This window comes from Stenotrophomonas sp. P2112 (genome assembly GCF_041897515.1).
In the GTDB taxonomy this organism is placed as follows: domain Bacteria; phylum Pseudomonadota; class Gammaproteobacteria; order Xanthomonadales; family Xanthomonadaceae; genus Stenotrophomonas; species Stenotrophomonas sepilia.
Genome location: NZ_CP169216.1, coordinates 365,001 through 476,936, shown reverse-complemented (window position 1 = coordinate 476,936; position 111,936 = coordinate 365,001). Strand labels below are relative to the sequence as shown.

The following is a 111,936-nucleotide window of genomic DNA, read 5'->3' as shown; positions in this document are numbered from 1 at the left end:
CGCCGCCAGGTGCTGGCGATCCTGTATGGGTCCTACGACGCTCTGGTGGACCCACGCCGCTTCGTCGATGTCATCGCCGACCCGAATGTGCGGCTGGCACTGGCCAGCCCCGATGGCCGCCTGCTGGCCAAACAACCCGGCCTGGATCCGGACCTGCTGCAGGCACTGCTGCGCGACCCGGGCGAAGGCCTGGACCACACCACGCTGTTCGCTACCGCGCGCAACGAGGAATGGCTGGCCGTCGCCACTACACCGCGCACCGCGCTTGCCGCCGCCTTCCGCCAACAGGCCTGGCTGTACGTGCCGGCGGGCCTGCTGCTGGCCGCCGCCGGGGCCGGCCTGGTGATCTGGCTGTCGCGGCGCCGCCTTTCCCTGCGCGGCGAACTGGCCACCGCCATCCGTCGCCGCGAGCTGTACCTGCATTACCAGCCGATCATCGAACTGGACACCGGCATCTGCGTCGGCGCCGAGGCGCTGGTGCGCTGGCAACGCCCGGATGGCACCCAGGTGCGCCCTGACCTGTTCATTCCACTGGCCGAAGAGGCCGGCATGATCGCCGACGTCACCGACCTGGTGATCGAGAACGTGGTGCGCGACATGCGCGAGCTGCTGGTCGCCGACCGCAGCGCGCACATCGCGATCAACCTCGCCGCCGAAGACATCAGCAGCGGTCGCGCCCTGAAGATGATCTCCCGGCACATGGCCGGCAGCGGCATCCTGCCGCAGCAGATCTGGATGGAGGCCACCGAACGTGGCTTCCTCGATCTGGACCGCGCGCGCACCATGCTCGCCGCCGCCCGCCGCGCCGGCCACAGCGTGGCCATCGATGATTTCGGGGTTGGCTTCTCCAGCCTGCAATACCTGCAGCAGCTGCCACTGGATGCGCTGAAGATCGACAAATCATTCATCGATGCGATCGGTACCGAAAGCGCCACCAGCCCGGTCACGCCGCACATCATCGACATGGCCAAGGAGCTGGGCCTGTGGGTGGTGGCCGAGGGCGTGGAAACCGAAGCGCAGCTGGCCTACCTGCACAGCCGGCATGTGGAATTCGGACAGGGCTGGCTGTTCTCGCGGCCGTTGCCGCGCGATGAGTTCGTCGCCTTCCATCAGAAGCGGCAACAGCAGTACGGCGCTGCACGCGAACACATGCAGAACCCGCGCAGCGTGCCGATCGAGCAGGTGCCGCTGGATTAGCAAGGCAAAAGCAAGGCCCACGGTAGTGCCGGCCGCTCGCCGGCACCGCGTCATCACTGATCAACAGCTACGCCCACGCCTTCGGCCGTGCCAGCAACCACGTGGCGGTCACCGCCAGCAACAGCAACGGCAGCCATCCCAGCTGGCGTGGGCCGCTGGCCTGCAGCAGCACCCCGCCTGCCACGCCGCCGGCCGCAATGGCCAGGTTCCAGCCGGTCACCAGCATCGATTGCGCCAGGTCCGCAGCGGCCCCGGCGCGCCGTGCCAAGGCGGTCTGGAACAGGGTCGGCACGGCGCCGAACGCCACGCCCCACAGGATCGTCGCCAGCAGCAGCGCGCTCGCCACGCCTGGCCACACCAGCAAGGCCAGCACCGGAACGATGAAACCGATCACCGCCGCCCACACCAGCGCATGCAGGTAGCGATCCACGCCCCAGCCGGCCATCGCGATGCCAGCAATCGCCGCCATGCCGAAAGCAAGCAGCAGCCGGTCCAGCCACGCACCGGCACCCGCGTCGACGGCCAGCGGCTCGATGTAGGTGTACAGCACGTTGTGCGCCAGCACGTACAGCGCCATCACCAGCAGCGCACTGCGTACACCGGGCAGGCGCCACACGGTCGCCAGCGAAGTGCGTTGCCCGGCCCCAGCGGCCGGCAACGCAGGCAACGCCCAGCGCGCGTAGGCCAGCAGCAGCAGACCCAGCACGCTCATCAACGCGAACGCCCAGCGCCAGCCGATCTGCTGGCCAAGCAGCGTTCCGGCCGGCACCCCCAGCGACAGCGCCAGCGGCGAACCGACCATCGCGACCGCAATGGCCCGTCCCTGCAGCGACGGCACCACCATGCGTGCGGCGTAACCGGCCACCAGCGACCACAGCAATCCGCCGCTCACACCGGCCAGGAAGCGCGCAGCCAGGATCAGCGCGTAACTGCTGCTCAACGCGGTCAGCGTATTGACCACCACGAAGCCGGCGATGGCCGCCAGCAGCAGCGGACGCCGTGGCAGGCGCTGAGTCAGCGCGGTCATCGGCAGTGCGGCCATCACCGAACCCAGCGCATACACGCTCACCAGCTGGCCGACCGCCGCATCACTCACGCCCAGGCTTTCGCCCATCGGCCGCAGCACACCCGCCGGCAGGGTCTCGGTCAACAGGGTGATGAAGCCGCCACCGGCCAAGGCAAGCAGGCCCGCCCACGGCAGGCGCGTGGCCTCGCCGGCCGGACTGGCGGCATCGATGGCATGGCCGCTCATCGCGTTGCCCCCAGGTCGGCATAAATCGCATCGCGCAGGTCATCGACGAAAACGCCATCCATCCCTTCGTACAGGGTGTTGGTCAGCGCCACCACGCTCAGCCCACGCGACGGGTCGACGAACCAGCTGTGCCCGTAGGCACCGCCCCAGCGCCAGCTGCCTTCGCGCTGTGGTGTGCCGCTGGCGGCGGCATCGCGCAGTACCGCAAAGCCCAGCCCGAAGCCCCAGCCGGCCGGTTCCGGGGGCCCCTGCTCGCCCACCTGCGGGCTGGCCATCTGCGCCGCCAGCGCGGGCGGCAGCAGGCCGGAGCGTTGCACGTCGCGCAAAGCCTCCAGCACCGCCATCACCTCATCGGCGGTACCGACCAGGCCGGCGCCGGCCGAAGCGAACCGACTGGCGTCGGTGGCACGTGCGGGACTGAACTCGATGCCCAGCGTTCCCTCGAAAGGTGCGACCACCTCGCCTTCCTGCAGGCGATGCGGTTGCGGCCTGTCGCTCACATACGGCGTGGCCAGCCGCTCTGCATCGCGCGTAACGAACGCGGTATCGCGCAGGCCCAACGGGGCAGCCAGCAGACGCTGGAACAGCGCCTGCAGCGTTTCACCGGTCGCGGCTTCGGCCACCGCACCGGCCACGTCCACGCCCAACGAGTAAAGCCACTGGCTGCCCGGTGCGAACAGCAGTGGCATCTGCGCGATGCGGCGCACGTTCTCGGCCAGGGACACCGGGTTGGCATCCATGCCATCGCTGACGCCAGCGCGCGCGTAGGGTCCCTCCGCATCCGCCTCCAGGAAGCGATAGCCCAGTCCGCTGCTGTGGCTGAGCAGCTGGCGCAGGCTGATCGGCGGCGTGCTGCCATCGGCCAGCGCCGGGCGGAAGTCCGGCAGCCAGCGCTGCACCGGCGCGTCGAGGTCGAGCACGCCTTCAGCCACCAGGCGCAGGATCACCGTGGCCAGCAACGGCTTGCTGACCGATGCCAGCCGGAACAGCTGATCGCGCAGCATCGGCCTGGCCGACTCGCGGTCGGCCAGCCCGCTCGCGCTGGCATGGCGCAGCACGCCGTGCTCGCGCACCAGCACCACCGCACCAACCAGGCGCAACGGATGGACCTGCTGCAGCAGCCGCTGCACCGAAGGCAGCGTCGGTGCAGGTTCAAGGGAAAGAGCGGCATTCATCGCGGTGATCCGTGTGGAGAGGCCCGCCACGTTAGGCAGCACGACGCGACGCAAAAAGCCGGTTGCCGCTCCGGGCATCATGGACCGTGCAGTCCGCAATCGGCATGATGCCCGGAACTGCAACGCCGCAAGGGCTGCCCGAGGCCCCGCACCACAGTGTTGCGATGGCCGCGCCGCGTGCCGCGATCACCCGCCCCTACCCTGCCGTTTTCATTGCCGGTACGCCCATGTCAGTCCTGGACAACTTCGCCAACCTGCAGACCTTCGTCCACGCCGCCGACACCCGCAGCTTCGTCGAGACCGGGCGCCTGCAAGGCATCTCCGCATCGGCCGCCGGCAAGTGCGTTGCGCGGCTGGAGCACGCACTGGGCGTGCGCCTGTTCCACCGCAGCACGCGCAGCATCACCCTCACCGCCGAGGGCCAGCTGTTCCTGGCGCGCTGCCGGCGCATCCTCGACGAACGCGATGCCGCGCGCACCGAACTGGCGCAACCGCACGCTGCACCGAGCGGCACGCTGCGGATCAGCCTGCCACTGGTAGGCGACCTCACCCTGCCGTTGATGGCCGAATTCATGGCCGCGTATCCGGACATCCGCCTCGACCTGGATTTCAGCGACCGGCTGGTCGATGTCATCGAGGAAGGTTTCGATGCGGTGCTGCGCGTTGGCGAACCCAGCGACTCGCGGATGAACGCACGCCGGCTGGGGGTATTCCCGCGGCGTGTCGTCGCCTCGTCGGGCTACCTGCAGCGTCGCGGCGTTCCACGCACGCCGGCCGACCTGCTGCAGCACACGTTGCTGCACTACCGCTTCCCCAGCACCGGCAAGCTGGAGCCGTGGCCGATCCACTGGCCCGACCACGAAACACCGCAGGAGCTGCCGGTGCACATGGTGGCCAACACCATCGAGGCGCGGGTGGCGCTGGCGCTGCGCGATACCGGCCTGGCCTTCGTGCCGGTGCACTCGGTACGCGATGCGCTGGCCGACGGCCGCCTGGTCACCGTGCTGGAGGATCATGTGCACTCCTGCGGCACCTTCCACCTGCTGTGGCCGTCGGGCCGACACGTACTGCCGAAGCTGCGGGTGTTCATCGACTTCGTCGGCGCCCGCCTGGACACCGTGCCGTAGCCGCGAGAAATCCACCCATGCCCGGCCCACAGTAGATCCACGCCATGCGTGGATGCTCTTGTAGTGCAGAGCCATCAAACCATTCAGCCAACCCCGCTATACTGGCCGCTCATTCCTCCCAGAGGCTCGCGACCAATGCGCCATTGATGCCGCCGTCTTCCCAACAGACGGCCTGACTCTTCCCGCCCCTGCGCGCAGGGGAGAACCGGCATCCATGGAGGTCGCATGACCACACATTCCCTCACGCTCGATCGCGTGTCGTATCGGCTGGCCGACGGCCGCCCGCTGTTTTCCGATCTGTCGTTTTCCTTCGATCCGGTCGCCACCGGTCTGGTCGGTGCCAATGGCACCGGCAAGAGCGTGCTCGCACGCCTGCTGGCCGGTCGGGTGCGGCCAGAGAACGGGCAGGTGCGCAGCAGCAGCCGCGTGTTCCTGTTGCCGACGCCCGGCTATCCCCCCGCCGGCACGGTCGGTGAACTGGCCGGCGTCGGCGCGGAACTGGCCGCGCTGCAACGCATCGAAGCCGGCAGCGTGGATGAGGCCGACTTCGCCTGCGTCGGCGACCATTGGGATCTGCGCGAGCGCCTGCAGCAGCAATGGCAGGCGCTCCGCCTGCCCGACGATCTCGATCCCGCCCAACCCGCCGCGCGTCTCAGTGGCGGCCAGGCCATGCAGGTGGCGCTGTCCGGCGCCTGGGCCAGCGGCGCCGATTGGCTGATCCTGGACGAACCCAGCAACCACCTCGATGGCCGCCATCGCCAACAGTTGTACGAACGGTTGCAGCAGTGGCGCGGCGGCCTGCTGGTGATCAGCCATGATCGCGAGCTGCTGGCGCAGATGCAGCAGATCGTCGAGCTCGACGCGCGCGGGCTGCATCGCTATGGCGGGCCGTGGCAGCACTACGCCGACGCGCGGGCCGCCGAACGCGAAGCGGCCGCCGCACAGCTCGACCACGCCCGCGCCCAGCACCGGCAGCAACAGCGCAGCGCGCGCGAGCAGCACGAACGCCAGCAGCAGCGCCAGGCACGTGGCAATCGCGATGCGAAGCAGGCCAACCAGGCACCGATCCTGCTTGGCCGGCAGAAACAGCGTGCAGAGGCCAGCCACGGGCGCGCGCAACAGGTACAGGCCGATCGTCTTCAGGCCAGCGCCGACCAGCTGCGCGCAGCGGCTTCGGCAGTTCACGCCGCGCCGGAGCTGGCGCTGTTCGCCGGTGACGGTGAACGCGGCAACGCACGTCTGCTGCAGGCGGAGTCGCTGGTGCTGCCGCAGGGTTGCAGTGCACCGTTGCAATTGGAGATCCGCCGCGGCCAGCGCATCGCCGTGGTCGGTGACAATGGCAGTGGCAAGTCCACGCTCCTGCGCGTGCTGGCCGGCCAGCTGCCTGCACGCAGCGGCATCGTGCAGCGCCATGCACCACTGGCGCTGCTCGACCAGCAGCTGCTGGGACTGTCCGGCGAACGCAGCATTCTCGACACCGTGCAGGCCGCCAACCCGGTGGCGGATGCGGGTGAGCTGCGCACACGGCTGGCCCTGCTCGGGCTGGACGCACAGCGCATCCAGCGTGCAGCCCACAGCCTCAGTGATGGTGAACGGGTGAAAGGCGCGCTGGCCAGCGTGCTGTATGCAGATCCCGCACCGCAGCTGTTGCTGCTGGACGAGCCGGGCAACGCGCTGGATCTGAGCGCGTTGCAGGCACTGGAAGAACTGCTGGCGGCGTGGCCGGGCGCGCTGCTGATGGTCAGCCACGACCGGCACCTGCTGCAGGCGTTGCGGCCGACCCACGTGCTGCAGGTGGGCACCGGGGGGTGGCAGTGGCGTGACGCCTTGTAGATCCACGCCATGCGTGGACCTGCTGCAGCAGCCGAGCGTCGGCTCGGCTCTACAGGATTGTCCGCAACGGATCGCACTGTAGAGTCGAGCCATGCTCGACTCCGCCATGCATCCATCCACGCGTGGCCTATCGACCAGGGGTAGTGCCGGCCGCTGGCCGGCAACCCATGGATCCTCAGTGCACCGTCACCGCTTCCACACCGGGAATGCCTGCGGCAACTGTTGCCACAGCAGCGGCCCCGCACGCAGTTCCTGGTCGTTGAGCAGGCACGCGTCCAGCTCCGCACGCACCGCGCGCTCATCCATGTGCACGCCAATCACCACCAGCTCCTGGCGGCGGTCGCCCCACAGCGGGTGCCACAGCCGCTGCATCGCCGAATGCGCGGCCGCATCCGGGAAGTCTTCCAGACCCGGCAACGGTGCGCTCCAGCAGTCGGCCTGCTGCCGCGCCCAGCCCAGGTCGCTGTACGGCAGCGGCGTGGGCGGCAGCAATGGCGCGGTGTCCTCCAGCCCAGCCCGCACACGATCACGCGCGGCGTACCAGAACCCCGCCGCCTGCGTCCGCGTCGCGGCGCCCACGGTGTTCAGCTCACCCACCCAGTCCATGCGATTGGCCAGCCAGAACCAGCCCTTGCTGCGGATCACGCCGGGCATGCCCGACTGCAGCGCGCGGGCGAAGCGCGCGGGATGGAACGGTCGCCGCGAGCGGTAAACGAAACTGGCGATGCCGTACTCTTCGGTCTCCGGCGTATGCTCGCCACGCAGTTCCTTCACCCAGCCCGGCGCACGTTGCGCACGCTCGTAGTCGAAGCGGCCGGTGTCCAGCAGCTCGGCCAGTGGCACGTCACCGAAGCGGGACAGCAGCAGCTTCGCGTCGCGGTTCAGGCCGCGCAGCACGGCCAGCGTGTCCTGCAGCACCTCGTCATCCACCTGGTCGACCTTGCTGACCACGATCACGTCGGCGAACTCGACCTGCTCGCACAGCAGGTCGACCAACCCCCGGTCGTCATCCGGCCCGGCCTGCTGGCCGCGCTCGGCCAGGCGCAACGTCGAGCCGAAGTCGGCAAGGAATGCGCCGCCATCCACCACCGTCACCATTGTGTCCAGGCGCGCGATGTCACTCAGGCTGAAGCCCTGCTCGTCGCGCACCGCGAACGTGGCCGCCACCGGCATCGGCTCGCCGATGCCGGTCGACTCGATCAGCAGGTAGTCATAGCAACCGGCGTCGGCCAGGCGCCGCACTTCCTGCAGCAGGTCATCGCGCAGGGTGCAGCAGATGCAGCCATTGCTGAATTCCACCAGCGTCTCTTCGGTGCGGCGCAGTTCGGCGCCGCCCTCTCGCACCAGCTGTGCATCGATGTTGACCTCGCTCATGTCGTTGACGATGACCGCCACACGCAGGCCCTGGCGGTTACGCAGGATCTGGTTGAGCAGGGTGGTCTTGCCGGCCCCGAGGAAGCCGGACAGCACGGTGACCGGAAGGCGACGGTCGGCGCGGGAAACAGTGTTCATGTCGGAGCAGGTTGGCTGCGGAACGGAAATGTTACTGTATAACAATTGCAGCGCAAGGAACCTCCCCCGATGAAATCACCGTCTGCCGCCCTGCTCGATGCCGGCGCGGTCGCCCTGTCCAGCCTGTGCCTGCTGCACTGCCTGGCACTGCCGCTGCTTGCCGCCGCGCTGCCGCTATTCGGCACGTGGGCCGAAGCGGAATGGGTCCACCTGCTGTTCGTGGCCATCGCCCTGCCGCTGACCGGCTACGCGCTGTGGCGGGCCGAACGCCGTCATCCGCTGCCGGTGCTGGCCTGGGCCACCGCCGGCGCCGGGCTCGGCCTGCTGCTGGCCGGTGCGCTGGCGCTGCCCTCGCACGACTGGGAGACACCGATGACGGTCATCGGCAGCCTGCTGCTGGCTGCCACGCACATCTGGAACGCGCGGCACCGGCACGGGTAGTGCCGGCCGCTGGCCGGCAACCCCATGAACGCCGCACGCAACCTGCAGGTGCCGGCCAGCGGCCGGCACTACCCTTGCTATTTGCCGTAGCGGCGCAGCAGTTCGACCAGCACCTCGGCCTCGGCCGCCCGCTGCTGCGGGTCTTCGGCGCCGACCACATGTTCCTGCAGATGCTCGTGCAGCAGCTCCATCAGCAGGCTGTGGGCGGCACCGCGCACGGCGGCAACCTGCACCAGCACGTCCGCACAGTCGCCGGCCTCACCCTCCGGCCTGTCCAGCGCCTGCTCCAACGCCGCCACCTGGCCGCCGATGCGGCGTACCCGGGTCAGCAGCTGCTTTCGATTCTTGTGTACATGGGCCATGGATGGATCGTATACCCTATGGGGGTATCCTTCCACCCTCTGGTCTTCGCATGCACCTGGATGCCCTCGCCGCCGCCCGTCGCCACGAACACCGCTTCGACGACGGCAACCCGCTGGCCGAACGCAATACCCGCCGCGCCCTGTGGCTCACCGTCAGCATGATGCTGGTGGAAATTGTCGGCGGCTGGTGGTTCAACTCCATGGCCGTGCTCGCTGACGGCTGGCACATGAGTTCGCACGCACTCGCGTTGGGCCTGGCAGTGTTCGCCTACCGCTGCGCACGCCGCTACGCGCACGACCCGCGCTTCGCCTTCGGCACCTGGAAGATCGAGATCCTGGCCGGCTATACCAGCGCCATCGCCCTGCTTGGCGTCGCCGCGCTGATGGCGGTGCAATCACTGGAGCGGCTGTGGGTACCGGCAACGATCCACTACAACGAAGCCATCGCCATTGCTGCGGTCGGGCTGGGCGTCAACCTGCTGTGCGCCTGGTGGCTGCACGACAGCCCGGGCCACGTGCATCACCACCACGGGCATGACCATGGCCATCACCACGGCCACAACCACGATCACACCCATGCGCACGGTCACGACCTCAACCTGCGCTCGGCCTATGTGCACGTGCTGGCCGACGCCGCCACCTCGGTGCTGGCCATCATCGCCCTGCTCGGCGGCAAGCTGCTGGGCCTGACCTGGCTGGACCCGGTGATGGGCCTGGTCGGCGCCGTGCTGGTCACGGTGTGGGCGATCGGCCTGCTGCGCGACAGCGGCCGCATCCTGCTCGACGCGCAGATGGACGCGCCGGTGGTGGCCGAAGTACGCGAGGTGATCGAACAGGGCCCGTGGCCGGCGCGCCTGGCCGACCTGCACGTCTGGCAGGTCGGCCGCGGCAAGTACGCGGTCAGTGCCAGCGTGGTCACCAGCGACGCAGGTCTGGATGCCGATACCGTGCGCAATGCACTGGCGATCCATGAGGAGCTGGTGCATGTCACCGTGGAGATCCACCGCAGCACCTGACCTGCATCCGGTAGTGCCGGCCGCTGGCCGGCACCCCATGAGCGCCGCACGCAACCTGCAGGTGCCGGCCAGCGGCCGGCACTACCGCTACAGCTTCAGCATCATCCGCAGCAGGTACATCAGCAGCGGCAGCGCACTCAGCACTGCACCGCCGATGCCGATCCACGGCCAGCGCTCACCGCGCACGCGCGAGGCCACGGCCAGGCCGCCGCCCACCAGCGCCGCACCCAGCACGCCCACGCCCAACCCTGCGGCCATGCCATTGCCACCCGCAGCGACCGCTGCCTGTGCCGCCACGGTGCCTGCCCCCCACCCCACTGCAATACCCAGCCAACTGGCCACGCCGCACCACGGTGCCTTGCCCTGCGCCATCCGAAAACCCCTGTGTTCTTGCCGAATTTCTGTACGGACCGCGCCCGCATGCTGCCTACACTAGCCGCACCTGCCCTGTAGGGACATCCCATGCGCACGCTCCGCCTGCTGCTGCCCGGTGCCCTCCTGCTGCTCACTGCCTGCGGCGACGATGCACGGCTTCCCTTCTCCGCCGACCCATTGCAGGGCTGCTTCGCCACCGGCGCGCGCAAACCCGCCGACTTCCGCATCGACAAGGAAGGTGGCCAGTACTTCGTTTCCTTCAGCCGTGGCGAGCAGTGGCAGCGCGAACCCAATGCCCTGCACAAGGCCACGTCCAGCGAGATCAGCCGCTACTTCCGCGACGACGCCGACCAGATCGACAGTGCGCTTATCCGCATGGCCGGCGGCTTCGGCATCTTCCACTTCAACAAGGGCGCGACGCTGAAGGGCAAGGCCAGCGACAGCGACTACATGGCGCTGATGCTGATCGGGGCCGGGCCGGTGTATGCGGTGAAGTGCGATTAGCGACACAGACTTTTGAGAAATGTTTGAAATCCAAAGAACTGCGTAATGCAACCAAAAGCACCATTGGGCAAGTAGCGAAGATGGAGCCTCACCCAGATTTTGAGAGGCCCAAGTGAAATTGCAGCTAGCCATCATCATGTTCATCGCCTCTGCATCCGTGCAGGCAGGAGACGGGAATCCAGCTGTCGGACAAACCGCAGACGAAGCAAAGATCCCGGAAAAAATCGTTCGCAGCGCAGAATGGCCCGACTTCATTGGGGGGACGATCCGTGTGGAGCAGTCCCTCACCCGCAACGCGAAGGGACAATATGTATATCGCTACGACGATCAAACGGAAGCGACGAAGCAGTATCACGAGGCTTCCTGCGCAGATCTTGGAATGAACCCTGCCAAGGGCGAGTCCATCACAGTGGGGCCAGGAAGCGCTGCATGGCATTGCTCAAGCATCGATTCGAACAGTGCTAGCGACGCAAGAAGTACTGACTATGTAATCGCCTATGCACCAAATGGACAGGTATCAGCTGGCCAGAACTTCGTTTCCTACGGAACCGTAAGATTCAACAGCTCAGTCAGTGGGAACATCCAGGGTAGCGCGCAAATCGACAACGGAAGGTGCCGGACCTTCTATAACGAGTACTACCCACCGAATACCGTGGGAAACCACACCGCAAGAGTACTCTGCTTCGCTCATACTCCGCAGACCATGAATACGTTGATGGAAGGGTGCGTACCGCGCGCCTGCGCAAGCGATCGCGGTTCCATCAGGGCCGACTGATACCAGGCTCCTGCCACGGAGGAAAGGGCGCCAAGGCCAGTGACAGCGCGGCCCGAGAGCCCTGCACAAGGCCAGCGACAGCGACTACATGTCGCTGATGCTGATCGGGGCCGAGCCGGTGTATGCGGTGAAGTGCAATTGAACTGTAGAGCCGAGCCACGCTCGGCTACTTTTGCGGTAGATCCACGCCATGCGTGGATGCAGGCATGGTGGAGCCATGGGACGACTCGGCTCTACAACAGCTGCGGTACCATGCCCTCCCCCGAACCGCCCCGGTACCCGCCGTGCCCCATTACACCGGCCCCCTGCTGACCCGCGACAGCGCCGATACCCTGCGCCGTGCCCGTGACAAGGGCGCCGCCGACTGGCAGGGATCGCTTGACCTCGGCCGCAGCCAGGACAGCGTGGCGCTGGATACGGACGGCTTCCACTTCCGGGGCCAGCCCTACCCTTGGCCGGGCAAGCTGAAGGACCGCACGCTGTACTACTGGGATGGCGAGGAATTCGCGCCGATCTCGCGCTACAGCGGCTCGCTGATCAAGCTGGTGCCCACCGAATGGGGCGCACCGACCTTCGAGATCGACGGCATCAAGATGCTGCCGACCTCCAAGCTGTCGCCGTTCGAGGATGCACGCCGCAAGGTGGAGCTGGTCGCCCCGGCCGGCAAGGTCATCCTCGATACCTGCGGTGGCCTGGGCTACTTCGCCGCCTGCGCGCTGGAGGCCGGTGTCGGCCAGATCCGTTCATTCGAGAAGAACGCCGATGTGATGTGGCTGCGCACGCTCAACCCGTGGTCGCCGGATCCAGACTCGGCTGCCGCCGGTGGTCGCCTGCAGTTCAGCCACGGTGACGTTTCGCAGCAGATCGAACGGGTGGCCAGCAACAGTGTCGACGCAATCCTGCACGACCCACCGCGCTTCGGCATCGCCGGCGAGCTGTACTCGCAGGTGTTCTACGACCACCTCGCCCGCGTCATCCGCAAGGGCGGTCGCCTGTTCCATTACACCGGCGCGCCGAACAAGCTGACCAGCGGCCGCGACGTGCCGCGTGAAGTGGCCAAACGTCTGGAAAAGGCTGGTTTCAAGGCCGAACTGGCGTTGGACGGCGTGCTGGCCGTCAAGCGCTGAGCCTCACTCCGAGTCGACCTTGGCCAGCTTCATCACCCATGCCGGCACCTCGGGTTCGCTGGCGTAGAAGTCCTTCGGCTTGTTCTCCGCCATCGCCCAGCGATGCAGCCAGCTCGGGCCATAGCGGCCGTTGTAGCCTTCCGCACCCCGCGCATACGCCGGGTCACGCATCGCTTCGTCCAGTGAAATGAAGCGATAGCCGCGGCGCTTCGTGGCCGCCACCAGTTCGGCAAGGGTGGCCGCATTGAGCTCGTTGGCGTGCATCAGCCACACCTGCGGCAGCGCGTACCCCAGCAGCGCCTGCGACTGCTTCTCGTAGTAATCCAGCTTGTTCAGCATGTACGGCACGTAGCCCTTGCGCAGCTGCGCCAGCGTCGCGTCGCTCGCCGGCGAATCCGCCTGCTCGTTCATCACGTTGGCATAGGCGAACGCCCACACCCATTCCCCGTTGTCCACCGTCACCGGTGCCACGCGATAGCCATGCTGCTTGAAGAACGCCTCCATCTGCACGCGCTCATCCGCGGTGCGCCCGGCCCGCAGGTAGGGGTGGCGCATCCACTGTGGCGCCTGCCCCTTCTCGGCCAGCAGCGGCCGCAGCACCGTTTCGCCGCGCAGGAAATCCTGCTGGAACGCCGCCACGCCTTTCGCATTCAGATCCATGTGCGAGTACGTGTGGTTGCCCAGCACATAGCCAGCATCGCGCCAGTCGCGCAGCATCTGCACCCGCGCCGGCTGCACCTGTCCATTCACCTCAAGCTTGTTCTCATTGACGAAGCCCACCACCGGCACGCCGGCCTCGCGCAGCTGGGCCATCAACGCTTCGTGCCGCGCCTGCAGATCCGGCGGCACGATCTGGTCCAGCCGTGCCCATGGCAGATCATCGATGGTCACCGCGATACGACGGTCCACCTCGGCGGCGTGTACGGCCAGCGAACACAGCAACAACGGCAACGCACGCAGCAACAAGCGCATCGGGTCTTCCCTAGAGTGGCGAGGCGTCGACTGTAGCGCGATTGCCGCGCGCCGCCGAGCGTGCGCTCTGCATGTCTCGGATCCGGTCGGCCGCGGAGGCCCGTCAGGCCACTGCCGATCGTGCCGCCCGAACCCGCACGATCGCCCGCCACAGGGAGATGCCGCCCACCATCGTCGCCATCAGCAACGCTACCAGCACCAGCGCCAGGTCGTCCGGATTGCGCATCAGCGTTGCGTTCTCGCGCGCCAGGATGTGGAACACCACGGACTGCGCCTGCACCAGCGGGGTATCGCCCTCCGCCACCAGGTCCATCAGGCATGCCGTGGGTGACAAGCGCGCCACGCTGTTCCATGCGTTCTCGTACAGGTGCAGCGTCCACCCGGCCAAGCACAGTGCGCCGCCATGCAGCAGCAGCAGCGCCACGTTCGCCGTGCGCAGCCCATCGCGCAGCCACAGCGCGCGGCTCGCGCACACCGCCATCGCACCCAGCAGCGCCAGCACGATGCCCGCCAATGGAATCCAGCTCAATGGCTGCCAGTCGTCCAATGCACCGGCGCGCGCCATCACCTGTTCGGCCATCTGCAACCGCGCCTGCTCATCCGGGCCACCGCACGCCGCGGTGATCGGCTCCAGCAGCAGGTCGACGCGGCAATGGAAGAACCCGGAAGCCAGTGCAACGGACAGCAACGCGACCAGCTGCAGCATCAGCAGGATCGGCCCCTGCCCACAGATGCGGCGGATTCGGGAGGTGGCAGCGCTCATCGGTTCATCCATGACAGCAAAGAGCCATCCTAACCAAGCAGTTCGCACGTGTCGGCTGGCGGATGCGACACACACCACGCAGCGCCGTTACGATGGCACGGTTGTTTGAATGCGAATTTTCCTTGGTATTCCCGATGGTGATGCTGTACCTGATCGTACGAACGCTGCTGCCCCTGCTGGCATTCGTGCTCGCGTGGTACCTGCTCGCGCGCCTGATCGACGCGCGCGTCGCCCGGCTGCCACGCGTCCCGTTGAACCTGCCGGCGCACAGCAGCAGCCCGCGCAGGAAGGATCGGCGCATCTACGCGCGCAAGCTGCGGCGCAAGCCGGGGCTGCGCACGGCGACCCGCGCCGCCGCCGCGCCGCGCAGATGGCGCCTCGCCGCAGCTGTCCTGTCGATAGGCGTGCTGGCCGCCACTGTGGTCGCCATCCCCGATGGTGCGCGCTTCCAGGTGATGGTGGGCAATGTCATTGGCTACCCGGGAACCATCATCGAGGTGCGGGTTCCCGCAGCAGCACAGCCTGTCGTGCTGCAGGCATGGCGCCCCGTACTGGCACACCTGGGAAGGCCCGTGGCGATGCGCTATCCGATTGCTCGCACCGGCGGCGAGCATGAAGCCCATGCGGTGGTGCCCACGCAGGTCCGTCAGCAGGGCGACCAGCTGCAGGTGGCCATCGCACTGCCGGTGGACAGCGAAGTACTGCGTGCCGAACTGGCGCGACAGGCAGGATTGCCGCTCGAGGCGATCAACGTGCAGAGGCGCGACGTAGCGCCATGGCGGGAGTCGGGCTGGCGGCCACTGCCCGGCCCCTAGCGCCGAGACCATGCTCGGCTGCCCTTTGCCCCTTCCCCGAACGGCACGCGCTGCGCGCGCCAGCCGAGCATCGGCTCTGTGCTACGCCACGTCCCCACCCGGCCTGTGAATCACGACCCACGCGGCAGCTTCGCCGCCCACATGTTGTCCACCAGGTTCGGATACCGCCGCCCGTTCTCCTCGGCACGTTGCCGTGCCGCCGCCTTCTGCGCATCCGACAGCGGTTGCGACGTCTGCCCCTTGGGCCTGGGCTTCTTCCACGGGGGTGTCTTTGGCTCGCGCATCGCCGCAGCTTACCACTTCAGGAAGTTCAGCAGCGCCAGATTGAAGCGGTCGGCGTGGCTGGTGTTGCAGCCGTGCGGTGCACCTTCCAGGATCACCACTTCGCTGCCCTCAATCGCCTCATGGGTGCGCTGGCCGGAGCCCTCGAACGGCACGATGGCATCGCTGTCACCGTGCAGGACCAGCGTCGGCACCGAGATCTTCTTCAGGTCATCCCGGAAATCGGTCGTAGCAAACGCCTTCATGCAGCCCAGCGCCGCCGCCTGGTCGGATTGATGGCACAGCGCGATCGCCGCCTGGCGCGTGTCTTCTGTCACCATCAACTGGCCGTTGGCGCTGAAGAAGTCGCGGGTGAAGCCATCGAAGAACGCTTCGCGGTCCTTCTCCAGCCCGCTGCGCATTTCATCGGCCTTGGCCTGGGTCAGTGGACCTTCCGGATTGTCGTCGCTGCGCAGCAGGAACGGCGGCACAGCGGCCGCGAACACCACACTGTGCACGCGATCCTGGCCATGGTTGGCCACGTAGCGCGCCACCTCGCCGCCGCCCATCGAGAAACCGACCAGAGTAACGTCGCGCAGGTCATGTTCCTCGATCAACCCCGCCAGGTCCGCCGCCAGCGTGTCGTAGTCATAACCTTCGGCCGGCTTGTCAGAGCGGCCAAAGCCACGCCGGTCGTAGCTGATCACCCGATACTGGGCGTCGCGCAGGATCGCCACCTGCGTCTTCCAGGCATCGGCGGACAGCGGCCAGCCGTGGATCAGGATGACCGGGCGGCCATCGCCCCCCGTGTCTTCAACGTGCAGGCGGATGCGGGAAGCAGGCATGGGCGCTCCTGTGGAAGGGGAGGAGTGCAGGCTAATGGCCGTCACCTGTGGCGGCTGTGAGGGAATCCCGGCCGCTCATGACATCCCCTGCACAGGCAACGGCCTCAAAGCTGGAACCGGGCCGCCAATATGGGCATTCATTCCGTGGCAGGGCCGTTTCGTCGGAAGCCGGCTGCAGTGGCCCAAACGCCATGCGAGCCTGCGTGAACCCTCCCTGGAGCCTCACCATGCTGCCGCTCACCCTACCCTTGCTGGCCGCCGGGCTCGTTGCCATGCCAGCGCCCGCCGACACCCTGCGCGTGCAGATCCGCCAGGCCGATACCCAGCTCTTCGCTGCGGCCTTCGAGGCCTGCGATGCCGACAAGGCCGCGGCGATGACGACCGACGACATGGAGTTCTTCCATGACAAGGACGGCAAGTCGGCCAGCAGCCGCGAGGACTTCCGCCACAGCGTGGCCAACCTGTGCAGCAGCGCGCGCGAGGGTGGCTGGCAGCTGCGCCGCGAGCTCGTGGAATCTTCGCTGCAGGTGTTTCCGCTGCACGATGAGCGGGCCCTGGAAATCGGCGACCACCGCTTTTACGAGCGCGGCAAGGACGGCGTGGAACGCTGGACCGGCCAGGCCCGCTTCATCCAGGTCTGGCGCCGCGTGGACGGGCACTGGCTGGCCGAACGGGTGATCAGCTATGACCACCGACCGGCGGACTGACCTTTCCGGCGCCCTTCACCGGCCGGATCTATACTGGCGGGGTTCACCCCGACCCACCGCTACCGTTCGATCGCCATGGCAGAGATCACCCCCAACCACCCCGACTACGGCCTCAACCAGCAGATCCGTCAGGGCGTGGCCGCACTGGACGCGCAGCATGGCCGTGCGTTCGACCAGACCAGCGAACGCCTGACCGCCAGCCTGACCGTACTCGCCCGCGAACAGGGCCTGCAGCAGGTCGACCACGTGCTGGTCAGCAACGCCACGGCCCAGCACCCGGCCGGACACAACATCTTCGTGGTGCAGGGCGACCCGGCCAACCCGGCGCACCTGCGCGCGATGATGCCGACCGCGGTAGCGGCGCAGACGCCGGTGGAGCAGTCGATGCAGAAGTTGGGGCTGGGTGCGCAGACGCACGTCGAGGCGCAGGCGCAGGCGCAGGCGCAGGAAATGCAGAATCCCACTCCGCGGATGGGGTAACCACGCCGGCGCTGCTCAGAGCCGGCCAACACTTGATCAGGGCGCCCGCTGAACTGCAGCGCCCTACTTGAGATTCAGCCCAATCACAAGCCATCCCGGCCGTAGCCCCGTTTACCTCGAACCACGGGCGCTACTGGCCACATCCGCGCCAAACCATCCACAAACGACATGCCTTGGCGCCAATGGCTCCAGCTTGATACGCATTGCGGATCGATACCCCCGCATGCATTAATTGCGCCTATCGAAAAGAGCGCAGGGGGCGTCGTGGGTATCAGGGACGAATTGCAGAACGTGATGGAACTGCAGCCTCAATACAGTTCATTGCCGACAGCTGCCATGCAGGCGCGCGGCCAGATCATCAAGCATCGGCTGCCTAAGCTGCTTAGCGAGAGCGCCGAACAACTTCGCATTGCATCAGATATCGAGCCGGGGGATTTTTTGCTCGTTGGGCGTGATGGGATCGGCAGAAAGTCCCAAGTTCCGTGGGTTCGTTTTGCATCTGAAGCGCGCTCGCCCACCGCAACCGAGGGATGGTATGTGGTATGGCTGTTCCGCGAGGATGGCTCCGGCGTCTATCTAGCGGTCTCCCATGCCTCCACCGAGAAGATTGATGGCGATTTTATCAAGCGTTCCCCGGGCGAGACTCAGCGCCTAACCGGATGGGCCTTGGAGATACTTGATGATGACATCACCGCGAATCCGCGACTGCTCAAATCAATGACTTTGGGCAGCGGTTCTCTGGCAAAGGCTTATGAAAGCACCACAGCCGTCTCGTATTTCTACGCCAAGGATCACGTTCCATCCGATGACCAATTGCGCGCCGACATGCTCACGATGGCGCGTCTACTGAAGAGCATCTATCGAGGCGAGCCGGCCCAGAAGCGTAGTGGCCAGACTTCACCAGATGTTATTGCCGTGGTCGAGGCGATCGAAGAGGCCACCTCGGGTCGCAAGAATTCTGGGCAGGGCTTTGGGCTCACTCAGCCTCAGCGCCGTGCAGTGGAGCTGCGGGCGATGGCACTGGCCAAGGATCACTTCGGCAGCGCGGGATATGAAATCAAGGATACAAGTGCCACCGCCCCTTACGATCTGGAGATCAGAAAGGAAGGTCAGGTTCACTACATCGAGGTGAAGGGAACTACCGGTGCACTGGGTGACATCGTGCTCACCAAGAACGAAGTGCAGCACCACCTAAAGCATCATCCGAACAATGGCCTGTTCGTCGTCCATGGCATCCAACTGCACTCGCACGACGGCGTACCCGTTTGCGCCGGTGGAACCGCGCACATCCAGCAGCCGTGGCCAATCTCAGATGCGAATCTGCAAGCTCTCGCCTATCGATATCGTATTGCATAGAACCCAACGAGTCGGCCGCGCTTCTCTCAAGTGCGGCCGACTCTTGCTCGTTACAGCTGGATCCGCGCCACGCTCTCGTCAGCGCCCTTGTCATCCTTCTCGCCGTTCTTGATGCTCACGAACAACACGTTGTTCTTCGCATCCAGCGCCAGGCTGTTCGGGTGGGTCGGCACCGTGTAGGTCGCCACCTTCTGGTAGCTGTCACTGTTGTAGGCCGTCACCGTGCCCGCCTCGCGGTTGGTCACGTACAGGCGCTTGCGCGGTGCATCCAGCAGGATACCCAGCGGGCCGGCGTCGGTCGGGATGCTGGCCAGCTCCTTGCCGGTGCTGCGGTCGAGCACCAGCACGCGCTGGCCCGGATGCTTGCTGACCAGGCCGCTGCTCTTGGCCTGGTAACCACGCAGGAATTCCGAGCCCTGGTCGGTCACGAACAGGCGCTTGCCCGCCGGATCCAGCGCGATGTTCATCGGCTGCTCGGCGGCGATCCTGTGCTGCGCCACCACCTTGTTCGAATCGGTGCCCACCACCACCAGGTCGGCCAGCAGGTTGCTGGTGTACACGCGCTTGTTGGCCGTATCCAGCGCCAGGCCCGGCGCTTTCGCATTGCCCAGGCCGTCGATGGTGTTGATCACCTTCAGCGTGGTGGTATCGATCACGAACAGCACGCTGCTCACGTCCGGCTGGCTGCTGTGGCCGGTCACGTACAGGCGGTTGGCGGCGCTGTCGACCACCAGCTCGCGCAGATCGTGGGTGTAGGCGGCCTTGCCGTCCTTGCCGGTCTTCTTCTCCATCAGCTGGATGGTGCCGACGGCCCTGTTCTGCGCGGTGTCGACCACGGTCACCGACAGGTCCACGGTGTTGCCCACGTACAGGCGGTCGTGGGCGTCATCCAGCACCACGCCGAAGGCTTTGCGCTCCAGCGGGATGCGGGTTTCCACCGCCAGCGTGGCCGGGTTCAGGCGCAGCACCTGGGCCGGGCCGGCGTCATCGCCGAAACCGCCAGAGGAGGCCACGAACACGGCGTTCTGCTTCGGGCTGTAGGCCAGCTCGTACAGGCCCTTGGCCACGGCCTGGCGCTGCACGGCGGTGGTGGCACTGGCGGCGGGCGCGTTGTCGGCGAACGCGGAGGGCACGCCGAGGCTGAGCGAAACGGCAACGGCCAGGGCGGCCGAGCGGAAGAGAGGAGTACGGAACATGCGAGCGTCCTTGAATGGGCACGGGAAGGTGTCCTGGCTCGCTGGGCCGTACTTCGACGGCCCGCCCCACATCTGTCTGCGCGGGGTGGGCTGGCTGGGGATGCGGGGGAATGGTAGCAGGTGGGGGGCGTGGCGTGCGCCGGCGCGGGCATGGCCAACGCTCGACCTCGATGCTGCGCCCGCCGCTATGCCATTCGTGGGCCGTGGCTCTGCTGAAGCTGCTGCTCCTCCTGCAGGCGCTGCGCGTCTCGCTGCGGCTCATTCTGCTGCAACTGCGCGACCCGATCGAACGAGGCCTCCACCGGTGCCTGCGCAGCCACCTCCGCCGGCATGCTGGCGCGCTGGTGTGCCGGGTCACTGCGGTCCCCCTGCACGATGAACAGCTTCGGTGCGGTATCACCGCGCTGCTCGCCCAGCACCACTTCGTCCACGCGCGAGAACTGCTGCTCCTTCGACAGCGCGAGCAGGCTGGCACTGACATTGTCGTTGCGCGCCCCGAAAGCGCCGAGGTCGGCCACCTGCTGGTGGATCTGGTTGAGGCGGGCATGATCGTCGTGCGCCGGGTCTGCGGGCGTGCCGCTTGCCGCGAGGGTGCTGTTGCCGCGCCACTGCTCGCCGTTCTCGGTGAACATCCACTCGCGGAAGGTCTGCTTCGGCATCGGGTTCCACTGCACCTTGTCCAGCTCGCTGCCCTTCACCTGCTGCGGAATGGCGTTGACCGCGCGGATGTTGTCCAGGACCCTGGTAGCGCCCTCGTAGTTGCTGATCTCCCCGGCCAGCCCGACCGGGCGCAGCCCAGCGTGGTTCAGGGCACCCCATGCGAAATCGGTGCACGCGTTGGAGAAGAAGTCGTACTCCATGTCGAAGCCGTGCTTCTTCGGGTTCGCCGAGAACTCGAGGATGCGGTCGTACTGCTCCTTGCTGATCTCGATCGTGCGCTCGAAGCGGGGCTTGTCGTAGACCAACACATCCATGTCATCGACTTTGCCCCTGTTCGGCTCGTCCTTGGTGCCTGCGTGGGTGAAACCCATGCTCTCCGGGAAGGGTTCACCCGAACGGCGCAGCGACAGGAACATGTGCCCCGCGAACGAGGGCTCCAGCAGAAACCTGTTTCCCTCAGCATCACGGCCGTAGCGCGGCGTGCCGGGGGCCGCCAGATGAATGGTTACGCTGTAGCGTTCGGCATCGTCCTTGTGCATGTTCACTTTCCTAGTGATTGATAGCCAACGATCAGTTCTGCTTTCAGGCCTTCCAGCTGGGGCCGATCCTCCACAAGGTCCACCCGCAGAACGTAACGCCCGGGTGCAACGCCTCCGACCTGCGCCAACTGCAACGTGCGATAGAGCACCTCTTCAGAGTACAACCCGGCCTCGGCCAAGCTGTTGATGTCCACGCTCCCCGTCGTCAGGTCTGTTACCACGCCATCCTCCCCGATTTTCTGAGAATCGCGTCCATCGCGAGTACGCTGCCAGAGCTGCACAGGACCAGGTGCACTGCCATCGATCCGCTCCAGGCGCAGTCGCGTTGGCAGCCGTCCGTGAGTGATCTTCTCCGAAGCATCCAGCAGCCGTCGCGCATCGGTATCCTGCAGCCGCAACCCGATGTTCAGGATCGGAATGGCCGGCTTCTGGGGCGCCGGCAAATCAAACGTGACCTCGGCAATCCGACCGGCCTTCTGCAACTGCACGGCCCGCGTGAGCGGCACAACCGTGCGGGCCTCGGCCTGTGCGCGCGTCAGCAGGGACGGCGCAACCTCAGGCGCTGGTGACGCACGGCATGCCGCCAGCGCGCCCAGCACCGCCAGTACCACCAGCCCCCGCCGCAGTGGCCGCGTCATTGCTCCTTCAACCGCAGCGAATCGGCCACATCGGTCTTGGCAGCCACTTCGGTGGCAATGCTGGCGCGACGGTGCCCCGGGTCGTTGCGGTCCCCCTGCACGATGAAGATGCTCTCGGCGGCATGGCTGTTTTGGGTCGGCCGACTGAGCAGCACGTGGTCCACGCGCGAGAGGTTGTTCTGCTTGGCCAGCACCAGCAGGCTGGCGCTGATGCGTTGGCTGGCGTCATCGAACGGGCGGCCGTGCGCGGCATCCAGCTCCGCCACCTTCTGGATCAGCTGCGAGAACAGGCGATGGTCGGGATGCGAAGGGTCCAGCAGCGTGCCGGCCACTTCAATCGGCGTCGGCGGCGGCTCATCGCTGGCGCGGTCGCCCTGGCGATGATGCTCGGCCTCGCGCTCGGGCATCGCGTGGTGGGTTTCGGCATTCAGGTCGCTGCCCGGGAACGGCGCGGCAATGCACTGGATCTCCGGCAGGTTGAACAGCACCGCGAACTCGCCCAGGTTGCTGCCGCCATCCAGCGTCGCCGGCAGTGGATGCAGGCCAGCGTAGTGCAGCGCCGCCCAGACGAAATCGCTGCAGCGGTTGATGGTGGCCGGGCGGTCCACATCGAATTCGAACTCGGCCGGTTCCTCGGCGAAATCACGCAGGCAGCCGTAGTGCTCCTCGGTGATTTCCAGGGTGCGGCTGTAGTAAGGGTCCAGATGCTCGTCAGCATCGTCGTGGCGCACCTGTGCGTACTGCACGCCGGTGCGGGTTTCACCCGGCGCGTGGCGCGGTGGCGCGAAGCCGTAGCTGTGGGCCTCGTCGCCCGCAGCGACCTGCAGGTACATGTGGCCGCGCGGCGAGATGCCCCCACTTTTCAGCGGGGTGCCGGGCGCGGCCAGATAAAGGGTTGCGGTGTAGCGTGTTGCCTGCTCCATGCCTGTTCAGCCTTGATGGGTACTGCGGTCCTGGGCGGATGATGGCATAGGTGGGATGGGGGGCAGGTGCAAGAAGAGAGGACGCCGATCGCGACTTGCTGAATATGTGAGCCAGCGTGCAGTACTGGACCCGGGCGTGAGCAAGGTCCCGGCAACGACTGGAGCTTGCCATTCCACCGATCTATAGTCGTTCCGATCATGCAAGGGAATCGCCTATGAGCAGAGCACCGGCTTGCCGGCTTGCCTACTTCGCCCTGGTGACCGTGCTCAGCACCAGCGCCTGCGCGAAAGCCCCATCCACGGAAACGGGCCCGAACGACCCCCCCATGTCCGAAGCCGCAACCAGCCCCCGTACGGTGGGTGGACATACCTATACAACGGAGCCCGTAGAGGCACGAGTGGGCCCGCGCCGCTTCATGTTCCCGGCCAACCTCTACTACAACCAGACGGGCCCCCTGGCCGATGGGGGCGTCATGCTCACGGTGTTCTGGCCGGATTTCGATGCAGCGCCTCCCGGTGATCGCCCGGTTCGCAGCTCGCAGGACAGCCGGCGGCAGGTGCTGGTCGAGCTTAGGTACATCGATCGCGTTCCCATCCAGAACTATCTGGCACGTCGGTCCAGCAGTGAAGCCAGCAGCGCGCCGGGATCACTGGAGCGAAGGGACCCGGTAGAGAACCTCGCGCTGCGCGTTGCACAACCCGAACGCTGGGGTCTGACGCCGTATGCGATCGACCCATCGTTGATGGCAGCCTATGCAAAGGACTCGGAGGCTGCTCTGGGCAGGCCTTACGTGCACAACCCAGGAATGGAACCAGACTGGTATGTGGCCCGCTCGGCGGAGGGCCAACTGACAACGTTCATCAGCTGCGACCCGGCAGACCGCATTCCTGACGGACTTGTAGTTCAGGGAAAGACACTTGAACGCGCTGGCGAAGGCCAGATCGCAATGTGCCGCCATTCCATCGTGGACGTGGGCGACAGCATCGCCATCGAGATGAACTATGCACGCGTCATGCTGAGCGACTGGCAGCGCCTGGAAACCAGCGTTCATGATCTTCTGGAACGATATCGCGTTCAGCCGTGAACGATGGAGGTCCGGGCGCTCTTCATTCGGGTCGCACAGTACCTTCAACACCGTCAGGGACTCACCGATGGGCATCACAACGAAGGAGGCTTCGGCTTTGCTCTCCGCCATCATGACCAGATTACTTCGGCCGCAGCTACGTCGAGCTATGCCGCGGGCAGCTCACATTGGTGCTCTTTTCGGACTGTCAGCCATGCTCACGCTGACGTCTGCATGTGCGCGATCGCCGGATACGTCTGCCGTCAATGAACGTGCCGCTGCCGCAGATACGCAGCCTGCCGGCATCTCCATGGCCGAGCTGCAAAAACGGATTCTCGCCTACGCGGATTCGCTCAGATCAAGAGCGGACATCAGTCCGGACAAGTTCGGCACGGCGATCGGTGTGTCACTCGTGCCAGACGAAAAGGTCAGCATCAGGCACATCGCGAAGGACCTGACAACAACGGACGGCTATAACTATGGGGTTACTTCTCTATCGGTTGAGTCGGCACGTGAGTTCCCCAACCAAGAGGTGATCTTCTATCAGCTGGGCAAGCAGCCAGTGACAGATGCTCCGAATGGCGTGTGCTACTGGGAAGCCGAAAGTGCCGGACGAGCCCTCGAAGCCCTCGGATACAGAACCGGAGCAGAAGTGCCATTTCAGAGAGGGGGCATCAGGCAGTACCGGCGCCCCATCACCGGTGGTAACCAGGGTATGGATACCAGCCTGTTGACCTATCGTTCCGATGAAGGTGATACAGCGAGAACCTGCGTCTACGCGGTCCAGTTCGGATGGGGAGACAGATGAATACGATCCCCCCTCTATTGGCAGAATGCCGAGCTGACTTACCCGTGACACTCAGCGTACCGGCGGTGGCGAGGCTGCCTTACTTGGGCCTGCGCAAGTAAGCAACCAGGAGTTCCGGGTGGTACGGCTCAAGCTGTGGCAGAGGGGAGTGCAGTTGCACTTCAACCCGGTATCGGCCCGGCGACGGATTGCGTGCCCATGCGAAGGCCAGCTGTGCATAGTTATCATCGGGTCGTTCCAGCCCAGCATTCTGCAGCGCCAGCACGTCAACATCGTCCAGCCACGCATTTGTCACTCGACCATCGGCGGGGATGGGAATTGTTCTGGCAGGTTCTCCAATGACCCATTCCAGCCGGTGCAAGGGCACGTCCTTCCATCCACTCGATTCCAGGCGCTGCATGGAAACCTTCGCCTGGAACCCGGACGCCCGAACATCGGCCAGTGCCCCAAAAGCCGCGGTGTTATCCGTGCGGTCAACGCGAATGCCGATCATGAGCGTTGGAGAGGAATTTTTGCTGGGAGCAGCCACATCGAACTCGACCGTCAATGGTGCATCCATTGACGAGGTGGGCATGGCTCGCACAAGCGGCACCAGATCCGGACGATGGGCCTCTGCTATCGAGCCTTCGTCGCGAGCCGCATCGGGCCGGCACGCGGTAGCCAGAAGAACGAGTAGTGCTGCGAGCATGCATATCCGGCGCATTCCATGTGGCGTCATCTTCAGTCCTCCGTCCAGGTCGCCAGTGCAGTGCATGCCCTACTCATCCCCCGCTCGCCGCACGAATCTGTATGTCGTGCTGCACCCGCTGGTCTTCCAGCTGCTGGTCCATTTGATTGGCAAGCGCACGCTGGTGCGCTTCACGGCTGACTGCATCGAACTGCTGCAGTGATTCCTCCACCGATGTCTGCGCCGCCAGCTCGGTCGGCATCGCAGCGCGCTGATGCGCCGGATTGCTTGGCTCACCCTGCACCACGAACAGCGTGTGCCCAGCCGGGTGTTCACGCGTGGCGTTGCTCACCAGCACATGGTCCACCCGTTCCAAGTCGTTGTCCTTGGCCAGCACCAGAAGGCTGACGGTCATGCGTTCGCTGACTTCATCGAAGCTGCGGCCGTGCTTGGCGTCCAGCGCTTCCACGCCCTCGCGGATCTGCTGATACAGCGCGTGATCGGGATGGCCAGGCTGCGTGGGGTCTTCTAGCGCCCGGTTCGGGGCTGATGCCTCATTCGGTGCGAGTGCGGCCGGCTCAGGGCGTGGAGCTGTCGTAGGCTCGGCAGGAACAGGGACAGCCGCAGCGGTTGGCTGGAGGTCGTCCAACGGAACCGGTTCGGGCTCTGGCACGTGTTGTGCCGCTTCCTGCTCCAAAGGCCATGGATCGCGCACAGGCTCAGCAGGCAGCGGCTCCTTGAACGGCACCGGCTCGACCTCCTGCACTGCCATGTACTGCTTTGGAGTGGGAGCAACCGCAGGCATCGGGGCCATCTTCTCCGGTTCCGCTGCCTGCTCTGTGCGCTGCGTGGGCATCATCTGCGTTGCCGCATCCAGAGTCGCGGCGACATGTGGCATCGCGCGCTCAGGTGCGGCCGGGTGTGCCTGCATCGGCCCAGCGGGCTCCGGCGTCTGTGAGGCGGTACGGTTTTCGGTGGGCGCCTCGCTGTTTGGATGGGGCTGAGGTTGGGGCTCCGCCTCACGCCGCGGCGGATCACGCTGCTCGGCGTGCCGCTGAGGCGCGGGCTTGTCCTGAGGGGCAGGCGTAGGCTGTGGCGTGACCGCTATCGCTGGCGGCGCTGCCGCAACTGCCGCAGAAACGACGGGCTGCGCAGTGGCCGGCTCCTCATCCCGGACTTCCGCATTTCCGCCCTGCTCAGATGGCTTGTCACCATGTGCCACCTGCGCGGCTGCTCGTGCAGCCTGTCCTGCATCTACCTGCGCAGCACCCAGCCGATTTGCCTCCTGCAGTGCCTGCCGGTACGCCTCCTGCTCACCCGCCGACAGCGCTGCAATGCGCAGCTCGGGCGAGTCGGGCAACGGCGCCTGCTCATTGGCACGCGCGCGCACCTCATTCCATGCGGCCTGCAGCTCCTGCGTGCTGGTGGTCGCGACGGCGCGCGCCACGCCATCCTGACCCACTTGGTAATGGGTGATGGGCCGGGACGCGCCCGCGTTGCCCTCGGCTACAGGCCCCAGTTCCTGCAGCGTGGGACCCGTAATGCCGTGCTGCTCGCGCGTGCGCGCCGTGGCCAGGGCAACGGCCTGCTCCCACGCCGGTGACAGCGCAACGCCCGCAGCGTAGTAGCTGTGGCGCAGCTCGTTCTGGTTCACCTCCGCCGCAGACGGCAATGGCCGCGCGTCCAATGCGGCAATGGTCTGGTTGAACTGATCGAGCGACGGCTGCTGGATGGTGCGGGTCAGTTCCAGCTCCAGTGCCATGTTGCCCTGCGCGATCTGGCCCGCATGGCTCCACTGCCCTGTTTCGTCGCGCTGGTAGAGCTGGTTGTCCGAGCCCTGGATGGCGTCGGGCCTGGCACGGGCCTGCTCCACCGCCTCCGGCACCAGCGGCACGAAGTCGCTGGCGCGGGTAGCGACGTAAGTCTCCAGGTAGCTGGCGGAAATCGCGGCCTTGCCGTTGGCGATGTTGTTCTCGATGCGTTGCACCGCCTCACGATTCAACTCGTTGGCGCGTTCGGGGCTGGCGGTCTGCGCCTCATACACACCCCGGTCGTTGGCACCGGACACGCCGATCTTGACCTGCCGCGTCCACTGTTCGGTCTGCGCATCGCGGTGCCAGTTGGGATTGTCCAGACGGCCCTCGCCGTCCTTCGCCGGGATGCTGAAAGGATCCTGCGGCGGCGGCGCCTTGCCCAGCGCCAGCTCTACCGCTTTTACATGGGCATATGCGCCCAGCTCACGGGCCTTCTCGTAACTGGCATCCACACTGCGCTCAGCCGGATTGCCCAGGCCGTCGCCCGCGCTGTCCATGACCGCCTGACGGTCCCAATTGCGGCCATTGAACTGCCACGTGACGCCGGCCTTGTCGGTCTGCCGGTAGACGGCGCGGTTGTCGAGCAGATCGGCGCCCCTGTCGAATGCCTTGCTCATCAGCAGCGCATCGCCCGCGACGATGGCCGCAGGGACGAAGCTGGACGTTCCGATCACCGACGCCGTGGCCATGCCACCGACCCAGCCACCGCCGTTGCGCGCCAGGGCATGGGTGAGCTCGGACTGGGCGGCGGTGCCGTTGCCCTCTTCCAGCAACCGCGAGGTGCGGCGGGCGGTGATGACGGCGTCGGCGCCGGAGGCAAGCAGGCCACCGGAGCGGATCAGTTGGCTGGTGGAGGCTTCGCCGAGGAGGAGGTCCAATGTCGCACCGCCTTGCTGCGAGCGCGGGCTGCGAATGCGATGCCCGGCCTCCTCGCCGAGCACGCGCTCGACCGTCTGGATACCCGGCTCTGTCAGAACAACTCGGCCACCGTGGTGGGCATTGGAAATGGCAAGCGACAGGCCGCTTCGCTGCAACTCAATGTTTCCACCGCGAGTCAGTGGCTTGGCGTCATACTCGATTCTATTGAGCGTAGTCACGATACCACTTTCGGAATGAGTGACAGCCACCCAGCCAAGGTCGACCCCGGTGAAACCTTTCAAGGCTTGGATCTGAGCGATATGCCTTTGGTGGTACTCAGGAACTCCGTCAAAAAAATCCCGGATTCGTTTGTTCGTGATCGCAGGCGTGCTTCCCAGCGGAGTATTCGTGTTGAGATCGCCGTTGATCAACCCGACCTTGACGGTGTCTCGCAATGCTTCTACACGTGCCATCACTCTATCGAGGGCGTCAGAGTCATTCAGCAGCGCGGCCTTACCGTCTCGCGTTCTCTGAATCTCGTTCAAGCGCCGAATCATTCCGTTCTGGTATTCACCCAACGGTCCGCCACTGTGAGGCGTAATGCCCATCGCATCTGCATAGGCAGGGTTTGCGGGGAGGAATAGCCGGTTCTCTTGGGCGTGAATATTGAATCGCCCGGCCTCCTGCAGCTTTGCGAGCAATGGGCTGTGCCTCAGCGTCTGCTGCTCAATCGCGTGATGGTCCTGCAAATGAGTGGAATGTCCAGCCACAAATCCTCCCTGACTCAAGCATCGCCTGGTCTCAGCAGTTCACCGCGTCATAGAACCACAGACCGTTGGACGTACCGCTGGCGATCAGTCCCGCGGCTTCGACCGCCTCCTTGAAAGTGCGGTCGCAGAAGACACCTTCGTAGTAAGGGAGCCGGAATACGTGAGCATCGCCGATGACCTCCCGCTTGAACGCCAAGCGGACGTCGCCAGTCAGATCGTAGTATTTCCCCTCTTCATAGTCGTCACTCACGATGATCTTCAGCTGGGATGCTGCCTCATCCAAGGCATCAATGGTTCTGATGACATCGCAAAGGAAATAGGGGCCACCCGTTGCTCCATCAGCGAGTCGATAGTCAGTCTCCCTGAAGGCAAAAGCACCTGGGTCCACGGCCGCCATCACCTCGCGGAGACGCCCGGAAACGAGCCAATAGCCGCTCATTCCAGCTTCAAGATCCTCCGGTGGCCACCCCTCACTTGGGTAATACACTAGACGCGGTGTCTCGCGCAGAGGCGGGAAGCCCCCCTGATCGGGACGCAAGAGGAAATTTGGAGGGGTCTTCAGGGAAGACTCGTTCTCAAAAACGACGCCATGCCCTTTGCCGCGCCGTCGGGCATCTGGGCGCAACTCGAAGAACTCGCCCTTCTTTGGCAGATTCGAAGTCATTGTTTGCCTCACCTCAGAATCAATCTAAATAAGCGTGCCAAGAGCTTATCAGAGGGTGCCAACCTTCCATGCCCTCCTCGAGTCATGCCCGAGCGCTCACAGCCTGGAGTCCTCTCCGCCGACATAGCGCACTACTGCTGCTCTCCAATTCCTCTGGGCGCTCTGAAGTCCCGATGCGGCCTGCCTCTTACCGCCCTGCCTTCAACTCAAGTACTGAATAGGCATGGCTGTTTTTTAGCCCGTTCTGCACCGGCAAGAAATCGCACAAAAAGTGAAATCCATCTTAAGTTCGACTACCGATCCCGTTCCATGAGACGCGCCGCAGCCATCTTCAATTTTGACATGCGGATTATGCTTGGACTGACGCGCGCCATGTCAGACATTGGCCGCGTCCTTGAACCTCAGGCCACGCGTTTCACACTCGCTTCCAATTCCCGCAGCGCGTATGGCATCCCGGAACACGCGATCGCAGTAGACAAGATCGCCGGAGTACGGGCTCCTGAAGACATGACTGTCCCCGATTACGTCCCTCTTGAATGCCAAGCTTGCTCCGCCACGAAGGTCGTAGAACTTCCCGCCCGGATAGCCCTCATCGACGATGACCCGGAACTTCGATGCTTCCTCATCGACCGCATCCAGCTCGCGAGCAACCTCGCACAGGTGGTACGTTGGGCCCTCTGTGCCGTCCGGAAGCACGTAATCACACTCCACGAACTCAAAGGCGACGGGATCTATTTCGGTGAAGGCCATCTTGAGGCGCTCTGATACCAACCAGTAGCCACTCATTCCTCCTTCGAGGTCCTGCGGTGGATCCCCCAGCTCTGGATCGAGCACCAGACGCGGTCTCTGCGACAGATGAGGAAAGCCGCCTTCTTCGGGGCGGATGATCAGCCTGGGAGGCGTCAGCAGTGCGTCCTCATTCTCGATCTCAACGCCATGCCCTCTTCCCCTTCGAGTCGTGTCGGGCATCAGCAGATAGAATTCACCAGGCACAGGCTGATTACGTTTTGACGAGGGCATGTGCTTGTTTCTCTCCCAATTTTAGGCATGTACCGCACTCCGCACACTTGCAGCATAGGTCGCGAGGTTAGCGCCGGTGGGACCGACTCAGCAGTTCACCACATCTTCAAACCAGAGCCCGTTGGATCTCTTGGCCGTGACGATGCCGGCAGCTTCCACCGCATCTTTGAACGTTCGGTCGCAGAATACCCCGCCATGGAACGGCAATCTGAACACGTGAGCCGAACCCAGCACTTCGCGTTTGAACGCCAACCGGATATCACCGGTCAGGCGGTAATATTTCCCTGCCTCGTACTCATCGCTGATCACGATGTTGAGCTGGGACGCTTCTTCATCCAAGGCGTCCAGCGTACGGACCACGTCGCAAAGGAAGTAGGTTGGTCCCTTTGAACCGTCTTCCAAGCGATAGTCGGTATCAGCGAAAACGAACGCGTCAGGGTCTATCTCTTCCATGACCTGGCGCAATCGCTCGGAGACCAGCCAATAGCCGCTCAACCCGCCTTCCAGATCCTGTGGAGGGACGCCCTGCCGCTCCTGATAGACCAAGCGCGCGACTTCACGCAGTGGGGGGACGCCACGGGCTTCGGGCAACAGGATCAGTCTGGGAGTCGCAAGCAACGCGTCCTCGTTTTCAAAGACCACCCCGTGACCCTTTCCTCTACGGGTAGCATCCGGTCGTAGCTTGAAGAACTCGCCCTTGCGCGGCCGATGGGTGGAGGTTGATCCCATGCTTGTCATCTCACCATGTGAATGTGAATCGAATTCGCTCGTAAGCAGTTGAAGCGAATCCAGAAGGCGCCCAAGGGTCCGATCCTCAGAGCTCTGACTCAGATGCTGGCCGCGTCGGTGAACCAGAGGCCCCGGGATACGCGCGGCCCACCGATTCCAGCGTTCCACACAGCGTCGCGGAGCTCTCTGTCGCAGAAGACGAGGTTTCCCGAGTAAGGCGTCCGGAATATTCTGGCGTGGCCGATGACCTGCTTGCGGAACGCCAGACTGGCTCCGCCCCTTAGGTCGTAGAACTTCCCACCTCGATAGCCTGCGTCAGCGATGATCCGAAGTTCCGAGGTTTCTTCGTCCACCGCATCGAGCTCACGGGTTACATCGCATAGGAAGTACCGCGGGCCCTTGGATCCATCGGCAAGGCGGTAGTCACACTCTACAAACTCGAAGCCAACTGGATCTACAGAGACAAGAGCGTCGCGTAATCGTTCGGATACCATCCAGTAGCCGCTCATGCCCCCCTCCAGATCCTCTGGGAGGCTCCCCTTCTTTGCCGAGTAGACCAGCAGCGGCTTCTCCGCCATGGGGGGAAATGATCTGGCCCCCTGAAAACGGACGCCATGAAGCCGTTTCAGGCGGCAGCCCGGAGCTGCCGGGCGTAGTTGTTAGGCGAGTGGTAGCCCAGCGCCGAGTGTAGCCGGGCTGGATTGTAGAAGCCGTGGATGTAAGCAGCGATGCACTGGCTGGCTTGTTCCCTACTGGCGTAAGGCTCGGCAGCCTCTTCTGTCTTGAGCGTCGCAAAGAAGCTCTCGGCCACCGCGTTGTCCCAGCAATTGCCAGGCCGGCTCATGCTTTGGACCACGTCATGGGACTGCAGCAGCTGGCGAAACTCGTTCCCCCAGTACTGCCCACCACGATCTGAATGGAAGATCAGGCCGGGTCGTTGTGGATGCAGAGCCCAGGCATTGGCAAATGCTTTCACCACCAGCTCTTCAGTCAGACGCTTGGAAACGCTGTAGCCCAGCACCTGCCGGGTCTGGACGCTGATGACCACGGCCAGATGCAGCCATCCCTGGCGGGTGGGGACATACGTGATATCCCCGACCCACGCCGTCGGTCCGGTTCCGGGGGCAAATTGCCGATCCAGCAGGTTGGGGGCGAGCTGAGATGAGCCGCCGGAGGACTTGGGTCGGAATCGGCCTTTGGTCTTGCCCTGGATTCGCTCCTCGGCCATTAACCGTGCCACGCGCTTGTGGCCGACTGGATGATTCCTGGCTCGTAAGGCCCTGACCAGCCGACGTCGCCCATAACTGCGCTTGCTGGTCACATGAATGGCCCGAAGCTCGGTACGCAGGGCCGAATCGGCATCGCACGCTTGGGCACATTGCCGACGCAGGTAATCATGGAATCCAGAGACAGAAACCCCAAGAACCCGACACAACAACCTGGTCGGGTAGTGAGTCCTTTGACTGGCGACGAAGGCGTACCTCACTTGGACTCTCTGGCAAAGAACGCCGCCGCTTTTTTTAGGATTTCCCGCTCCATCTTCAGATTGGCGTTCTCGGCCCGAAGGCGGCTGATCTCGCTTTCCAGGTCGGTGGTTGGCCTGCGAGCCTCAGAGGTCAGAGACCGGCCAGCACGGACCGCGTCAAGCCAATTTGCCAGCGTCTTGACCGACATCTCCAGCTGACGGGCTGCTGCGGCAGGCCCGAGCGACTCGGCCAACTCCACGGCTTGGTGCTTGAACTCATCGGTATAGCTACGACGGGTGATACGGGACATAAGGGACCTCCAAGTGCGATCAAAGTATCGCTTCTTGGCGTCCGCTGACGGGGGGCCAGATCAAAATCCCCCTTCTTCTGGTCGCAGGATCAGGCGCGGCGGGATGCGCAGCCGCTTCGCGTTCTCGAACACGACGCCGTGCCCCTTTCCCCCACGCGTGGTATCAGGCATCAGGAGGAAGAACTCGCCAGGAACAGGCTGGTTCGACTTCAATGCTTCCATGCTCTTTCGCCTCCTTTAGCTATGATGCGCCGTAGCGAGTCTGCCCCGTTCTACCCCGACCTTGCGCCTGGTGCAATCAGATCACTGCGAGATTCCGAACCTGGTCAAGCATGCGTCCCACGTCTTGAGACGCGCTCCAGCCATCCTCCCTTTCCCCTCTGGAGGATGACATGACCAAGATCGACCCCACATGGCTGGAAGCGTTCGACAAGGAACTTCTCCACCTGTTCGCCATCGACCATCGCGATGCCGGCATGGATGAGTACCTGCTGAGTTGCTACGCGGACCTTCCTCCACGCGAAGCAGCACTGGCGTTCGGCAGCGACTACGACCTGGAGCGCGACGATGCGCTGTGGCCTCGGCCGGGGGTGGCGCTGCAAAGTTAAGTTGTGTCGCAATCGGCACGCTGCGCGAATGGGCCCTGTGGGCTACGTGTCGCTTTTGGGATCTCGAACGGCTGCAAACCGTGCTTTTCAATGCGCATTCGGGCGGTAACTTAACACCGGCCGAAACCACTGCACCGCAAGGGTTCTGCCACGCGCGCGCCATGCAACAATGCCGTAAGCGTCAGCATTTGCGGTCTCTGCGGCCTACGGTTTCTTGGCATCTCGCAACCATGCGAGTACACCTTGGCATGCCACCTCACACAGGGTGGCACGGGCGTCGAAAACCCGGTCAACAACCATGTGTTTGCGCTTGCCAGCCGGCGTCACGTTCGTGTGACGCCGGCTGGCAATCCGTTCGCGGTCCATGGCGGGCGGTGCGTGGGGGTCTTCGGACCCGCCGGATTGGTTGTTGACCGGTTTTCGAGCCTCGCATCGTCCGCCACTTTTATCGGTGGCGCTGCTGTCTGTCCTGTACGGAGCATTGCCATGAACACATCGGACTTCCGTTCCCTGCACGCGCAGTACGATCCGGACAACGCCGAACCCGAGCGCGAACCGTCCGTCGATCCCAACGCCTTCGTCGCCACGCTGCGCCGCATCGGATCTGGTGCAGCTGCGGATGGCCAGCCTTGGCCGGAACGGCATCAACTGCCTGGGCGTTGTCTTCAGCTGGCGGATGCGGATTGCGCGTTGGCCGGCTTGCGCGTGGTGGCGGAGTTGATGCTCGCTGCTGAGCGGACTCGGCAGAACGGCGCGCCCGAGGAGTACCTGGGGGATCGGGTGATGGAAGGGTTGAAGATGGCGTGTGTGGCGTTGACTGCGCAGGTGGCTGAGCGGTTGCACGTGCGGGAATAGCCCAGTTGGATCTGGCCATGTGTCACGTAGCTGCTGGTCGTCCACGTGCTATCGGCTGACGTCGGTTGGAAGCACCCTTGCGGATTCCACAAGGCATCCCCGATTCGGAGATGCCTACCTCCGGTGATTATTTCCTACTTACGCAGCAGTACGGCCCGATGGTAATTCAGGTACGAGACCTGCGCCACCGAGAACGGAACGCTTGGAATCTTCTGCACCACATCCCACCTCAAGCGCACTGCCTCCGGCAACTGCTTGCTCAGAATTAGCCGGCCGTCATCTTCAAAAGAGATGTATCCACGGTCGAATAGCCGATCGATATGGGGCGCCAACATCAGCCCATTGCTTCCATCAAGGCGCTCAGAGTTGGTGCTCTTCGCCCAGGGCTTAATGTGGCTAGCGATGAGAAACTTGGGCTCACTCGTGCCGGTAACGCGGCAGACCTTTTCGATGTCGCTCACGTTCTTACGGTAGATTCCCTGTCCAACTCTGGCGTTGATCAGCTGGGCCTTCACTGTCTCCCCAATATTTTTGTCTTCCTTGATCTCCTTGACTCGCACCTCCTCTTGCCAAGCGCTCAGGTCGTCAACGTCAACATTGAGCAGCGACAAAAGCTCAGTAGCCATTTCCGGCGGCACTGGGAACAGGTAGGCCTGGTTAGCCTTGCCATCCGGCTTCAGCGGCGAGTACTTCATCGGAAGACGCGGCCGAATCTTCGCCATATGCCCGCTCACCTTTAGCGGCGATTCCACCAGGTGATAGTCCACCGGAACGGCCCAGCCGTCCCTGCGCCATTCGTTGTCCGTCTTTTTGAAGTCATCAGGGCGATCTTTCGCATAGTGCGCCCCATTGACGATCGCGACAGCCTTGATTTGAGCATTGGCAAAAGCAAAGACCACATCACCTGGACGCACCTGGGTCATGTGCTCATAGAAGGGATTTGTCTTCCCTTCCACATTGGTCTTCGGCGACCACAAGTAGCCAGCCTTAACCGCCCGATCAAACGTCTGCTTTTGGTTCACCCACCAGTACGCCATCCCCGCTTCCCCCGTCTCATCCAATTGATGCGGCCTATTGGCCTTCGAGACGGGATAGTACCTTCCTATGTCGCAATCAGCACGCTTTCACCGAATACAGCGAGATGCAGGGAATGCGCTGGCAGCTCTCCTTCTCCTTGATGGCGCGAGATGCCCTACAACTACATCCGTGCTCCACTTTCGTTTGTGCAGTTCATATCGTTCTCGCGGCTCTTGAGGCTCACGAATAGCATGCTGCTCTTCTCACACTCGAGTTACGGCGCGACATGTAAAGATCGATCTGCACAACCGAAACTGCGTGCTCGGCTCTGACCATCCCTCTTGTAGCACTGGAATTGAATGGATCGGGGACATCTCGCTGCCGGCGGTGCAGAAGCAGCGCTTCGGCCGATTCTGCTAGTTGGCGTTCCGACGTCCACATGTCCTTCCTCACAGGTTTTAGGAAAGGGTCGCCAGGACCCACTTAGAATCATTGACACAGCCGGAAATAAGAGTTAAATCAGCAAGACTTCAGCAGCGCTTTCGTGCCATTTCATTCAGGGGGATGACATTTGGCGAACACGACTGAACGCAAGGAAAAGCTCTCAATTTATTTAGTTAAGGATGGTCACTACAGCCCGGACGAATGCGTAAAGCTGGAACTGGTTGGGCGAAAGTACGTCTTCAACATTCCAGGTCTTGAGGCGCTTCTCTATGTGAAAAGGGAGGCGCCAGCGCATCCACCTCTTTGGACACGTATATTTACGGAGCATCCTGATGCTCCAACGGTTGAATTCGGGAAAAGTAGCAACGTTGGCGCCGCCCTCTACGCCAACTTGGATGGGAAAAAATTCCTTATCTCTTTTGGCTCAGGATTTCACCTAATTAATGGGGAGCTCACTGAGAGAGATTTCGGATTACGCGTAACATTGAACGCAGTTGACCCGGAAAAACTCAGAAGCCTCGACAAAGCCAGCTATGACGACAATCCGCTCAACTCTAGGACACAAAGCTCCCTTGAAGTAGATATATTCGATCTTCAAGCTAACACTGAATCCGATTTGGTTTATGCAGTTACTGGAGCCTGCAAAGTCCCACTACTCGGCACACACATCACAGGCCGAGACGCTCTTACGCTCATGGTCGAAACAGACCTTAATGGAATCCCAGGAATACTTTCCAAGGCGATCGAGCTATTTAACTCCCCCCTGCCGAGCGCCTACGCGTGGATAGATAACATCGCAAAGGTACGAGACCCGGACACAATTAGAATTCTTGACCTTCTTCTTGATGACGAAATATCAAAAGCAGGAGGCACCAATGTCTGGCTTGGGGAGCCCGAAATTGTCAATTGGGAATCGAACTCTGGGTACTCCTTTGACATGTACCAAAGCACACCACGCCATCAGATCTTATGCATTTCCGATCTTCGCGAGTATCTAGACTCAAAGTCAGTGAAATTCAGCCTTGATGCGATGAAGAACATTACCGTTCATATCAACGATGCCAACTATCGGTCAACTCAAAGCTGGCCGGCCTACAGATGCATCCACGCAGAAATAGCGGATGGAAACGACAGATTCATAATTAGGAATGGGTCATGGTTCAAGATAGAAGCGGACTTCATTGCCGAGATAGACAGACGACTATCTAACGCAAAAATATCCCAGACCTTCCTTCCACCATACTCGTACGCCAACGAGGGCGAATACAACTCGCAAGTAGCCAAGAGCACTACAAACATACACCTGATGGATAAGAAGAATGTAAAAACAGGCGGCCCATACGACAAAATTGAGTTTTGCGACCTAATAGTTGGAAGCAGTAATTTTGTGCATGTCAAGTACTACAGATCATCCGCGACACTTAGCCATCTTTTTTCGCAAGGCGCAGTGGCCGCAGAGATATTCCTGAAAGACGAAGATTTCCGCAGAAGACTGAATGCAAAACTGCCAAGCCATATCGCACTGACGGATACAGCCAGACGTCCTGACCCAAGCAGTTACACCATCACATATGCAATAGCCACGTCCAAGGCGCTGCCCATCGAACTACCCTTCTTTTCCAAGGTCACTCTAAAGAACTCCATTTCTCACCTCGAAGCACTAGGATTCAACGTTGAGTTAACGAACATTCCGTTAGATCCAACCCTGAGCAAAATAAAGAAATATAGGCCAAAGGCTGTCAGAAAGAAGAAGTGAAATACTTTATTGGTAAATCACTTATTTAACTTCCATAAAAAAGGGGCGACCTAATGGCCACCCCTTTTGTACCAGCAGTGCAGCTCAATCAAACCCCAACAGGATTAGCCTTCTCCGGATCAATCTTGTACTGTTTGATCGCCCGGGCCACATCCTTCGCGGTCATCTTCCCTTCCTTCGCCAGCGCCGCAATCGCGGCATGGGCGATGTAGTACCGATCCACCTCGAAGAACCGGCGCAGGTTCGCACGCGTATCCGAGCGGCCGAAACCATCCGTACCCAGCACGGTGTACGACATCGGCACGAACGCGCGGATCTGGTCCGCATACGCACGCACATAGTCGGTGGCGGCAATCGCCGGGCCCTGGCGGCCTTCCAGCAGCTCAGTCACGTAGGCCTTGCGCTGCTCACCTTCCGGATGCAGGCGGTTGGCACGTTCCACGTCGAAACCATCGCGACGCAGTTCGTTGAAGCTCGGGCAGCTCCAGATGTCGGCGGTCACGCCGAAGTCCTTGTCCAGCAGCTCGGCGGCGGCAATGGCTTCGCGCAGGATGGTGCCCGAACCCAGCAGCTGCACGCGCAGCTCGCCCTTCTTCGGCTTGCCGGCGTCGGTCAACAGGTACATGCCCTTGACGATGCCTTCGGCTGCACCTTCCGGCATTTCCGGGTGGGTGTAGTTCTCGTTCATCAGGGTGACGTAGTAATACTCGTCCACCTGGTCTTCCATCATGCGCTTGGTGCCGTGCTGCAGGATCACCGTCACTTCGAAGCCGAAGGTCGGGTCGTAGCTGCGCACGTTCGGGATGCCACCGGCCACCAGATGGCTGAAGCCATCTTCGTGCTGCAGGCCTTCACCGTTCAGCGTGGTGCGGCCGGCGGTGCCACCCAGCAGGAAGCCGCGGGTACGCATGTCGGCGGCCTGCCAGGCGATGTCGCCCACGCGCTGGAAGCCGAACATCGAGTAATAGATGTAGAACGGCAGCATCGGCACGTTGCTGACCGAGTAGCTGGTACCGGCCGCCATCCACGAGCTGATCGCGCCCGGCTCGCTGATGCCCTGCTGCAGCACCTGGCCGCTCTGGTCTTCGCGGTAGAACATCAGCTGGTCGGCGTCCACCGGCTTGTACTTCTGGCCGAACGGCGCGTAGATGCCGATCTGGCGGAACAGGCCTTCCATGCCGAAGGTACGGGCTTCGTCGGCCACGATCGGCACGATGTGCGGGCCCAGTTCCTTGTCGCGCAGGGTGATGTTCAGGCTCTGCACGAAGGCCATGGTGGTGGAGTAGCTGCGCTCGCCGCTGCTCTTCAGCAGGCGCTCGTAGGCTTCCAGCTTCGGCGCCACGAAGGTCTTGTCGGCTTTGCGGCGGCGCTGCGGCAGGTAACCGCCCAGCGCGGCACGGCGTTCCTGCAGGTACTGCACTTCCGGCGAATCCGGGCCCGGGTGGTAGAACGGCACCTGGCCGTCGGCCAGCTGCGCGTCGGTCACCGGAATGTTGAAGCGGTCGCGGAAGTGGCGCACCGCTTCGTCGTCCAGCTTCTTGGTCTGGTGGGTCGGGTTCAGTGCCTCACCGGCGCTGCCCATGCCGTAACCCTTCACGGTCTTGGCCAGGATGACGGTCGGCATGCCCTTGGTGTTCACGGCCTGGTGGTAGGCGGCGTACACCTTGTGCGGGTCGTGGCCACCACGGTTCAGGCGCCAGATGTCGTCGTCGCTCAGGCCGGCGACCATCGCAGCGGTTTCCGGGTACTTGCCGAAGAAATGCTCGCGGGTATACGCGCCGCCGAAGGCCTTGCAGTTCTGGTATTCGCCGTCGACGGTTTCCATCATCAGCTTCTTCAGGACGCCGTTGGTGTCCTTGGCCAGCAGGGCATCCCAGTAACCGCCCCACAGCAGCTTGATCACGTTCCAGCCGCCGCCACGGAACACGCCTTCCAGTTCCTGGATGATCTTGCCGTTGCCGCGCACCGGGCCGTCCAGGCGCTGCAGGTTGCAGTTCACCACGAAGATCAGGTTGTCCAGGCCTTCACGGCCGGCCAGGGCGATGGCACCCAGGGTTTCCGGCTCGTCGCTCTCGCCGTCGCCGATGAAGCACCACACCTTGCGGTCGGACTTCTCGATCAGGCCACGGTTTTCCAGGTAGCGCATGAACTGCGCCTGGTAGATGGCGGCCAGCGGGCCCAGGCCCATCGACACGGTCGGGGTCTGCCAGTAGTCCGGCATCAGCCACGGGTGCGGGTACGAGGACAGGCCACCGCCGTCCACTTCCATGCGGAACTTGTCCAGCTGCTCTTCGCTGATGCGGCCTTCCAGGAAGGAACGTGCGTAGATGCCCGGGGCGCTGTGGCCCTGGATGAACAGCAGGTCGCCCGGGTGATTCTCGCTCGGGGCGCGCCAGAAGTGGTTGAAGCCCACGTCGTACAGGGTGGCGCCGGAGGCGAACGAGGCGATGTGGCCGCCCAGGTCACCCGGCTTGCGGTTGGCGCGCACCACGGTGGCCATCGCGTTCCAGCGGATGATGGAACGGATGCGCCATTCCAGCTCGGCATTGCCCGGGCTCTTGGCCTCGAACTGCGGTTCGATGGTATTGACGTATTCGGTGGTGGGAGAGAACGGCAGGTAGGCGCCCGAACGACGGGTCAGTTCCACCATGCCTTCCAGCAGCTGATGCGCGCGCTCGGAGCCCTCGACATCAATAACGGCCTTCAACGACTCGATCCACTCCTGGGTTTCCACAGGATTCGGGTCGTTGTTCAGCACCTCGTTCAACCAGTTCATTAGCGCTCCCATAACCGCACGCACGCGCGCGACTGTTGTATAGATTTCTAGACCGCAAAGTGTAGCGCACCAAGGGCTTTCGTCACTTGGCTACGCTGGCGTATGGATGCAACCGGCCAGTGTCCGCAAGGGGCTTGCCGGGCCCGCTGATGGCCCTGCGGCGGGCCTTGGCGGCGGCGCGGGCTGTCGCTTGCGGCCGCTGCGCCCATGTGCAGGACGCAGTGTTACCGCTGCCGATGACGGTTGTAGGGCAACTCCGGCACCGCCGTAGGTGGGTGCCGGGCAGCGGTTCTGAACCGGCGACAACATGTCGCACCTGCCTCTGGATCGCTGCCAGTCGCGGGCCCAGGGTGGGTCGCGAGTGATGGGCCCGATGGCCCTGCTCCCTTCCACAGCATCGCCGGGGCGCCTCACACGGGGCGCCCCTTTTGCTGTGCGCACGAAGGTCCGTGGCCCAAATTGCACCTGCTTGTGGCCGGATCGGATGTTGTCGCTTTCGACATATCGATATATCGTTTGCATACTCGTTTACCGATATATCGAAATGAGCCGTACCGCTTCTGCCAGAGCCCGTTCCACCGATCCGGATGTGCCGCGCCGCAACGGCCAGCCACGTGTGCTGAGCCGCGGCGACCTGCGCCTGCTGGTGCTGGCCCTGATCGGCGAGCAGCCGCGCCATGGCTACGAGCTGATGCAGTTGATCAGCAACCAGTTCATGCAGGCCTACACGCCCAGCGCCGGCACCATGTACCCGCTGCTGGCCAGCTTCGAGCAGGCCGGCTGGATCGAGGCCGAGGAAGTGGATGGCAAGCGGATCTTCCGCATCACCGCCGCCGGCGAGTTCGAGCTGAAGGTGCAGCGCACCCAGGTGCGCCTGGCGCAGCGGCGTGCCTTCGACCGTGCCCGCGAGATCACCAAGGCTTCGCTGCCGCCGCCGCTGGCCACTGCCCTGCGCGAGTTCAAGCGGGCGCTGGTGCATCACCACGGCCGCTGGGCCGAGGGCGAGGCGGACGAAGTGGCGGCGCTGCTGACGCGGGCCTCGGCCCTGCTCAACGGTACGGCCGGTAGCGAGCAACCACCGATTTCAACGACCCAGCCAGACTGACGCCAGCCAGGTCTCCCCTACGCCGCGCGCCCCCGCGCGACACCTTTACAGGTAACCCCCATGACCGAACACAACAACACGCGCCTGCGCCTGGATGTGCGCTTCCGTGAACTGACCGTGCTGCGCACTGAAGAGGTCACCCCGCACATGCGCCGCATCGTGCTGGGTGGCGACGACCTGGCCGGCTTCGATTCGCCCGGCGCCGACGACCATATCAAGCTGTTCTTCCCCAACGCTGCGGGCGAGATGGTGCTGCCGGTGCTGACCGCCGAAGGCCGCAGCTACCCGGACGGCAAGGTGCCTTCGCCCTCGCGCGACTACACCCCGCGCTGGTGGGACCACGAGACCGGCGAGCTGGCCATCGACTTCGTGCTGCACGACCAGGGCGTGGCCGGGCCGTGGGCCGAACGCGCACAGCCGGGCGACATGCTGGTGATCGGCGGCCCGCGCGGCTCGTTCGTGGTGGCCGACACTTACGACGCCTACGTGCTGATCGGCGATGAAACCGCACTGCCGGCCATCGCCCGCTGGCTGGACGTGCTGCCGGACAGTGCCGAGGTGCAGGCCTTCATCGAAGTGCGCGACGAGACCGAGCGCCAGGACCTGCCGCAGTACGAGAACGTGCGCATCCACTGGCTGGAGCGCAACGGCTTCCCGGCGGCCAGCAGTACGCTGCTGGAAGACATGCTGACCGACTTCGAGGCCCCGGACGGCGATGTCTTCTACTGGATCGCCACCGAATCGCGCCGCGCACGGATGATGCGCAAGTTCATCGAAGGCCACCTGGGCGTGCCGCGCGACTGGATTCGTTCCACCGGCTACTGGAAGGCCCACCCGGACGAAACCGACGGCGATTGACCGGCTCGGGGTCAGATCCCTTTTCCTGTGGAAAAGGGATCTGACCCCATGCACCGGCAACCTCATGAACCTTCGGCAGGAACCTGCAATTGCCGGCCAACGGCCGGCACTACCCCCTGCCGCATCCACCCGAACCGCTGCGCAGCCCAGATCTCCAGCGCTACCAGCAGGGCGATGATCAGCAACGGCAACAGCAGCCCGAAGTACACGCCCGGCATCATGCCGTTGATCTGCGCCTTCACCAGCCGCAACACGCCACGGGTGTGCAGCAGCTCATCGACGTGCATGGTCAGCGCCTCGCGCACCACCTTGGGTTCCAGGCCGAGGGTACCGGCCCTGTCCACCAGCGTGTCTTCCACCATGCTGCGCAGCAGGCCCTCGCGCACCTTGCCGATCACCCAGCCGGTGCCGCGTGCCAATGGGCCGTTGCCAAGACGGTCCAAGCCAGGCAGCGGATGCTCGCTAAGGTAGGCCGAGGCGATGGTGTCGGCGACGTCGCCCACCGTGCCCTGGCTGCGCAATGCCTCGCGCATGCGTGGGTCGTCCAGCGAATCGGTGAAGCCTTCGCTCCAGCCTTCCACCAGGGTCTGCAGGTGCGGCTGGAAATGATCGAGCTGCTTGAACAGCGCGCGGTGCGCACCGGCGGTTAAGCCCAGCTGCAGGCCGAAGAAGGCAGTGGCCAGCGGCAGCAGCACCACGTAGCTGGCCAGCAGCCAGTGATGCCAGCGCTTGCGCCGCTGCAACCAACCACGCCGATGCAGCCAGCGCCAGCCGGCGATGCCCAGCACCAGGCCGAGCAGCGTACCGAGCACGCTGCCGCCCACCAGATCGAGCACGCTCAGGCCCGACCAGAATTCGTTCAACCAGTACTGCGCGTCCTGCATGGGTCTTCCTTCCGTGGGTGATACAGCGGGCCATTGTGGAGCCGAGCCCATGCTCGGCTGCGCCGCCGTCGGTGGGTGCGGACCGCCATCGACTGGTGGGTGCGGACCGTTGGTCCGCACACTCCCATGCAATTGCCGGCCAGCGGCCGGCACTACCGAGCTGGCAATGCGACAATCGCGCTCCTTTCCTGCAGCAACGAGGCCCACATGGCCAAACTGACCCTGGCCAGCGTGGACGCGCTGCGTACCCGCTTCGCTGATGACGCTGCCTGCGACGCGGCCCTGGCCGCCTTCGCCGATACCGCTGCACTCCGCGCGCCGCTGCGCGAGCTGGTGGAAGCACAGCACCGCTACCTGCAGGCCGAATTCGAAGTGGCGCAGGTGGCCGACGTGCTGCGCCGCGACCAGAAGTACGCGCCGGTGGGTCGGCCTTCGATCAACATCGTGCAGCTGCGCAAGCAGCAGGCCGCGACCAAGCAGGCGGCGCTGATCGCACGCCAGGTCGTGGCACAGGCGGCGCAGACATTCGTGCGGGTGAGCGGGATGACGGTGAAGGCCAAGCAGAGCCCGAGCGAAGCATGTGGGGCGTGGCTGGGCGCGTTGCGCTGAGGGATCGTGCGGACCAACGGTCCGCACCCACCAAATGCAGGTTGACACCCACCAGATGCAGATCCGCACCCACCAGATGCAGGTTGGCACCTGCCGGGTAGTGCCGGCCGCTGGCCGGCAACCCCATCGGCATCGGGCACCGCGCATGCAGAACCCAAAAAGAAGGCCCGCTTTTCAGCGGGCCTTCTGCCTTCTCACGACGAGTGAGCTGGGTGCATCAAGCGGCCGGCTTTTCGCCGGTGGCTTCGGTGGTGATGCGGATCTTCACTTCATCGCTGACGTTCGGGGCGTAGGCGCCGACGCCGAAATCGCTGCGCTTCAGGGTGGTGGTGGCATCGAAGCCGGCAGCCGGAACCTTGGCCATCGGGTGCTCGCCGCCGCCGTTGACGGTGACGTCCAGGGTGACCGGCTTGGTGATGCCCTTGATGGTCAGGTCGCCGGTGACGGTCAGCTTGTTGGTGCCGGCCGCTTCCACCTTGGTGCTCTTGAAGGTGGCATCGGCGAACTTGGCGGCGTCGAAGAAGTCGGCGCTCTTCAGGTGCTCGTCGAACTTGGCGGTGAAGCTGTTCAGGCCGCTCAGCGGCAGCTTCACTTCCACGGTGGACTTGGTCACGTCTTCGGCGTTGTACACCAGGGTGCCTTCGACGTTGCCGAAGTGCGCGCTGGGGTTGGAGAAGCCGAAGTGGCTCCACTGCGCCAGCACGTCGGTGTGGCTCGGGTCCAGCTTGTAGGTGCCCGAGGCAATCTTGATCGCTTCGGCAGCCGGCGCGGCAGCAGCGGCATCAGCCGCCGGGGTGGCAGCCTGCTCGGTGGTGGCCGGGGCGGCGGCATCGGCAGCCGGGGCAGCGGTGTCGGCCGGCTTGGAGCAGGCGGCGATGGCCAGGGTCAGGGCCAGCGGCAGCAGCAGTTTACGGGTGGCGCTCATCTGAGGAACTCTCCGGATCGTAGGGTGGGTACACGGTGCAGCAATGGCCCGCCGCGGAACAGCGGGCCCGAAACCGATACAGCGACTTACGCGATGCGCGCCGCTTCGTCGAACGACAGGCGCGGCAGGCGCGGGAACAGGCCCGCCGGATCACCGTAACCCAGGTTGACCAGGAAATTCGACTTGATGGAGGTGCCGGCGAAGAAGGCTTCGTCGACCTTGGCCGGGTCGAAGCCGGACATCGGGCCGGCATCCAGGCCCAGCGCGCGCGCAGCCAGGATCAGGTAGGCACCCTGCAGGCTGCCGTTGCGGATGGCGGCTTCGTGGCGGCCTTCCTGCGGGCCATCGAACCAGGCCTTGGCATCGGTGTGCGGGAACAGGTACGGCAGCTTCTCGTGGAAGTCCAGGTCGAAACCGATGATGACGGTGACCGGCGCAGCCATGGTCTTGGCCAGGTTGCCTTCGGACAGCGCCGGGGCCAGCTTGTCCTTGGCCTCCTTCGAGGTGACGAAGACGAAGCGCGCCGGCGTGGTGTTGGCCGCGGTGGGGCCCCACTTCACCAGGTCGTACAGTTCCTTCAGCAGGCTCTCGGGGACCGGCTTGTCGAGGAAGGCGTTCTGGGTGCGGGCCGTACGGAACAGCTGGTCAAGGGCAGCGGCGTCGAGCGCGTGGGACATCGGTGGATCTCCAGGGCGGCGAAAGGAAGTCAGTGCCCGCGTGCGGCGCGGGGCGAAACGACGAGCCGCAGTGTAGAGTGTCGCGACTGTTGCAACACCCAGCAGGGCTGAAACGAATTAATGCCAATGGTGAAACGATCGAGCGCGCCATGGACGGTCACTGACGGCCGTGCGGGCAATGTCCGCCAGGCGGTCGCGCTGGCCTCGGCACTGCGCCAGGGCACCCACCGACCGCTGCTCCTGCAACCGCGCGCACCCTGGCGCTGGCTGTCGCCGCGGCGGCTGCCCGGCGATGTGAATGGCTACGGCGAGGCCTTGGCGACGCTGGCGGCTGAGGCGCCGGCACTGGCGATCGGCTGTGGTCGCCAGGCGGCCGGTGCCCTGCGCGTGCTGCGTGCACGCGGCAGCCAGGTGGTGCAGATCCTCGACCCGCGCATCGGCGCCCGCCACTGGGATGTGGTGGTGGTGCCCGAACACGACGCCCTGCGTGGCAGCAATGTGCTGACCCTGCTCGGCAGCCTCAACCCGGTGGACGACGACTGGCTGGCCTGGGGTCGCGCCGCGTTCGCCGGCTTCAGCACCCTGCCCGGTCCGCGCACCGCACTGCTGGTGGGCGGGCCGACGCCGCTGGCGCCGTGGGACGAGACGGCGATGGTCGGTGTGTTCCAGGCGCTGGCCGAGCAGATCCGCAGCGAAGGCGGCAGCCTGCTGGCCACCACCTCGCGACGCACGCCGCCAGCCCTGGCCGAGATCCTACGCGCGAAGTTCGCCGACCTGCCGCACGTGATCTGGGGCGATGGTGGCGACGGTACCAATCCCTATGGCGGCCTGCTCGGCTGGGCCAACCGGGTGGTGGTCTCGCCCGATTCGGTGAACCTGCTCTCTGAAGCCTGCGCCACGCGCATGCCGGTGATGGTGGCGCTGGCCGATGCCGCGCAGGGCCGGCTGGCCCGGTTCCAGCAGCAGCTGCGCGAACGCGGGCGCTTGCAGCCGCACTGGCTGGACTGGCAGTACGACCGCATCGAGCCATTGCGCGAAACCGCGCGCGTGGCGGCGGAAGTAAAGCAGCGCCTGGCCTTGGGGTAGTGCCGGCCGCTGGCCGGCAACGCTGTGCGCATTACCGGACACCCTGCCGATGCCGGCCAGCGGCCGGCACTACCGGGGTGCGCAGCGATTTCTGAACATTTCAATCCGCCCATACCGTTAGAGTCCGGTGTCCCCCACCGGACCGAATGCCTTCATGCGTACCCTGCTCCTGCTGCCCCTGGCCCTGCTCGCCGCGTGTTCGACCGCGCCCACCGAGCTGGACCCGATCTCCTATCAATGCCAGCAGCAGCTGGATGCGTACCGCGAACAGCCGGCGCTGCGCGATCCGAAGACGGGCGAGCGCCCGCCGCTGCCGATCGCCCCGATCAGCGATGCCTGCGACAGGGAACTCCAGCGCAAGGGCGTGGATCGCCCGCTGCGCTGAGCAGCGTATGATCGGCGCGCGGGCCTGCCCGCCGTTGAAGGTGCCGACATGGATCGTTTTTCCCGCCTGCGCCGCGCCGCGCTGCTGATCGCCAGCCTGCTGGCGACCGCACCGGCCTGGGCCGACAGCACCGCCTGCCGCGAGCGCTACCCGAGCGTGGCGTCGCAGGCGGCGATGCTGGACGTGGCCTGGACCACCGCCGAACGCCTGGACGCGCTGCCCGAGGTGGACGTGGTGGTGGCCGCGCGCGGTGGCCAGGACCTGAGCCGCTACGGCCTGCGCCACAGCCACCTGGCCTTCCTGCTGCGCGAGGACGACGGCCGCTGGCGCGCGATGCACCTGCTCAACCGCTGCAAGACCGACAGCTCGCAGCTGTACCACGAGGGCCTCGGCAACTTCGTCGGCGAGAGCGGCGGCCATACCGACCTGCGCATCGGCGTGCCGTCGGCCCCCTTGCGTGCGGCGCTGCGCGCGATGCTGGTGCCGCCCTCGATCCAGCCCAAGGCGCTGCACGAAACAAGGTACAACGTGGTCGCCTACCCGTTCGCCACCGACTACCAGAACTCCAACCAGTGGGTGCTGGAAGTGCTGGCGGCGGCGATGGCGCAGACCGAAGGCGCGCCGGCCATCGTCAAGCGCGAACAGGCACAGCAGTGGCTGCGCCAGCAGAAGTACCAGCCCAGCGTGCTGCATATCGGCCTCGGCAAGCGCGTGGGTGCGCGCCTGTTCGTAGCCAACGCCACCACCACCGACCATCCAGCCGGCGAACGCATCTCCGGCAACTATTCGGTGGTGACGGTGGAATCGGTGTTCGACTTCCTGCACCAGCGCAGCCAGCTGCAGCAGGAACTGGTGATCCCCCATGTGCCGGTGGCCGGTGCCACCGCCGCCACGCCCTGAATCCCGCAAGGAGAACGACATGCGTCCGCTGCTTACCTCTGTGTTGTCGATGGTGATCGTCACCGGCCTGGCGTGGTCGACGGCCGCCCACGCCGAACGCCGCATCGTGATCATCCATGACCCGGGCCCGCAGGGACCGAGCCTGGAAATGTCCACGCAGATGGTGGCCTCGGCCCGCGCCGCAGCAGCGAAGGAAGCCCAGGATGCGGCCGATGCCGGCCAGCCGCTGGCCCGCCCGCAGCAGATCAAGCTGCCGCAGATGGAGGTGAGCGCAATCGCCACCACCGTCGATGGCCGCCGCGAAGTGCTGCTGCGTGATGCCAACGATCCGCAGAACACCGCATCGATGCAGTATCCGCGCGGCGTCGGCGACCCGGCCGTGCAGTTCACCGTGGGCCAGACCGTGAACTTCGAGCCGACCGGCGCCGACCAGGGCTGGCAGCTGAAGGACAACCAGGGCCGCCCGCTGGAATACCTGCCCGAGGCCACCGGCCCGCGCGATATCTTCGATACCCGGCGCTGAGCCGCCGTCCCCACGCTGACCAGGAGGTCTCCATGTTCCGTTGCCTGCGCGTTCCCGCTTCCGCCCTGCTGCTCTCCGCGCTGCTGGTGCCCACCGTCCATGCCGGCGCCGCGCCGCAGTTGAACAGCAGCGAAGCCAGCGTGCTGATCACCTCGCTGATCGTGGTCTCGGTGCCGCTCGCTGCATCGGCGGGCCTGTCCGAACTGTCCAAGGCGCCGTTCAAGGCCAGCGAACGCAATGGCAGGGTTGCCCGCACCAAGGCGGTGCCACTGCCGCCGATGGAAGTGAAGAAGGTGGAGACCACGGCGGCCGGCGAGCGCCAGGTGCAGCTGCAGGTGCCCGACAAGGCCGATCAGACCGCCACCCTGCGCTGGCCGGCGCGCGTGCATGAAGACCAGACGGCGGCCTTCGTGGTCGGCCAGCAGGTACATTTCGACCCCACCGAGGCCGGTGCCGGCTGGACCGTGAAGAGCGCACAGGGCCAAGCGCTGGCTTACGTCCCCACCGCCTACGCCGCGGGCGATGTGATGAGCGAAGCGTTGTAAAGCTGAACAAGCGGTTTTGGCTTTGCCGCGGGCCGGGCGGATAATGGGCGATCCCCTTTGTCCCCCTGGCTCGCCATGTCCGTGCGTCCTGCCCCTATGTTTGCCCCGCTGACCGCCCGCGCCCTGGTGCTGGCGGTATTGGCGATGGGCGCGGTGGTGCTGCTGTCCAACGTGCTGGTGCAGTACCCGATCAACGACTGGCTGACCTGGGGCGCCTTCAGCTATCCGGTCGCGTTCCTGGTCAGCAACCTGATCAACCGCCGCTTCGGCCCGGGCCCGGCGCGCCGCGTGGCGTGGATCGGCTTCGCGGTGGCGGTGCTGTTGTCGATCTGGGTGGCCACGCCGCGCATCGCCGTTGCCTCGTGCTCAGCCTTCATCGTGGCGCAGTTGCTGGACATCACCGTGTTCGACCGCCTGCGCCGCGGCAGCTGGTGGCGCGCACCGATGGTGGCCACGACCTGCAGCGCGACGGTGGATACCACCATTTTCTGGTCGATCGCATTTGCCGGTTCCACCCTGCCGTGGGTGAGCTGGGCCGCCGGCGACCTGGTAGTGAAGCTGGCGATCGGCGTCTGCCTGCTGGCCCCGTTCCGCGCACTGCTGTGGAAGATGGCGCCGCTGCGCGCGACCAGCTGACCGCACGTGCTCTGGCAGGTGCCGACCTTGGATGGCACATGAGCACGGTAGGTGCCGACCGTTGGTCGGCACGCTCCATCAGAGTTCATCACCGCTGACAGATTGTGCCGACCAACGGTCGGCACCTACCAACAGCGGATCATCCCCGGGCAATTGCTCTAATGGGTGCACCCACTCACCCGAACGGCAGCTCCGCCGCTCTGCACGCCGCCGTAATCGCCGCACACGCGTCTTCAATCGCGGGCGTGGTCGGTGCCAGTCGCGGGCGACGGTCCAGCGTGCAGGCCAGGCCCACGTCGAGCAGCGTGGCATGCGCGCCATGCAGTGCTTGCGCAGTGTCTTCCGGCAGGAAACCGGCAACCGCCAGCGCATCGATCAGCGACGGCGTGTCGCGTGGCTGCAGCAACGCCGCATGCTGCGCACTACGCGCCAGCACGCCGGTCTGCAGCAGGAACTCCAGGTCCACCACGCCACCGGCACCCTGTTTCAGGTCCAGCCGCGCGGCATCGCTGCGGTCCAGTTCAGTGCGCATGCGGCCGCGCATCTTCAGCACATCGGCATACAGCGTGGCCGGATCGCGCTCACGACCCAGTGTCTGTGCACGCACCTGTTCGAAATCGGCCAGCAGGCTGGCATCACCGGCCACACCGCGTGCGCGCACCAGGGCCTGGTGTTCCCAGGTCCACGCGCGTTCGCGCTGGTATTCGGTGTAGCTGGCCAACGAAGACACCAGTGAACCCTTGCCACCGTCCGGGCGCAGGCGCACGTCGATGTCGTACAGGCGCCCGGCGGCGGTGACCGCACCAAGCAGCGCCATCACCTTCTGTGCCAGCCGTGCATACCAGCGCCCCGGTTCCAGCGGACGTGCGCCATCGCTGGCCTCCACGCCAGCCGGGTTGTCGTGCAGGAACACCAGGTCCAGGTCGGAACCGAAGCCCAGCTCAAGCCCGCCGAGGCTGCCGTAGCCGATGATCGCGAAACGTCCACCGGGAATCCCGCCGTGCGCGGCGCGCATGTCCGCCTCGGCCATCGCCAGCACGGTGGTGACCACCGCCTGCGCCAGCTCGGCCAGTTGCCGCGTGCTGTCCACCGCACCCTGGCGGCCATCCAGCGTGGCCATCGCCATGCGGAAGCTGAGCGCCAGCCGCGTCTCGTTGAGCCAGCGCAGTGCGGATTCGGGATCTTCCACCGCCAGCACCTGCTGGCACTCGGCCAGCATGCCGGCCGCATCGGGCATCGGCCCGGACACGCGCACGTCCAGCAGTTCGTCCAGCAGCAGCGGGTACGCGGCCAGCCGCTCGGCCAGCAGCGCGCTGCGCGCCAGCACATCGACCAGACGCGCCAACGCGCTCGGTTGTTCGTCCAGCAGCGCGAGATAGCTGGTCCGGCGCAGCACGGCCTGCAACAGGCCGAGCACACGCTTGAGCGCAGCGTCGGGTTGCGGCGAACGCGTGGCCGCATGCAGCAACGCGGGCAGTACGCGATCCAGCCACGCACGCGCCGCATCGGATAATGACTTCACGCCGGTGCCCTGCGCGAAGTCACGCAATGACTGGTCGGCGCCATTGGCATCGAGGAAACCGGCTTCTGCCAGCAACGGCGCGTTGCTGCCCTCGGGCAGGCTACGCCAGTAATTGGCCAGCGCGTCGGGCGCGGCTTGACCCTTGCGCGGTGCCAGCAGCGCGGCGAATTCGGTACTGACCCGCTGCTGCTGTTCGGCCAGCGCCGCGCGCAGCACGTCCCAGTCCGGGTAGCCGAGGCCGACGGCGATGCGCTCGCGGTCCAGTGCATCGCTGGGCAGCACGTGGGTCTGCGCATCGCGCAGCATCTGCAGGCGGTTCTCCAGGCGGCGCAGGAACAGGTAGGCCTCGCGCAGCGCACTGCCGTCCTCGGGCGCGATCTGCCCCGCAGCCACCAGCGCGTCCAGCGCCACCAGCAGGCGGCGCTCGCGCAGCGCAGGTTCGCGGCCACCGCGGATCAGCTGCAGCGCCTGGCACAGGAACTCGATCTCGCGGATGCCACCGGCGCCGCGCTTGATGTCTTCGTGCAGCTCGCGGCGCGCGACTTCGGCGGTGATCGCTGCCTTCATCTCGCGCAGGCCATCGAGCGCAGTGAAATCCAGGTAGCGGCGGTACACGAACGGGCGCAGGGTCTGCAGCCACGCTTCACCGGCCTCGATATCACCGGCGACCGCGCGCGCCTTCAGCCACGCATAGCGCTCCCAGTCGCGGCCTTCGCGCTGGAAGTACTGGTCCATCGCCGCGAACGACAGCGCGACGCGGCCGGCGCTGCCGAACGGGCGCAGGCGCAGGTCGACGCGGTGGCTGAAGCCATCGACGGTGGTTTCGTCCAGCAGCTTGGCCAGGCGCTGGCCAAGGCGGGCGAAATACTCTTCGGCGGCCAGCGCGCGCGGGCCGTCGGATTCGCCGCCGTGCGGATAGGCGTAGACCAGGTCGATATCGGAACTGAAGTTGAGCTCGCCGCCGCCAAGCTTGCCGAGGCCGAACACCACCAGCTGCTGCGCGGCGCCTTCGCCATCGCGGACCACACCGTGGCGCTGGGCGAATTCCTGCTGCAGCGCGTCCAGCGCCAGCCGCAGGCAGTCCTCGGCCAGGGTGGTGGCGCCGGCCAGGGTCTGTGCCACGTCGTCCAGGCCGGTCAGGTCGCGCCAGATCAGCCGCGTCGACATGGCAGTACGCCAGCGCCGGATCTGCGCCGGCCAGTCGCTGGGCTGCAGCGGATCGAGCACCGGTGGCGGGATCGGCGGGCAGCCGGGGGTAGCCAGCTGCGCCAGCAGCGCCGGTTGCCGCACCAGGGTGTCCAGCGCGAAGTCGCTGGCCACCGCCAGTCGGGTCAGCAGCGGCAGCAGTTCGGCAGGAACGGGCTCGGGCAGGACCTGGGCCAGGCGCGCCAGGGCGCGGTCGACAAGGGGCTGCAGCGGGGCGGGCAGGTCAGCGGGGGCGAGGGTCATGGGTCTGATTGTATCGACCCGGCTGGGACGCAACGGACCCGGTAGTGCCGGCCGCTGGCCGGCAGATCCCATGATTCTGCCGAAGGTTGCTGCAGTTGCCGGCCAGCGGCCGGCACTACCGATAATGCAGGCCGCGTATTCACACTGGGCGACAGGCAATAAAAAAGCCCGCTTGCAGCGAACTGCCAGCGGGCTCTGCTCCCTCCCCCACGTCGGGATGCAGGGCCATCGTGCGGGCTGCGAAAGCACTTTGCACGCTGCACTGCAAAACAGAACCGGTGGGTATGGGTGAGCCCCTGGGGGAAAAGCCATTCCACGAAGGTAGGCCCCCCGTACGGATGAGGATGGCCGATAATCGGGATTCCCCCCAGAAACACTGTCGTCATGTCTGTTGATCGCATCGCCAACGCGCGTCTCCGTGACCGCGTGGTCTCCGCCGAGGCCGCAGCCGCGCTGATCCAGCCCGGTGAAACCGTGGCCATGAGCGGCTTTACCGGCTCCGGGTATCCCAAGGCCGTTCCCGTCGAACTGGCCCGCCGCATCGAAGCGGTGCATGCCCAGGGCAATCCCTTCCAGATCAAGCTGATGACCGGCGCCTCGACCGCGCCGGAACTCGATGGCGCGCTGGCCAAGGCCGATGGCATCGCCATGCGCATGCCGTTCCAGAGCGACCCGGACGCGCGCAACCGCATCAACGAGGGCAAGCTGGATTACATCGACATCCACCTCAGCCACGTTGCCCAGCACGTGTGGTTCGGCTTCTATGGCGAGATCGATACCGCCGTCATCGAAGTCTCGGCCATCCGCGAAGATGGTTCGCTGGTGCCCTCCACCTCGGTCGGCAACAACAAGACCTGGCTGGACCTGGCCAGGAAGGTGATCGTCGAGGTCAACGAATGGCAGCCGGCCGGTGTCGACGGCATGCATGACATCTACTACGGCACCGCGCTGCCGCCGCACCGCAAGCCGATTCCGCTGGTGAACGCCAACGACCGCATCGGCGATACCGCGCTGCGCTGCGACCCGGACAAGATCGTGGCCGTGGTGCGTACCAACGGCCCGGACCGCAACAGCCCGTTCAGCCCGATCGATGCAACCAGCGAGCAGATCGCTTCGCACCTGATCGAGTTCCTCAAGCACGAGGTGAAGAAGGGCCGCCTGCCGCCGAACCTGCTGCCGCTGCAGTCGGGCGTGGGCAACATCCCCAACGCCGTGCTGGCCGGCCTGGCCAAGAGTGGTTTCCGCGACCTGGCCGCGTTCACCGAAGTGATCCAGGACGGCATGCTCGACCTGCTGCGCGACGGCGTGCTGAGCTACGCCTCCTGCACCGGCTTCGCGCTGAGCCCGCAGGCGAATGAGACGTTCAAGGAGAACATCGATTTCTACCGCGAGCGCATCATCATGCGCACGCAGGAAATCTCCAACCACCCGGAACTGGTGCGCCGCCTGGGCTGCATCGGCATGAACGGCATGATCGAGGTGGACATCTACGGCAACGTCAATTCGACGCACGTGATGGGCACGAGGATCATGAACGGCATCGGCGGTTCCGGTGACTTTGCCCGCAACGGTTTCCTGTCGGCGTTCCTGAGCCCGTCCACCGCCAAGAACGGCACCATCTCGGCGATCGTGCCGATGGCCAGCCATGTCGACCACACCGAGCACGATGTGTCGGTGATCGTCACCGAACAGGGCCTGGCCGATCTGCGCGGCCTGACCCCGCGCAAGCGCGCGCAGGTGCTGATCGACAACTGCGCCCACCCGGACTTCCGCCCGCAGCTGCAGGATTACTTCGACCGTGCCAGCCGCGAGAGCTACGGCAAGCACACCCCGCACCTGCTGCCGGAAGCGTTGTCGTGGCACCAGCGCTGGCTGGATACCGGCACGATGAAGGGCTGAGGCCCGCTACGGACGTCGGGTAGAGCCGGCCGCTGGCCGGCTTCCCCAACAGCCGGCCAGCGGCCGGCTCTACCTCACGCGGTGCGCCCGGCCAGCGGCCGGCTCCACCTTCACGCGGTGCCCGGCCAGCGGCCGGCTCTGCCTTTACGCGGTGCGCAACGCCGCCAGCGATTCGGCCTGCAGCCGCTCGTAGATCTCGAACTCGTTGTTCACCGCCACGCCCAAGGCCTGCTCGAAGGCTTCGCGGTTGGCATGCGCGGCATAGGCGCGCTGTTCTTCGCCGCCCAGGTTCGACTGGAAGATGCCCGCGGCACTGACCGGCAGGAAATCCTCGTAGACGATCGGGTCAGCCGTGGCCAGGCCGGCGGCCACCATCACTTCAGCGGGCAGATCGGCCACGCGCTCCGGCGCGGCGCGGCCAGCGTCGGTCAGCTGGTAGCGGTAATACCCCAGGCCTTCCTGGCGCAGGGTGTCATGGTCATCCGGGAAGCTGGCGAACACCGCCTGCAGGCGCTGGCCGTAGTCGCCGCCGGTGCTGCCTTCACTACCGGCGTCGCGGGCCTGCGACAACAGCTGGTCGTACAGCGCGCGGCCCTTCGGGGTCAGCGCCAGGCCGCGTTGTTCGATCTCGCCGAAGCGCGCGGTATGGGTGCCGGCATTACCACCTTCGGCATCCGGGAAATGCACGGCCTCTTCCAGCGCCTTGAAGCTGGTCTGGCGCAGCAGGATCGGGCAGGCGCGGCGCGGCGGGCCTTCGATCACCGCCTTGGCCGCCATGCCGTGCTCGATCATTGCCGCCTGTGCAGCGTCGATGTCCAGCGTGCGCGGGGTCAGGTGGTTGATGTGCGGGCCGCGGAAACTGACCACGTCGGCCACCAGCCGGTGCGCGTTGTGCAGCGCGCGGTAGGTCGGCAGGTCGACCGTGGCGTCACCATGCCAGCGGAAGGTTTCCAGTGCTTCATCGACGAAGCGCTCGGCATCGGCCTGCGACAGGCCACCGTCGCGCTCGGCCTGGTCGATCAGCGCCAGCGCGCCGTCGGTGAAGATGCGACGGCGCGCCAGGATCTTCGCCGACTCTGCACGCAGGGCTTCGTCTTCGATCAGCTCCAGGCGCAGCAGCGAGGTGAACACGCGGAACGGATTCTGCGCCAGCGCCGCGCCGGTCAGCGGGCGGAACGCGGTGGAGTGCACCGGCACGCCGGCCACCGACAGGTCGTAGTAGCCGACCGGGTACATGCCCATCACCGCGAACAGGCGGCGCAGCGTCGCCAGTTCCTGCACGGTACCGACGCGGATCGCGCCATGACGCTCTTCATCCAGCCGCGCACGCTCGTCGTTGCGCTGCAGCTGCGCGGCCAGCGCCGGGTCCTGGGCAAGCACCTGCGCGTTGATCCGCTCCACCAGTTCCACCAGCGTGCCGTACAGCGGCACTTCGGTGCGGTACATGCGGGACATGGCCTGCGCGAACAGGCGGCGGATCACATCAGGCGAAACGAAAGAGGCGCTCATCAGTCACTCGATTACGGGAACGGGGAACAGCTCGGACCCGTATTGTCGCCGGAGCGCCCGGCGGCGGCGATACGCAGAGCAACATGACCGGGTAGTGCCGGCCGCTGGCCGGCAACCCCGGATGCCTGGAAAGGCTGCAATTGCCGGCCAGCGGCCGACCCTACCGCTTCAACTGGCGCTTCAGCGCGGCATCCAGGGTGATCGGCCGGTCCCAGTGCTGGTAGCTGGCCACGATGGCATGGCGCACAGCCCGGTAGTGCAGATTGTCCGGCTTGGTGGGCATGCGCTTGACCACCGCCTCCCAGCCGCCCTCCGGGTCCTGGCTGAAGGCACGCACGCTGTCGCGGCAGGTCTGGCCACTGGCCTTGGCCCAGAAGCAGGCGAAATAGATGTCTCCGGCCTGCCAGCCGTGGGTGGTGAACAGCGCGCTGATGTAGCCGCGCGGCACGTCGGCATAGCGCGACACTTCGTCGAGGAAGGCATCGGGGTAGCGTTCGGCGTAATGGTTGATGTCCTGCAGCTGGGCATCGACCCAGCTGTCGCCGGTGTCCACGTCGTAGGCGCTTGAGCGCTCGGCGGTCTGCTGGGCCAGCACGGTGGCCGGCGCCAGCAACAGGAACAACATCAGCGCGCGCAGTCGGTGGTTCATGCCCCGATTCTGCCGCAGCCGACGGGCCCTGTCAGGCCGCAGCGGCCTTGGCCTCGATCGCCGCCAGTGCGGCCGGCCAGTCGTGGGCGGTATCGGCAGTGACCATGCGCGGTTCGTCGTCGGCCACGCCATGCTGGGTCTCGTGGGCCCAGGTCACTGCGTACGGGGTATGCACGCCCCAGCCACCCAGGGTCACCACCGGCTCGATGTCCGAGCGCAGCGAGTTGCCGACCATCACGAAGCGCTGCATCGGCAGGTCGAATTCGGCCAGCACGCGGGCGTAGGTCTCCGGGTCCTTCTCGGAAACGATCTCGATGCGCGGGAACAGCTCGCCCAGGTTGGCGACCTTGATCTTCGCTTCCTGGTGGAACAGGTCGCCCTTGGTGATCAGCACCACCGGGTAGTGCTCGGCGATGGCCACCACCGCTTCGCGTACACCATCGATCAGCTCGACCGGGTGGCGCAGGGTGTCGTGGCCGATCTCCAGGATGCGCTGGATGTCCTTGGCCTCGATGCGCTGGCCGGTGATGTCGATGGCCGCTTCGATCATCGACAGGGTCATGCTCTTGACGCCGTAGCCGAAGGTGCCCAGGTGGCGCTGCTGCACTTCCAGCAGGTGGCGGGCGGTCTGGGTGTCATGCACGTCGACATAGCGCGACAGCAGGTCAAGGTAATCCTGCTCGGCCTTGCGGTAGTAGTCCTCGCTCTTCCACAGCGTATCGTCACCGTCAAAACCGACCAGGCCGATGGCGCGCGACGGCGCAGGCGTGGGTGTATTCATCGCGCAAGGATACAGGGGCCATGGTGACGAAAAAAACCCGGGCGGCCGAAACCGCCCGGGTTCCCATACGCCCCGACGCAGGACTTACCTGCCCTGTGCACCCTGCGCTGCGCCACCGGCGCCGGCCTGCTGGGCGGCCACGTAGGCCTTGTACTCATCGGCGCTCAGCTCGCCGTCCTTGTTGGTATCGGCCTGGTCGAACACCTGGGCCAGGCCGGCGTTCACCTGCGCCTCGGTCTTGCTGATGGTGCCGTTGCCATCGGTATCGATGCTGGCCCAGGTCTGGCCACCGCCATTGGCCTGTGCCGATGCCGCTGCGGCCGCATTGGTCGCCTGGTCGGCGGCCTGGCCGGCCTGTGCAGCCGCCTGCTGGGCCTGAGCGGCCTCGTTCTGTGCATGCGCGGCCTGCTGCTTGGCCGACTGGGCCATCGCCGGGATGGCCAGCACGCTGCCAGCGGCGACGATCAGGGCGATCAGGGGCTTGCGGTTGCGAATAGTCATCAGGGGTGTCTCCTGCCAATTGGGTGGTGTTGCGCGGCGTGTTGATTCCGCACGGCACCTACCCTGCCACCGCGTTTCTGAATCGATTTTGCGCCGCGACCGGCCCGCACACATGCGATTAACCACTCGCCTCCACGCATGCTTTAGCGCGGTGGTTAGGGTGAAGTGAGTGGCTCATAAGATGCGCATTCAGCGCCTCTGCATTTAACCGGCAGGCAACGAAAAACCTGCGTCAGTCGACGGTTTTTTCCGATGACCGCGAACTGAACAACACCCATGCAAGAGCAACACCGGCGAGCGCACCGGCGATTTCCAGCACCACACGGCTGCCAAGTTCGTTCGGATCGTGGATGGTGGCCAGGAAGATGCGCGCGTACAGCGGCGATTCCAGCCGCACGATGCCCATGTAGAACAGCTTCCACGCATCGATGCCGGCGGCGATGATCACGGCGATGACGCAGGACCAGCCGATCGCGTGCCCCATCGACCACCGCAGCAGGCGGCACAGCTGCGACCACAGGAAGTACACCAGCAGCCCAACCAGCATGGCGATGGCGCCGGCTTCCAGGGTACCGAGCAGGCCGAAGTGCAGGGGAAGGTTCATCGGATGGGCAACGGTGGGATGGCGGCCAGTGTAAGGGATCTGCTTCGGACCCAATCCGGCAGCCACGGTAGATCCACGCCGTGCGTGGATGAGTCTCCATCGAGATCGAATAATTCGACGATTGAACAAAGAGCAGCCGAGCATGAGCTCGGCCCTACAACGGACCGCGCGGGAAACTGTCAGAGGCTGGGCGGTGCCGGAGTGCGGGGTGTCAGCCGCATGGATGCGGCTGCCAAGCCTCCATGGACGGATTTACGGCGTCCCCGCACTCCGGCACCGCCCAGCCAACCCACGGAACGCACGCTGTTGCTGTTGCGTCTGATGTTGCCGGCCAGCGGCCGGCACTACCGCAGGTACAGGGCGCAGCCCTGCCGATACCCCTACCGTACCGGGACGTCGTACGCGGAGCCGGGATCCGGTTCCGGCTGGAACGTGTAGTGCCACCACTCCTGCGGATAGTTCACGAAGCCACGCCGTGCCATTGCCTGCACCAGTTGCCGCCGGTTTGCCTGCTGCGTCTCACTCAGCCCGCTCGTCTGCGTATGCGCACGTGGCCCGAAGAAGTCGAAGTCAGTGCCCATGTCCAACGGCGCACATGCACCGCTTCGGCAATCCAGCAGGCCCAGATCCACCGTGGCACCGCGGCTGTGGCCGGAGCGTTCGGCGATGTAGCCATCGGCCAGCAGGCGCGGCTTGTCCAGGTCCGGATACTGCTGTGCCTTGCGCGAGAGCTCGCGCGGATCGTTCACCCAGGCCATGAAGGCCTGCACCGAACGCACCGGCCGGTAGCAGTCGTAGAGGCGCAGGCCGAAGCCATCGGCGCGCAGGTCCTGTTCCACCTCGGCCAGCGCCTTCGCCACCGGCGCCAGCAGGTAGCACGAAGGCGCCTCGTAGCCGGGCACGCGCGCGCCGGTGAAGTTGTTGGCGCCCGCATAGCGGATGTCCAGGTCGATGCGCGGCGACAACGTACGGATCTCCACCAGCCCGGCGCTGGCCGCGTCGGTGGCCGGTGAAACGCGCGGTGGCTCAGCGGCGCTGGTGGTCGCTGCCAGGGCAATCGCCAGTACGAGTGAAATGCAGGTCCTGGAAGTCATAGCTGAAGTCGATGTCCGGATCGATGGCGCGCAGGTCCAGTGTCGGTGCCAGGCCTTCACCCGGCTGCAGCCACGCCTGCGCGTCTTCGCCCAGCGTATCCCAGCGCAGCAGCCAGCGCCCCTGCAGCTGCAGCACAGCCGCTTCCAGCCGGGGCGACTTGTCCACGCTGAAGCGCAGGCCGTCCTTGCCCGGGCACAGCGAGGCCGGCCCCAGCCACGGATCGGTGTAGCGGCCCTGCCAACGCGGCAGATCGGCGTCCGATGTCGGCCGTGCCTGCGACGTCGCCGGCCGCTGATGGCCGCCTGCCGCTCGCATGGCCTGGTCAGCCTTCAGTTCGGCCAGGTACGCCAGCGCCGGACGCGCCTCATCGGGGGCGGTGAAGCGCTTCAGTGCGGTCTGCATCAATGCGATGCGCGCATCCTCGCCTTCACCGTTGATCAGCATTACCACACCCACCTTGCGCTCAGGCAGCAGCGCCAGCGACGAGTACATGCCCGACAATGTGCCGGTGTGCGCCACCTTCCACTGCCCATCCATGTCCGACACGCGCCAGCCATAGCCGTAGCCGTAGAAATGCGCGTTGTCCCAACGCCGCTGGCGTTCACCCAGCGGCATCGGCATGTGCAGGGTCCACAGCGTACGGCGCTGCTCAGCATCCAACCAGCCAGGTGCCAGGCCGGGATCGAGCAGCACCTGCATCCAGCGCGTCATGTCCCGCAGCGAACAACGGATGCCGCCGGCGGCCATCGACGGCAGGTCCGGGCTGATCGCACCATCGGCGTTCACCACCGTATTGTGGTCGCCACGCCAGGCATGTGGCTGCGCCACGTTGCCGACCCGCTTCACCGACCACGTCCCCACTTGGCAGCGGGTCATGCCCAGCGGCTCGAACACCTGCTCGCGCATCAACTGGTCATACGGTTTGCCACCCGTCGCAGCGGCCAGTTCGCCGGCCACCACGTACATCAGGTTGTCGTAGGCGTAGCGGCTGCGGAAACTGCTGACCGGCTTCAGGTGCGCCAGCCCCGCGATGATGTCGGCACGGGTGAACGCGTTCGGCTCCGGCCACAGCATCAGGTCACCGGCGCCCAGGCCGAGACCGCTGTTGTGGATCAGCAGGTCGCGCACCTGCATCTGCTCGCCCACCCACGCATCGTGCATGCGGAAGCCCGGTAGATGCCGCCGCACCGGATCCTCCCAGCGCAGCTTGCCCTGCTGCACCAGCCGCGCCAGCAGCGCGGCGGTCATCGCCTTGCTGTTGGAGGCGATCTTGAACAGCGTGTCCTGGTCGATGCGGCCGCCGTCGCCGCGCGCGCCCTCGGCGTGGCGATAGACCACCTGCCCGTTGTCGACCACCGCGATGGCCAGCCCGGGCAGGTGCTCGTGCTGGACCACGGCGGCGACGTCGGCCTCGAGGGAGGCGATGTCGGTCGCCGAAGCGGACGGTGCGGCCAGTGCCGCCGCGACGATCAGCAGGTGGTACATGCGCGCAGCCCCTCCATTGCCCGCGCCGTCACGGTGGACGGCGCGGATCGTGGCCTCAGAAGTTCCAGGTCACCACCAGCTGGGTGTAGCGCGGGGCCTGCCAGCGCGTCCCGGTGGCGAACGTCGCCTCGCGGTACTGGCCGGGCTGCGCTTCATAGCGCTGGTGCACGTTGATGGTCTTCTGGTTGTTGAACAGGTTGTACACCGACAGCCGTGCACTGAGGTCGATGCCCTCCACCGGCAAACGCCAGGTCACATTGGCGCCCATATTCCAGGTCCACGGCAGGCGACCGAACGCACCGCGTGGGCTGTACTCGAACTGCCGCTGGTTGTACGGACCGGAACAGCTGGCCACGCACAGCCAGCCGGTGCCACCACCGCTACCTTCGCTGGAGGTACTACCACCGGCGATGGAATCGTTTGGCCACATCACGCCGTAGGCCGTGATGGGACCACCGGACTGCACCTGCAGTGTGGTTCCGAACGACCATTGCTTGTTCAGCGCGTAAGCGGCACGCAGCTTGAACTGGTGGCGGAAGTCGTTGAACAGCACGCCATAGCGCTCGTTGGTGGCCGGATGGTCCCAGAACTGAACCATGCCCGTGTCGCCGTAGTTGGTATCGGAATTCACAGGGCCTTCGAAATTGCCCTCGCTCTTCGACCACAGGTAGGACGCGTTGAACATCCACTTCTCGTCCCATGCACGGTCGATCTGGAACTCCAGTGCCTTGTAGGTGCGCTTGGGCTTGGAGTAACCGATCACCTCGCCGCTGCCACCCTTGCGATAGCCGCTGTTGGCGGTATCGATGGTGATCCAGCCCTCGTTGGCGCAGCCGATGCTCTTGTCACCCCAGATCGTCAGGCTCTCGCCCGGGTTGGCGATCGGCCACAGCGTGCTCGGGGTCGGGCCGCACGGGGTGTAATTGATGCGGATGTCGTCCAGCGCACGGGTCATCCGTCGATAGGTGGCGTTGACGCCCCACGACCATGCCTGGTTGATCATGTTCTGGAAGCCCAGGATGTACTCGTCCTGGTAGACCGCCTTGAGGTCGCGATCCACACTCTGGCGCAGATCGGCACCGCCGGTGTTCATGCGGGTGTCGGTCGGGCCGATCTGCTGGCCGACGATCGGTGCCATGTACGGTGAGCCTGTCGGTGAGGTTTTCCGCTCCCAGCCATTGAGCACGTAGTAGCTGTATTCGTCAGTGAGGCCACCGGCGAAGTTCACGTTGATGTTGTTGGTAACCGGAAGGTAGTAGCGGCCGGCGTTGCCGAACAGCTTGGTGCTGCCATCACCACGCATGTCCCACGAGAAGCCGACGCGGGGTGCGATCAGGTCATCCATCTTGATGAACGCCTTGCCGGCGGCGGTGCGGTTTTCGAAACGGTCCCAGCGCACGCCGAGGTTGAGCATCAGGTTCGGCGTGATGTTCCAGATGTCCTCCACGTAGAAGGCATTGGCTTCAGTCTCGAACGTGCCGCCCGATTTGCGGTTTCGCGCACGCAGCATTTCGGTAACGCCAGCCGGTACGTAGGCACTGGCACCATCCCAGACTTCATCGCCGGGTCGCGCCACGTAGGCGGTGTAGCTCAGTTCGGTCGGGCCGGGGTAGCGGGTGGACTGCTTTGTGGTCATCAGCTCACGGTCGACACCGAAGCGCAGCAGGTGGTCACCCAGCTGCCATTCGAAGTCCAGTCGCGCCACGTCACGAGTATCGTCACGCTCGGCCACTGCCGTGCCCGTAGGGTGGCAGCCTGCGCGCAGGCCCTGCAGCTTGCCCAGGCGCGGGCCGTAGGTACTGTCGGTGAACACCGGGCTGCAGGCCTGATCCAGCGATGAATTGGTGAAGGCACGCTGGTTGTTCTGGCCGACCATGGCGCGCGCGGTGAAGTTCTGCCCGAAGTGGCCGGTATACGTTGCCGACCAGTTGCGTCCCCCCGTCTCGGTGACCGAATCACCGCCCCATGCACCGAGCTCGTCTGCGTTCCAGTTGTACCCATAGGAGGCATTGGTGACGTCTCCCTCGTCGGAGAACGCCAGCAGCGCCAGGCTGTGGTTGTCGTTGATGTTCCAGTCCAGCTTGGTGCCCCAGAAGCCGTTGCCGGAATCATTCTTGAACCAAGTGCTGCCGTCGGACGAAGTGTTGTGTCCCTTGTCGTTGCGGTCTTCGTACATCGCGAACAGGAACAGCTTGTCCTTGACGATCGGCCCCGAGCCCCAGACGTTGGTCTTCAGGAACGAGTTGTTGTCGCGGCTGCCATACGAATGCGGGGTTCCATCACGATGGAAGTGATCGCCGCCACTGGCGCGCCATGCACTGGGCTCGGCGGTGACTTCGATACCGCCCTCGAATTCGTTGCTGCCCGAACGGGTCACGGCATTGATCACGCCACCGGTGGAGCGGCCGAACTCGACCGAGTAGCCACCCGTCTTGACCTGGAATTCCTTGAAGAAGGCGAACGGCGCGGTGCTGAAGCCGCGACGGGTGTACATGTCGGTGACATTCAGGCCGTTGATGAAGACCGCATTCTCGGCCACCGATGAACCGGCGAACGACAGGCCGCCGAATGACGAGTTGCCGCCGACCACGCCCGGCGCCATCAGCGCGACCGCAGACAGGTCCTGCGCCACCGGCAACCGCGAGATTTCCTGACGGTTGATGTTGAAGGATGTCTCGGTGGAGTAGACGTCCACGCGGTTGACCACTCGGGTGCCGACCACCTGCAGGGCATCAAGATTGGTGACGCCGCCGCCACTGGCCAGGTTGACCGTGGTGGTACCACCAACCGCCACACTGACAGCAACCTGATCGCCCAGCTTCTGGCCATCGCGGCTGAGCTGCAGCTGGTAGTCACCTACCGGCAGCTGGCCGAGGCGGTAGCTGCCGTCGGCGCCGACGGTAACGGTACGAGTCAGACCCGTACTGTTGCTGACCACGGTCACCTGGTCACCCGCGGTTGCACGGCCGGCAACTGCGCCGCTCACGTTCTGTGCCATCGCGATGCCGGGCAGCACTACGCCCAGACACGCCCCAAGGGCGACGCACAACGCCGCCCGCTTGATGCTGTAAGCCTTCATCCCCTGCTCTCTCCTGCAAGAATTGAATGGTGTGGAATGCGGTGTGTCGCGCTAGCGTTGCCTGGCTGGCAGTACCCGCCACTGGAAGTCGTAGCTCCATTGGTCGAAGTACAGGTTGCCGCCTGCCCACTCGGCCTCGCCGCGCTGCGAGTCGACCGTTTCCGAGCGGAAGTGCTGCTTGGCCGGCACGAAGGGCTGGCCGAAATCGTCGTTGAAGGCGATGCGGTAGCCATCAAGGCCACCCAGATAGAAGTCACGGAGGGCCGGCACATCACTGGCCAGTGCGCCGGTGGTCACGTCCATCGGCAGCCAGCCATACGGCGCCAGGTAGACCTGCGCCCAATCATGCAGGTTGTTGTAGCCGCTGCCGTCGCCGGAGAACACCATGCCCGACTGCCAGCGTGCAGGAATACCGTTCATGCGCAGCAGCGCGATCAGCAGCAGGGTCTGCTGCCCGCAGTCGGCATGGCCGGCCCGCAGCGCGTAATCGCTGATGTTGCTGAGCGTGGAATATTCGCGCGCACCGGCCCACGGAATGCGGTCGACCGCGGCAAACAGCCTGCGCAGCACTTCATACGGGCGCGTCTCGCCCTGCAGCACCTGGTCGGAGAACAGCTTCAGCGCCGGGGTGAAGCGCACATGCGGCAGCTGCTCGGCCAGGTAGGGCTTCAGGGCCGGGTCGGCCGGGGTCGGTTGCACTACGGCCGGGTTGATCGCGGTATGCCGGGCGAAGATCGTGACCGCGTAGCGGATCTCGAAGCGGGTTGGCCGCCCGGCAACCGCTTTGGCTTCGAGGTAGGCGGTGCGCTGCTGGGTATGTGCCGGAGCCACGCGCGCCTTGCCCGGGGTGCTGCCCAGCCATTGCACCTGCTCCTGCTGGCCGGGGATCTCGCGCGGGTACGGAATCCACGCGCGGATCGTTTCACCGGCGGGCACCACATCGGCTTTCACCGTGAGCGACTGGGTGAATTCATAGCGCTGCGGCAGAACCGACGCCTGGCCACTCTGTTCGGCCGCAGCAACCACGCCTGCGTGGTGGGCATTGAGCACTTCGTTGGGGCCCGGAGGCGGCATCGGTGCATCCGCGCGGCGACGCGCGCGTGCTTCGTCGCTGAGCAGGAACAGGTTCGAGGGTGCGCGCTTGAAGTACCAACGCTCGCCATCGATATCGAGATGCTCGATCAGGCCGAGTTGGTCCCAGCGCGCAAATTCCTCGTCGGTCAGATCGGGAATGCCGCGCCGTACGGCGTCCTTGGCGGCGTTTTCGTCGAGGGCGAAATCCAGGCGGATGCGGCGCATGCGCTCGCGCTGGAACGCTTCGTCAGTGGCGGCGGGTGTAGTGGCCAGCAGCGCGTCGGCGTCGCGGAAACGGCCGCTGTCGATCAGGTCGATCACCTGCGCCTGACGCGCCTGCTGCTGGCTGCTGCGCTCGCCTGCTGCGTGCGTGGCCGACACCCACAGCAGCAACACGGCACCCAGGCCGGCGGCGGCAGTCAGACGCGGTTTGCGAACGGCAGGATCCACAGCGACACTTCCCCAGCGCGGGTGGTAACGGCTGTGTAACACGGGCCGGGATGTTGGTCAATAATTTATTCTTGCTTTCGGGGCCAAAAGGAATAAATATTCCAACAGGCATTCGAGGAGGGTGTGCACCGCATGAGCCTGGCTTTCCGCGAACGGCACCGGCATTGGCCGCGCCGCTTGGCCCTGGCCCTGTGCCTGCTGGCCGCCCCGGCCTTTGCACAGGCGGCCCCACCGCCCGACCCGGGTGCGCCGCTGCCCTATGTGATCGGCCTGCACGAGGCCTATCTGACCCCGCAGTACTGGGCCGCGCGCTTGGACAACGCCGACGCGCCGATTCTGGATCGCGCGCAGATCGAAGCACAGAACGCGCGGATGCGGGCGCAGGACAGCCACATCCAGGACATCGCCACACTGCCCGCCCAGCTTGATGCGGCGACGGTTCGCGCCAGCATCACCGCGCTGTCGAGCTGGCCCACCCGCGCCCTCTACAACGACAAGGGCCAGGCGATCGCACCCGCGCTGCGCAGCACTATCGAAGCCAACCTCGGCCTCGATGCGATTCCCACACAGGTGGCACCGCAGTATGGGCTGGTGGTGAAGCGTGCCGCGCTGCGCACCTTCCCCACCCGCGAGCGCGTCTTCAGCACCGTCGGTGACACCGACATCGACCGCTTCCAGGAATCGGCACTGTTCCCCGGCGACAAGGTGGCCGTGGTCCATCGCAGTACCGATGGCCGTTGGCTGTTCGTGCACAGCGAGCGCTACAGCGCGTGGATCGAAGCCGACGCCATCGCCAGCGGCGACAAGGCCACGGTGCTCGGCTACGGCGCGAAGGGACCGTACCGGATCGTCACCGGCGCCACCGCGCAGACCGCCCATACCCCGGAGGAGCCGCGCGTCTCGCGCCTGCAGCTGGACATGGGCGTGCGCCTGCCGGTGCTGGCCGACTGGCCCGCGTCAGAGCCGGTGAACGGCCAGCAGGCCCACGCCTCGTGGGTGGTGCAGTTGCCGGTACGCGAGGCCGATGGCCGATTGAAGCTGGTGCCGGCGCTGCTGCCGCGCTCGCAGGACACCGCCGCCGATTACCTGCCGCTGACCCCGCGCCTGTTGCTGCAGCAGGGCTTCAAGTTCCTCGGCGAACGCTACGGCTGGGGCCACGACTACGACACCCGCGACTGCAGCGGTTTCGTCTCCGAGATCTACCGCAGCTTTGGCGTGCTGCTGCCGCGCAATACCAGCGCGCAGGCGGTCAGTCCGGCGCTGGACCGCCTGCCGTTCACCGGCAAGGACGGCAAGGCGGTGCGCGACCGTGCCGTCGCCCGCCTGCAGGTGGGCGACCTGGTCTACATTCCCGGTCATGTGATGATGGCCATCGGCCACGTCGACGGCCGCACCTGGGTCATCCACGATACGGCGGGCGGCAGCTGGTTCGATACCGACGGCAAACGCGTGCAGGCCCATCTCAATGGTGTTTCGGTCACGCCGCTGGAGCCGATGATGGCCAGCGACACCGTCCGCTACATCGACCGCATCACCAACATCCAGCGCCTGCGGGCCAAGACTCCTGAATGAAGATCACCGCCATCGAACTGGGCATGCTGCGCGTGCCGTTGAAGACACCGTTCAAGACCGCGCTGCGCACGGTGGAGACCGTGGAAGACGTGGTGGTGCTGATCCGCACCGACAGCGGCAACACCGGCTATGGTGAAGCCCCGGCCACCGCAGTGATCACCGGCGATACCCACGGCTCGATCATCGAAGCGATCCGCCACTTCATCGCCCCGCGCCTGATCGGCCAGGACGTGGTCAACCTCAACCACCTGTGCACGCTGGTGCAGACCGCGATGGAGCGCAACACCAGCGCCAAGGCCGCGGTGGAGATCGCGCTGTACGACCTGTGGGCGCAGCTGCACGGTGCCCCGCTGTACCAGATGCTCGGTGGCGGCGACCCGGTGATCACCACTGACATCACCATCAGCGTGGACTACATCGACAAGATGGTGGCCGATTCGTTGTCGGCGATCGAACGCGGCTTCGAGTCGTTGAAGATCAAGGTCGGCAAGGACATCGGACTGGACATCGAACGTGTCAAGGCGATCCACGCCGCCGTGGAGGGCCGCGCCCTGCTGCGCCTGGACGCCAACCAGGGCTGGACCGCCAAGCAGGCGGTGCATGCGATGCGCACGCTGGAGGAAGCCGGCGTGGTACTGGAGCTGCTGGAGCAGCCGGTGAAGGCCGCCGACATCAGCGGCCTGAAGTACGTCACCGACCGCGTCAACACGCCGGTCATGGCCGACGAGAGCGTGTTCAGCCCGAGCCAGGTGATGGACCTGATCCAGCAGCGCGCGGCCGACATCATCAACATCAAGCTGATGAAGACCGGCGGCCTTTCCAACGCGATCCGCATCGCCGACATCGCCGGCATCTACGGCGTGCCGTGCATGATCGGCTGCATGATCGAATCGAGCATCAGCGTGGCCGCGGCCGTGCACCTGGCCGTGGCCAAGAGCGATGTGATCACCAAGGTCGACCTCGACGGTCCCTCGCTGGGCCAGTTCGATCCGGTCAGCGGCGGCGTGCATTTCAACGAATCGGAGATCAGCATCAGCGACGTGCCGGGGCTGGGTATCACCGAAGTGCGTGGGCTGGAGATGCTGGGGTGATTTCTGCCTTGCGGTTGGCCTGGCGTGCCACTGACGTTGGGTCGGGCGTTACTTTTCTTTTCGCGAAAAGAAAAGTAACCAAAAGAAACGCTCCGCCGACCGCGAGCCGGTGCTACGCACCGGTTCCCTGCGCTCCTCGGCCCGTCGAGGGACGGCGCGGGAACTCGCTGCGCTCGGACACCCGCGCCTCTTCGCCCTCGCCGGACCTGCGGTGCTCGGCTCGCTTGAAGGCGGACTCAACTTCAAAAGCAACAACTGCGCTCCGTAACCTCTTCGAGGCTGGAACCCGCTCGACCCATTCCATGACACGCTCTACGCTGCCAGCCGCAACGCGCCTACACATGCCCGGACGCCCCGCATGCCGCCCCTGCTGAAGATCCGCACCGAGCGCGGGCAGATGTCTGCCATCGAGCGCCGCATCGCCGACTTCATCCTCGACAACGCCCACCTGCTGCGCGACTACTCATCGCAGCAGCTGGCCAGTGCGCTGGGCATCAGCCAGTCCAGCGTGGTGAAGTTCAGCCAGAAGCTCGGCTTCAAGGGCTACCCGGACCTGAAGTACTCGATCGGCCAGGACGTGGCCCGCGCCGGTGCCGATCCACAACAGGTGCCCAGCGAACCCGACAGCGGCGATGACTACCTGCGCCTGGGCGAGGCCCTGCGCCGCAGCAAGGCGCAGGCCGAGGAGGAAACACGCCAGGCCAATCCACGCGAGGAGATCGAGCGCATCGTGCAGCTGCTCGACGGCGCACCCAAGCTGTTCGTCCATGGCCTGGGTGACGACGGCCTGTTCGCCCGCGAGTTCGCCATGCGGCTGTCGCTGCTCGGCCTGCTGGTCGTGCCGCACACCGACCCGATCCTGATGCTGGCCAACCTGTCGGCCGCACGCCCCGGCGATGTGCTGCTGGTGTTCTCCGAATTCGGCAACCTGCCGCAGCTTTCGCAGCTGTCGCGGCAGTTCCAGGACATGGGTGGCAAGGTGATTTCCATTACCCGCCACACTGCCAACCCGCTGCGCGCACATGCTGATGCGGCACTGGCGGTCTGCGCGCACGACCGCACGCCGCAGGTCGCGCAGCTGCTGTACCGTAGCGCCATGCACGCCCTGCTCGATTTCCTGTTCGTGCTGCTCTGCCACACCAATCCGGACCGCCAGCAGCAGCTGGCGGTAAACCTGGAGCGGATCGACCACCTGCTGGATTCCTGACCGGAGCACCTGTTGATGAAATCGCTGGTTCGCCTCGCTACCGCTGCGCTGCTGCTTGCTGCGACGGTGTCCGTTCACGCGGCGCCGCTGGATGGCGCGCGCCAGCTGATCGTGGTCACCAGCGATGGCTGGGACAGTACCCAAGGGCAGCTGCAGGCCTATGTGCGCGATGGCAAGGGCTGGCACACGCACGGACAGGCGTTCCCGGTGGCGCTCGGCCGTACCGGCAGCGCCTGGGGCCTGGGCCTGCATCCGGCACAGGCCGATGGCCCGCAGAAGCAGGAAGGAGACGGTCGCAGCCCGGCCGGCATATTCGCGCTCGGCAGTGCGTTCGGCTATGCCGTCACACGCCCCGGCACCGCAATGCCTTACCAGCCGATGCTGGACAGCAGCTACTGCATGGACGTGCCCGGTTCGCCGTTCTACAACCGCATCGTCGATGAGAAGAAAGTCGGCAGTGCAGCGATCAAGGGCTCCACCGAGCCGATGCGGCTGGATCTGCACAACAAGGGCGACGTGCGCTACCGGGAGGGCTTCGTCATCGCCCACAACCCGGACAACCAGCCCGGCAAGGGCAGCTGCATCTTCGCCCATCTGTGGCGCACGCCCGGGGAGGCCACCGCCGGCTGTACCGCCATGCCACAAGCGCGCATGCAGGCGCTGCTGGACTGGCTGCGGCCGCAGGATACGCCGCGCTTCGTGCTGCTGCCGCGCACCGAGTACCAGCGACTGCAGGTGCAGTGGCAGCTGCCCGCGCTGAGCGGAGACGCCCGTTGAGCGCGCAGGACGAACCACAGCTGCAGCGCGCGGTCAGCCGCTGGCAGATCGTCGGCCTGTCGATCAACGATGTGATCGGTAGCGGTATCTACCTGCTGCCGGCCGCCACCGTCGCCCTGCTCGGCCCCTTCAGCCTGTGGGGCGTGGTCGCCGCTGGCATCGTCGTCGCGCTGCTGGTGCTGTGCTACGCGCAGGCCGCCAGCTACTTCGATGAACCCGGTGGCAGCTACCTCTACGCACGCGAGGCCTTCGGCCGCTTCGCAGGGTTCGAGATCGGCTGGATGATCTGGCTGACCCGCATCAGCTCGGCGGCCGCATTGAGCAACGCGCTGGCCGATGCGGTCGCGCGCTTCTGGCCGTGGGCCGGCGCCGGCATGGGTCGCATCGCGGTGATCGTGGTGTCGCTGGGCTTCCTGACCGGCGTCAACATCATCGGCGTGCGCTCGGCCGCGCGCACCGGCGTGGTGCTGGTGATCGGCAAGATGCTGCCGCTGCTGCTGTTCGTGGCCATCGGCGCGTTCTATATCGATCCACAGCTGGCCTTCTCCGGCCAGCGCCCGGACCCGCATGACCTGCAACGGATGGGCGAGGCCGCCCTGCTGCTGCTGTACGCCTACGCCGGCTTCGAGAACATCCCGGCCGCGGCCGGCGAGTACCGCAATCCACGCCGCGATATTCCGTTCGCGCTGATCACCATGATCATCACTGTCACCGTCATCTATGGCGCGGTGCAGGTGGTGGCGCAGGGTACGCTGGCCGGCCTGGCCAGCTCGGCCACGCCGCTGGCCGACGCCGCAGCCGGTTTCGGCGGCGAGGCCCTGGCACTGATCCTCACCATCGGCGCGACCATCTCCATCCTGGGTACCAACAGCAACACGATGATGATGGGCCCGCGATTCCTGTTCGCACTGGCCCGCGATGGCTACGGGCCGAAGATCCTGGCGCAGGTGCATCCGCGCTTTCATACGCCGGCCGCATCGATCCTGTGCCAGGGCCTGATCGCGCTCGGACTGGCGCTGTCCGGTTCGTTCGTGCAGCTCGCCCTGCTGTCGATGACCACGCGCCTGTTCGCCTACATCGGCACCGCTGCCGCCGTCCTGGTGCTGGCCAAGCGCTACGCGGATCGCCCGGGCGCGTTGAAGCTGCCCGGTGGCCCGCTGATTCCGGTGCTGGCGCTGCTGCTGTGCCTGGCCCTGTTCGCCAGTGCCAGCTGGCAGAACATCGCCGCTGCACTGGTCGCGTTCGTCATTGGCGCGGTGATCTACACGCTGCCGCGCAAGGATGCGGACGCCGGGTGAACGGAGCGCCGGGCCATGCCTGGCGGATTGATCTGGCGATCACGCTGTCGGACCGGACCGTTAACCGCCACGCAGGCACGATCAGGCTTCGTCCACAACGGAGCCTTTTCATGACCGAGTACCAGATTCCCGGCCGCGTACCGGACGACAGCACGCCGCGCGACGCGGTCAGCGACTATTGGCGCGAGCGCTACACCGCCGAGCCGTACTACGACGACCAACTGTTCTTCGAGGACTACGAGCCGGCCTACCGGATCGGCCATGCCGCGCGCGCGCAGGACATGATCCGCGCCTACGAGGAAGTGGAGCGCGAACTGGAATCGCGCTGGGCCAGCGAACGTGGCCGCAGTCGCCTGGACTGGGCGCAGGCACGCAACGCCGTGCGCCGTGGCTGGGACGAAGCGCAGCTGGCGGATCCGCGCTTGAAGCGATAGCCCCAGGCTGCTGTAGAGCCGAGCCTACGCTCGGCTCTCGCCCCACGTTTAGGGTCGAGCCATGCTCGGCTGAGCCGAGCATGGGTTCGGCGCTACCGAATCATTCCTGTTCCGGCAGCGGCGGCACGATCGCGCTGCGCTTGCTCTCGCCACCACCGGCGGCGATCAGGTCGCGGGTGTTCTTCTGCACAGCCACCGCACCGAACAACGACAAGGCATACGCCATGCCGTAGAAGCCCTTCTCGCTGGGTGCCAGCGTGGCGTTCCACAGGCCGACCAGCAGCAGCATCAGCGCCGACAACAACGCGAACCAGCACAGCGCGTAATACAGGCCGCTGACCGGAATGCCTTCGACTCGGTCGCGGACGCTCTTCTGCAGCGACACCGCCGCGAACAGGCCGAACAGCAGCAGGGTCAGGTAGTAGCCCTTCTCGTTGAGCGCCATCGTGGCATTGAACAGGCCGATCAGGTACGCCGCCGCACCCAGCAGCAGGGCCACCCACGAGGCGGCGATGAAGGCGGTGGAGGGCTTGTGAGGCATGGCAGTATTCATTGCAGGTCCTTGGCAGGCAGACGGGCATGCTTTGCCCGGGCGTGCCCACCCTAGACGATCCCGCCGCTGCCGCACAGGGGGGCGCAGGACCTTCGGGCCACGACGGTAACGGCTGCGGTGGTATACAAGGGGCAGCCCGGCCATCCGCATCCCCGCCCTGGAGATACCCATGACCCGTACGCCCCTGCTGCTCGCCCTCGGCCTCGGCCTCGTGCCGATCCTCGCCACCTCCGCCTGCAACGCCGCCGATCCTGGCGCCAACGGCGCCCAGACCGCAGCGCCCGCAGCCTCCTCCGCCGCCGACCAGCGTCCGTTCACCGCCACCGAAGTCAGCCGTTTTGACCAGCCTTGGGCGATGACCTTCCTGCCTGACGGCAGCCTGCTGGTCACCGAGAAGCGCGGCAAGCTGCAGCACCTGGATCTGGCCAGCGGCCAGAAGCATGAGATCACCGGCGTTCCGAAGGTCGCCTATGGTGGCCAGGGTGGCTTCGGCGACATCATCCTGCACCCGGACTTCGCCCGGAATCATGTTGTTTACGTCAGCTACGCCGAGGAAGGCACGCTCGACACCCGCGGTGCCGCGGTGGCCCGGGCCACGCTGGCACTGGATGCCGACGGGGGTGGCCAGCTGAAGGACCTGAAAGTGATCTGGCGGCAGAGCCCCAAGGTCAGCGGCGAGGGCCACTACGGGCATCGCCTCGCGTTCGGCCCGGACGGCAAGCTGTGGATCAGTTCCAGCGAGCGCCAGAAGTTCGATCCGGCCCAGGACATGGGCGGCAACCTCGGCAAGATCATCCGCCTCAACGACGATGGCAGCCTGCCCGCCGACAACCCGTTCGCCTCACAGGGCGGGGTTGCCGCACAGGTGTGGTCGCTGGGCCATCGCAACATCCTGGGCATGGCCTTCGACGCCAACGGCAAGCTGTGGGCGCATGAGATGGGACCCGCCGGTGGCGACGAGTTGAACCTGATCGTGCGTGGCGCCAACTACGGCTACCCGATCGTTTCCAACGGTAACCACTACGACGGCCGTCCGATTCCCGACCACGACACCCGCCCGGAATTCGCCGCCCCGAAGGTGACCTGGACGCCGGTGATCTCGCCGGCCGGCTTCATGATCTACAGCGGCAGCCTGTTCCCGCAGTGGAAGGGCAGCGGCTTCATCGGCGGCCTGTCGTCCACCTCGCTGGTGCGCGTGGCCTTTGATGGCGACAGCGCGCGCGAAGCCGAACGCTTCAACATGGGCGAGCGCATCCGCGAAGTGGAACAGGGCCCGGATGGCGCCCTGTGGCTGCTGGAAGACGGCAGCAAGGCGCGCCTGCTGAAGCTCACCCCGAAGACCTGATGCCCCGGTAGTGCCGGCCGCTGGCCGGCACCTGGATCCTTCCGGCATCCGGCGGTTGCCGGCCAGCGGCCGGCACTACCCTGCCAAACGGCCCCGCGTGCGGGGCCGTCTGCGTTCACTGGATGGTGATGACCTTCACCTCGGTCTGCGTGCAGGCCTTGTCCAGGCACGTTCCGTTCAACCACACCTGTCCATCGCCAATCATCACGCCCTGCTGGTTGACGAAGACCTTGCCGAAGTCCTGCTCGGACACTGCCTTGACCACCGCCGGGGTAATGATCTTCTCGTAGTTCCGCTGGAACTCACCGGGGCCAGTGATCTTCTTTCCGTCGCTGATGTTCAACGGGAAGCGCACTTGCTCGACCACCGCAGCACGATCACCGCCGACCACGGCGGTCTTGAACGCGTTGAAGACCTTCTCGAACTGCGCCGCATCGCCGAGCAGCGATTCGATGCGCGCACGCGCGTCCTCGGCGGGCGCCTCCGCGGCCGGTGCGGCCGGTGCGGCGGCGGCAGGTTCGGCAGCCGACGCCGCCGGTTCAGCGGCAGGCGTCGCTGCCGCGTTCGCTTCCATCGGCGGCGGCGCATCCGCCGCAGGCTGCGCCGGCGGCTCAGGCTGCGAACAGGCCGCCAGCAGCAGAGCGGGAATCAGGTAGGCCATCCGGCGCATACGCGCACTCCATCGAAACAGGAAGCCCGATGGTAGCGCCGCTACAGTGACGGCAACAAAAAGGGGACGGAGGGGATTAAGTCGTTAGTGGCACAAACGACTTAATCCCCTCCGTCCCCTTTTTCTGATCAGGCCTTCAGCAGTTCGAACTGCACGGCTTCGCCGGCGGCCGACGAGGCGCAGACCCACAGGTCGAACTGGCCCGGCTCGGCACGCAGCACGCCATCGCGGCCGGTGAACGCCAACTGCTCGCGGGTCAGGGTGAACACCACGTCGGCGGACTCCCCCGGCTGCAGCGCCACCTTGCGGAAGTCCTTCAGCTCACGCACCGGACGTACGCGGCTGGCCACGCGGTCGTGGATGTACAACTGCACCACTTCCTCCCCGGCCACATCACCGCTGTTGGTCAGCGTGGTGGTGATGGTCAGGGTGTCGTCCCAGCCAAGCTGCACAGCACTCAGCTGCGGCACGCCGTAGGCGAAGGTGGTGTAGCCGATGCCGTGGCCGAACGGGTACAGCGGCTCGTTCGGAATCTCGCGCCAGCGGGCCTTGAACTCCGACATGGTCGGCAGCTCCGGACGGCCGGTGCGCGGGTGGTTGTAGAAGTACGGCTGCTGGCCGGACACCTGCGGGAAGCTGACCGGCAGGCGGCCGGACGGGCTGTAGTCACCGAACAGCACATCAGCCACGGCATGGCCGGTCTGCGTACCCAGGTACCAGGTCACCGCCACGGCCTGCGCATTGCGCACCGCGCCCTGCAGCGCCAGCGCGCGGCCATTGCGCAGCAGCACCACCAGCGGCTTGCCGGTCATCGCCACGGCCTCGGCCAGTGCCTGCTGTGCCGGCGGCAGGGTGATCTCCACGCGCGACTGCGCTTCACCGCTGTAACGCTGCGGTTCGCCCAGCGCCAGCACCACCACATCGGCGCGCAGCGCGGCAGCCACCGCCGCTTCGGTACCGCCCGGAATGGCCGCTTCCAGTTCGCAGCCCGGCACGATTTCCAGCAGCGCTTCGTCGCCGATGGCGGCACGCACGCCGGTTTCCAGGTCGACGTAACGCTGCTTGTCGCCGAACAGCGTCCAGCAGCCTTCGATGTTCTCGCGGTCCTGCACGAACGGGCCGATCAGCGCGATCTTCTGCCCGGTCTTCTGCAGCGGCAGCACGTTGTCGCGGTTGTTCAGCAGCACGATCGAACGGCGCGCGGCATCGCGCGACAGTTCATCATGCGCAGCGATATGCGAGGTATCCGCTTCGCGCGCCGGGTCCAGCGAACGGTACGGGTCGTCGAACAGGCCGATGGTTTCCTTCAGCCACAGGATGCGGCGCACGCCTTCATCCAGCACCGCCATCGGCACTTCGCCGCTCTCGACCAGGCCCGGCAGGTGCTCGGCGTAGAAGCCGCTCTGCATGCTCAGGTCCAGGCCGGCGGTGAACGCCTTGGCGGTGGCATCGCGGTCGTCGGCGGCATAGCCGTGGGCGACCAGCTCCATGTCGGCGGTGTAGTCGGAGATCACCACGCCCGGGAACTTCCATTCGCCGCGCAGGATGTCGGTCAGCAGTTCAGCGTTGGCACTGGCCGGCACGCCGTTGATGTCATTGAACGAGGACATCACGGTGATCGCGCCGGCCTCGAAGGCGGCCTTGAACGGCGGCAGATGCACATCGCGCAGGGTCTGCGGCGAGATGTCCACCATGTTGTATTCCATGCCGGCCATCACCGCGCCGTAGGCGGCGAAGTGCTTCGGCGTGGCCAGCAGCGAATCGGCGGCGCGCAGGTCGCTGCCCTGGAAGCCACGCACGCGGGCGGCGGCGAACGCACAACCCAGCACCACGTCCTCACCGGCACCTTCGGCACCCCGGCCCCAGCGCTGGTCGCGGGCGATGTCCACGGCCGGGGCATAGGTCCAGTGCAGGCCGGCAGCGGTGGCTTCGATGGCGGTGGCGCGCGCGGTGCGCTCGGCCAGGTCCGGCTCGAAGCTGGCGGCCTCGCCCAACGGAATCGGGAACACGGTGCGCATGCCGTGGATGACGTCGGCGGCCAGGATCACCGGGATGCCCAGGCGGCTCTCCTCGGTGGCGACCTGCTGGATGCGGCGGCCCAGCTCGGCGCCCACGCCATTGAACAGCGAGCCGACCTTGCCCTCGCGCACCTGCTGCAGCACCTGGTCGGCATTGCGCACGTTGGCTTCCGGGTTCACGTCCGGGGCGAACGGGCGGACCATGTCCGCGAAGACACCCAGCTGGCCGACCTTTTCCTCGACGGTCATCTGGGCAATGAGGGATTCGATGCGATCGGAGGCCACCGGCAGTCCTTGATGAAAACGTTTACAAGCCCGGCATTCTAGCGATCCCGAGCCATTTGGCGAGAGGTTTCTTCGTTCAGTTTCAGCCAACAGCGGGGCCCGTATGGTCCCACCGGGAGCACCGCAGCTTACTCCGAGCCGGCCATCTGGCGCTGCCCGGCCATCAACATGGCATCGCTGGAGGCCTGGAACACCCGCAAGCCGAACGCCGGCAGAATCGCCAGCAGGTGGTCGAAGATGTCCGACTGCACGGCCTCGTACTCGCTCCAGGCGGTGCTGCGGGTGAAGCAGTACAGCTCCAGCGGCAGGCCTTCGGTGGTGGGCTGCAGCTGCCGCACCAGCAGGGTCATGTCGGTATGGATGCCCGGGTGGCTGCGCAGGTAGCGCTCCACGTAGGCGCGGAAGGTGCCCAGGTTGGTCACGCGGCGGCTGTTGACCTCAGCCACGCCCTGATCGCGCAGGCGCCCGTTCCACTGCCCCAGCTCCTGTTCCTTCTCACGCAGGTAGTCGCGCAGCAGCGCGAATTCGCCGAGGAAGGCCAGGTCGCCCTCGTCGAGGAAGCCGACGCTGTGCTGGTCCAGGTACAGCGCGCGCTTGATCCGGCGGCCACCGGCCTCCTGCATGCCGCGCCAGTTCTTGAACGACTCGGTCACCAGCTTCTTGGTCGGGATGGTGGTGATGGTCTTGTCGAAGTTCTGCACGGTGATGGTGTGCAGGGCGATGTCGATGACGTCACCGTCGGCGTTCTGGCTGGGCATCTCGATCCAGTCGCCGATGCGCACGCGGCCATCGCCACTGATCTGCACGCTGGCCACCAGCGACAGGATGGTGTCCTGGAAGATCAGCATCAGCACCGCGGTGGCGGCGCCAAGGCCGGTCACCAGCGGGCCCAGCTTCACCCCAAGCAGGGTGGCGACGATGGACAGGCCGGCGGCCACGAACACCACGATCTTGACCACCTGCAGGTAGCCCTTGATCGGCTTGTTGCGCGCATCGGGCTTGCGCTCGTACAGGCTGTTGGCCGCGTCCAGCGCATGCGAGAACGCCATCGACACCGTCAGTACGGCCCACACGATGCACAGCTTGATGATGACGTTGACCAGGCTGGGTGGCAGGTCGGGGATGAGGGTGATGCCCGAGGCGATCACCTGGCTGGGCACCACGTTGGACAGGCGCGAAATCACCCGCATCAAGTGGCTGCCGCGCCCGGACTCGGCACCTGGCAGGCGCTGCAACAGGCGCCGCAGGCCACGAAGCAGGATGCGCTTGGTCACCCAATTGGCCAGGCCGGCGGCGATCAGCAGCGCCGAGATCATCAACGCCAGGTAGGCGCCGGGATAGGGTTCCAGTGTGTTCTGCAGCCGTTCCAGCCACTGTACCGCCACCACCGCATCCACCATCCGTTGTCTCCTTGCTTTGTCGTTGTTGTTGGGGTTGCCGGCCGGCGGCCGGATTTACCGGATCAGTCCCGCGAGCGTTCGATGATCACGCCCACCGCGCGCGCGCCGCGCACCGCGCCCGGCTTGCTCAGCTTCAGGCGCAGCCACTTCACGTCGAATTCGTCCAGCACGATCTGCGCGCAGCGCTCGGCCAGCGTCTCGACCAGGCCGAACTCCGACTCGCGCACGAACTGCTCCAGGCGCTTGCTCACCGCCTTGTAGTTCAGGGTGTGGGCGATGTCGTCGGTGGCCGCAGGGCGACGGTTGTCGAAGCCCATTTCCAGGTCGAACACCAGGTCCTGGCGGATCCGTCGCTCCCAATCGTAGATACCGATCAGGGCGTCGATCGTCAGCCCCTCGATGAAAACCTTGTCCATTGCGGTTACCAGCGCCAATACAGGCGGCCATGGTAACGGCACGGCGGTGACCCTGCCCGGAACGGGCGGTGAGCGGCCGACAGGGAGACGGCGCCGGAAAAAACAAAGGGCCCCACTAGCAGGACCCTTTGGTACTACCGTTTGTCCCCGGGGGGAGCTGGAATCCAGCCGCGAGTCCCGGTGGCGCAGGCACGCAGATTAGGCAAGGACCAGATCGCCGGTCAAGGCCAATTCCGACAGGGCAGGTCAGGTATTCGTCCGAGGCAAAACGCAGAAAATCAGCCGCGCGGACAACGACGTTCCCTGATGGTCGCCGCCGCCCACTCTCGCGAACATCGATCCCTCCTTCACCACCGCACATGACGATGGCTCCATACGATGTACTGCGGCGCGCGTTGTCAGCGGAGCGTCTGTCTACTTACGAGAGAATCGCATCGACCTGCAGCCCCGACGTCACAGCCGAATCCCTGTACCTGTGGAACATGCGGATGTGCAGTGCACTGATGATGCCGGTCCATCTGTGCGAAGTGGTCACCCGTAACGCCGCTGCAGCTGTGCTCGCCAGGCAGCATGGCCCGCGTTGGCCCTGGAATGGTGCCTTCCGACGGAGGCTGCCAACCTCATCCAGTACTTCTCCGCGCACGGTACTGGAACAACTTGCCAGCCGCGTAACCGATACACCTGGGATCGTCGCCAACCTGCCGATGGTGTTCTGGCAGCAGCTCTTCACCTGTCGCTTCGACTCCACGCTTTGGATACCCGCACTCAGCAGGGTTCTGCAGCATGCTCCCTCTGCTCATCCCAGTGCCGTCAGGAAAGCCATCCATGCGGATATCGGACGCATCCGCCACCTGCGCAACCGCATCGCCCATCACGAGCCCATCCTCGAGCGCGACATCGGCGCCGATCTGGCCGCGATCGGGCGGCTGATCCATGCGCGCTGCCCGCACACCCTGGGGTGGCTGCAGCGCCATGAGCGGGCGACGACGGTATGGGCGGCGTCGCCGTTGGTAGTGCATCGGTAATGCGTCCGCCGGCCGTGGCCCGACGCTACCGGTTCACACCGCCGGCAGGGTCGCCATGTCCCAGCGCGGGGTCACATCCACCTTCGGCGGGCTGTGCTGGCCAGCCTGCAGCCGCAGCGCGCCAGCGAAGGCGATCATCGCGCCGTTGTCGGTGCACAGTGCAGGCCGCGGGAAGCAGGCGCGGCCGCCGAGGCGCTCGGCCATCTGCTGCAGGCGGGCGCGCAGGCGCTTGTTGGCACCTACACCGCCGGCCACCACGATCACATTGGTCCCGGCCGCTTCCAGCGCGCGCTCGCACTTGATCGACAGGGTCTCGACCACCGCGTCCTCAAAGCCCCGGGCAATGTCGGCGCGGGTCTGCTCGCTCTGGTCGCTGTCGCGCCAGGCCATCAGGACCTGGGTCTTCAGGCCGGAGAAGCTGAAATCCAGCCCCGGGCGGTCGGTCATCGGCCGCGCGAAGCGGTACGCGCCCGGCGTGCCCTGCTCGGCCAGCCTGGCCAGCTGCGGGCCGCCCGGATACGGCAGGCCCATCAGCTTGGCGGTCTTGTCGAAGGCCTCGCCAGCCGCATCGTCCAGGGTTTCGCCCAGCAGGCGGTACTGGCCGATCGCGTCCACCACCACCAGCTGGGTATGGCCACCGGACACCAGCAGCGCCACGAACGGCGCTTCCGGCGGGTCGTCTTCCATCAGCGGAGCCAGCAGGTGGCCTTCCATATGGTGTACGCCGACGGCCGGAACCTCCAGCGCCCAGGCCAGCGATCGGGCCACGCCGGCGCCGACCAGCAGCGCGCCGACCAGGCCGGGACCGGCCGTATAGGCGACGCCATCGATATCGCCCACGCCCAGGCCGGCGTCGGCCAGGGTCTGGCGTACCAGTGGCAGCAGCTTGCGGACGTGGTCGCGGCTGGCCAGCTCGGGCACCACGCCACCGTATTCGGCGTGCAGGGCGATCTGGCTGTAGACCGCATGGGCGCGCAGGGCCGCGCTGCCGGCCAGGTCGGTGTCATACACCGCCACGCCGGTCTCATCACAGGAAGATTCGATGCCAAGGACTCGCATGCCTGCTATTATGACGCCCCTGCCGCCCCCTCGGGGGACGTGCAGATCTCACTGCTTTCGAACCGCCGGCCCGTATTCAGGGTTGGCCGCTTGCAGTTTGTCGATTCGCCGCTATAATGTGCGGCTCGCCGGGCGTGACCCGGTTCTACTGTGTCCCGGAGATTCCATGCCCAGCGTCAAAGTCCGCGAGAACGAGCCCTTCGAGTTTGCTCTTCGCCGCTTCAAGCGCACTTGCGAAAAGGCCGGTGTGCTGGCCGAAACCCGCAAGCGCGAGTTCTACGAAAAGCCGACCCAGGAGCGCAAGCGCAAGGCCGCCGCTGCTGTGAAGCGTCAGCTGCGCCGCTCGTCGCGCGACGTCACCAAGCGTCAGCGCCTGTACTGATCGGACGCATCTTCATTGCGGCGGGCCTGCCCGTCGCGATGGAGCCGAAGCCGGCACGCGCGAGCGTCGCCGGCTTTTTGCGTTTCCGGGTTCGGGCATCCGCCCCGCCCCACCTACCACCACGAGGTTCCTCATGAGCATGAAGCAGCAGCTCACCGAAGACATGAAGGCCGCCATGAAGGCGGGCGAGAAGCACAAGCTGGGCGTGATCCGCCTGATCAATGCCGCCATCAAGCAGCGCGAAGTGGACGAGCGCATCGAACTGGACGACACCGCCGTGATCGCCGTGCTCGACAAGATGGTCAAGCAGCGCAAGGACTCGGTCAGCCAGTACGAAGCGGCCAACCGCGAAGACCTGGCCGAGATCGAGCGCGCCGAGATCGTGGTCATCGAAGCCTACCTGCCGGCCAAGATGGGCGAAGACGAGATCGTGGCCGCCATCCAGGCCGCCATCGCCGAGACCGGCGCCTCCGGCCCGGCCGACATGGGCAAGCTGATGGGCGCACTGAAGCCCAAGCTCGCTGGCCAGGCCGACATGGGCCTGGTGTCCAAGCTGGTCAAGCAGCAGCTGGCGTAATCCGGTACACGGAGTCGGATCCCTTTCGCAACGCGAAAGGGCTCTGACCCCATTGATGCACCCGCTTCACCGCACCTTCGTCGGTCGCCTGCTACAACCACACCCATGGTTGAACCCGAGCCCAACGTTCCCGTGTCCCTGCACAAGTACCTCAAGCGCCTGCAGGACAGCTTTCCGATGGCGGTGGCCAAGCGCTTCATCGACGTCGACGTGCTGACCCAGGCCGCCTCCGTTTCCTTCTACGCCCTGCTGTCGATGGCCCCGCTGCTGGTGCTGCTGCTGTGGTTGACCGCTTCGCTGTACCCGCCGGCACAGCAGGCGCTGATCGACCAGATCAGCTCGGTGGCTGGCAGCAGCGCGGCTACGGTGGCCGAAACCGTCCTGAAGAACGCCGACAACCAGCCCGACGTCGGCTCGTTGGCGGGGCTGTGGAGCACGCTGCTGCTGTTCGTCGGCGCCACCGCCGTGTTCGCGCAGCTGCAGAACGCGCTCAACCTGATCTTCCGCACCAGTGGCGAGCGCCTGGAGGGCATCAAGGCCTGGCTGCGCAAGCGTGTGTTCTCGTTCGGCGTGGTGCTGGCCCTGGGCTTCCTGCTGATCCTGTCGATGACTGCCACCACGGTACTGCAGGTGGCCTTCGCGCAACTGCCCTCGATCCTCCCCGCGCTGGGGTACGTCACCAGCCTGCTGCTGTACGCGGTGGGGTTCGCCTTCATGTACCACTACCTGCCCGACCGCCGCGTGGCATGGCGCCAGGCCTTCATCGGCGGTGCCATCACCTCGGCACTGTTCGCACTGGGCCGCTACGGCATCGGCGTCTACATCGCCACCGTGGCCCCCGGCAGTGCCTACGGCTCGATGGGCGCGCTGGTGATCTCACTGGTCTGGATCTATTACGCGACCGTGGTCTTCTTCGTTGGCGCGCTGATGACCGCGGTGATCGATGAGCGCCTGCGCGCGCGCCATCACCTGGCCGCCGCCGGCATCGATCCGGCCACCGCCAGCCAGGTGCCCGACAGGGGGTAAACTAGGGCAACCGCCCCCGGTTCCGTCGCGTGGTCCTGTACCGCGCCCTGCCCTGTTGCCCATGGCCCGTATTCCCGACGCTTTCATCGACGACCTGCTGGCCCGCACCGACATCGTCGAGGTGGTGGGCAGCCGCGTGCCGTTGAAGCGCCAGGGCAAGGAATACGCCGCACGCTGCCCGTTCCATGACGAGCGCTCGGCCTCGTTCACGGTCTCGCCGACCAAGCAGTTCTATCACTGCTTCGGCTGCGGCGCGCACGGCACCGCGATCAGCTTCCTGATGAACTACGACCGCCTCGAGTTCCTCGACGCGGTGGATGAACTGGCCAAGCGCGCCGGCATGGAAGTGCCGCGCAACGAGAATCCGCGCAGCCCGCAGCAGCAGGACGACAGCCGCGAGCTGTATTCGGCGCTGGACGCCGCCACCAGGTTCTTCCAGAAGAACCTCGAAGGCAGCGAGAAGGCACGCGCGTATCTGGAAAGCCGTGGCGTGGACGAAGCGAACCGCGCGCGCTTCCAGATCGGCTACGCACCGGATGGCTACAGCGGCCTGCGCGATGCGCTGGGCAAGGACGAGCGCCGCATGAAGCTGCTCGACCGCGCCGGCCTGTTTTCCAAGAACGATCGCGGCCACGTCTACGACAAGTTCCGTGACCGGGTCATGTTCCCGATCTTCGACCGCCGTGGCCGGGTGATCGCCTTCGGCGGGCGCGTGTTCGAGAAGGACGACGGCCCCAAGTACCTCAACTCGCCCGAAACCGCGCTGTTCCACAAGGGCCGCGAACTGTACGGCCTGTGGCAGGTGCGCCAGGCCAACCAGAAGATCGAGCGGTTGATCGTGGTCGAGGGCTACATGGACGTGGTTTCGCTGTTCCAGTTCGGCGTCACCCAGGCGGTGGCCACGCTGGGTACGGCGACCACGCCGGACCACGCCGAGCTGTTGTTCCGCAACGCACCGGACGTGTTCTTCTGCTTCGACGGCGACGCCGCAGGCCGCCGCGCCGGCTGGAAGGCGCTGGAGTCGGTGCTGCCGCGCATGAAGGATGGCCGCCAGGCCTTCTTCCTGTTCCTGCCCGATGGCGAGGACCCGGACAGCATCGTGCGCAAGGAAGGCGCCGAGGCCTTCAACGAGCGCCTGAAGCAGGCCACGCCGCTGTCGCAGTTTTTCTTCGATGAACTGACCCGCGAGATCAACCTGGGCACGCTGGACGGCAAGGCGCGCCTGGCAGAACGGGCAAAGCCGATGCTGGCGCAGATTCCCGACGGTGCCTTCGGCGACCTGATGAAGCAGCAGCTGGCGCAGCTGACCGGCCTGGGCGGTACTGCCCAGGCCACGCGCGCGCCGATGCCGCAACGCCAGCCGCAGCGGACGATCCAGCCCGTGGCCAAGCGCAGCCTGGTGCGCGGCGCGATCGCCGTGCTGCTGCAGCAGCCGTCGCTGGCGCTGACCCTGGGCGGAAAGCATCACTTCCAGGGCCTGCGACTGCCGGGCGTGGAGCTGCTGCTGGAGCTGCTGGGGCTGGTCGAACAGCGCCCGGACATCAGCACCGGCGCCCTGCTGGAACACTTCGACGGCCGCGAGGAACAGGCGTCGCTGCACACCCTGGCGGCACAGACCCTGCCTGGCACCGAGGCCAGCTGGACCCAGGAACTGCACGACGCGGTGGCGCAGCTGGAGAAACAGCTGCTGGTGCAACGTCTGGAGGAGTTGTTGGCAAAGCAGCGCCAGCAGGGCCTGGATGATACTGACAAATACGAACTGCGCGAGCTGCTGAAGGCCCGCGCCGGACTGCGCCTGTAGCGGCAGACCGTTCTCACGGAGAAGACCATGCTGCTGCGCCTGCCCTGCCTGCTGTTATTGTCGCTCTGCCTGCCACTGGCGGCCCTGGCCGCAGATGGCCCGCTCAATGAAGTCCGCCCGGGCCTGTATGCCGGCGGCCAGCCCTCCGCCGCACAACTGGGCGAACTTGCCGCGCAGGGCGTGCGCACCGTGATCGACCTGCGCCAGCCCGGCGAGGACCGGGGTTTCGACGAAACCCGCGTTGCCGAATCATTGGGCCTGCGCTACGTGCGCATTCCGGTGGCCGGTGCCGAGGGGCTCGATGCCGCCAACGTGCGCGCCGTGCACCAGGCCCTGCGGCAGAGCCAAGGGCCGGTGCTGCTGCACTGTGCGTCCGGCAACCGCGCCGGCGCCGTGCTCGGCCTGGTCAACGCACGCTACGAACATGCCAGCCCCGAACAGGCCCTTCAGCTGGGCCAGCGTGCTGGCCTGACCTCGCTGGAAGCCGCCACCCGCCAACGCCTGGCCACGCCGGTCACCTCACCCTGAACCCTCCGCACCAAGGACTCTGCCCACCATGACCCGCTGGTGGTCGCGCCTGCGACCGGACAACTTCACTCTCGCCCTGCTGTGCACCGTCGGCCTGGCCTCGCTGCTGCCGATGAAGGGCGCCGCCGCCATCGTCCTGGACGATGTCACCACCGTCGCCATCGCTGCACTGTTCTTCCTGCATGGCGCGCGCCTGCCACGTGAGTCGATCATTGGCGGCATGCTGCACTGGCGGCTGCACCTGACCATCCTCGCCTGCACCTTCCTCCTGTTCCCGCTGCTCGGGCTGATGTTCAAGCCGCTATCGGGCTGGCTGCTGACCCCGGAGCTGTACCTGGGCGTGCTGTTCCTGTGCACCCTGCCCTCCACCGTGCAGTCGTCCATCGCGTTCACCTCAATGGCGCATGGCAACGTGCCCGCAGCGGTGTGCAGTGCCTCGTTGTCGAGCATTCTCGGCGTATTCCTGACCCCGCTGCTGCTGACCGCGCTGGCGGGCACCTCCGGCGGCGTGCACGACCCGCTGCATGCGATCGGCGGCATCATGCTGCAGCTGCTGGTGCCGTTCGTGGCCGGCCACCTGCTGCGGCCGTGGATTGCCGGCTGGGTGGAAAAGCAGCGCGCGCTGCTGCGTTACACCGACCAGGGCACGATCCTGCTGGTGGTGTACTCGGCGTTCGGCGAGGCGGTGACCGAAGGACTGTGGAGCAAGACGCCGCTGCTCTCGTTGCTGGCCGTGGCGGTCGTGGCCGCCGTGCTGCTCGGCATCGCCATGCCGCTGATCACCTTCATCGCCCGCCGCCTGCGTTTCAACCGCGAGGACGAGATCGCCATCGTGTTCTGCGGCTCGAAGAAGAGCCTGGCCACCGGCGTGCCGATTGCCAAGGTGCTGTTCGCCGGCGGCAGCCTCGGCGCCATCGTGCTGCCGGTGATGATCTACCACCAGATCCAGCTCATCGTCTGCGGCGTGATCGCGCAGCGGTACGCGAAGCGCGCGCCCTGACCCGACGGGAGGACATCCACGCATGGCGTGGATCTGTTGTAGAGCCGAGCCCGCGCTCGGCTGACACCTGTGATCCGGAGTAGATCCACGCCATGCGTGGATGGTTTGCCTGACGCTACGGATCCACCAGCGTCCCGACGCTCAGTTCCGGCATCCATACCCATAGGTCGTACGGCCGTTCCGCACCGGCAGCGACCCGCGGCCCCGTGGCAACCTGCTCTCGAAGTGGCCGCGCCATGCAACCGCCCGCGCATCCCCACGTCTGACCACGTTGCGCGCCCAACCGTACGCTGTAGATATCCAGGTCCCGCAGCTGCGACGCCATCGGATGCATCTGCATTTCTGGCGGCATACCTTGCGGCCTTTGCAGCATCGCGTGCACGTTACCAGTCAGCACCAGCATGCGCGCATTGGCCGGTAGGCCTCGATAGAGCCGCCGCAACTCGGCTGCCATGAGGTCATCGCGTACCTGGTTGCCGCCTTTGCTGGCGTTGACGTCATAGCCAACGACGTCGATCACACGTCCCTGCGACTTCAGCACGCGTAGGCTTTCGATCATTGCCAGCATGTCGCGGCTGCGACGGCCATCATGCTGGTCATCGCGCACGGTCCAGAACGCACGCCCGCGCAGATGCTGGCGTGCCTTCTCCCCGCCATCGGAAGTCAGGTAATCGCGCAGCGTGGAGGTTTCCCCGCGTGGCAGTTCCAGCGCCAGCAGGACCGGCCCGGTGCGGCTGTAGTCATCCACCAGCTGCCGCACCAGCAGCGGCGTCTCGCGGGTTCCATGGAATTCGCCCAGCACCAGCAGGCGGTGATCACCGGCGTGCTGGCGGATCTGCGCGGCGGTGTCGTCGGCATGCGCGGTCACGGCCATGCCCAGCGCCAGAATCAGCGCGGTGGTCCAACGGAAGATCGTATGCATCCCTGCTCGCTCCTTTCCTTGGGGTCAGGAACAGCAATGGCGACGCCGCTGGAAGAGATCAAGTGCAGAGCCCACGCTCGGCTGCTCTTCCAATCCCCCCTCAGCCGAGCATGGGCTCGGCTCTACAGGTGGTGCTTCACAACCAGGGCAGGATCCAGTGGTCGACCAGCAGGAAGGCGAACAGCGCCATCAGGTACACGATGGAGTAATAGAACATCTTCATCGAGAACAGCTCATCCGGTGGGTCGAGCATGCGCCAGGCGTACCAGAGGAACACGGCATTGAGCACGATCGCGCCGCCCAGGTAGAACGCACCGCTCATGCCCACCAGGTAGGGCAACAGGCAGACCAGCGCCAGCACCACCGAATACATCATGATCTGCTTGCGGGTGTGCGCCACGCCGTGGGTCACCGGCAGCATCGGGATCTCCGCCTTGGCATAGTCCTCGCGGCGGAAGATCGCCAGCGCCCAGAAATGCGGTGGCGTCCAGATGAAGATGATCAGCACCAGCAGCGACGAGTATGCCCAGTCCGACGAGCCCTGCATGCCGGTCACCGCAGCCCAGCCCAGCATCGGCGGCATCGCGCCGGCCAGGCCACCGATGACGATGTTCTGCGAGGTCGCACGCTTCAGGTACACGGTGTAGATCACCGCGTAGCCGATCAGCGAGGCGAAGGTCAGCACCGCAGTGATCAGGTTCACCCACAGCACCAGGATGGTCATCGACAGCACGATCAGCACGCCGGCGAACACCAGCACCTGCCATGGCTTGACCTTGCCGACCACCAGCGGGCGCCACGACGTGCGTGCCATCTGCGCATCGATGTGCGCATCCAGCAACTGGTTGATCGCGGCGGCCGCCGAAGCGGCCAGCCAGATGCCGAGGAAGCCGAGCAGGCCGGCGCGCACCTGCTCCCAGCTGGGCACGCCCGGAATAGCCAGGACCATGCCGACCAGGGCAGTGAAGACAATGAGGGCGACGACCTTGGGCTTGGTCAGGTCCCAGTACTGGCGGTAGTTGGAAAACATGGAATCAGTCCGGGGCGCGCAGGCGGGCCAGCAGGCTGACCAGCACGAACAACAGGGCAACGGCCACGCCGTTGTGGGCCACGGCCACTTCCAGTGGCAGCGCCAGCTTCACATTGAGGATGCCGAGGGTGACCTGCAGCACCAGCAGCGCGATCAGCGCGCTGGCCCAGCCGCGCATGCTCGGCAACCGGAACAGGCGCACGCCCAGCCACAGCAGGTAGATGGCCACCACCACCGCGAACAGGCGGTGCGCCATCTGGATGGCGATACGCGAGGCGCCATCCAGCACGCCGCCTTCGTAGTCCACGCCGATGCCACGCCACAGGGTGAAGCCTTCAACGAAGTTGTGCTGCGGCCACCACTGGTTGGCACAGCGCGGGAAGTTGTCCAGCGATGCACTGCCGCCGCCGCAGGCCAGCGCCGCGTAGTTGGCACTGACCCAGCCGCCCAGTGCGATCTGGGTGACCAGCACCGCCAGGCCGATGCGCAGCAGCCACTTCAGCTTCGGTGCCTCGGCCAGGGTGATCGGCATGTGCGTCGCACGCCAAGCCATCCAGGCCAGCAGCGCGAACATCAGCATGCCGCCCAGCAGATGGCCCATCACCACGATGGGTTTGAGCAGCAGGGTCACCGTCCACATGCCCAGCAGGGCCTGGAAGATCACCACCGCCAGGGTCAGCAGTGCAGCGCGTGCCAGGTCGATGTTGCTCCAGCGCAGCGCGGCGATCAGCAGGATCGCCTCGCCGACCAGAGCCAATGCGCTGGCGGTGCCATGCCAGCCCATCATGTACAGCGGTATGCCAGCGGCCACCAGTACGCAGGCGGTCACCACTGCCGTGGTCCCAAAGCGGCGCTTGCGCGTGGCCAGCAGGGCCAGGGTCAGGATCTCGATGCCCAGCGCGCCGGCCAGGAAGCGGTGCACCTGCTCACGCCAGGCCTTGTGGGTCTCCAGCGGGCGGATCTCCGCCGCCGGGTGGCCGATGGTCTCTTCCACGTGCTGCGGCCAGGTGGCCTGGCCATAGCAGGTCGGCCAGTCCGGGCAGCTCAGGCCGGCATCGGACAGGCGTACGAACGCGCCGAACATGATCGTGCTCGCGGTCATGATCATGGCGAACCACGCCAGGCGGTGGAAATTGCGGTGCAGCGCCGGACGCGCGGAAAGGCTCATCAAACGGGACTCACTTCAGTTTCAGCAACGTGGCCATGTCCTTGCGCAGGCCACCCAGGTCACTGCCGGGGGCATGGCGCATGATCACGAAGCCGTTCGGATCGATCACGTAGACCGGCAGTCCCGCCGGATCATCGACGCCCGGCAACGCCGCGCGCAGGACTGGCGACGGAGCCAGCGGCCGCAGCGCGGGCAGCGAGGCGATCGACGCCGGTGGCGTACCCAGCCACAGGATCTCGACATTATCGGCGTTATGGCCGAACAGCTGCCACACCTTGCCCAGCCCCTGCGACAAAGTGACGCACTGCGCGTCGCAGGCACCGGCCGGCGCCACCAGCAGGCGCCAGGTGCGGGCCTCGGGGTTCCAAGGATAGGGCTGGCCACTGGCCAGGGTCGGCGCCTGCTGGCGCAGATCGACCGGCGGCTTCAGCAGCTGTCCCGCATTGCGGTGGCCGGTGGGCTGCCAGCCGGAGAAGCGCAATACCGCGGCCAGCGCCATCGCCCCGAAGAACACGGCAAACAGCAGCACCAGGGTCCGGCGGCCGGAGCCGCGCGCCTGCGGGGACGTAGCAGTGTTCATGCGGGGCATTTTCTCATGGTTGGGTAAACGATGCCGGTAGTGCCGGCCGCTGCCCGGCATCCAGGAATCCGGGAATCCGGGAATCCGGGGATTGCTGGCCAGCGGCCGGCACTACCCGGCGATGGGCCGTCTCCTGCGCCGCTCCAGCACCAGCGCCACCACCAGCACGGTCAGGGCCAGGCCGAACCACTGCACGGCGTAGCCCAGGTGTCGCTGCGGTGGCAGCGTATTTGGCAGCAGGTCCATGTCACGCTCGTCGCCGAAGGGCAGCGCCGGGTCCAGTCGCAGGACCCGCTCGGGCAGTGTTGGCAGGCCCAGCGCTGCGGCGAGGCCCTCGGCCGGCAAGCGGCTGGCCAGCCAGCGCCCCGCCTCACCGGTGGCGGAGAACGGCGGACCCAGTACCAGCCCCGCCGAAGGCGGTGGCGCCAGCAACCCGCGCACCACCACCGGCGAAGGCGGCGCCGGTATGTCCGGCAGCGTGCGATCCGGCGGCAGCGCGCGCCAGCCAAGATCGACCAGCAGCACGCTGCCTTCGTCACTGCGGAACGGGCGATAGATCTTTACGCCGGCACGGCCATGCCGGGTCTGGTTGTCCAGCAGCACCACGCCAGGCAGGAAGCGACCGTGATCGGCCACACCGTGCAACGCACCGGGGGCTGCCAGCGCCTGGGCCAGCGGCAGCGCCTGTGCCACCGCTGGCCCCTGCGCATCCAACATTGACTGTTTGGCATGCATGCGCTGCAGCTGCCACAGCCCCAATGCAGTGAAACCGGCCATCGCCAGCACGGCCAGCAACCATCCGATCACGCGTGTGTGCTGGCGCATCATGACAAGTCCGCACAAACGCGGTCAGATAGGCGCACCCACCCTTCCCTCGAGCCGCGCATGAGTGATTCGCTGAAGACCCTGCTGGTAATCGCGTTTCTGATCGTCATCGTCTGGAACCTGGGCGCCGGCCTGTATTACCTGCTGGTCGACCGCGGCCAGACCAAGCGCACGGTCAACGCACTGACACGTCGCATCGCGGTGTCGGTGGCGTTGATCGTACTGGTGATCGTGAGCATCTACATGGGCTGGATCAAGCCGCACGGCGTCGGCGGCTGAGGCCACCGATGCGTGCGTGGTCAAAGCACGTAGACGAACAGGAACAGCATCAGCCACACCACGTCGACGAAGTGCCAGTACCACGCGGCCGCTTCAAAACCGAAATGGTTGTCGCGGGTGAAGTGTCCCTTGGCCGAACGCAGCCACATCACGATCAACATGATCGTGCCCAGCAGCACGTGCGCACCGTGGAAGCCGGTCAGCATGAAGAACGTCGAACCGTAGATGCCCGAGCCCAGCGTCAGGTTCAGCTCCTTGTAGGCGTGGATGTACTCTTCCGCCTGCAGGGTCAGGAAACCGAGGCCGAGCACCACGGTCAGGCCCAGCCAGATCAGCAGCTGGGGGCGGTTGCCGGCCTTCAACGCGTGATGGGCGATGGTCAGGGTCACGCCTGAGGTGAGCAGGATCAGCGTATTGATCAGCGGCAGGCCCCACGCCGGGATGGTCTGGAAGGCACCACCGATCGCCGCCGGGCCATTGGTCGGCCATCCGGCGGAGTAGCCCTGCCAGAGCAGCTCGTTGGTCATCACCCCGCGGCCTTCGCCACTGAGCCACGACAGGCCCAGGTTGCGGGTGTAGAACAGCGCGCCGAAGAAGGCGCCGAAGAACATCACCTCGGAGAAGATGAACCAGATCATCCCCATCCGGAACGAGCCATCGACCTGGTGGTTGTAGTTGCCGGCCTGCGATTCGCGCACCACGTCGCTGAACCACCAGAACAGGGTCAACACCAGCATCGCGATGCCGATGTAGAACGTCCAGCGCCCCCAGCTGGCATCGTTGAGCCAGCTGGCCACGCCCACCATGGTCACCATCATCGCGATGGACCCCACGAAGGGCCATTTGCTCTGGGCCGGGACGAAGTACACGTTGGCGTCGGTTGGTGTCTGGGCCATGTCGGTATCCGGGTCAGGGTGCGGCGTGCGCGCCGTCCGAGGTGGCGGCCGGGGCCAGCCGATCGGACAACGCGTCGTTGCGGTAGAAGGTGTAGGACAAGGTGATCGTCTTGATTTCCGGCGGCAGGTCCGGATCGACGATGAAGCGCACCGGCATGTCGCGCTTCTCGCCGGCCTGCAGCGTCTGCGCGGTGAAACAGAAGCACTCGGTCTTGCTGAAGAAGCCCGACGCGCGTGCCGGTGCCACCGAAGGCACCGCGCTGCCAACGACTGCCTGCTGGCTGTCGTTGCGGGCGAAGTACAGCGCCTCGTTGAGTTCGCCGGGCACCACATCCATGGTCAGCTGCTCGGGATGGAACGACCACGGCAGGCGCGAATTGACGCCGCCATCGAACTCCACCCGCACGGTGCGCTTGCCAGCTGCGGCACCCGTACTGGCTTCACCACCCGGGCCGCGTTCCAGGCGCACGCCGAATACCTTCTCGCAGGCAATGCGGTACAGCGGCACCAGCGAGAAGGTCAGCAGGAACACCGCCACTGCCACGCCGATCAGGCGCGGCAGCCCGGCACTGGGTGACCGCGTGCTGGCCGGTGCCTCGCTCATCGGCCGATCACCCCGCTGAGGATGAAGCCGACGTAGACCAGCACCGCGATGGCGCCGACCCACATCGCCGTGCGCCGGGCACGCTGGCGTTGCTGTTCGATGCCGTGGTGTTGGGCTTCGCTCTGGCTTTGGTTCTGGTAGAGCCGACTGCTAGTCGGCTGCACTTCGCGAGTCGACTGACAGTCGACTCTACCGTTGGTCAGCACGCCGTCAGCCGAGCATGGCTCGGCTCTACAGGTCTGCAGTGGGCTCTCGTTATGCATGCCCCACCTCAATGCGTGATGTCGTCATGCGCCAGATCGCCCGGGCGGATGGTCGGCGGCGTGGTGAAGGTATGCGCCGGTGCCGGCGACGGCAGCGTCCACTCCAGCCCGCGCGCGCCTTCCCAGCTACGGGCCTCGGCCTTCTCGCCATTGCGCAGCGAGGACAGCAGGATCGCGGCCATCATGAACGGCGTGACGAACATGCCGAACGCACCGATCGAGCTGATCAGGTTCCAGTCGGCAAACGCTACGCTGTAGTCCGGAATGCGGCGCGGCATGCCGGCCAGGCCGAGGAAGTGCTGCGGGAAGAACAGCAGGTTGACGAACACGATCGACCACCAGAAGTGCACCTTGGCCCACTTCTCGCTGTACATCCGCCCCGTCCACTTCGGCCACCAGTAATACACAGCCGCGATCAGCGCGAACACCGCGCCGGTCACCAGCACGTAGTGGAAATGCGCAACCACGAAGTAGGTGTCGTGGTACTGGAAGTCGGCCGCCACGATGGCCAGCATCAGGCCGGAGAAGCCACCGATGGTGAACAGGATGACGAAGGCCACCGACCACAGCATCGGCGCCTCGAACGTCAGCGACCCCCGCCACATGGTGCTGACCCAGTTGAACACCTTCACCCCGGTCGGGATCGAGATCAGCATGGTGGCGAACATGAAGTAGATCTCGCCGCCCAGCGGCATGCCCACGGTGAACATGTGGTGGGCCCAGACGATGAACGACAGGAACGCGATCGCGGCGGTGGCGTACACCATCGCCTGGTAGCCGAACAGCGGCTTGCGGCTGAAGGTCGGGATGATCTCGCTGACCACGCCGAAGGCGGGCAGGATCATGATGTAGACCTCGGGATGGCCGAAGAACCAGAAGATGTGCTGGTACATCACCGGGTCACCGCCACCGGCGGCATTGAAGAAGCTGGTGCCGAAGAACTTGTCGGTCAGCAGCATGGTCACCGCACCGGCCAGCACCGGCATCACCGCGATCAGCAGGAAGGCGGTGATCAGCCACGCCCAGCAGAAGATCGGCATCTTCAGCAGGTCGATGCCCGGCGCGCGCATGTTGAGCACGGTGGCGATGATGTTGATCGCACCCATGATCGAACTGATGCCGGCCACGTGGATGGCGAACACGCTGAAGGCCACGTTGTAGCCGCCCTGCAGCGACAGCGGCGGATACAGCGTCCAGCCACCGGCCGGTGCACCACCGGGCAGGAACAGCGTCAGCAGCAGCAGGCTGAAGGCCACCGGCAGCAGCCAGAACGACCAGTTGTTCATGCGCGGCAGCGCCATGTCCGGCGCACCGATCTGCAGCGGGATCATCCAGTTGGCAAGGCCGACAAACGCCGGCATCACGCCGCCGAAGATCATCACCAGCGCATGCACGGTCGTCATCTGGTTGAAGAACTCGGGCTTGACGAACTGCAGGCCCGGCTGCGCCAGCTCGGCGCGGATCACCACGCTCATCGCCGCGCCGATGATGAACATGATGAAACTGAAACCCAGGTACAGCGTGCCGATGTCCTTGTGGTTGGTCGAGAAGAACCAACGCTCGAAGAAACTCTGGTGGTGATGGTGATCGTCGTGCCCAACTGCCGAGTGCGCCATTGCAAAACACCTCTCAGAATCGGTTGTCACCACGGCCGCGAGCGGCCGCGGGCTTTACATCACGCGCCGCTGGCCGCAACCGCAGGTGCATTGCCGGCTTCGGCAGCAGCAGGTGCCGCCGGTGCTTCGCCCGCAGGGGCAGCCGGTTCTGCAGGTGCCGCAGGGGGGGCGGGCTCGGCCGGCGGTGCAGGCTTGCGCTGCGCCAGCCACTGCTTGAAGTCCTCCTTGGACACCGCCTCGACCACGATCGGCATGAAGCCGTGGTCCTTGCCGCACAGCTCGGCGCACTGGCCGCGATACACCCCGGGCTGCTCGATGCTGGTCCAGGCTTCATTGATGAAACCGGGGATCGCGTCCTGCTTCCAGCCCAGCGCCGGCACCCACCAGGCGTGGATCACATCATCGGAAGTGATGACGAAGCGGACCTTGGTATCGACCGGCAACACCAGCCGGTTGTCGACGTCCAGCAGGTAGTGCGGATGACTTTCGCGGGTCGGCACGATGCCACTTTGCCGCACGCGGTCGGATTCCCGGTCCAGGCGACTGGTGAAGGTGACGTTCTCCCCGAGGTATTCGTACTTCCACATCCACTGGTAGCCGGTGACCTTGACCGTCATCTCGGCATCGCGGGTGTCGTACATCTTGATCAGGTTGGCCGTGGCCGGCCACGCCATCACGATCAGGATGATCACCGGGATCACCGTCCAGATGATCTCGGCCTTGGTGTTATGGCTGAAGGTGGCGGCGACCGCGCCCTTGGATTTGCGGAACTTGAAGATGGCGTAGGCCATCGCGCCGAACACGATGACGCCGATCACCGTGCAGATGATCAACGAAAGGTTGTTCGATTCCCAGGCCAGGCGCGAGGTCTGGGTCACCCCCTTGCCCATGTTCAGCTGCCACGGCTTGGGATCGGCCGCCTGGGCCCAAGCCAACGCCGGCATCAGTCCCCCGGTCGCCAGCACTGCGGCAACCGCGTTCACGCACTTCGTGCCCCACCTGCTGCTTTGCTTCATTGCCTAGACCCTTAGCGTCGTCGGTTGCCGCCATCGCTGGCGGCGAGCAAGCTTTCAAGTGTCTCTGCGAGCGTCTGACGTTCGGCCGGCGCGAGGAAACTCCCCACCTCCACCTGCCGGCCGCTGGATGCCAGCCGGACCCTCTCATCGTCGGTGAGCAGGCGCACCCAGTGCGGGTGGGCCCGGAACACCGGCGATCCACCGGGTACGGGAATGACCTCCACGTACGCCGGCACTACCCGGATCTCCTCCTGCCGTTCACCGCTGCGCCACAAGGCACGCAGCGCCGCCGCCAGCACCAGGCTGTACAGCAGCGCGAACAGGGGGGCGAATGCATTGCCGGCCCACCACCCGAGGGCGGACACCAGCCACATCGCACCCGACAACACGGTGAACAACAGGACGAACTGCCGGGCATCGAGCGCCCGTGGGGGACGCAGCCGCAGCTGCGTACCTGACCCATCCGGAGCTGGAAGCACCTCGATCATGTCGCAACCGCGTTCCTGCCGCGGGAAACGTCTCGATGGTAGCCCCGCCCTCTCGCCGGTAGCAAGGGTGCATTCACACTTTTTCCGATGCTGCAACACAGCATGCGGTCGGCGGCACGAATGACGAATTCAGCACAAATCTCGCCAGGTTTGCTGAACACGCCGAATCCACCACCGTTAGTGGCTATCAGCCCTTCATGAAGGTGTCTGCGTGGCACTTCCGAAGGCCGCAAAAATGATTAAAATCGCCAAGTTTTCCACTGGCCGGACCGGCATGAACGCACCTTCCTCCTCCCCTGCCGCCCACGACGCCCCGCGTCCGGGCGCGCTGCTGTCGCCGGAACTGCCGGCGCCCCCCAACCCGTTCCGCCAGGCCATCACCGATGCCTGGTTGAAGGACGAGGCCAGCCACGTCCGCGAGCTGCTGGCGCAGGCGCGCCTGCCCGCCGAGGAACAGGCCAGGGTGCAGGCGCTGGCCGCCGACCTGGTCGGCCGCGTGCGCGTGCGTGCCAAGGACCAGGGCGCGATCGAAGCCTTCATGCGCCAGTACGACCTGGGCAGCGAAGAAGGCGTGCTGCTGATGTGCGTGGCCGAAGCGCTGCTGCGTATTCCGGACCAGGACACCGCCGACAAGCTGATCCGCGACAAGCTGGCCGATGCCGACTGGGAAAAGCACCTGGGCGGCAGCGACTCGGTGCTGGTCAATGCCTCCACCTGGGGCCTGATGCTGACCGGCAAGCTGGTGCAGATGAACGACGCCACGCGCGCCGATGCGCCCAGCGCATTCAAGCGCCTGGTCGGCCGCGTCGGTGAGCCGGTGGTGCGCCTGGCCGTGCGCCAGGCGATGAAGATCATGGGCCACCAGTTCGTCATGGGCCGCACCATCAGCGAAGCGCTGGCGCGCTCGCACAAGGGCGACAACGCCAGCTACCGCTACTCGTTCGACATGCTCGGCGAAGGCGCGCTGACCATGAAGGACGCGCTGCGCTACCTGGAAGACTACCGTCGTGCGATCCACGCCATCGGCGGCGATCACAAGGCCCGCGGTGGCCGTCCGGACGGCGACGTCAACAACGCGCCGGGCATCTCGATCAAGCTGTCGGCGCTGTACCCGCGCTACGAGCACGCCAAGCGCGAGCGCGTGCTGAAGGACCTGGTGCCGGGCGTGCTGGAACTGGCACAGCTGGCCAAGAGCTACGGCATCGGCTGCACCGTCGACGCCGAAGAGTCCGACCGCCTGGAACTGTCGCTGGACATCATCGAGCAGGTGTTCTCCGACGCCTCGCTGGCTGGCTGGGATGGCTTCGGTGTGGTCGTGCAGGCCTACCAGAAGCGCACGCCGTACACGATCGACCACCTGGCCGACATGGCACGCCGTGCCGGTCGCCGCCTGCAGGTGCGCCTGGTCAAGGGCGCCTACTGGGATGCCGAGATCAAGCGCGCGCAGATCGAAGGCTACCCGGGCTACCCGGTGTTCACCCGCAAGCAGAACACCGACGTGTCCTACCTGGCCTGCGCCAAGCGGCTGTTCACCCATGCGGACGCGATCTACCCGATGTTCGCCACGCACAACGCGCACACCATCGCGGCCGTGCGCAGCATCGCCAACGGCGGCGTGTACGAGCACCAGAAGCTGCACGGCATGGGCGACGACCTGTACGCCGAAGTGGTGCCGGCCGATCGCTTGAACCTGCCCTGCCGCGTGTACGCCCCGGTCGGTTCGCACGAAGACCTGCTGCCGTACCTGGTGCGCCGCCTGCTGGAAAACGGTGCCAACTCCAGCTTCGTCAACCGCATCACCGACGAGCGCGTGCCGATCGCCGACCTGATCCGCGATCCGGTCGAGATGGTCGCCTCGTTCGAATCGATTCCGCATCCCAAGATCCCGCTGCCGGTTGACCTGCTGCGCAGCCAGAACCACGACAGGAAGAACTCCATGGGCGCCAACCTCGCCAACGACAACGAACTGCGCGCCCTGGCCGAGCAGCTCAACGCCGCCGTGAAGCCGTGGCAGGCCTCGCCGCTGGTACCGGGTGCCAACCCGGCCGGCGCCGCGCTGCCGGTGACCAACCCGGCCGACACCCGCGAAGTGGTCGGCCAGTGGCTGGCCGCCGATGCCGCCACCGTGCAGAAGGCCCTGGCCAACGCCGTGGCCGCACAACCGGCCTGGAACCGCACCCCGGCCGCCAGCCGCGCCGCCATCCTCGAACACGCCGCTGACCAGCTGGAAGCGCGCATGCCGGAGTTCATGGCGCTGTGCGTGAAGGAAGCCGGCAAGAGCCTGCCCGACAGCATCGCCGAAGTGCGCGAAGCCGTGGATTTCCTGCGCTACTACGCCAAGCAGGCGCGCGAGCAGTTCAGCCACGCCGAGAAGCTGCCCAGCCCGACCGGTGAATCCAACGAGCTGCAGCTGCACGGCCGCGGCGTGTTCGTCTGCATCAGCCCGTGGAACTTCCCGCTGGCGATCTTCCTGGGCCAGGTCGCCGCCGCACTGGCCGCCGGCAACAGCGTCATCGCCAAGCCGGCCGAGCAGACCAACCTGATCGGCTACTACGCGGTGAAGCTGCTGCACGATGCCGGCGTGCCGGCCGAGGTGGTGCAGTTCCTGCCGGGCGACGGCGCCACCGTGGGTGCGGCGCTGACCGCCGACCCGCGCGTGGCCGGCGTGGCCTTCACCGGCTCCACCGAGACCGCACGTGCGATCAACCGTGCGATGGCCGCGCGTGACGCCGCCATCGGCGTGCTGATCGCCGAGACCGGTGGCCAGAACGCCTTCATCGCCGACTCCTCGGCACTGCCGGAACAGCTGGTCAAGGACGCGATCGGTTCGGCCTTCACCTCCGCCGGCCAGCGTTGCTCGGCCGCGCGCGTGCTGTTCGTGCAGGACGACATCGCCGACAAGGTGATGACCATGCTGGCCGGTGCGATGAAGGAACTGAAGGTCGGCAACCCGGGCCTGCTGTCTACCGACGTCGGCCCGGTGATCGACGCCGACGCGCTGAAGATCCTGCAGGAACACGCCGAACGCATGGACCGCGAAGCGCGCCTGATCGCCGCCGCCGAGCTGTCCGCTGAAACCGCCAACGGCACCTTCTTCGCACCGCGCGCGTATGAACTGAAGGACCTGGGGCAGCTGCACAAGGAAGTCTTCGGTCCGGTCCTGCACGTGATCCGCTGGAAGGGCGACCAGCTCGACGCGGTGATCGACCAGATCAACGCCACTGGCTACGGCCTGACCCTGGGCGTGCATTCGCGCATCGACGAAACCGTTGACCGCATCAGCAACGGCGTCCACGTCGGCAATGTGTACGTCAACCGCAACCAGATCGGTGCAGTGGTCGGCGTGCAGCCGTTCGGTGGCCAGGGCCTGTCCGGCACCGGCCCGAAGGCCGGCGGCCCGCACTACCTGCTGCGCTTTGCCACCGAAAAGACGGTGACGGTGAACACCACCGCCGCCGGCGGCAACGCCTCGCTGCTGACCCTGGGCGACTGATCGTCAGCCTCATGCAGTGAACGAAAAACCCCGCGAAAGCGGGGTTTCTTGTGCTTTGCTTCCTGTAGAGCCGAGCCCACGCTCGGCTTTCCTGGCGCAGCCGAGCATGGACTCGGCGCTACAGAGGCAGGGCGACACTGAACCGGTTGTCCGCACGCTTAGCCAGCTCGCGCTGTATGCGCGCGATGCGCGTCTCCAGATCGCCTTCCAGCAGCACATGGTCGACGCCCCGCGCCTGCAGCTCGCGCACGTACCACGCATGCTGCTGCGCACGGAATGCTTCCCCCACCCGTGTGCCGTCCTGGTCGAACGGAATATCCGGCGCGCACAGGAACAGCAGGTCATATGGCCGCAATGCAGCCTGCCGCAGTGCCTCCGGCGCCGTACCAGACATCCAGCCGCTGTAGCCCAGCGTCACCAGCGGCGTGGTATCGCAGAACAGCCAGCGATGTGCCCGCCGCGCAGCCTCTTCTTCATGCTGCGGCTGGGTCATCGCGATACGAAGCAGATCGTCCGGCATCAGGTCGCCGCCCTGCTGCTCCCAGAGCGTGCGGCCATACTCCGGTACCCAGGCGGTCTGCAGGCGCTCGGCCATCACCCGCGCCAGCGTGGTCTTGCCACTGGACTCGCCACCAATGAAGGCCACGCGCTGCACGTATCCGGCGTACACCTCCGGTGCGAGACCATGGCGGTGCGCGTGCGGATCGGCGCGCAGCTGGGTGCCGCACGCCTGCCCGGCGTCCAATGCGCGTTCGAGCCGCTCATGGCGTACCGGCGCACCGAAGTGCGTGGCCAGCGCCTGCGCGAAGCCGTCGCCGTAGTCCTCACCGGTGTACACCGCCTGCACCGGCCCGCCGAACAGGCTCAGGCACAGCCAGGCGGTAAACTCGCGCTGCACGTGCTCGTTGTCGCTGTCGTGCGGCAGCGTGCGCACGGGCAAACCGTGCTGCGTGCACAATGCCGCCAGCCGCGCATCATCGAGCACCGCCACCGTCGCCTGCGGGAAGCGCGCTCGCAGCCAGCGCTCGCGACGCTCGGCGCTGTAGCCTGGGAAACCCGGCTGCGACCAGCCGATCACCAGCAGCTGCTGGCAGCGCGTGGCGGCGAAGTCGATCAGGCGTTCGTGACCGAGATGCAGCGGGCAGAACTTGCCCACCACCAGGCCGCGCTCGACACGCTCAGGCAGCGGCATCGGCCGCCCTGGCCTCGTCCCGCATCAGGTGCCGCCAATGGCGCAGGGCGACCAGCGCGTTTATCCAGAAACCGATGTAGAGGATCGAGGTCAGATGCAGGCCACGGCTGTAGTACAGCGGCACTGCCACGGTGTTCACCAGCAGCCACACCCACCACGATTCCAGCTTGCGCCGCATCATCAGGATCTGCGCGATCACGCTCAGCACCAGCACCGCCGAATCGATGTAAGGCGCATAGGCGTTGGTCAGTCGGGTCAGCATCCAGCCGTAGCCGAACGTGGCCACCACCGCCAGCGGCGCCAGCCAGGCCCATGCCCGCGGCCGCAGCGCAGTGATCGGCAGCGGCGCGCCATGGTCGCCGCGCAGCCACTGCCACCAGCCCAGCACGCTGATGGCGATGAAGAAGAACTGCAGCACCATGTCCGCATACAGGTGCGAGCGCTCGAACACGGCCGCAAACAATGCGCAGCCGACGATGCCCAGCCACCAGGTGTGCACGTTGTTGCGGCCGGCCAGCAGGATCGAGCCGGCGACGGCGATGTTGGCGGCCAGCTCCAGCTGGAAGCTCGGGTCGGACAGGTTCATCGCACCATTGTCGCGTAGATCCACGCCCTGCGTCGTCGGACCAGTAGATCCATGCCATGCGTGGATACCCTCCGCAAAAAGAAAGCCCCGCTTGCGCGGGGCTCTCCTCGTACTGCTTCAGGCAATCGCCCGAATCAGAACTTGTACTGCATCGACGCCGCCAGCACGTCGCCGCTCACCTTGTACTTGCCGGTCACGGTGTTGGCAGTGGCCGAGGTCGAGGTGATGTTCGGATCCTTGGTGAACAGGTGGGTGTAACCCACGCTGTATTCCATCTTGTCCGAAGCGGCGTAGGTCAGGCCCAGCGACAGCCACTTGCGGGTGGTGTCCGGCACGCGCACGTCGCGGTGGGCGTCGGTGGTCGGGGTCTGGTCGTAGGCCAGGCCGCCACGCAGGGTCAGCTTGTCGTTCACGCGGAAATCAGTACCGATCGACGCGAAGGTGGTGTCGCGGTAGTGGAACGGCAGCACGCTGTCCGGCTGGTTGGAGTCATAGTCGACCGTGACCTGGTCGAACTTGCTCCACGCCGTGCGCGTGACCTCGGCCATGATCTGCCACTGGTCGTTCACGCGGTGGGTGAAGCCCACGGTGGCGCTGGCCGGCAGGGTGATGGTGGCGCGGCCGTTGCTGTCGATGAAGGTACCCGGGGCAGCAGTGGCCAGGAAGGCGGCAGCGTTCTGCGGGATGGTGAAGTCGGCCTTGCCATCGGTGATCTTGTGCTCGACCTTCGAGCGGTAGCTGAAGGCGATGTTGGTGCCTTCCACCGGGGTGACCGTCATGCCCAGGGTGTAGCCGACCGACACTTCGTCGCCCTTGATGCGCAGGTAGCCATCGGCGGTGCCCGGCGAGAAGCCGAGCTGGGCGGCCTGGCGTGCAGCGGCCTGCGAGGCCGCCGCAGCCTGGGCCGCAGTGCCGCCGGCAGCCAGCACACGCGCCGCAGCGGTGCGCTGGGCCGTGGCGTTGATCGCGGTGCCGGTATCGACAGCGCTGGTCAGGTCGACGTTCAGGCGCTCGGCGAACACCGAAGCACCGAACGACAGGTACGGGTTGACGTCATAGGAGAACGCCACGCCCAGGTCGATGGCCTGCAGCTCGGTCTTGACGCCGTTGTAGCGGCCGACCCAGTCGCGGTCGTATTCGGTCTTGAAGCCGAACGGCACGGTCAGCGAAGCACCGAAGTGCATGTTGTCGTTCTCGCCGAACGGCACGTGGAAGTACGCGGCCGGAACCGGGGCGATCATGCCGGCGTCGCCGCCGTTGCCACCGGAAATCGGCGCGCCGTTGCCGTACTTGCCCTGGCCGCGGAACTTGGCGCCGAAGCTGATGGCACTGACGTCGCCCTGGACCAGGGTGCCGTCGAGCAGGCGCATGGAGGCCGGGTTGGTGGCGATGACCGAGGCGTCACCTTCGGTCGAGGTGGAGCCGGCGAACGCGCGGCCCAGGCCCTTGGCGCTGTTTTCCTTCAGCTGGAAGGCGGCAGCATTGGCATCGGCGGCGGCCAGCGCACCGGCAACGCCGACGGCCAGCAGGGTCAGTCGGGCAATGGTGGAAGCGGTTTGCATCGTAGTTCTCTCTCTCCGGTAAGCGGTGATGGTGCTCTGAGTGCGCCTGCGCCCGCCGGGTCCTGGGACCCATCGGAGCGCGCCGGATTCCCCTCCCGACATACGACGCCGTATGCGAGTATTACCCAGAGCTGTTAATGAAACAATAACAGCGCAGGCGGTTTTTTCGTCTCAAAAGCTGAACAGGACCGTCCCCACCGAAAGTGGCCGCACGCTAGGCTATTGGCATGTTCGTCTCGCTCCCGTCCCGCAAGAAGGCGGCCCTGCGCTGGGCCACGCCCGTGCTGTTCGCGTCATTGTGGCTGGCGTTCCTGTGGTCGATCTCGCGTCCGGACGATGCCCGCGGCAGCCTCTGGCTGGACTGGGGCGCGCTGTCCACCGGTCTGACCCACCCGCTGGACTGGTGGGCGACGCTGCAGGACGGCAGCGTGCTGCGGCTGTTCACCGCCCTGTTCCTGCACGCGGACTGGTCGCACCTGCTGGGCAACCTGGTGTTCCTGTTGATCTTCGGCCTGCCCGCCGAGCGGGTGCTGGGGCCGTGGCGGCTGCTGCTGCTGTTCCTGGTCGGCGGCGCAGTGTCGAACCTGGTCGCGATCTACACCATGGGCAGCCCGGACCAGATCATCATCGGCGCCAGCGGCGCGGTGTCGGCCCTGATCGGCGCCTATCTGGCCCTGTTCCCGGGCGCGCGGCTGGGCGTGGTGATCCCGCTCGGCCTGTTCCTGGAGTTCGTGCGCGCCCCGGCGTACCTGCTGATCGGCGTCTGGGCGGCGCTGCAAGTGGTGTTCGCCCACATCGGCCCGAGCTTCGGCATGGTGGCCTGGTGGGCGCACATCGGCGGCTTCGTGTTCGGCGTCGTGTACGGGGTCTATGTACGCGCCGCGATCGCGCGCCGCCTGCGCAAGCGGCACGGCTTCTGATCCAGGTAGAGCCGGCCGCTGGCCGGCTCCACGCTCAGCCGCTCGTTCGTAGACCAGGAATCAAGGCTTGGCCGGCACAGGAGCGGGCTTGGCTTCCGGCGTGCTGTCTGCCTTCGGTTCGACCTTCGCCTCCGGCTTGGCTTCGGGCTTCACCGCAGCGGCCTTCGCGGCCTTGGCGGCATCCGCCTTCGCGGCCTCGGCCTTCAACCGTGCGGCCACCGAACCGGGGTTCTTCAGCTCGGCCAGCGCGTCGTTGATCGGGCCGTCGCCCGGCAGCACCGCACCGGCGTGGTAGCCCTCGGTGCCTTCGTCGTCGCCGCGCAGATGGCCTGGCAGGGTGGCTTCGCTGTAATCGCTCAGGCTGGCCGGCAGGGCATCCTCCGCCGGGGTGGCGGCGGGCTTCAACTCCACATCCGGCACGATGCCGGTGGCCTGGATCGACTTGCCGCTGGGCGTGTAGTAGCGCGCGGTGGTCAGCTTCACCGAATCGCCGTTGTCCAGCGGCAGCACGGTCTGCACCGAGCCCTTGCCGAAGGTGCGGCTGCCCACTACGCGGGCGCGCTTGTTGTCGCGCAGCGCGCCTGCCAGCACTTCCGAGGCGCTGGCCGAACCGGCATCGGCCAGCACCACCACCGGTGCGCCCTTCAGCAGGTCGCCCGGGGTCGCGTCGAACCGGGCATCGCTGATGCTGATGCGGCCGCGGGTGCTGACGATGTTGCCCTTGTCAAGCAGATCGTCGGCCACCTGCACCGCAGCGGTCAGCAGGCCACCCGGGTTGCTGCGCAGATCCAGCACCAGGCCCTTGAGCTGGCCACCGGACTGCTTCTGCAGCTGCTGCACATGCTTCTGGAAATCCGAGCCGGTATCGGCCTGGAAGGTGCTCAGGCGGATATAGCCATAGCCCGGCTCGAGCAGGCGGCTGCGCACGCTGGTCACGCGGATGGTCTGGCGGGTCAGGCTGACATCGAACGGCTTCGGCTTGCCGTCACGCACGATGGTCAGCACCACCTTGCTGCCGGCCGGGCCGCGCAGCGGTTCACTCGCATCGATCGCGCTGATCGGCTTGCCGTCGATGGCGATGATCAAATCGCCGGCAAGGATGCCGGCCTTGGCTGCCGGCGTGTCGTCGATCGGCGCGATCACCTTCATGCTGGCGTTGTCCGGCTGCTGCTGCAGCTCCACGCCGATGCCCTCGTAGGCACCGTTGGCCTGCTCGTCGAAGGCCTGCGCGTCTTCCTTGTTGAAGTAGGTGCTGTGCGGATCAAGGTCGAGCAGCAGGCCACGCACGGCTGACTGCATCAGCTTCTTGTCATCGACCGGGTCGACATAGGCGGCGCGCACCGCGTTGTAGACGGCCACGAAACGGCGGATTTCCTCCAGCGGCACCTTCGAGGTCACCGCCTCCTCGCTGTTCGCTGCCTGCCCGCTGGTTTCCTGGCTCGGGGCGGGCGCGGTCTGCTGCGCCCAGGACAGCGCTGGCAACAGGGCCAGCAAGAGGGTGGCGGTACGGGCTGCGCGCATGGATCACTCCTGTCGACGGTGGCATGGTGCCCAAGGCACATGCACCGATTATGCGCGAAGCACAGCTAAATTCCCGTTGAATCCGGCCCGCATCCGGCGGGCCAGGATTCAGCGCCGCTGCAGCCAGCTGTCCGGGTTGACCGGTTGCCCGCCACGGCGCAGCTCGAAGTACAGCGCGGTGACGCCCTGGCCGCCGGAATTGCCGACCTTGGCCACCGCATCGCCGCGGCTGACCCGCGCGCCAGCATCCTTCAGCAGGGTGTCGTTATGCGCGTAAAGGCTCATGTAGCCGTTGCCGTGGTCGACGATCAGGATCATGCCGTAGCCGGTCATCCAGTCGGAGAACACCACGGTGCCATCGGCCACGGCCGTGACCGTGCTGCCGGCTGGCGCGCCGATCAGCACACCGCTGCTGGTGCGCCCATCGGGCAGCTTGCCGCCATAGCGGGCCAGCAGGTTGCCGGACAACGGCCACCCCAGGCCGCCGACCTTCGGCGCCGGTGCCGACGCCACCGCAGGTGGAACCTTGGTGGGCGGCGGTGGACGGCCCTGCGCGGCGGCCTGGCGTGCGGCGCGCTCGGCAGCGGCTTTCTCGGCGGCGGCCCGGCGTGCAGCGGCGCGCCGCTCGGCTTCGGCCCGCGCGGCAGCGGCACGCAGGTTGGCCAGCAGCGTTTCCAGTGCCTTGGCGTCCTGGCCCAGTGCCTGTTCCTTCTCACGCTGGTCCTTGAAGCGCTCTTCCAGCGAGGCAACGGTCTTTGCGCGATCGCGGCGGTCCGCTTCCAGGGCGGCTGCCTGCTGTTTCTGGTCCTGCTGCGTCCCCTGCAGCTTCTGCTTGCGCTCGGCGATCTGCGCCTGAAGCGCTTCCAGCTCCTTCAGGTCGGCGGTCAGCGTGGTGATCCGCTGCGCACGCTCGCGCTGCAGGTAGCGATGGTAGGCCAGGGCGCGGTTGGCATCGGCCACCGTGTCCTGCGACAGCAGCAGCTTCAGCGGTGCGTGGTTGCCCAGCTGATATGCCGCGCGCAACAGCCCGGCCAGTTCGCGGTGCTGCTGGGCCAGGTTGCCCTGCAGCGTGCTGCGGCGCTGCTCGGCTTCGGCAAGGGCGCGGCCCTGCTCGCGCAGCGCGGCTTCCGTCTGCGCAAGGGCACGGCCGGTGCGGGCTACCTTCTCGTCGGCCTCGCGCAGTTGTTGCGATGCCTGCCCGCGCTGGCCCTCGATCTGCCGTCGCTCCTGCGCCACGCCCTTCAATTCGGTTCGCAGTTTCTGCAGCTTGCGCTCGGTCTCGCGGGTGGTCTGCGCACCGCTGGGCAGCGGCAGGGCCAGCGCCAACGCCAGCCCCAGCAGCAGGCAGCGACCGCCGCGGGCAGCGGCGATGTGATGTCGGCGTGATGGGAAGGCGTTGTCGCGCAAGGGCTTTCCAGTGACTTCAGGCAGTTGCGGGGGTTACCGGGGAATGGTGACATCTCCGCACGCGGCCTGCCAGCCGCACATCCATCGAGGTCGCCATGAAAACTCTTTCCATTCCGCTGCTGTTGGGCGTACTGCTGGCCACCGGGCCGGTCTGTGCGCAGGAGAACATCAGCAAGGTCAACGGCAGCATCAGCGCCGAACCCGGTCAACGCTACGGCAAGCTCGACACCGTCAACGGCGGCATCCGCGTCGGCGAAGGCGTCGAGACCGGCAGCATCGACACCGTCAACGGCGGGGTGAAGGTCGCCGACCGCGCGCGCACCGGCAAGATCGAAACGGTCAACGGCGGTGTGCGCCTGGGTCGTGAAGTGATCGCCAGTGGCGGCGTCAGCACCGTCAACGGCAGCATCTTCACTGATCGCGGCAGCCAGATCGAAGGCGGCGTCGAGACCGTGAACGGCGGCATCGGCCTGGTCGAGAGCCGCGTCGGCAAGGACGTGGAGACCGTCAATGGTGACATCACCGTCGGTATCGGTTCGCAGGTCAACGGCGGTGTGCATGTGCGCAAGCCGAACTTCAGTGTCTCGCTGACCGCCAGCCGCAAGCCGCGCGTGATCATCGGCCCGAATGCGGTGGTCAACGGCCCCCTGCAGTTCGAGCGCGAAGTGGTGCTGTACGTGCATCGCTCCGCTCGCATCGGCCCGGTGACCGGCGCCGAGCCAATTCCGTTCGACACCGAAACCGCCCCGGCGGACTGAACCCGCCGGACCTGCCGGTTCGGTGATACTCACTGTTACCGGTCGCGCATCAGGTGCGGCCGCCCTTTGTTCTCCAGGAATCGACGATGCCCCGCAAACTCCTCCTGTGCCTGGCCGCCGCGGCCGCGCTCAGTGCCTGCAAAGGCGAAAACACGCCCGCCGCCGCGCCGGCCACCGACACCGCTGCGGCGAAGCCGGCCGCCCATTCGTTCTCCCCGGAGATCAATGCCGGCGACTTCGCCGAGATGGTCAAGACGCTGGCCTCGGATGAGTTCGAAGGCCGCGCCCCGGGCAGCAAGGGTGAAGAGCTGACGGTCAACTACATCCGCGACCAGATGCAGCGCATCGGCCTGCAGCCCGGCAACGGCGACAGCTGGTTCCAGGATGTGCCGATGACCGAGACCACGGCCGACGAATCGACCGTGCTGAAGATCACCCAGGGCGGCAAGACCACCGAGCTGAAGTTCGGCACCGACATGGTGGTGGGTACCCGCACCGGCCAGGCCGAGGTGAAGGTCGATGCCAGCGACCTGGTGTTCGTCGGCTACGGCGTCGATGCACCGGAGCAGAAGTGGAACGATTACGCCGGGCAGGACTGGAAGGGCAAGACGGTCGTCATGTTCGTCAACGACCCGGGCTTCCATGTCGACGACGAGAAGCTGTTCGACGGCAAGCGCATGACCTACTACGGGCGCTGGACCTACAAGTTCGAGGAGGCCGCGCGCAAGGGCGCCGCTGCTGCACTGATCGTGCACGACACCGCCGGCGCCTCCTACGGCTGGGACGTGGTGAAGAATTCCTGGGCTGGCCCGCAGTACGACCTGCCGGCCAAGGATGATCCGGAAGCGCGTATCCCGGTGCAGGGCTGGCTGAGCGCCGACGCGGCCAAGGCCCTGTTTGCCGGTGCCGGCCTGGACCTGGCGCAGGCCTACAAGGACGCCAGCAAGCGCGGCTTCAAGCCGGTGCCGCTGAAGGCCACCGCTGCGGTCGACCTGAAGAGCCAGATCGCACAGAAGCAGTCGCGCAACGTGGTGGGTGTGCTGCCGGGTAGCAAGCGCGCTGACGAGGCGGTGCTGTACATGGCGCACTGGGATCACCTGGGCAAGCATGAGGGCGAGACCGGCGACAACATCTACAACGGCGCCGTCGATAATGCGACCGGCGTCGCCGGCATTCTCGAAGTGGCCGAAGCCATGGCCCACCAGGACCCGAAGCCGGAGCGTTCGGTGGTGTTCCTGGCCGTGACCCTGGAAGAATCCGGCCTGCTGGGTTCGAAGTACTACGTCGCCCATCCGACCTTCCCGCTGGACAAGATCGCCGGCGTGATCAACATCGATGCGATGTCGGTGGCCGGCCGTGCCAAGGACGTGACCGTCACCGGCTTCGGCAGCTCGGAGCTGGAGGACATCCTCAAGCCGTTGGCCGCCGCCCAGGACCGTACGCTGCACGGTGAGACCTCGGTGCAAAGCGGCTTCTACTTCCGCTCGGATCACTTCAACTTCGCCAAGGCCGGTGTGCCGGCCCTGTACGCCGATGGCGGCGAGGACCTGCGCGAGGGTGGCGTGGAAGCGGGCCGCAAGGCCGCGGCGGACTACGGCGCCAACCGCTACCATGGCCCGAAGGACGAGTTCGACGCGGCCACCTGGAAACTGGACGGCACCGTTGAAGACCTGCAGCTGATGTACGGCGTGGGCAAGGAACTGGCCGGTGGTGATCGTTGGCCGAACTGGTATGCAGGCAACCCGTTCAAGGCGGCCCGCGACGCGATGATGAAGGACAAGGCTTCGGCCAAATAAAGTCGGGCCATGCTCGACTGAGCATTGTTGAGAGCAGAGCGGCGCCCCACTGGGGCGCCGCTTTTCTTTTGCATACCGTCGGCGGCAGATCCACGACTGGTGTGGATCTGCCGGTAGTGCCGGCCGCTGGCCGGCAATCGATTGGTAGCGGCCGACCTTGGTTGGCGCCATGCTTCCTCGCAGAGGGCATCCAGGCAGGGCGTGGATCTAGCGGGCGATGTAACGCCATCGGGTTGCCGGCCAGCGGCTGGTACTACCTGTATTACTGCGCGCAAAGAAAAACCCCGCTGCGCGAGCAGCGGGGTTTTGGGTGTAAACCCTGGCGATGACCTACTCTCGCATGGCTTGAGCCACACTACCATCGGCGCAGCTGCGTTTCACTTCCGAGTTCGGGATGGGATCGGGTGGTTCCACAGCGCTAATTTCACCAGGGAGACGGTTGCAGCAGCGCTTGCAGCGCCAGCTTCGCGATCTTGCCCTTGGGCGGAAGGTATCCAGAAAGGCAATGCCTTCACTTAATAAGGAAAACCCCGCTGCGTCAGCAGCGGGGTTTTGGGTATAAACCCTGGCGATGACCTACTCTCGCATGGCTTGAGCCACACTACCATCGGCGCAGCTGCGTTTCACTTCCGAGTTCGGGATGGGATCGGGTGGTTCCACAGCGCTAATTTCACCAGGGAGGCTTTTGGAGTGTCGCACTCGTCCCTGGGGACAAGGCGCCAGCCTCGCATAGTTCTTGTGACGTAGCGTGCACTTGGATGCTCTTACGACGCTGTCGTAAAGCCAAGGCAACTTGAGGTTATATGGTCAAGCCGCACGGATCATTAGTATCAGTTAGCTCAATACATTGCTGTACTTACACACCTGACCTATCAACCACGTAGTCTACATGGTTCCTTCAGGGGGCTTGTGCCCCGGGAGATCTCATCTTGAGGCGCGCTTCCCGCTTAGATGCTTTCAGCGGTTATCGCTTCCGAACATAGCTACCCGGCAATGCCACTGGCGTGACAACCGGAACACCAGAGGTTCGTCCACTCCGGTCCTCTCGTACTAGGAGCAGCCCCTCTCAAATCTCCAACGCCCATGGCAGATAGGGACCGAACTGTCTCACGACGTTCTGAACCCAGCTCGCGTACCACTTTAAATGGCGAACAGCCATACCCTTGGGACCGACTACAGCCCCAGGATGTGATGAGCCGACATCGAGGTGCCAAACACCGCCGTCGATATGAACTCTTGGGCGGTATCAGCCTGTTATCCCCGGAGTACCTTTTATCCGTTGAGCGATGGCCCTTCCATACAGAACCACCGGATCACTAAGTCCTAGTTTCCTACCTGCTTGATCCGTCGATCTTGCAGTCAAGCACGCTTATGCCTTTGCACACAGTGCGCGATGTCCGACCGCGCTGAGCGTACCTTCGAGCTCCTCCGTTACTCTTTAGGAGGAGACCGCCCCAGTCAAACTACCCACCATACACGGTCCCCGACCCAGATAATGGGCCCAGGTTAGAACGTCAAGCACGACAGGGTGGTATTTCAAGGATGGCTCCACCACAGCTAGCGCCATGGTTTCATAGCCTCCCACCTATCCTACACAGACGAACTCAACGTTCAGTGTAAAGCTATAGTAAAGGTTCACGGGGTCTTTCCGTCTTGCCACGGGAACGCTGCATCTTCACAGCGATTTCAATTTCACTGAGTCTCGGGTGGAGACAGCGCCGCTGTCGTTACGCCATTCGTGCAGGTCGGAACTTACCCGACAAGGAATTTCGCTACCTTAGGACCGTTATAGTTACGGCCGCCGTTTACTGGGGCTTCGATCAAGAGCTTCGCCTTGCGGCTGACCCCATCAATTAACCTTCCAGCACCGGGCAGGCGTCACACCCTATACGTCCACTTTCGTGTTTGCAGAGTGCTGTGTTTTTGATAAACAGTCGCAGCGGCCTGGTTACTGCGACCCTCTTCAGCTATAGCTCGCACGAGCCACCAAAAAGGGTGCACCTTCTCCCGAAGTTACGGTGCCATGTTGCCTAGTTCCTTCACCCGAGTTCTCTCAAGCGCCTGAGAATTCTCATCCTACCCACCTGTGTCGGTTTACGGTACGGTCTGCGTAAGCTGAAGCTTAGGAGCTTTTCCTGGAAGCGTGGTATCAGTGACTTTGCCATAAAGGCTCGTCTCGGTGCTCGGTCTTAAAGGATCCCGGATTTGCCAAAGATCCAAACCTACCGCCTTTCCCCAGGACAACCAACGCCTGGTACACCTAACCTTCTCCGTCCCTCCATCGCACTTACGCGAGGTGCAGGAATATTAACCTGCTTCCCATCGACTACGACTTTCGTCCTCGCCTTAGGGGCCGACTCACCCTGCGCCGATTAACGTTGCGCAAGGAAACCTTGGGCTTTCGGCGTGCGGGTTTTTCACCCGCATTATCGTTACTCATGTCAGCATTCGCACTTCCGATACCTCCAGCAGACTTCTCAATCCACCTTCAACGGCTTACGGAACGCTCCTCTACCGCGCATAACAAAGTTATGCACCCCAAGCTTCGGTTCTGTGCTTAGCCCCGTTAAATCTTCCCCGCAGACCGACTCGACCAGTGAGCTATTACGCTTTCTTTAAAGGGTGGCTGCTTCTAAGCCAACCTCCTGGCTGTCTGTGCCTTTCCACATGGTTTTCCACTTAGCACAAAATTTGGGACCTTAGCTGTGGGTCTGGGTTGTTTCCCTTTTCACGACGGACGTTAGCACCCGCCGTGTGTCTCCCATACAGTCCGTCTCGGTATTCGGAGTTTGCAATGGTTTGGTAAGTCGCGATGACCCCCTAGCCATAACAGTGCTCTACCC

General features: G+C 65.6%; 103 protein-coding genes, 3 rRNA genes and 1 pseudogene (2 of these 107 running past the window's edge). 46 read left to right on the top strand and 61 right to left on the bottom strand.

What is annotated here, in order from left to right; translation table 11 throughout:
- Positions 1 to 1,197, top strand: the 3' portion of a protein-coding gene (locus tag ACEPA4_RS02255; RefSeq protein ID WP_235649915.1) for an EAL domain-containing protein. The gene continues 420 nt to the left of window position 1, outside the view; 1,197 of the gene's 1,617 nt are visible here — the last part of the coding sequence; its start codon lies beyond the left edge, outside the window; its stop codon occupies positions 1,195 to 1,197.
- A gap of 67 nt (positions 1,198 to 1,264) precedes the next feature.
- On the opposite strand, the gene ACEPA4_RS02250 is transcribed toward ACEPA4_RS02255, so the two are convergent.
- Positions 1,265 to 2,449, bottom strand: coding sequence for an MFS transporter (locus tag ACEPA4_RS02250; RefSeq protein ID WP_374082976.1), 1,185 nt, complete (start codon positions 2,447 to 2,449; stop codon positions 1,265 to 1,267).
- Positions 2,446 to 3,624 carry a serine hydrolase domain-containing protein gene (locus tag ACEPA4_RS02245; protein WP_374082975.1) on the bottom strand — a complete coding sequence of 393 codons (1,179 nt, stop codon included), beginning with the start codon at positions 3,622 to 3,624 and terminating at the stop codon, positions 2,446 to 2,448. Before ACEPA4_RS02245 ends, ACEPA4_RS02250 begins: the two co-directional genes overlap by 4 nt.
- A gap of 227 nt (positions 3,625 to 3,851) precedes the next feature.
- Here ACEPA4_RS02245 and ACEPA4_RS02240 point away from each other — a divergent pair, with 227 nt between their 5' ends.
- Complete coding sequence (locus ACEPA4_RS02240; RefSeq protein ID WP_374082974.1) at positions 3,852 to 4,751, top strand: LysR family transcriptional regulator; 900 nt, start codon at positions 3,852 to 3,854, stop codon at positions 4,749 to 4,751.
- Positions 4,752 to 4,976: 225 nt separating this feature from the next.
- Positions 4,977 to 6,584 carry an ATP-binding cassette domain-containing protein gene (locus ACEPA4_RS02235; RefSeq protein WP_065197340.1) on the top strand — a complete coding sequence of 536 codons (1,608 nt, stop codon included), beginning with the start codon at positions 4,977 to 4,979 and terminating at the stop codon, positions 6,582 to 6,584.
- Positions 6,585 to 6,770: 186 nt separating this feature from the next.
- Here ACEPA4_RS02235 and ACEPA4_RS02230 read toward each other — a convergent pair whose 3' ends face one another.
- Positions 6,771 to 8,096, bottom strand: a complete 1,326-nt coding sequence (locus ACEPA4_RS02230) for a GTP-binding protein (protein ID WP_227838218.1) — start codon at positions 8,094 to 8,096, stop codon at positions 6,771 to 6,773.
- 69 nt (positions 8,097 to 8,165) lie between these two features.
- Here ACEPA4_RS02230 and ACEPA4_RS02225 point away from each other — a divergent pair, with 69 nt between their 5' ends.
- The gene (locus ACEPA4_RS02225; protein ID WP_138953128.1) at positions 8,166 to 8,537 is read left to right on the top strand and encodes a MerC domain-containing protein; all 372 of its coding nucleotides are present in this window, start codon (positions 8,166 to 8,168) and stop codon (positions 8,535 to 8,537) included.
- Positions 8,538 to 8,614: 77 nt separating this feature from the next.
- On the opposite strand, the gene ACEPA4_RS02220 is transcribed toward ACEPA4_RS02225, so the two are convergent.
- Positions 8,615 to 8,899: a metal-sensing transcriptional repressor gene (locus ACEPA4_RS02220; protein WP_053511351.1), complete on the bottom strand. Its 285-nt coding sequence runs from the start codon at positions 8,897 to 8,899 to the stop codon at positions 8,615 to 8,617.
- A 50-nt stretch (positions 8,900 to 8,949) separates the two neighbouring features.
- Here ACEPA4_RS02220 and dmeF point away from each other — a divergent pair, with 50 nt between their 5' ends.
- A complete protein-coding gene (gene dmeF / locus ACEPA4_RS02215; RefSeq protein ID WP_329848208.1) occupies positions 8,950 to 9,915 on the top strand; it encodes a CDF family Co(II)/Ni(II) efflux transporter DmeF in 966 nt (321 codons plus the stop codon).
- A gap of 87 nt (positions 9,916 to 10,002) precedes the next feature.
- Here the strand turns inward: dmeF and ACEPA4_RS02210 are convergent, their stop codons facing one another.
- Positions 10,003 to 10,287, bottom strand: coding sequence for a hypothetical protein (locus ACEPA4_RS02210; RefSeq protein ID WP_005415073.1), 285 nt, complete (start codon positions 10,285 to 10,287; stop codon positions 10,003 to 10,005).
- 90 nt (positions 10,288 to 10,377) lie between these two features.
- On the opposite strand from ACEPA4_RS02210, the gene ACEPA4_RS02205 reads away from it, so the two are divergent.
- From ACEPA4_RS02205 to ACEPA4_RS02195, 3 genes are all read left to right on the top strand, one after another.
- Positions 10,378 to 10,794 carry a hypothetical protein gene (locus ACEPA4_RS02205; RefSeq protein WP_065186649.1) on the top strand — a complete coding sequence of 139 codons (417 nt, stop codon included), beginning with the start codon at positions 10,378 to 10,380 and terminating at the stop codon, positions 10,792 to 10,794.
- A gap of 136 nt (positions 10,795 to 10,930) precedes the next feature.
- Positions 10,931 to 11,569, top strand: coding sequence for a hypothetical protein (locus ACEPA4_RS02200; RefSeq protein ID WP_374082973.1), 639 nt, complete (start codon positions 10,931 to 10,933; stop codon positions 11,567 to 11,569).
- 206 nt (positions 11,570 to 11,775) lie between these two features.
- Positions 11,776 to 12,696, top strand: a complete 921-nt coding sequence (locus tag ACEPA4_RS02195; RefSeq protein ID WP_374082972.1) for an MnmC family methyltransferase — start codon at positions 11,776 to 11,778, stop codon at positions 12,694 to 12,696.
- Positions 12,697 to 12,699: 3 nt separating this feature from the next.
- On the opposite strand, the gene ACEPA4_RS02190 is transcribed toward ACEPA4_RS02195, so the two are convergent.
- Together ACEPA4_RS02190 and ACEPA4_RS02185 are read right to left on the bottom strand one after the other, a co-directional pair.
- Positions 12,700 to 13,668: a polysaccharide deacetylase family protein gene (locus ACEPA4_RS02190; protein ID WP_374082971.1), complete on the bottom strand. Its 969-nt coding sequence runs from the start codon at positions 13,666 to 13,668 to the stop codon at positions 12,700 to 12,702.
- Positions 13,669 to 13,771: 103 nt separating this feature from the next.
- Positions 13,772 to 14,431, bottom strand: a complete 660-nt coding sequence (locus tag ACEPA4_RS02185; RefSeq protein ID WP_171956381.1) for a hypothetical protein — start codon at positions 14,429 to 14,431, stop codon at positions 13,772 to 13,774.
- Between the two features lie 134 nt (positions 14,432 to 14,565).
- Between ACEPA4_RS02185 and ACEPA4_RS02180 the strand changes: the two genes are divergently transcribed.
- The gene (locus ACEPA4_RS02180; protein ID WP_374082970.1) at positions 14,566 to 15,246 is read left to right on the top strand and encodes a hypothetical protein; all 681 of its coding nucleotides are present in this window, start codon (positions 14,566 to 14,568) and stop codon (positions 15,244 to 15,246) included.
- A gap of 293 nt (positions 15,247 to 15,539) precedes the next feature.
- Here ACEPA4_RS02180 and ACEPA4_RS02175 read toward each other — a convergent pair whose 3' ends face one another.
- Positions 15,540 to 16,352: an alpha/beta fold hydrolase gene (locus ACEPA4_RS02175; protein ID WP_374082969.1), complete on the bottom strand. Its 813-nt coding sequence runs from the start codon at positions 16,350 to 16,352 to the stop codon at positions 15,540 to 15,542.
- 227 nt (positions 16,353 to 16,579) lie between these two features.
- Here ACEPA4_RS02175 and ACEPA4_RS02170 point away from each other — a divergent pair, with 227 nt between their 5' ends.
- From ACEPA4_RS02170 to ACEPA4_RS02160, 3 genes are all read left to right on the top strand, one after another.
- Entirely contained in the window at positions 16,580 to 17,059 is a 480-nt protein-coding gene (locus ACEPA4_RS02170) for a nuclear transport factor 2 family protein (RefSeq protein ID WP_065186644.1), read from the top strand.
- A gap of 75 nt (positions 17,060 to 17,134) precedes the next feature.
- The gene (locus ACEPA4_RS02165; protein WP_374082968.1) at positions 17,135 to 17,539 is read left to right on the top strand and encodes an XVIPCD domain-containing protein; all 405 of its coding nucleotides are present in this window, start codon (positions 17,135 to 17,137) and stop codon (positions 17,537 to 17,539) included.
- A 264-nt stretch (positions 17,540 to 17,803) separates the two neighbouring features.
- Positions 17,804 to 18,895 (top strand): MrcB family domain-containing protein, encoded by a 1,092-nt coding sequence (locus tag ACEPA4_RS02160; protein ID WP_262089975.1) that lies wholly within the window; start codon positions 17,804 to 17,806, stop codon positions 18,893 to 18,895.
- A 50-nt stretch (positions 18,896 to 18,945) separates the two neighbouring features.
- Here ACEPA4_RS02160 and ACEPA4_RS02155 read toward each other — a convergent pair whose 3' ends face one another.
- The 4 genes from ACEPA4_RS02155 to ACEPA4_RS02140 form a co-directional block, all read right to left on the bottom strand.
- Positions 18,946 to 20,091, bottom strand: a complete 1,146-nt coding sequence (locus ACEPA4_RS02155; RefSeq protein WP_374082967.1) for a YncE family protein — start codon at positions 20,089 to 20,091, stop codon at positions 18,946 to 18,948.
- A 185-nt stretch (positions 20,092 to 20,276) separates the two neighbouring features.
- Positions 20,277 to 21,290, bottom strand: a complete 1,014-nt coding sequence (locus ACEPA4_RS02150) for an XVIPCD domain-containing protein (RefSeq protein WP_374082966.1) — start codon at positions 21,288 to 21,290, stop codon at positions 20,277 to 20,279.
- 2 nt (positions 21,291 to 21,292) lie between these two features.
- On the bottom strand, positions 21,293 to 21,928 hold the full coding sequence (locus ACEPA4_RS02145) for a hypothetical protein (protein ID WP_164093213.1): 636 nt from the start codon (positions 21,926 to 21,928) through the stop codon (positions 21,293 to 21,295).
- Positions 21,925 to 22,851, bottom strand: a complete 927-nt coding sequence (locus ACEPA4_RS02140; protein ID WP_374082965.1) for an XVIPCD domain-containing protein — start codon at positions 22,849 to 22,851, stop codon at positions 21,925 to 21,927. Before ACEPA4_RS02140 ends, ACEPA4_RS02145 begins: the two co-directional genes overlap by 4 nt.
- Positions 22,852 to 23,177: 326 nt before the next feature.
- Here ACEPA4_RS02140 and ACEPA4_RS02135 point away from each other — a divergent pair, with 326 nt between their 5' ends.
- Positions 23,178 to 23,936, top strand: coding sequence for a hypothetical protein (locus ACEPA4_RS02135; RefSeq protein ID WP_260290061.1), 759 nt, complete (start codon positions 23,178 to 23,180; stop codon positions 23,934 to 23,936).
- Positions 23,937 to 24,129: 193 nt separating this feature from the next.
- On the top strand, positions 24,130 to 24,723 hold the full coding sequence (locus ACEPA4_RS02130; RefSeq protein WP_374082964.1) for a hypothetical protein: 594 nt from the start codon (positions 24,130 to 24,132) through the stop codon (positions 24,721 to 24,723).
- A 79-nt stretch (positions 24,724 to 24,802) separates the two neighbouring features.
- Here ACEPA4_RS02130 and ACEPA4_RS02125 read toward each other — a convergent pair whose 3' ends face one another.
- The 9 genes and pseudogenes from ACEPA4_RS02125 to ACEPA4_RS02085 form a co-directional block, all read right to left on the bottom strand.
- Positions 24,803 to 25,411 carry a hypothetical protein gene (locus tag ACEPA4_RS02125; RefSeq protein WP_146257822.1) on the bottom strand — a complete coding sequence of 203 codons (609 nt, stop codon included), beginning with the start codon at positions 25,409 to 25,411 and terminating at the stop codon, positions 24,803 to 24,805.
- 73 nt (positions 25,412 to 25,484) lie between these two features.
- A complete protein-coding gene (locus ACEPA4_RS02120; RefSeq protein WP_374082963.1) occupies positions 25,485 to 28,832 on the bottom strand; it encodes an XVIPCD domain-containing protein in 3,348 nt (1,115 codons plus the stop codon).
- 31 nt (positions 28,833 to 28,863) lie between these two features.
- Positions 28,864 to 29,496, bottom strand: a complete 633-nt coding sequence (locus ACEPA4_RS02115) for a DUF1629 domain-containing protein (RefSeq protein ID WP_374082962.1) — start codon at positions 29,494 to 29,496, stop codon at positions 28,864 to 28,866.
- A gap of 375 nt (positions 29,497 to 29,871) precedes the next feature.
- Positions 29,872 to 30,516: an imm11 family protein gene (locus ACEPA4_RS02110; RefSeq protein WP_374082961.1), complete on the bottom strand. Its 645-nt coding sequence runs from the start codon at positions 30,514 to 30,516 to the stop codon at positions 29,872 to 29,874.
- A gap of 87 nt (positions 30,517 to 30,603) precedes the next feature.
- On the bottom strand, positions 30,604 to 31,245 hold the full coding sequence (locus ACEPA4_RS02105; RefSeq protein ID WP_164193627.1) for a DUF1629 domain-containing protein: 642 nt from the start codon (positions 31,243 to 31,245) through the stop codon (positions 30,604 to 30,606).
- A gap of 98 nt (positions 31,246 to 31,343) precedes the next feature.
- Positions 31,344 to 31,874: an imm11 family protein gene (locus tag ACEPA4_RS02100; RefSeq protein WP_374083043.1), complete on the bottom strand. Its 531-nt coding sequence runs from the start codon at positions 31,872 to 31,874 to the stop codon at positions 31,344 to 31,346.
- Positions 31,871 to 32,731 carry an IS3 family transposase gene (locus ACEPA4_RS02095; protein ID WP_065185370.1) on the bottom strand — a complete coding sequence of 287 codons (861 nt, stop codon included), beginning with the start codon at positions 32,729 to 32,731 and terminating at the stop codon, positions 31,871 to 31,873. The genes ACEPA4_RS02100 and ACEPA4_RS02095 overlap by 4 nt, the downstream gene beginning before the upstream one ends.
- Positions 32,728 to 33,021, bottom strand: a complete 294-nt coding sequence (locus ACEPA4_RS02090) for a transposase (RefSeq protein WP_032954795.1) — start codon at positions 33,019 to 33,021, stop codon at positions 32,728 to 32,730. Before ACEPA4_RS02090 ends, ACEPA4_RS02095 begins: the two co-directional genes overlap by 4 nt.
- Before the next feature lie 63 nt (positions 33,022 to 33,084).
- A pseudogene (locus ACEPA4_RS02085) lies at positions 33,085 to 33,243 on the bottom strand (imm11 family protein); the annotation flags it as partial.
- A gap of 170 nt (positions 33,244 to 33,413) precedes the next feature.
- Between ACEPA4_RS02085 and ACEPA4_RS02080 the strand changes: the two are divergent.
- Both ACEPA4_RS02080 and ACEPA4_RS02075 read left to right on the top strand, forming a co-directional pair.
- Entirely contained in the window at positions 33,414 to 33,629 is a 216-nt protein-coding gene (locus ACEPA4_RS02080; RefSeq protein WP_069139886.1) for a hypothetical protein, read from the top strand.
- A gap of 486 nt (positions 33,630 to 34,115) precedes the next feature.
- On the top strand, positions 34,116 to 34,484 hold the full coding sequence (locus ACEPA4_RS02075) for a hypothetical protein (protein WP_075076846.1): 369 nt from the start codon (positions 34,116 to 34,118) through the stop codon (positions 34,482 to 34,484).
- A gap of 134 nt (positions 34,485 to 34,618) precedes the next feature.
- Here the strand turns inward: ACEPA4_RS02075 and ACEPA4_RS02070 are convergent, their stop codons facing one another.
- Positions 34,619 to 35,521 (bottom strand): HNH endonuclease, encoded by a 903-nt coding sequence (locus ACEPA4_RS02070; protein WP_099479134.1) that lies wholly within the window; start codon positions 35,519 to 35,521, stop codon positions 34,619 to 34,621.
- 551 nt (positions 35,522 to 36,072) lie between these two features.
- Here ACEPA4_RS02070 and ACEPA4_RS02065 point away from each other — a divergent pair.
- The gene (locus ACEPA4_RS02065) at positions 36,073 to 37,701 is read left to right on the top strand and encodes a TIGR04141 family sporadically distributed protein (RefSeq protein ID WP_374082960.1); all 1,629 of its coding nucleotides are present in this window, start codon (positions 36,073 to 36,075) and stop codon (positions 37,699 to 37,701) included.
- 88 nt (positions 37,702 to 37,789) lie between these two features.
- Here the strand turns inward: ACEPA4_RS02065 and aceE are convergent, their stop codons facing one another.
- Positions 37,790 to 40,477 (bottom strand): pyruvate dehydrogenase (acetyl-transferring), homodimeric type, encoded by a 2,688-nt coding sequence (aceE, locus tag ACEPA4_RS02060; RefSeq protein WP_012478970.1) that lies wholly within the window; start codon positions 40,475 to 40,477, stop codon positions 37,790 to 37,792.
- Positions 40,478 to 41,021: 544 nt separating this feature from the next.
- Between aceE and ACEPA4_RS02055 the strand changes: the two genes are divergently transcribed.
- Complete coding sequence (locus ACEPA4_RS02055; RefSeq protein ID WP_111177628.1) at positions 41,022 to 41,582, top strand: PadR family transcriptional regulator; 561 nt, start codon at positions 41,022 to 41,024, stop codon at positions 41,580 to 41,582.
- Positions 41,583 to 41,642: 60 nt separating this feature from the next.
- Positions 41,643 to 42,440 (top strand): siderophore-interacting protein, encoded by a 798-nt coding sequence (locus ACEPA4_RS02050; RefSeq protein WP_262089964.1) that lies wholly within the window; start codon positions 41,643 to 41,645, stop codon positions 42,438 to 42,440.
- Positions 42,441 to 42,502: 62 nt separating this feature from the next.
- Here ACEPA4_RS02050 and ACEPA4_RS02045 read toward each other — a convergent pair whose 3' ends face one another.
- The gene (locus ACEPA4_RS02045; protein WP_065186631.1) at positions 42,503 to 43,324 is read right to left on the bottom strand and encodes a hypothetical protein; all 822 of its coding nucleotides are present in this window, start codon (positions 43,322 to 43,324) and stop codon (positions 42,503 to 42,505) included.
- 207 nt (positions 43,325 to 43,531) lie between these two features.
- Here ACEPA4_RS02045 and ACEPA4_RS02040 point away from each other — a divergent pair, with 207 nt between their 5' ends.
- A complete protein-coding gene (locus ACEPA4_RS02040; protein WP_069139893.1) occupies positions 43,532 to 43,933 on the top strand; it encodes a hypothetical protein in 402 nt (133 codons plus the stop codon).
- Between the two features lie 217 nt (positions 43,934 to 44,150).
- Here ACEPA4_RS02040 and ACEPA4_RS02035 read toward each other — a convergent pair whose 3' ends face one another.
- Together ACEPA4_RS02035 and ACEPA4_RS02030 are read right to left on the bottom strand one after the other, a co-directional pair.
- A complete protein-coding gene (locus ACEPA4_RS02035) occupies positions 44,151 to 44,858 on the bottom strand; it encodes a YceI family protein (protein WP_005415047.1) in 708 nt (235 codons plus the stop codon).
- Between the two features lie 86 nt (positions 44,859 to 44,944).
- Positions 44,945 to 45,535, bottom strand: coding sequence for a malonic semialdehyde reductase (locus ACEPA4_RS02030; RefSeq protein WP_005415046.1), 591 nt, complete (start codon positions 45,533 to 45,535; stop codon positions 44,945 to 44,947).
- 126 nt (positions 45,536 to 45,661) lie between these two features.
- Here ACEPA4_RS02030 and ACEPA4_RS02025 point away from each other — a divergent pair, with 126 nt between their 5' ends.
- The 6 genes from ACEPA4_RS02025 (at position 45,662) to ACEPA4_RS02000 (ending at position 49,610) form a co-directional block, all read left to right on the top strand.
- Positions 45,662 to 46,621 carry a mitochondrial fission ELM1 family protein gene (locus ACEPA4_RS02025; protein WP_005415045.1) on the top strand — a complete coding sequence of 320 codons (960 nt, stop codon included), beginning with the start codon at positions 45,662 to 45,664 and terminating at the stop codon, positions 46,619 to 46,621.
- A gap of 154 nt (positions 46,622 to 46,775) precedes the next feature.
- Positions 46,776 to 47,006 (top strand): hypothetical protein, encoded by a 231-nt coding sequence (locus ACEPA4_RS02020; protein WP_005415044.1) that lies wholly within the window; start codon positions 46,776 to 46,778, stop codon positions 47,004 to 47,006.
- Positions 47,007 to 47,054: 48 nt separating this feature from the next.
- The gene (locus tag ACEPA4_RS02015; RefSeq protein WP_005415043.1) at positions 47,055 to 47,906 is read left to right on the top strand and encodes a DUF2145 domain-containing protein; all 852 of its coding nucleotides are present in this window, start codon (positions 47,055 to 47,057) and stop codon (positions 47,904 to 47,906) included.
- 19 nt (positions 47,907 to 47,925) lie between these two features.
- Complete coding sequence (locus ACEPA4_RS02010; RefSeq protein WP_032953871.1) at positions 47,926 to 48,429, top strand: hypothetical protein; 504 nt, start codon at positions 47,926 to 47,928, stop codon at positions 48,427 to 48,429.
- Positions 48,430 to 48,461: 32 nt separating this feature from the next.
- Positions 48,462 to 48,974, top strand: a complete 513-nt coding sequence (locus tag ACEPA4_RS02005) for a hypothetical protein (protein ID WP_065186629.1) — start codon at positions 48,462 to 48,464, stop codon at positions 48,972 to 48,974.
- A gap of 75 nt (positions 48,975 to 49,049) precedes the next feature.
- Positions 49,050 to 49,610: a queuosine precursor transporter gene (locus ACEPA4_RS02000; protein WP_188239176.1), complete on the top strand. Its 561-nt coding sequence runs from the start codon at positions 49,050 to 49,052 to the stop codon at positions 49,608 to 49,610.
- Positions 49,611 to 49,785: 175 nt separating this feature from the next.
- On the opposite strand, the gene glnE is transcribed toward ACEPA4_RS02000, so the two are convergent.
- The gene (gene glnE / locus ACEPA4_RS01995) at positions 49,786 to 52,581 is read right to left on the bottom strand and encodes a bifunctional [glutamate--ammonia ligase]-adenylyl-L-tyrosine phosphorylase/[glutamate--ammonia-ligase] adenylyltransferase (RefSeq protein ID WP_262089960.1); all 2,796 of its coding nucleotides are present in this window, start codon (positions 52,579 to 52,581) and stop codon (positions 49,786 to 49,788) included.
- 384 nt (positions 52,582 to 52,965) lie between these two features.
- Between glnE and ACEPA4_RS01990 the strand changes: the two genes are divergently transcribed.
- A complete protein-coding gene (locus tag ACEPA4_RS01990) occupies positions 52,966 to 54,480 on the top strand; it encodes an acetyl-CoA hydrolase/transferase family protein (RefSeq protein WP_021202957.1) in 1,515 nt (504 codons plus the stop codon).
- Between the two features lie 144 nt (positions 54,481 to 54,624).
- Here ACEPA4_RS01990 and ACEPA4_RS01985 read toward each other — a convergent pair whose 3' ends face one another.
- The 9 genes from ACEPA4_RS01985 to ACEPA4_RS01945 all read right to left on the bottom strand — a co-directional run bounded on the left by ACEPA4_RS01985 (position 54,625) and on the right by ACEPA4_RS01945 (position 65,707).
- Complete coding sequence (locus ACEPA4_RS01985; protein WP_262089746.1) at positions 54,625 to 55,989, bottom strand: VOC family protein; 1,365 nt, start codon at positions 55,987 to 55,989, stop codon at positions 54,625 to 54,627.
- Between the two features lie 160 nt (positions 55,990 to 56,149).
- Entirely contained in the window at positions 56,150 to 56,638 is a 489-nt protein-coding gene (locus ACEPA4_RS01980) for a hypothetical protein (protein ID WP_005415036.1), read from the bottom strand.
- A gap of 31 nt (positions 56,639 to 56,669) precedes the next feature.
- On the bottom strand, positions 56,670 to 57,419 hold the full coding sequence (locus tag ACEPA4_RS01975; protein ID WP_065186626.1) for an HAD family hydrolase: 750 nt from the start codon (positions 57,417 to 57,419) through the stop codon (positions 56,670 to 56,672).
- 84 nt (positions 57,420 to 57,503) lie between these two features.
- On the bottom strand, positions 57,504 to 57,920 hold the full coding sequence (locus tag ACEPA4_RS01970; protein WP_005407824.1) for an EF-hand domain-containing protein: 417 nt from the start codon (positions 57,918 to 57,920) through the stop codon (positions 57,504 to 57,506).
- Positions 57,921 to 58,152: 232 nt separating this feature from the next.
- Positions 58,153 to 58,524 carry a hypothetical protein gene (locus ACEPA4_RS01965; RefSeq protein WP_065186625.1) on the bottom strand — a complete coding sequence of 124 codons (372 nt, stop codon included), beginning with the start codon at positions 58,522 to 58,524 and terminating at the stop codon, positions 58,153 to 58,155.
- Between the two features lie 380 nt (positions 58,525 to 58,904).
- The gene (locus tag ACEPA4_RS01960) at positions 58,905 to 59,618 is read right to left on the bottom strand and encodes a M15 family metallopeptidase (RefSeq protein ID WP_216655045.1); all 714 of its coding nucleotides are present in this window, start codon (positions 59,616 to 59,618) and stop codon (positions 58,905 to 58,907) included.
- The gene (locus ACEPA4_RS01955) at positions 59,551 to 61,104 is read right to left on the bottom strand and encodes a serine hydrolase (protein WP_184014268.1); all 1,554 of its coding nucleotides are present in this window, start codon (positions 61,102 to 61,104) and stop codon (positions 59,551 to 59,553) included. The genes ACEPA4_RS01960 and ACEPA4_RS01955 overlap by 68 nt, the downstream gene beginning before the upstream one ends.
- A gap of 55 nt (positions 61,105 to 61,159) precedes the next feature.
- The gene (locus ACEPA4_RS01950) at positions 61,160 to 64,183 is read right to left on the bottom strand and encodes a TonB-dependent receptor (protein ID WP_184014270.1); all 3,024 of its coding nucleotides are present in this window, start codon (positions 64,181 to 64,183) and stop codon (positions 61,160 to 61,162) included.
- Between the two features lie 51 nt (positions 64,184 to 64,234).
- Entirely contained in the window at positions 64,235 to 65,707 is a 1,473-nt protein-coding gene (locus tag ACEPA4_RS01945; protein WP_065186622.1) for a transglutaminase-like domain-containing protein, read from the bottom strand.
- A 132-nt stretch (positions 65,708 to 65,839) separates the two neighbouring features.
- Between ACEPA4_RS01945 and ACEPA4_RS01940 the strand changes: the two genes are divergently transcribed.
- The 6 genes from ACEPA4_RS01940 (at position 65,840) to ACEPA4_RS01915 (ending at position 72,086) form a co-directional block, all read left to right on the top strand.
- Entirely contained in the window at positions 65,840 to 67,279 is a 1,440-nt protein-coding gene (locus ACEPA4_RS01940; RefSeq protein ID WP_065186621.1) for an SH3 domain-containing protein, read from the top strand.
- Positions 67,276 to 68,370 carry a dipeptide epimerase gene (locus ACEPA4_RS01935; RefSeq protein ID WP_005415027.1) on the top strand — a complete coding sequence of 365 codons (1,095 nt, stop codon included), beginning with the start codon at positions 67,276 to 67,278 and terminating at the stop codon, positions 68,368 to 68,370. The genes ACEPA4_RS01940 and ACEPA4_RS01935 overlap by 4 nt, the downstream gene beginning before the upstream one ends.
- Positions 68,371 to 68,728: 358 nt before the next feature.
- Positions 68,729 to 69,577: a MurR/RpiR family transcriptional regulator gene (locus ACEPA4_RS01930; protein WP_053498690.1), complete on the top strand. Its 849-nt coding sequence runs from the start codon at positions 68,729 to 68,731 to the stop codon at positions 69,575 to 69,577.
- 15 nt (positions 69,578 to 69,592) lie between these two features.
- Positions 69,593 to 70,354, top strand: a complete 762-nt coding sequence (locus ACEPA4_RS01925) for a L,D-transpeptidase (RefSeq protein ID WP_005415025.1) — start codon at positions 69,593 to 69,595, stop codon at positions 70,352 to 70,354.
- Positions 70,351 to 71,652, top strand: a complete 1,302-nt coding sequence (locus ACEPA4_RS01920; protein WP_065179423.1) for an APC family permease — start codon at positions 70,351 to 70,353, stop codon at positions 71,650 to 71,652. The genes ACEPA4_RS01925 and ACEPA4_RS01920 overlap by 4 nt, the downstream gene beginning before the upstream one ends.
- A gap of 110 nt (positions 71,653 to 71,762) precedes the next feature.
- Positions 71,763 to 72,086, top strand: coding sequence for a hypothetical protein (locus ACEPA4_RS01915; RefSeq protein ID WP_005415023.1), 324 nt, complete (start codon positions 71,763 to 71,765; stop codon positions 72,084 to 72,086).
- Positions 72,087 to 72,186: 100 nt separating this feature from the next.
- Here ACEPA4_RS01915 and yiaA read toward each other — a convergent pair whose 3' ends face one another.
- Positions 72,187 to 72,639: an inner membrane protein YiaA gene (yiaA, locus tag ACEPA4_RS01910; protein ID WP_014645710.1), complete on the bottom strand. Its 453-nt coding sequence runs from the start codon at positions 72,637 to 72,639 to the stop codon at positions 72,187 to 72,189.
- Positions 72,640 to 72,808: 169 nt separating this feature from the next.
- Here yiaA and ACEPA4_RS01905 point away from each other — a divergent pair, with 169 nt between their 5' ends.
- Positions 72,809 to 73,984: a PQQ-dependent sugar dehydrogenase gene (locus ACEPA4_RS01905; RefSeq protein ID WP_262089753.1), complete on the top strand. Its 1,176-nt coding sequence runs from the start codon at positions 72,809 to 72,811 to the stop codon at positions 73,982 to 73,984.
- A gap of 115 nt (positions 73,985 to 74,099) precedes the next feature.
- Here ACEPA4_RS01905 and ACEPA4_RS01900 read toward each other — a convergent pair whose 3' ends face one another.
- The 4 genes from ACEPA4_RS01900 to folB form a co-directional block, all read right to left on the bottom strand.
- A complete protein-coding gene (locus ACEPA4_RS01900) occupies positions 74,100 to 74,654 on the bottom strand; it encodes a hypothetical protein (RefSeq protein WP_262089754.1) in 555 nt (184 codons plus the stop codon).
- A gap of 128 nt (positions 74,655 to 74,782) precedes the next feature.
- Positions 74,783 to 76,957 (bottom strand): glycoside hydrolase family 3 N-terminal domain-containing protein, encoded by a 2,175-nt coding sequence (locus ACEPA4_RS01895; protein ID WP_005415018.1) that lies wholly within the window; start codon positions 76,955 to 76,957, stop codon positions 74,783 to 74,785.
- A gap of 128 nt (positions 76,958 to 77,085) precedes the next feature.
- Positions 77,086 to 78,357, bottom strand: coding sequence for a mechanosensitive ion channel family protein (locus ACEPA4_RS01890; protein WP_262089755.1), 1,272 nt, complete (start codon positions 78,355 to 78,357; stop codon positions 77,086 to 77,088).
- A 62-nt stretch (positions 78,358 to 78,419) separates the two neighbouring features.
- Complete coding sequence (folB, locus tag ACEPA4_RS01885) at positions 78,420 to 78,773, bottom strand: dihydroneopterin aldolase (RefSeq protein WP_005415016.1); 354 nt, start codon at positions 78,771 to 78,773, stop codon at positions 78,420 to 78,422.
- 359 nt (positions 78,774 to 79,132) lie between these two features.
- On the opposite strand from folB, the gene ACEPA4_RS01880 reads away from it, so the two are divergent.
- A complete protein-coding gene (locus ACEPA4_RS01880; protein WP_065186697.1) occupies positions 79,133 to 79,798 on the top strand; it encodes a hypothetical protein in 666 nt (221 codons plus the stop codon).
- A 33-nt stretch (positions 79,799 to 79,831) separates the two neighbouring features.
- On the opposite strand, the gene tsaD is transcribed toward ACEPA4_RS01880, so the two are convergent.
- Positions 79,832 to 80,857, bottom strand: coding sequence for a tRNA (adenosine(37)-N6)-threonylcarbamoyltransferase complex transferase subunit TsaD (gene tsaD, locus ACEPA4_RS01875; RefSeq protein ID WP_065186698.1), 1,026 nt, complete (start codon positions 80,855 to 80,857; stop codon positions 79,832 to 79,834).
- A gap of 166 nt (positions 80,858 to 81,023) precedes the next feature.
- Between tsaD and rpsU the strand changes: the two genes are divergently transcribed.
- The 6 genes from rpsU to ACEPA4_RS01845 all read left to right on the top strand — a co-directional run bounded on the left by rpsU (position 81,024) and on the right by ACEPA4_RS01845 (position 86,171).
- Positions 81,024 to 81,239: a 30S ribosomal protein S21 gene (gene rpsU / locus ACEPA4_RS01870; protein ID WP_002808376.1), complete on the top strand. Its 216-nt coding sequence runs from the start codon at positions 81,024 to 81,026 to the stop codon at positions 81,237 to 81,239.
- Between the two features lie 133 nt (positions 81,240 to 81,372).
- Positions 81,373 to 81,816 carry a GatB/YqeY domain-containing protein gene (locus tag ACEPA4_RS01865; protein ID WP_065179428.1) on the top strand — a complete coding sequence of 148 codons (444 nt, stop codon included), beginning with the start codon at positions 81,373 to 81,375 and terminating at the stop codon, positions 81,814 to 81,816.
- Positions 81,817 to 81,921: 105 nt separating this feature from the next.
- Positions 81,922 to 82,842, top strand: a complete 921-nt coding sequence (locus ACEPA4_RS01860; protein ID WP_065186699.1) for a YihY/virulence factor BrkB family protein — start codon at positions 81,922 to 81,924, stop codon at positions 82,840 to 82,842.
- 61 nt (positions 82,843 to 82,903) lie between these two features.
- Positions 82,904 to 84,643, top strand: a complete 1,740-nt coding sequence (gene dnaG, locus ACEPA4_RS01855) for a DNA primase (protein WP_111177586.1) — start codon at positions 82,904 to 82,906, stop codon at positions 84,641 to 84,643.
- A gap of 27 nt (positions 84,644 to 84,670) precedes the next feature.
- Complete coding sequence (locus ACEPA4_RS01850; protein WP_184014277.1) at positions 84,671 to 85,171, top strand: beta-lactamase hydrolase domain-containing protein; 501 nt, start codon at positions 84,671 to 84,673, stop codon at positions 85,169 to 85,171.
- A 28-nt stretch (positions 85,172 to 85,199) separates the two neighbouring features.
- Positions 85,200 to 86,171, top strand: a complete 972-nt coding sequence (locus tag ACEPA4_RS01845) for a bile acid:sodium symporter family protein (protein WP_065179432.1) — start codon at positions 85,200 to 85,202, stop codon at positions 86,169 to 86,171.
- A gap of 115 nt (positions 86,172 to 86,286) precedes the next feature.
- On the opposite strand, the gene ACEPA4_RS01840 is transcribed toward ACEPA4_RS01845, so the two are convergent.
- The 5 genes from ACEPA4_RS01840 to ACEPA4_RS01820 form a co-directional block, all read right to left on the bottom strand.
- The gene (locus ACEPA4_RS01840; protein WP_184014279.1) at positions 86,287 to 87,093 is read right to left on the bottom strand and encodes a calcium-binding protein; all 807 of its coding nucleotides are present in this window, start codon (positions 87,091 to 87,093) and stop codon (positions 86,287 to 86,289) included.
- Positions 87,094 to 87,229: 136 nt separating this feature from the next.
- Positions 87,230 to 88,123 carry a heme o synthase gene (cyoE, locus tag ACEPA4_RS01835; protein ID WP_139726641.1) on the bottom strand — a complete coding sequence of 298 codons (894 nt, stop codon included), beginning with the start codon at positions 88,121 to 88,123 and terminating at the stop codon, positions 87,230 to 87,232.
- A 4-nt stretch (positions 88,124 to 88,127) separates the two neighbouring features.
- Positions 88,128 to 89,291, bottom strand: coding sequence for a heme A synthase (locus tag ACEPA4_RS01830; protein ID WP_111201297.1), 1,164 nt, complete (start codon positions 89,289 to 89,291; stop codon positions 88,128 to 88,130).
- A gap of 10 nt (positions 89,292 to 89,301) precedes the next feature.
- A complete protein-coding gene (locus ACEPA4_RS01825; protein WP_262089757.1) occupies positions 89,302 to 89,871 on the bottom strand; it encodes a hypothetical protein in 570 nt (189 codons plus the stop codon).
- 111 nt (positions 89,872 to 89,982) lie between these two features.
- Positions 89,983 to 90,699, bottom strand: a complete 717-nt coding sequence (locus ACEPA4_RS01820; protein ID WP_065186704.1) for an SURF1 family protein — start codon at positions 90,697 to 90,699, stop codon at positions 89,983 to 89,985.
- 57 nt (positions 90,700 to 90,756) lie between these two features.
- On the opposite strand from ACEPA4_RS01820, the gene ACEPA4_RS01815 reads away from it, so the two are divergent.
- A complete protein-coding gene (locus tag ACEPA4_RS01815; RefSeq protein WP_049416782.1) occupies positions 90,757 to 90,975 on the top strand; it encodes a twin transmembrane helix small protein in 219 nt (72 codons plus the stop codon).
- A 20-nt stretch (positions 90,976 to 90,995) separates the two neighbouring features.
- Here ACEPA4_RS01815 and ACEPA4_RS01810 read toward each other — a convergent pair whose 3' ends face one another.
- The 6 genes from ACEPA4_RS01810 to ACEPA4_RS01785 are packed head-to-tail and all read right to left on the bottom strand — an operon-like array spanning position 90,996 to position 95,858.
- Positions 90,996 to 91,871 (bottom strand): cytochrome c oxidase subunit 3, encoded by an 876-nt coding sequence (locus ACEPA4_RS01810; protein WP_184014281.1) that lies wholly within the window; start codon positions 91,869 to 91,871, stop codon positions 90,996 to 90,998.
- A 13-nt stretch (positions 91,872 to 91,884) separates the two neighbouring features.
- The gene (locus tag ACEPA4_RS01805; protein WP_053498717.1) at positions 91,885 to 92,475 is read right to left on the bottom strand and encodes a cytochrome c oxidase assembly protein; all 591 of its coding nucleotides are present in this window, start codon (positions 92,473 to 92,475) and stop codon (positions 91,885 to 91,887) included.
- Positions 92,472 to 92,738 (bottom strand): hypothetical protein, encoded by a 267-nt coding sequence (locus ACEPA4_RS01800; RefSeq protein WP_065179436.1) that lies wholly within the window; start codon positions 92,736 to 92,738, stop codon positions 92,472 to 92,474. The genes ACEPA4_RS01805 and ACEPA4_RS01800 overlap by 4 nt, the downstream gene beginning before the upstream one ends.
- Before the next feature lie 8 nt (positions 92,739 to 92,746).
- Complete coding sequence (gene ctaD, locus ACEPA4_RS01795) at positions 92,747 to 94,354, bottom strand: cytochrome c oxidase subunit I (RefSeq protein ID WP_005407790.1); 1,608 nt, start codon at positions 94,352 to 94,354, stop codon at positions 92,747 to 92,749.
- Positions 94,355 to 94,413: 59 nt separating this feature from the next.
- Positions 94,414 to 95,370 (bottom strand): cytochrome c oxidase subunit II, encoded by a 957-nt coding sequence (gene coxB, locus ACEPA4_RS01790; protein WP_053498721.1) that lies wholly within the window; start codon positions 95,368 to 95,370, stop codon positions 94,414 to 94,416.
- Positions 95,371 to 95,381: 11 nt separating this feature from the next.
- Positions 95,382 to 95,858: a DUF2244 domain-containing protein gene (locus ACEPA4_RS01785; RefSeq protein WP_021202927.1), complete on the bottom strand. Its 477-nt coding sequence runs from the start codon at positions 95,856 to 95,858 to the stop codon at positions 95,382 to 95,384.
- Positions 95,859 to 96,132: 274 nt separating this feature from the next.
- Between ACEPA4_RS01785 and putA the strand changes: the two genes are divergently transcribed.
- Positions 96,133 to 99,351 (top strand): bifunctional proline dehydrogenase/L-glutamate gamma-semialdehyde dehydrogenase PutA, encoded by a 3,219-nt coding sequence (putA, locus tag ACEPA4_RS01780; RefSeq protein WP_065186705.1) that lies wholly within the window; start codon positions 96,133 to 96,135, stop codon positions 99,349 to 99,351.
- A gap of 118 nt (positions 99,352 to 99,469) precedes the next feature.
- On the opposite strand, the gene ACEPA4_RS01775 is transcribed toward putA, so the two are convergent.
- The 3 genes from ACEPA4_RS01775 to ACEPA4_RS01765 all read right to left on the bottom strand — a co-directional run bounded on the left by ACEPA4_RS01775 (position 99,470) and on the right by ACEPA4_RS01765 (position 102,691).
- Positions 99,470 to 100,543, bottom strand: a complete 1,074-nt coding sequence (locus ACEPA4_RS01775; RefSeq protein WP_164093476.1) for an AAA family ATPase — start codon at positions 100,541 to 100,543, stop codon at positions 99,470 to 99,472.
- Positions 100,530 to 101,129: a nicotinamide riboside transporter PnuC gene (gene pnuC, locus ACEPA4_RS01770; RefSeq protein WP_111173230.1), complete on the bottom strand. Its 600-nt coding sequence runs from the start codon at positions 101,127 to 101,129 to the stop codon at positions 100,530 to 100,532. Before pnuC ends, ACEPA4_RS01775 begins: the two co-directional genes overlap by 14 nt.
- Before the next feature lie 134 nt (positions 101,130 to 101,263).
- The gene (locus ACEPA4_RS01765) at positions 101,264 to 102,691 is read right to left on the bottom strand and encodes an outer membrane protein transport protein (RefSeq protein ID WP_053498726.1); all 1,428 of its coding nucleotides are present in this window, start codon (positions 102,689 to 102,691) and stop codon (positions 101,264 to 101,266) included.
- A 227-nt stretch (positions 102,692 to 102,918) separates the two neighbouring features.
- Between ACEPA4_RS01765 and ACEPA4_RS01760 the strand changes: the two genes are divergently transcribed.
- Complete coding sequence (locus ACEPA4_RS01760; protein WP_053498727.1) at positions 102,919 to 103,611, top strand: rhomboid family intramembrane serine protease; 693 nt, start codon at positions 102,919 to 102,921, stop codon at positions 103,609 to 103,611.
- A 60-nt stretch (positions 103,612 to 103,671) separates the two neighbouring features.
- Here ACEPA4_RS01760 and ACEPA4_RS01755 read toward each other — a convergent pair whose 3' ends face one another.
- Both ACEPA4_RS01755 and ACEPA4_RS01750 read right to left on the bottom strand, forming a co-directional pair.
- Complete coding sequence (locus tag ACEPA4_RS01755) at positions 103,672 to 105,132, bottom strand: S41 family peptidase (RefSeq protein WP_072169013.1); 1,461 nt, start codon at positions 105,130 to 105,132, stop codon at positions 103,672 to 103,674.
- A gap of 108 nt (positions 105,133 to 105,240) precedes the next feature.
- Positions 105,241 to 106,539: a murein hydrolase activator EnvC gene (locus tag ACEPA4_RS01750; RefSeq protein ID WP_033834985.1), complete on the bottom strand. Its 1,299-nt coding sequence runs from the start codon at positions 106,537 to 106,539 to the stop codon at positions 105,241 to 105,243.
- A gap of 95 nt (positions 106,540 to 106,634) precedes the next feature.
- Here ACEPA4_RS01750 and ACEPA4_RS01745 point away from each other — a divergent pair, with 95 nt between their 5' ends.
- A complete protein-coding gene (locus tag ACEPA4_RS01745; protein WP_005414989.1) occupies positions 106,635 to 107,297 on the top strand; it encodes a hypothetical protein in 663 nt (220 codons plus the stop codon).
- An 86-nt stretch (positions 107,298 to 107,383) separates the two neighbouring features.
- A complete protein-coding gene (locus ACEPA4_RS01740) occupies positions 107,384 to 109,093 on the top strand; it encodes a M28 family metallopeptidase (protein WP_065186708.1) in 1,710 nt (569 codons plus the stop codon).
- Between the two features lie 317 nt (positions 109,094 to 109,410).
- Here the strand turns inward: ACEPA4_RS01740 and rrf (ACEPA4_RS01735) are convergent.
- The 3 genes from rrf (ACEPA4_RS01735) to ACEPA4_RS01725 all read right to left on the bottom strand — a co-directional run.
- Positions 109,411 to 109,525 (bottom strand): 5S ribosomal RNA (gene rrf, locus ACEPA4_RS01735).
- 131 nt (positions 109,526 to 109,656) lie between these two features.
- Positions 109,657 to 109,771: ribosomal RNA gene (rrf, locus tag ACEPA4_RS01730) — 5S ribosomal RNA — on the bottom strand.
- Positions 109,772 to 109,896: 125 nt separating this feature from the next.
- Positions 109,897 to 111,936, bottom strand: a 23S ribosomal RNA gene (locus tag ACEPA4_RS01725); it runs 840 nt beyond the window's last position.

Bases quoted from the DNA above. Each gene is read 5' to 3' on its own strand.
- ACEPA4_RS02250 (WP_374082976.1), bottom strand. From the start codon at position 2,449: ATGAGCGGCCATGCCATCGATGCCGCCAGTCCGGCCGGCGAGGCCACG.
- ACEPA4_RS02245 (WP_374082975.1), bottom strand. From the start codon at position 3,624: ATGAATGCCGCTCTTTCCCTTGAACCTGCACCGACGCTGCCTTCGGTG.
- ACEPA4_RS02240 (WP_374082974.1), top strand. From the start codon at position 3,852: ATGTCAGTCCTGGACAACTTCGCCAACCTGCAGACCTTCGTCCACGCC.
- ACEPA4_RS02235 (WP_065197340.1), top strand. From the start codon at position 4,977: ATGACCACACATTCCCTCACGCTCGATCGCGTGTCGTATCGGCTGGCC.
- ACEPA4_RS02230 (WP_227838218.1), bottom strand. From the start codon at position 8,096: ATGAACACTGTTTCCCGCGCCGACCGTCGCCTTCCGGTCACCGTGCTG.
- ACEPA4_RS02225 (WP_138953128.1), top strand. From the start codon at position 8,166: ATGAAATCACCGTCTGCCGCCCTGCTCGATGCCGGCGCGGTCGCCCTG.
- ACEPA4_RS02220 (WP_053511351.1), bottom strand. From the start codon at position 8,899: ATGGCCCATGTACACAAGAATCGAAAGCAGCTGCTGACCCGGGTACGC.
- dmeF (WP_329848208.1), top strand. From the start codon at position 8,950: ATGCACCTGGATGCCCTCGCCGCCGCCCGTCGCCACGAACACCGCTTC.
- ACEPA4_RS02210 (WP_005415073.1), bottom strand. From the start codon at position 10,287: ATGGCGCAGGGCAAGGCACCGTGGTGCGGCGTGGCCAGTTGGCTGGGT.
- ACEPA4_RS02205 (WP_065186649.1), top strand. From the start codon at position 10,378: ATGCGCACGCTCCGCCTGCTGCTGCCCGGTGCCCTCCTGCTGCTCACT.
- ACEPA4_RS02200 (WP_374082973.1), top strand. From the start codon at position 10,931: ATGTTCATCGCCTCTGCATCCGTGCAGGCAGGAGACGGGAATCCAGCT.
- ACEPA4_RS02195 (WP_374082972.1), top strand. From the start codon at position 11,776: ATGGTGGAGCCATGGGACGACTCGGCTCTACAACAGCTGCGGTACCAT.
- ACEPA4_RS02190 (WP_374082971.1), bottom strand. From the start codon at position 13,668: ATGCGCTTGTTGCTGCGTGCGTTGCCGTTGTTGCTGTGTTCGCTGGCC.
- ACEPA4_RS02185 (WP_171956381.1), bottom strand. From the start codon at position 14,431: ATGAGCGCTGCCACCTCCCGAATCCGCCGCATCTGTGGGCAGGGGCCG.
- ACEPA4_RS02180 (WP_374082970.1), top strand. From the start codon at position 14,566: ATGGTGATGCTGTACCTGATCGTACGAACGCTGCTGCCCCTGCTGGCA.
- ACEPA4_RS02175 (WP_374082969.1), bottom strand. From the start codon at position 16,352: ATGCCTGCTTCCCGCATCCGCCTGCACGTTGAAGACACGGGGGGCGAT.
- ACEPA4_RS02170 (WP_065186644.1), top strand. From the start codon at position 16,580: ATGCTGCCGCTCACCCTACCCTTGCTGGCCGCCGGGCTCGTTGCCATG.
- ACEPA4_RS02165 (WP_374082968.1), top strand. From the start codon at position 17,135: ATGGCAGAGATCACCCCCAACCACCCCGACTACGGCCTCAACCAGCAG.
- ACEPA4_RS02155 (WP_374082967.1), bottom strand. From the start codon at position 20,091: ATGTTCCGTACTCCTCTCTTCCGCTCGGCCGCCCTGGCCGTTGCCGTT.
- ACEPA4_RS02150 (WP_374082966.1), bottom strand. From the start codon at position 21,290: ATGCACAAGGACGATGCCGAACGCTACAGCGTAACCATTCATCTGGCG.
- ACEPA4_RS02145 (WP_164093213.1), bottom strand. From the start codon at position 21,928: ATGACGCGGCCACTGCGGCGGGGGCTGGTGGTACTGGCGGTGCTGGGC.
- ACEPA4_RS02140 (WP_374082965.1), bottom strand. From the start codon at position 22,851: ATGGAGCAGGCAACACGCTACACCGCAACCCTTTATCTGGCCGCGCCC.
- ACEPA4_RS02135 (WP_260290061.1), top strand. From the start codon at position 23,178: ATGTCCGAAGCCGCAACCAGCCCCCGTACGGTGGGTGGACATACCTAT.
- ACEPA4_RS02130 (WP_374082964.1), top strand. From the start codon at position 24,130: ATGCTCACGCTGACGTCTGCATGTGCGCGATCGCCGGATACGTCTGCC.
- ACEPA4_RS02125 (WP_146257822.1), bottom strand. From the start codon at position 25,411: ATGCTCGCAGCACTACTCGTTCTTCTGGCTACCGCGTGCCGGCCCGAT.
- ACEPA4_RS02115 (WP_374082962.1), bottom strand. From the start codon at position 29,496: ATGACTTCGAATCTGCCAAAGAAGGGCGAGTTCTTCGAGTTGCGCCCA.
- ACEPA4_RS02110 (WP_374082961.1), bottom strand. From the start codon at position 30,516: ATGCCCTCGTCAAAACGTAATCAGCCTGTGCCTGGTGAATTCTATCTG.
- ACEPA4_RS02105 (WP_164193627.1), bottom strand. From the start codon at position 31,245: ATGGGATCAACCTCCACCCATCGGCCGCGCAAGGGCGAGTTCTTCAAG.
- ACEPA4_RS02090 (WP_032954795.1), bottom strand. From the start codon at position 33,021: ATGTCCCGTATCACCCGTCGTAGCTATACCGATGAGTTCAAGCACCAA.
- ACEPA4_RS02080 (WP_069139886.1), top strand. From the start codon at position 33,414: ATGACCAAGATCGACCCCACATGGCTGGAAGCGTTCGACAAGGAACTT.
- ACEPA4_RS02075 (WP_075076846.1), top strand. From the start codon at position 34,116: ATGAACACATCGGACTTCCGTTCCCTGCACGCGCAGTACGATCCGGAC.
- ACEPA4_RS02070 (WP_099479134.1), bottom strand. From the start codon at position 35,521: ATGGCGTACTGGTGGGTGAACCAAAAGCAGACGTTTGATCGGGCGGTT.
- aceE (WP_012478970.1), bottom strand. From the start codon at position 40,477: ATGAACTGGTTGAACGAGGTGCTGAACAACGACCCGAATCCTGTGGAA.
- ACEPA4_RS02055 (WP_111177628.1), top strand. From the start codon at position 41,022: ATGAGCCGTACCGCTTCTGCCAGAGCCCGTTCCACCGATCCGGATGTG.
- ACEPA4_RS02050 (WP_262089964.1), top strand. From the start codon at position 41,643: ATGACCGAACACAACAACACGCGCCTGCGCCTGGATGTGCGCTTCCGT.
- ACEPA4_RS02045 (WP_065186631.1), bottom strand. From the start codon at position 43,324: ATGCAGGACGCGCAGTACTGGTTGAACGAATTCTGGTCGGGCCTGAGC.
- ACEPA4_RS02040 (WP_069139893.1), top strand. From the start codon at position 43,532: ATGGCCAAACTGACCCTGGCCAGCGTGGACGCGCTGCGTACCCGCTTC.
- ACEPA4_RS02035 (WP_005415047.1), bottom strand. From the start codon at position 44,858: ATGAGCGCCACCCGTAAACTGCTGCTGCCGCTGGCCCTGACCCTGGCC.
- ACEPA4_RS02030 (WP_005415046.1), bottom strand. From the start codon at position 45,535: ATGTCCCACGCGCTCGACGCCGCTGCCCTTGACCAGCTGTTCCGTACG.
- ACEPA4_RS02025 (WP_005415045.1), top strand. From the start codon at position 45,662: ATGGTGAAACGATCGAGCGCGCCATGGACGGTCACTGACGGCCGTGCG.
- ACEPA4_RS02020 (WP_005415044.1), top strand. From the start codon at position 46,776: ATGCGTACCCTGCTCCTGCTGCCCCTGGCCCTGCTCGCCGCGTGTTCG.
- ACEPA4_RS02015 (WP_005415043.1), top strand. From the start codon at position 47,055: ATGGATCGTTTTTCCCGCCTGCGCCGCGCCGCGCTGCTGATCGCCAGC.
- ACEPA4_RS02010 (WP_032953871.1), top strand. From the start codon at position 47,926: ATGCGTCCGCTGCTTACCTCTGTGTTGTCGATGGTGATCGTCACCGGC.
- ACEPA4_RS02005 (WP_065186629.1), top strand. From the start codon at position 48,462: ATGTTCCGTTGCCTGCGCGTTCCCGCTTCCGCCCTGCTGCTCTCCGCG.
- ACEPA4_RS02000 (WP_188239176.1), top strand. From the start codon at position 49,050: ATGTCCGTGCGTCCTGCCCCTATGTTTGCCCCGCTGACCGCCCGCGCC.
- glnE (WP_262089960.1), bottom strand. From the start codon at position 52,581: ATGACCCTCGCCCCCGCTGACCTGCCCGCCCCGCTGCAGCCCCTTGTC.
- ACEPA4_RS01990 (WP_021202957.1), top strand. From the start codon at position 52,966: ATGTCTGTTGATCGCATCGCCAACGCGCGTCTCCGTGACCGCGTGGTC.
- ACEPA4_RS01985 (WP_262089746.1), bottom strand. From the start codon at position 55,989: ATGAGCGCCTCTTTCGTTTCGCCTGATGTGATCCGCCGCCTGTTCGCG.
- ACEPA4_RS01980 (WP_005415036.1), bottom strand. From the start codon at position 56,638: ATGAACCACCGACTGCGCGCGCTGATGTTGTTCCTGTTGCTGGCGCCG.
- ACEPA4_RS01975 (WP_065186626.1), bottom strand. From the start codon at position 57,419: ATGAATACACCCACGCCTGCGCCGTCGCGCGCCATCGGCCTGGTCGGT.
- ACEPA4_RS01970 (WP_005407824.1), bottom strand. From the start codon at position 57,920: ATGACTATTCGCAACCGCAAGCCCCTGATCGCCCTGATCGTCGCCGCT.
- ACEPA4_RS01965 (WP_065186625.1), bottom strand. From the start codon at position 58,524: ATGAACCTTCCCCTGCACTTCGGCCTGCTCGGTACCCTGGAAGCCGGC.
- ACEPA4_RS01960 (WP_216655045.1), bottom strand. From the start codon at position 59,618: ATGACTTCCAGGACCTGCATTTCACTCGTACTGGCGATTGCCCTGGCA.
- ACEPA4_RS01955 (WP_184014268.1), bottom strand. From the start codon at position 61,104: ATGTACCACCTGCTGATCGTCGCGGCGGCACTGGCCGCACCGTCCGCT.
- ACEPA4_RS01950 (WP_184014270.1), bottom strand. From the start codon at position 64,183: ATGAAGGCTTACAGCATCAAGCGGGCGGCGTTGTGCGTCGCCCTTGGG.
- ACEPA4_RS01940 (WP_065186621.1), top strand. From the start codon at position 65,840: ATGAGCCTGGCTTTCCGCGAACGGCACCGGCATTGGCCGCGCCGCTTG.
- ACEPA4_RS01935 (WP_005415027.1), top strand. From the start codon at position 67,276: ATGAAGATCACCGCCATCGAACTGGGCATGCTGCGCGTGCCGTTGAAG.
- ACEPA4_RS01930 (WP_053498690.1), top strand. From the start codon at position 68,729: ATGCCGCCCCTGCTGAAGATCCGCACCGAGCGCGGGCAGATGTCTGCC.
- ACEPA4_RS01925 (WP_005415025.1), top strand. From the start codon at position 69,593: ATGAAATCGCTGGTTCGCCTCGCTACCGCTGCGCTGCTGCTTGCTGCG.
- ACEPA4_RS01915 (WP_005415023.1), top strand. From the start codon at position 71,763: ATGACCGAGTACCAGATTCCCGGCCGCGTACCGGACGACAGCACGCCG.
- yiaA (WP_014645710.1), bottom strand. From the start codon at position 72,639: ATGAATACTGCCATGCCTCACAAGCCCTCCACCGCCTTCATCGCCGCC.
- ACEPA4_RS01905 (WP_262089753.1), top strand. From the start codon at position 72,809: ATGACCCGTACGCCCCTGCTGCTCGCCCTCGGCCTCGGCCTCGTGCCG.
- ACEPA4_RS01900 (WP_262089754.1), bottom strand. From the start codon at position 74,654: ATGCGCCGGATGGCCTACCTGATTCCCGCTCTGCTGCTGGCGGCCTGT.
- ACEPA4_RS01890 (WP_262089755.1), bottom strand. From the start codon at position 78,357: ATGGTGGATGCGGTGGTGGCGGTACAGTGGCTGGAACGGCTGCAGAAC.
- folB (WP_005415016.1), bottom strand. From the start codon at position 78,773: ATGGACAAGGTTTTCATCGAGGGGCTGACGATCGACGCCCTGATCGGT.
- ACEPA4_RS01880 (WP_065186697.1), top strand. From the start codon at position 79,133: ATGACGATGGCTCCATACGATGTACTGCGGCGCGCGTTGTCAGCGGAG.
- tsaD (WP_065186698.1), bottom strand. From the start codon at position 80,857: ATGCGAGTCCTTGGCATCGAATCTTCCTGTGATGAGACCGGCGTGGCG.
- rpsU (WP_002808376.1), top strand. From the start codon at position 81,024: ATGCCCAGCGTCAAAGTCCGCGAGAACGAGCCCTTCGAGTTTGCTCTT.
- ACEPA4_RS01865 (WP_065179428.1), top strand. From the start codon at position 81,373: ATGAGCATGAAGCAGCAGCTCACCGAAGACATGAAGGCCGCCATGAAG.
- ACEPA4_RS01860 (WP_065186699.1), top strand. From the start codon at position 81,922: ATGGTTGAACCCGAGCCCAACGTTCCCGTGTCCCTGCACAAGTACCTC.
- dnaG (WP_111177586.1), top strand. From the start codon at position 82,904: ATGGCCCGTATTCCCGACGCTTTCATCGACGACCTGCTGGCCCGCACC.
- ACEPA4_RS01850 (WP_184014277.1), top strand. From the start codon at position 84,671: ATGCTGCTGCGCCTGCCCTGCCTGCTGTTATTGTCGCTCTGCCTGCCA.
- ACEPA4_RS01845 (WP_065179432.1), top strand. From the start codon at position 85,200: ATGACCCGCTGGTGGTCGCGCCTGCGACCGGACAACTTCACTCTCGCC.
- ACEPA4_RS01840 (WP_184014279.1), bottom strand. From the start codon at position 87,093: ATGCATACGATCTTCCGTTGGACCACCGCGCTGATTCTGGCGCTGGGC.
- cyoE (WP_139726641.1), bottom strand. From the start codon at position 88,123: ATGTTTTCCAACTACCGCCAGTACTGGGACCTGACCAAGCCCAAGGTC.
- ACEPA4_RS01830 (WP_111201297.1), bottom strand. From the start codon at position 89,291: ATGAGCCTTTCCGCGCGTCCGGCGCTGCACCGCAATTTCCACCGCCTG.
- ACEPA4_RS01825 (WP_262089757.1), bottom strand. From the start codon at position 89,871: ATGAACACTGCTACGTCCCCGCAGGCGCGCGGCTCCGGCCGCCGGACC.
- ACEPA4_RS01820 (WP_065186704.1), bottom strand. From the start codon at position 90,699: ATGATGCGCCAGCACACACGCGTGATCGGATGGTTGCTGGCCGTGCTG.
- ACEPA4_RS01815 (WP_049416782.1), top strand. From the start codon at position 90,757: ATGAGTGATTCGCTGAAGACCCTGCTGGTAATCGCGTTTCTGATCGTC.
- ACEPA4_RS01810 (WP_184014281.1), bottom strand. From the start codon at position 91,871: ATGGCCCAGACACCAACCGACGCCAACGTGTACTTCGTCCCGGCCCAG.
- ACEPA4_RS01805 (WP_053498717.1), bottom strand. From the start codon at position 92,475: ATGAGCGAGGCACCGGCCAGCACGCGGTCACCCAGTGCCGGGCTGCCG.
- ACEPA4_RS01800 (WP_065179436.1), bottom strand. From the start codon at position 92,738: ATGCATAACGAGAGCCCACTGCAGACCTGTAGAGCCGAGCCATGCTCG.
- ctaD (WP_005407790.1), bottom strand. From the start codon at position 94,354: ATGGCGCACTCGGCAGTTGGGCACGACGATCACCATCACCACCAGAGT.
- coxB (WP_053498721.1), bottom strand. From the start codon at position 95,370: ATGAAGCAAAGCAGCAGGTGGGGCACGAAGTGCGTGAACGCGGTTGCC.
- ACEPA4_RS01785 (WP_021202927.1), bottom strand. From the start codon at position 95,858: ATGATCGAGGTGCTTCCAGCTCCGGATGGGTCAGGTACGCAGCTGCGG.
- putA (WP_065186705.1), top strand. From the start codon at position 96,133: ATGAACGCACCTTCCTCCTCCCCTGCCGCCCACGACGCCCCGCGTCCG.
- ACEPA4_RS01775 (WP_164093476.1), bottom strand. From the start codon at position 100,543: ATGCCGCTGCCTGAGCGTGTCGAGCGCGGCCTGGTGGTGGGCAAGTTC.
- pnuC (WP_111173230.1), bottom strand. From the start codon at position 101,129: ATGAACCTGTCCGACCCGAGCTTCCAGCTGGAGCTGGCCGCCAACATC.
- ACEPA4_RS01765 (WP_053498726.1), bottom strand. From the start codon at position 102,691: ATGCAAACCGCTTCCACCATTGCCCGACTGACCCTGCTGGCCGTCGGC.
- ACEPA4_RS01760 (WP_053498727.1), top strand. From the start codon at position 102,919: ATGTTCGTCTCGCTCCCGTCCCGCAAGAAGGCGGCCCTGCGCTGGGCC.
- ACEPA4_RS01755 (WP_072169013.1), bottom strand. From the start codon at position 105,132: ATGCGCGCAGCCCGTACCGCCACCCTCTTGCTGGCCCTGTTGCCAGCG.
- ACEPA4_RS01745 (WP_005414989.1), top strand. From the start codon at position 106,635: ATGAAAACTCTTTCCATTCCGCTGCTGTTGGGCGTACTGCTGGCCACC.
- ACEPA4_RS01740 (WP_065186708.1), top strand. From the start codon at position 107,384: ATGCCCCGCAAACTCCTCCTGTGCCTGGCCGCCGCGGCCGCGCTCAGT.